The organism is Geomonas limicola, from assembly GCF_014193675.1.
GTDB classification, from domain to species: Bacteria; Desulfobacterota; Desulfuromonadia; order Geobacterales; family Geobacteraceae; genus Geomonas; species Geomonas limicola.
In genome coordinates, this window is sequence record NZ_BLXZ01000001.1 from 57672 (window position 1) to 173014 (window position 115343).

Annotated in this window: 93 protein-coding genes, 2 tRNA genes and 3 riboswitches (2 of these 98 cut by a window edge); of the genes, 29 read left to right on the forward strand and 66 right to left on the reverse strand. The window is 60.9% G+C overall.

Annotation, left to right across the window (positions count from 1 at the left end):
- The 4 genes in view from H7688_RS00230 to H7688_RS00245 are tightly spaced (at most 37 nt apart) and all read left to right on the forward strand, a layout consistent with a single transcriptional unit that may run on beyond the window.
- Window positions 1-1445, forward strand: partial view of a two-component system response regulator gene (locus H7688_RS00230; RefSeq protein ID WP_183359008.1) — the 3' portion only. Its footprint begins 703 nt before the window's first position; the window shows 1445 of its 2148 coding nt (coding positions 704-2148); its start codon lies beyond the left edge, outside the window; it ends in the stop codon at window positions 1443-1445.
- 13 nt (window positions 1446-1458) lie between these two features.
- The gene (locus H7688_RS00235; protein WP_183359009.1) at window positions 1459-3513 is read left to right on the forward strand and encodes a TonB-dependent receptor plug domain-containing protein; all 2055 of its coding nucleotides are present in this window, start codon (window positions 1459-1461) and stop codon (window positions 3511-3513) included.
- 33 nt (window positions 3514-3546) lie between these two features.
- Entirely contained in the window at window positions 3547-4092 is a 546-nt protein-coding gene (locus tag H7688_RS00240; RefSeq protein WP_183359010.1) for a TOL_0243 family YfiR-like periplasmic protein, read from the forward strand.
- Between the two features lie 37 nt (window positions 4093-4129).
- A complete protein-coding gene (locus H7688_RS00245) occupies window positions 4130-6601 on the forward strand; it encodes an ATP-binding protein (RefSeq protein WP_183359011.1) in 2472 nt (823 codons plus the stop codon).
- On the opposite strand, the gene H7688_RS00250 is transcribed toward H7688_RS00245, so the two are convergent.
- Window positions 6598-6861, reverse strand: a complete 264-nt coding sequence (locus H7688_RS00250; protein ID WP_183359012.1) for a hypothetical protein — start codon at window positions 6859-6861, stop codon at window positions 6598-6600. The two genes, H7688_RS00245 and H7688_RS00250, sit on opposite strands and share 4 nt — an antisense overlap.
- Window positions 6862-7311: 450 nt before the next feature.
- Here H7688_RS00250 and H7688_RS00255 point away from each other — a divergent pair, with 450 nt between their 5' ends.
- Entirely contained in the window at window positions 7312-8940 is a 1629-nt protein-coding gene (locus H7688_RS00255; protein ID WP_281379372.1) for a methyl-accepting chemotaxis protein, read from the forward strand.
- A gap of 253 nt (window positions 8941-9193) precedes the next feature.
- On the opposite strand, the gene H7688_RS00260 is transcribed toward H7688_RS00255, so the two are convergent.
- The 7 genes from H7688_RS00260 to H7688_RS00290 form a co-directional block, all read right to left on the reverse strand.
- Window positions 9194-9736, reverse strand: coding sequence for a dioxygenase family protein (locus H7688_RS00260; protein ID WP_246329659.1), 543 nt, complete (start codon window positions 9734-9736; stop codon window positions 9194-9196).
- Between the two features lie 32 nt (window positions 9737-9768).
- On the reverse strand, window positions 9769-10374 hold the full coding sequence (locus tag H7688_RS00265; RefSeq protein WP_183359014.1) for a GNAT family N-acetyltransferase: 606 nt from the start codon (window positions 10372-10374) through the stop codon (window positions 9769-9771).
- A complete protein-coding gene (locus H7688_RS00270; protein WP_183359015.1) occupies window positions 10361-10795 on the reverse strand; it encodes an HIT family protein in 435 nt (144 codons plus the stop codon). The genes H7688_RS00265 and H7688_RS00270 overlap by 14 nt, the downstream gene beginning before the upstream one ends.
- 26 nt (window positions 10796-10821) lie before the next feature.
- On the reverse strand, window positions 10822-14259 hold the full coding sequence (locus tag H7688_RS00275) for an SbcC/MukB-like Walker B domain-containing protein (protein WP_183359016.1): 3438 nt from the start codon (window positions 14257-14259) through the stop codon (window positions 10822-10824).
- Complete coding sequence (locus H7688_RS00280) at window positions 14243-14875, reverse strand: DUF4194 domain-containing protein (RefSeq protein ID WP_183359017.1); 633 nt, start codon at window positions 14873-14875, stop codon at window positions 14243-14245. The genes H7688_RS00275 and H7688_RS00280 overlap by 17 nt, the downstream gene beginning before the upstream one ends.
- Window positions 14876-14878: 3 nt before the next feature.
- Window positions 14879-16306 carry a Wadjet anti-phage system protein JetA family protein gene (locus H7688_RS00285; RefSeq protein WP_183359018.1) on the reverse strand — a complete coding sequence of 476 codons (1428 nt, stop codon included), beginning with the start codon at window positions 16304-16306 and terminating at the stop codon, window positions 14879-14881.
- A 341-nt stretch (window positions 16307-16647) separates the two neighbouring features.
- A complete protein-coding gene (locus H7688_RS00290; RefSeq protein ID WP_183359019.1) occupies window positions 16648-17142 on the reverse strand; it encodes a hypothetical protein in 495 nt (164 codons plus the stop codon).
- Window positions 17143-17417: 275 nt separating this feature from the next.
- Here H7688_RS00290 and H7688_RS00295 point away from each other — a divergent pair, with 275 nt between their 5' ends.
- A complete protein-coding gene (locus tag H7688_RS00295; protein WP_183359020.1) occupies window positions 17418-17993 on the forward strand; it encodes an acyl carrier protein phosphodiesterase in 576 nt (191 codons plus the stop codon).
- A 184-nt stretch (window positions 17994-18177) separates the two neighbouring features.
- Window positions 18178-20256, forward strand: coding sequence for a TOL_0244 family TonB-dependent receptor (locus H7688_RS00300; protein ID WP_183359021.1), 2079 nt, complete (start codon window positions 18178-18180; stop codon window positions 20254-20256).
- 101 nt (window positions 20257-20357) lie between these two features.
- Here H7688_RS00300 and H7688_RS00305 read toward each other — a convergent pair whose 3' ends face one another.
- The 6 genes from H7688_RS00305 to fdnG form a co-directional block, all read right to left on the reverse strand.
- A complete protein-coding gene (locus H7688_RS00305; RefSeq protein WP_183352418.1) occupies window positions 20358-20531 on the reverse strand; it encodes a twin-arginine translocase TatA/TatE family subunit in 174 nt (57 codons plus the stop codon).
- 21 nt (window positions 20532-20552) lie between these two features.
- Window positions 20553-21971 (reverse strand): formate dehydrogenase accessory sulfurtransferase FdhD, encoded by a 1419-nt coding sequence (gene fdhD / locus H7688_RS00310; protein WP_183359022.1) that lies wholly within the window; start codon window positions 21969-21971, stop codon window positions 20553-20555.
- An 81-nt stretch (window positions 21972-22052) separates the two neighbouring features.
- A tRNA-OTHER gene (locus H7688_RS00315) sits at window positions 22053-22122 on the reverse strand.
- A 90-nt stretch (window positions 22123-22212) separates the two neighbouring features.
- Window positions 22213-23421: an NrfD/PsrC family molybdoenzyme membrane anchor subunit gene (gene nrfD / locus H7688_RS00320; protein WP_183359023.1), complete on the reverse strand. Its 1209-nt coding sequence runs from the start codon at window positions 23419-23421 to the stop codon at window positions 22213-22215.
- Window positions 23422-23425: 4 nt separating this feature from the next.
- Window positions 23426-24262 carry a 4Fe-4S dicluster domain-containing protein gene (locus tag H7688_RS00325; RefSeq protein ID WP_183359024.1) on the reverse strand — a complete coding sequence of 279 codons (837 nt, stop codon included), beginning with the start codon at window positions 24260-24262 and terminating at the stop codon, window positions 23426-23428.
- Window positions 24259-27288: a formate dehydrogenase-N subunit alpha gene (gene fdnG, locus H7688_RS00330; RefSeq protein WP_183359025.1), complete on the reverse strand. Its 3030-nt coding sequence runs from the start codon at window positions 27286-27288 to the stop codon at window positions 24259-24261. The genes H7688_RS00325 and fdnG overlap by 4 nt, the downstream gene beginning before the upstream one ends.
- Before the next feature lie 273 nt (window positions 27289-27561).
- Between fdnG and H7688_RS00335 the strand changes: the two genes are divergently transcribed.
- Both H7688_RS00335 and H7688_RS00340 read left to right on the forward strand, forming a co-directional pair.
- Window positions 27562-28929 carry a sigma-54-dependent transcriptional regulator gene (locus H7688_RS00335; RefSeq protein ID WP_183359026.1) on the forward strand — a complete coding sequence of 456 codons (1368 nt, stop codon included), beginning with the start codon at window positions 27562-27564 and terminating at the stop codon, window positions 28927-28929.
- A complete protein-coding gene (locus H7688_RS00340) occupies window positions 28926-30914 on the forward strand; it encodes an ATP-binding protein (protein WP_183359027.1) in 1989 nt (662 codons plus the stop codon). The genes H7688_RS00335 and H7688_RS00340 overlap by 4 nt, the downstream gene beginning before the upstream one ends.
- Window positions 30915-31238: 324 nt before the next feature.
- Here the strand turns inward: H7688_RS00340 and H7688_RS00345 are convergent, their stop codons facing one another.
- Both H7688_RS00345 and moaA read right to left on the reverse strand, forming a co-directional pair.
- Window positions 31239-31670 carry an MOSC domain-containing protein gene (locus H7688_RS00345; RefSeq protein ID WP_183359028.1) on the reverse strand — a complete coding sequence of 144 codons (432 nt, stop codon included), beginning with the start codon at window positions 31668-31670 and terminating at the stop codon, window positions 31239-31241.
- Window positions 31671-31730: 60 nt separating this feature from the next.
- Entirely contained in the window at window positions 31731-32711 is a 981-nt protein-coding gene (moaA, locus tag H7688_RS00350) for a GTP 3',8-cyclase MoaA (RefSeq protein WP_183359029.1), read from the reverse strand.
- Window positions 32712-33037: 326 nt separating this feature from the next.
- On the opposite strand from moaA, the gene H7688_RS00355 reads away from it, so the two are divergent.
- The 4 genes from H7688_RS00355 to pta all read left to right on the forward strand — a co-directional run bounded on the left by H7688_RS00355 (window position 33038) and on the right by pta (window position 36367).
- The gene (locus tag H7688_RS00355; protein ID WP_183359030.1) at window positions 33038-34243 is read left to right on the forward strand and encodes a molybdopterin molybdotransferase MoeA; all 1206 of its coding nucleotides are present in this window, start codon (window positions 33038-33040) and stop codon (window positions 34241-34243) included.
- A 3-nt stretch (window positions 34244-34246) separates the two neighbouring features.
- Window positions 34247-34726: a cyclic pyranopterin monophosphate synthase MoaC gene (moaC, locus tag H7688_RS00360; RefSeq protein WP_183359031.1), complete on the forward strand. Its 480-nt coding sequence runs from the start codon at window positions 34247-34249 to the stop codon at window positions 34724-34726.
- A gap of 68 nt (window positions 34727-34794) precedes the next feature.
- On the forward strand, window positions 34795-35286 hold the full coding sequence (gene mog, locus H7688_RS00365) for a molybdopterin adenylyltransferase (protein ID WP_183359032.1): 492 nt from the start codon (window positions 34795-34797) through the stop codon (window positions 35284-35286).
- A 79-nt stretch (window positions 35287-35365) separates the two neighbouring features.
- Window positions 35366-36367: a phosphate acetyltransferase gene (gene pta, locus H7688_RS00370; protein ID WP_183359033.1), complete on the forward strand. Its 1002-nt coding sequence runs from the start codon at window positions 35366-35368 to the stop codon at window positions 36365-36367.
- A gap of 363 nt (window positions 36368-36730) precedes the next feature.
- Here the strand turns inward: pta and H7688_RS00375 are convergent, their stop codons facing one another.
- Window positions 36731-37996, reverse strand: a complete 1266-nt coding sequence (locus H7688_RS00375; RefSeq protein ID WP_183359034.1) for an acetate kinase — start codon at window positions 37994-37996, stop codon at window positions 36731-36733.
- Window positions 37997-38234: 238 nt separating this feature from the next.
- Between H7688_RS00375 and fdxA the strand changes: the two genes are divergently transcribed.
- A complete protein-coding gene (fdxA, locus tag H7688_RS00380) occupies window positions 38235-38405 on the forward strand; it encodes a 4Fe-4S ferredoxin (protein ID WP_183359713.1) in 171 nt (56 codons plus the stop codon).
- A 127-nt stretch (window positions 38406-38532) separates the two neighbouring features.
- Here the strand turns inward: fdxA and H7688_RS00385 are convergent, their stop codons facing one another.
- On the reverse strand, window positions 38533-40410 hold the full coding sequence (locus tag H7688_RS00385) for a DUF3426 domain-containing protein (RefSeq protein WP_183359035.1): 1878 nt from the start codon (window positions 40408-40410) through the stop codon (window positions 38533-38535).
- Entirely contained in the window at window positions 40407-40970 is a 564-nt protein-coding gene (gene hpt / locus H7688_RS00390) for a hypoxanthine phosphoribosyltransferase (RefSeq protein WP_183359036.1), read from the reverse strand. Before hpt ends, H7688_RS00385 begins: the two co-directional genes overlap by 4 nt.
- Window positions 40971-41095: 125 nt before the next feature.
- Between hpt and H7688_RS00395 the strand changes: the two genes are divergently transcribed.
- The 5 genes from H7688_RS00395 (at window position 41096) to H7688_RS00415 (ending at window position 45199) form a co-directional block, all read left to right on the forward strand.
- Window positions 41096-41785: a DUF1573 domain-containing protein gene (locus tag H7688_RS00395; RefSeq protein WP_183359037.1), complete on the forward strand. Its 690-nt coding sequence runs from the start codon at window positions 41096-41098 to the stop codon at window positions 41783-41785.
- 122 nt (window positions 41786-41907) lie between these two features.
- A tRNA-Arg gene (locus tag H7688_RS00400) sits at window positions 41908-41984 on the forward strand.
- Between the two features lie 373 nt (window positions 41985-42357).
- Window positions 42358-42825 (forward strand): DUF2062 domain-containing protein, encoded by a 468-nt coding sequence (locus tag H7688_RS00405; RefSeq protein ID WP_183359038.1) that lies wholly within the window; start codon window positions 42358-42360, stop codon window positions 42823-42825.
- A gap of 1008 nt (window positions 42826-43833) precedes the next feature.
- On the forward strand, window positions 43834-44241 hold the full coding sequence (locus H7688_RS00410; RefSeq protein ID WP_183359039.1) for a hypothetical protein: 408 nt from the start codon (window positions 43834-43836) through the stop codon (window positions 44239-44241).
- A 430-nt stretch (window positions 44242-44671) separates the two neighbouring features.
- Complete coding sequence (locus H7688_RS00415) at window positions 44672-45199, forward strand: helix-hairpin-helix domain-containing protein (protein WP_183359040.1); 528 nt, start codon at window positions 44672-44674, stop codon at window positions 45197-45199.
- A 252-nt stretch (window positions 45200-45451) separates the two neighbouring features.
- Here H7688_RS00415 and H7688_RS22745 read toward each other — a convergent pair whose 3' ends face one another.
- The 18 genes from H7688_RS22745 to H7688_RS00500 form a co-directional block, all read right to left on the reverse strand.
- A complete protein-coding gene (locus H7688_RS22745) occupies window positions 45452-45574 on the reverse strand; it encodes a phospholipase D-like domain-containing protein (protein WP_281379377.1) in 123 nt (40 codons plus the stop codon).
- Between the two features lie 477 nt (window positions 45575-46051).
- Window positions 46052-47080: a phosphate ABC transporter substrate-binding protein PstS gene (gene pstS / locus H7688_RS00420; RefSeq protein WP_183359041.1), complete on the reverse strand. Its 1029-nt coding sequence runs from the start codon at window positions 47078-47080 to the stop codon at window positions 46052-46054.
- A gap of 301 nt (window positions 47081-47381) precedes the next feature.
- The gene (gene cysN / locus H7688_RS00425) at window positions 47382-49046 is read right to left on the reverse strand and encodes a sulfate adenylyltransferase subunit CysN (protein ID WP_183359042.1); all 1665 of its coding nucleotides are present in this window, start codon (window positions 49044-49046) and stop codon (window positions 47382-47384) included.
- Entirely contained in the window at window positions 49046-49999 is a 954-nt protein-coding gene (gene cysD / locus H7688_RS00430; RefSeq protein ID WP_281379391.1) for a sulfate adenylyltransferase subunit CysD, read from the reverse strand. Before cysD ends, cysN begins: the two co-directional genes overlap by 1 nt.
- A gap of 116 nt (window positions 50000-50115) precedes the next feature.
- Complete coding sequence (locus H7688_RS00435) at window positions 50116-50808, reverse strand: phosphoadenylyl-sulfate reductase (RefSeq protein WP_183359044.1); 693 nt, start codon at window positions 50806-50808, stop codon at window positions 50116-50118.
- 455 nt (window positions 50809-51263) lie between these two features.
- On the reverse strand, window positions 51264-51809 hold the full coding sequence (locus H7688_RS00440) for a class I SAM-dependent methyltransferase (protein ID WP_183359045.1): 546 nt from the start codon (window positions 51807-51809) through the stop codon (window positions 51264-51266).
- A gap of 113 nt (window positions 51810-51922) precedes the next feature.
- Window positions 51923-52930, reverse strand: coding sequence for an SDR family oxidoreductase (locus H7688_RS00445; protein WP_183359046.1), 1008 nt, complete (start codon window positions 52928-52930; stop codon window positions 51923-51925).
- A gap of 42 nt (window positions 52931-52972) precedes the next feature.
- A complete protein-coding gene (locus H7688_RS00450) occupies window positions 52973-55873 on the reverse strand; it encodes an FAD-binding and (Fe-S)-binding domain-containing protein (RefSeq protein WP_183359047.1) in 2901 nt (966 codons plus the stop codon).
- Between the two features lie 2 nt (window positions 55874-55875).
- Window positions 55876-56985 carry an enolase C-terminal domain-like protein gene (locus H7688_RS00455; RefSeq protein WP_183359048.1) on the reverse strand — a complete coding sequence of 370 codons (1110 nt, stop codon included), beginning with the start codon at window positions 56983-56985 and terminating at the stop codon, window positions 55876-55878.
- 501 nt (window positions 56986-57486) lie between these two features.
- Complete coding sequence (locus H7688_RS00460) at window positions 57487-59403, reverse strand: TonB-dependent receptor plug domain-containing protein (protein WP_183359049.1); 1917 nt, start codon at window positions 59401-59403, stop codon at window positions 57487-57489.
- 199 nt (window positions 59404-59602) lie between these two features.
- Window positions 59603-60151 carry a YfiR family protein gene (locus H7688_RS00465; protein ID WP_183359050.1) on the reverse strand — a complete coding sequence of 183 codons (549 nt, stop codon included), beginning with the start codon at window positions 60149-60151 and terminating at the stop codon, window positions 59603-59605.
- 358 nt (window positions 60152-60509) lie between these two features.
- Entirely contained in the window at window positions 60510-61100 is a 591-nt protein-coding gene (locus H7688_RS00470; protein ID WP_183359051.1) for a TOL_0243 family YfiR-like periplasmic protein, read from the reverse strand.
- A complete protein-coding gene (locus H7688_RS00475; RefSeq protein WP_183359052.1) occupies window positions 61088-63118 on the reverse strand; it encodes a TonB-dependent receptor plug domain-containing protein in 2031 nt (676 codons plus the stop codon). Before H7688_RS00475 ends, H7688_RS00470 begins: the two co-directional genes overlap by 13 nt.
- 227 nt (window positions 63119-63345) lie before the next feature.
- Complete coding sequence (locus tag H7688_RS00480; RefSeq protein ID WP_183359053.1) at window positions 63346-64938, reverse strand: DHA2 family efflux MFS transporter permease subunit; 1593 nt, start codon at window positions 64936-64938, stop codon at window positions 63346-63348.
- On the reverse strand, window positions 64935-66299 hold the full coding sequence (locus H7688_RS00485) for an HlyD family secretion protein (protein WP_183359054.1): 1365 nt from the start codon (window positions 66297-66299) through the stop codon (window positions 64935-64937). The genes H7688_RS00480 and H7688_RS00485 overlap by 4 nt, the downstream gene beginning before the upstream one ends.
- A gap of 2 nt (window positions 66300-66301) precedes the next feature.
- The gene (locus H7688_RS00490) at window positions 66302-67723 is read right to left on the reverse strand and encodes a TolC family protein (protein WP_183359055.1); all 1422 of its coding nucleotides are present in this window, start codon (window positions 67721-67723) and stop codon (window positions 66302-66304) included.
- Complete coding sequence (locus tag H7688_RS00495; RefSeq protein ID WP_183359056.1) at window positions 67720-68547, reverse strand: formate/nitrite transporter family protein; 828 nt, start codon at window positions 68545-68547, stop codon at window positions 67720-67722. Before H7688_RS00495 ends, H7688_RS00490 begins: the two co-directional genes overlap by 4 nt.
- Before the next feature lie 151 nt (window positions 68548-68698).
- Window positions 68699-69553 (reverse strand): SDR family oxidoreductase, encoded by an 855-nt coding sequence (locus tag H7688_RS00500; RefSeq protein ID WP_183359057.1) that lies wholly within the window; start codon window positions 69551-69553, stop codon window positions 68699-68701.
- A 230-nt stretch (window positions 69554-69783) separates the two neighbouring features.
- Between H7688_RS00500 and H7688_RS00505 the strand changes: the two genes are divergently transcribed.
- The 8 genes from H7688_RS00505 (at window position 69784) to H7688_RS00540 (ending at window position 76877) form a co-directional block, all read left to right on the forward strand.
- Complete coding sequence (locus tag H7688_RS00505; protein ID WP_183359058.1) at window positions 69784-70224, forward strand: DUF2231 domain-containing protein; 441 nt, start codon at window positions 69784-69786, stop codon at window positions 70222-70224.
- 356 nt (window positions 70225-70580) lie between these two features.
- Window positions 70581-70970, forward strand: coding sequence for a hypothetical protein (locus H7688_RS00510; protein WP_183359059.1), 390 nt, complete (start codon window positions 70581-70583; stop codon window positions 70968-70970).
- Window positions 70967-72127, forward strand: coding sequence for a glycosyltransferase family 4 protein (locus H7688_RS00515; protein ID WP_198424442.1), 1161 nt, complete (start codon window positions 70967-70969; stop codon window positions 72125-72127). Before H7688_RS00510 ends, H7688_RS00515 begins: the two co-directional genes overlap by 4 nt.
- Window positions 72115-73302, forward strand: coding sequence for a CgeB family protein (locus tag H7688_RS00520; protein WP_183359060.1), 1188 nt, complete (start codon window positions 72115-72117; stop codon window positions 73300-73302). The genes H7688_RS00515 and H7688_RS00520 overlap by 13 nt, the downstream gene beginning before the upstream one ends.
- An 87-nt stretch (window positions 73303-73389) precedes the next feature.
- Complete coding sequence (locus H7688_RS00525) at window positions 73390-74502, forward strand: CgeB family protein (protein ID WP_183359061.1); 1113 nt, start codon at window positions 73390-73392, stop codon at window positions 74500-74502.
- Window positions 74499-75569, forward strand: coding sequence for a CgeB family protein (locus H7688_RS00530; protein WP_183359062.1), 1071 nt, complete (start codon window positions 74499-74501; stop codon window positions 75567-75569). Before H7688_RS00525 ends, H7688_RS00530 begins: the two co-directional genes overlap by 4 nt.
- Before the next feature lie 12 nt (window positions 75570-75581).
- Window positions 75582-76361, forward strand: a complete 780-nt coding sequence (locus H7688_RS00535; RefSeq protein WP_183359063.1) for a TIGR04290 family methyltransferase — start codon at window positions 75582-75584, stop codon at window positions 76359-76361.
- Window positions 76362-76415: 54 nt separating this feature from the next.
- Window positions 76416-76877, forward strand: coding sequence for a YbhB/YbcL family Raf kinase inhibitor-like protein (locus H7688_RS00540; RefSeq protein ID WP_198424443.1), 462 nt, complete (start codon window positions 76416-76418; stop codon window positions 76875-76877).
- A gap of 79 nt (window positions 76878-76956) precedes the next feature.
- Here the strand turns inward: H7688_RS00540 and H7688_RS00545 are convergent, their stop codons facing one another.
- The 5 genes from H7688_RS00545 to H7688_RS00565 all read right to left on the reverse strand — a co-directional run bounded on the left by H7688_RS00545 (window position 76957) and on the right by H7688_RS00565 (window position 81173).
- Window positions 76957-77490 (reverse strand): DUF4142 domain-containing protein, encoded by a 534-nt coding sequence (locus H7688_RS00545; RefSeq protein ID WP_183359064.1) that lies wholly within the window; start codon window positions 77488-77490, stop codon window positions 76957-76959.
- A 64-nt stretch (window positions 77491-77554) separates the two neighbouring features.
- Window positions 77555-78586, reverse strand: coding sequence for an SDR family NAD(P)-dependent oxidoreductase (locus tag H7688_RS00550; RefSeq protein WP_183359065.1), 1032 nt, complete (start codon window positions 78584-78586; stop codon window positions 77555-77557).
- Window positions 78587-78699: 113 nt separating this feature from the next.
- The gene (locus H7688_RS00555; RefSeq protein WP_183359066.1) at window positions 78700-79167 is read right to left on the reverse strand and encodes a hemerythrin domain-containing protein; all 468 of its coding nucleotides are present in this window, start codon (window positions 79165-79167) and stop codon (window positions 78700-78702) included.
- A 36-nt stretch (window positions 79168-79203) separates the two neighbouring features.
- Complete coding sequence (locus tag H7688_RS00560; RefSeq protein WP_183359067.1) at window positions 79204-80397, reverse strand: zinc-dependent alcohol dehydrogenase; 1194 nt, start codon at window positions 80395-80397, stop codon at window positions 79204-79206.
- Between the two features lie 47 nt (window positions 80398-80444).
- Window positions 80445-81173, reverse strand: coding sequence for an SRPBCC family protein (locus H7688_RS00565; protein ID WP_183359068.1), 729 nt, complete (start codon window positions 81171-81173; stop codon window positions 80445-80447).
- Window positions 81174-81657: 484 nt separating this feature from the next.
- Here H7688_RS00565 and H7688_RS00570 point away from each other — a divergent pair, with 484 nt between their 5' ends.
- Window positions 81658-82248 carry a DUF922 domain-containing protein gene (locus H7688_RS00570; RefSeq protein ID WP_183359069.1) on the forward strand — a complete coding sequence of 197 codons (591 nt, stop codon included), beginning with the start codon at window positions 81658-81660 and terminating at the stop codon, window positions 82246-82248.
- Between the two features lie 212 nt (window positions 82249-82460).
- Here H7688_RS00570 and prsR read toward each other — a convergent pair whose 3' ends face one another.
- From prsR to xrtA, 5 genes are all read right to left on the reverse strand, one after another.
- Window positions 82461-83831, reverse strand: coding sequence for a PEP-CTERM-box response regulator transcription factor (gene prsR, locus H7688_RS00575; protein WP_183359070.1), 1371 nt, complete (start codon window positions 83829-83831; stop codon window positions 82461-82463).
- Between the two features lie 10 nt (window positions 83832-83841).
- Complete coding sequence (gene prsK / locus H7688_RS00580) at window positions 83842-85923, reverse strand: XrtA/PEP-CTERM system histidine kinase PrsK (protein ID WP_183359071.1); 2082 nt, start codon at window positions 85921-85923, stop codon at window positions 83842-83844.
- Between the two features lie 66 nt (window positions 85924-85989).
- Window positions 85990-87276: a nucleotide sugar dehydrogenase gene (locus H7688_RS00585; RefSeq protein ID WP_183359072.1), complete on the reverse strand. Its 1287-nt coding sequence runs from the start codon at window positions 87274-87276 to the stop codon at window positions 85990-85992.
- Window positions 87277-87436: 160 nt separating this feature from the next.
- Window positions 87437-88069: an exosortase C-terminal domain/associated protein EpsI gene (locus tag H7688_RS00590; protein ID WP_183359073.1), complete on the reverse strand. Its 633-nt coding sequence runs from the start codon at window positions 88067-88069 to the stop codon at window positions 87437-87439.
- Window positions 88066-88911 carry an exosortase A gene (gene xrtA, locus H7688_RS00595; protein WP_183359074.1) on the reverse strand — a complete coding sequence of 282 codons (846 nt, stop codon included), beginning with the start codon at window positions 88909-88911 and terminating at the stop codon, window positions 88066-88068. Before xrtA ends, H7688_RS00590 begins: the two co-directional genes overlap by 4 nt.
- Window positions 88912-89169: 258 nt before the next feature.
- On the opposite strand from xrtA, the gene H7688_RS00600 reads away from it, so the two are divergent.
- Window positions 89170-89913 (forward strand): Crp/Fnr family transcriptional regulator, encoded by a 744-nt coding sequence (locus H7688_RS00600; protein WP_183359075.1) that lies wholly within the window; start codon window positions 89170-89172, stop codon window positions 89911-89913.
- A gap of 291 nt (window positions 89914-90204) precedes the next feature.
- Here the strand turns inward: H7688_RS00600 and H7688_RS00605 are convergent, their stop codons facing one another.
- The 19 genes from H7688_RS00605 to H7688_RS00700 all read right to left on the reverse strand — a co-directional run.
- Window positions 90205-91740 (reverse strand): Ig-like domain-containing protein, encoded by a 1536-nt coding sequence (locus H7688_RS00605; protein ID WP_183359076.1) that lies wholly within the window; start codon window positions 91738-91740, stop codon window positions 90205-90207.
- A gap of 81 nt (window positions 91741-91821) precedes the next feature.
- Window positions 91822-91897: riboswitch (cyclic di-GMP riboswitch) on the reverse strand.
- Between the two features lie 416 nt (window positions 91898-92313).
- Window positions 92314-95169, reverse strand: a complete 2856-nt coding sequence (locus tag H7688_RS22750; RefSeq protein ID WP_308470297.1) for an Ig-like domain-containing protein — start codon at window positions 95167-95169, stop codon at window positions 92314-92316.
- A 31-nt stretch (window positions 95170-95200) separates the two neighbouring features.
- A riboswitch (cyclic di-GMP riboswitch) is annotated at window positions 95201-95277 on the reverse strand.
- 445 nt (window positions 95278-95722) lie between these two features.
- Window positions 95723-95799, reverse strand: a riboswitch (cyclic di-GMP riboswitch).
- 98 nt (window positions 95800-95897) lie between these two features.
- Window positions 95898-96542, reverse strand: a complete 645-nt coding sequence (locus H7688_RS00620; protein ID WP_183359078.1) for a YdcF family protein — start codon at window positions 96540-96542, stop codon at window positions 95898-95900.
- 88 nt (window positions 96543-96630) lie between these two features.
- Window positions 96631-97683, reverse strand: a complete 1053-nt coding sequence (locus tag H7688_RS00625) for a hypothetical protein (protein WP_183359079.1) — start codon at window positions 97681-97683, stop codon at window positions 96631-96633.
- A gap of 160 nt (window positions 97684-97843) precedes the next feature.
- The gene (locus H7688_RS00630) at window positions 97844-98956 is read right to left on the reverse strand and encodes a CapA family protein (RefSeq protein WP_183359080.1); all 1113 of its coding nucleotides are present in this window, start codon (window positions 98954-98956) and stop codon (window positions 97844-97846) included.
- Window positions 98937-99917: a glycosyltransferase gene (locus H7688_RS00635; protein ID WP_183359081.1), complete on the reverse strand. Its 981-nt coding sequence runs from the start codon at window positions 99915-99917 to the stop codon at window positions 98937-98939. Before H7688_RS00635 ends, H7688_RS00630 begins: the two co-directional genes overlap by 20 nt.
- Window positions 99910-101124, reverse strand: coding sequence for a phenylacetate--CoA ligase family protein (locus H7688_RS00640; protein WP_183359082.1), 1215 nt, complete (start codon window positions 101122-101124; stop codon window positions 99910-99912). The genes H7688_RS00635 and H7688_RS00640 overlap by 8 nt, the downstream gene beginning before the upstream one ends.
- A gap of 161 nt (window positions 101125-101285) precedes the next feature.
- On the reverse strand, window positions 101286-102866 hold the full coding sequence (locus tag H7688_RS00645) for a PIG-L deacetylase family protein (protein ID WP_183359083.1): 1581 nt from the start codon (window positions 102864-102866) through the stop codon (window positions 101286-101288).
- Window positions 102866-104401: a lipopolysaccharide biosynthesis protein gene (locus H7688_RS00650; RefSeq protein ID WP_183359084.1), complete on the reverse strand. Its 1536-nt coding sequence runs from the start codon at window positions 104399-104401 to the stop codon at window positions 102866-102868. The genes H7688_RS00645 and H7688_RS00650 overlap by 1 nt, the downstream gene beginning before the upstream one ends.
- Window positions 104402-104418: 17 nt before the next feature.
- Window positions 104419-105111 (reverse strand): class I SAM-dependent methyltransferase, encoded by a 693-nt coding sequence (locus H7688_RS00655; RefSeq protein ID WP_183359085.1) that lies wholly within the window; start codon window positions 105109-105111, stop codon window positions 104419-104421.
- Window positions 105108-106061 carry a phosphotransferase gene (locus tag H7688_RS00660; protein ID WP_183359086.1) on the reverse strand — a complete coding sequence of 318 codons (954 nt, stop codon included), beginning with the start codon at window positions 106059-106061 and terminating at the stop codon, window positions 105108-105110. Before H7688_RS00660 ends, H7688_RS00655 begins: the two co-directional genes overlap by 4 nt.
- A 10-nt stretch (window positions 106062-106071) precedes the next feature.
- Entirely contained in the window at window positions 106072-107445 is a 1374-nt protein-coding gene (locus H7688_RS00665) for an O-antigen ligase family protein (RefSeq protein ID WP_281379378.1), read from the reverse strand.
- Window positions 107446-107488: 43 nt separating this feature from the next.
- Window positions 107489-108616 (reverse strand): glycosyltransferase, encoded by a 1128-nt coding sequence (locus H7688_RS00670; RefSeq protein WP_183359088.1) that lies wholly within the window; start codon window positions 108614-108616, stop codon window positions 107489-107491.
- Window positions 108613-109254 carry a hypothetical protein gene (locus H7688_RS00675; protein WP_183359089.1) on the reverse strand — a complete coding sequence of 214 codons (642 nt, stop codon included), beginning with the start codon at window positions 109252-109254 and terminating at the stop codon, window positions 108613-108615. Before H7688_RS00675 ends, H7688_RS00670 begins: the two co-directional genes overlap by 4 nt.
- Complete coding sequence (locus tag H7688_RS00680) at window positions 109251-110393, reverse strand: GNAT family N-acetyltransferase (RefSeq protein WP_183359090.1); 1143 nt, start codon at window positions 110391-110393, stop codon at window positions 109251-109253. Before H7688_RS00680 ends, H7688_RS00675 begins: the two co-directional genes overlap by 4 nt.
- A gap of 19 nt (window positions 110394-110412) precedes the next feature.
- Complete coding sequence (locus H7688_RS00685) at window positions 110413-111447, reverse strand: polysaccharide deacetylase family protein (protein WP_183359091.1); 1035 nt, start codon at window positions 111445-111447, stop codon at window positions 110413-110415.
- A gap of 3 nt (window positions 111448-111450) precedes the next feature.
- Entirely contained in the window at window positions 111451-114033 is a 2583-nt protein-coding gene (locus H7688_RS00690; RefSeq protein WP_183359092.1) for a hypothetical protein, read from the reverse strand.
- Between the two features lie 52 nt (window positions 114034-114085).
- The gene (locus H7688_RS00695; protein WP_183359093.1) at window positions 114086-115312 is read right to left on the reverse strand and encodes a glycosyltransferase family 4 protein; all 1227 of its coding nucleotides are present in this window, start codon (window positions 115310-115312) and stop codon (window positions 114086-114088) included.
- A gap of 3 nt (window positions 115313-115315) precedes the next feature.
- On the reverse strand, window positions 115316-115343 hold the 3' end of the coding sequence (locus tag H7688_RS00700; protein WP_183359094.1) for a serine O-acetyltransferase. It continues 500 nt past the right edge of the window; the window shows 28 of its 528 coding nt (coding positions 501-528); the start codon falls outside the window, past its right edge; its stop codon occupies window positions 115316-115318.

The window sequence follows — 115343 nt, forward strand, 5'->3', positions numbered from 1 at the left end:
CCGAGGTGCGCTACGACAAGAGCGGGCGCCCCTGCCAGCTCTCGGGAACGGTGCAGGACATCACCGAACGCCGCAACGACGAGGAGCGTATCCGGAGGCTGGCCTTCTACGACAGCCTCACCGGCCTTCCCAACCGGGTGTTCTTCAAGGAGAACCTGGAAAGGGCACTGGTGCGGGCCGAGCGCCGCCAGTGCCGGGTAGCCACCATGTTCCTGGACCTGGACCGGTTCAAGTGGATCAACGACACCCTGGGGCATGCGGTCGGCGACCAGCTCCTGCAGGAGTTCGCCGCCCGGCTCAGCGCCACCTTGCGCAGCAGTGACCTGGTGGCCCGCGCGAACCTCTCGGACGCAAGCCACGCGCTGGCCCGCCTGGGCGGTGACGAGTTCACCGTGATCCTCGACGACCTGGACCAGGCCCAGGAAGCCGCCCTGGTGGCGCGCCGCATCCTGGAGGCGGTGCGCAAGCCGTTTGTCCTGGAAGGGCAGGAGGTCTCCCTCACCGTGAGTATCGGCATCAGCATCTACCCTGATGACGGGGAGGACATCGTCACGCTGATCAAGAACGCCGATACCGCCATGTACTACGCCAAGGAGCGGGGCAAAAACACCTTCCAGTTCTACACCCACGCCATGACCCAGAGCGCCTGCCTGCACCTGATGCTGGAGACCCAGTTGCGCCGGGCCCTGGAGCGTGACGAGTTCACCCTGGCCTACCAGCCCATCGTCGACCTGGCTACCGGGAAGATCAACCGCCTGGAGGCCTTGTTACGCTGGCACAACCAGGAGCTGGGCGATGTTCCCCCCGCCACCTTCATCCCGCTGGCCGAGGAGACCGGGGTCATCAAGGCGATCGACGCCTGGGTGCTGCGCCAGGCCTTGAACCAGTTGAAGCGCTGGCAGGAGGCAGGCCATGGCGAACTACGCATCGCGGTGAACCTCTCCGGGCAGGCGCTGGTGCACCAGAACCTGGCGGACCGGGTGGCGGCCCTGCTGGAGGAAACCGGGGTGGCGGCCCACTCCCTGGAGCTGGAGCTTACCGAAGGGGTCCTGATGCGCAACAGCTCGGCCCCCCTGGAGAGCCTGAAGCGACTCAAGGAGCTCGGGCTCACCCTCGCCATCGACGATTTCGGCACCAGCCACTCGTCGCTGAGCGCCCTGCGCCGTTTCCACCTGGATACCCTGAAGATCGACCGCTCCTTCATCACCGACCTCCCCGGAGACCAGGACTCTGCGGCGATCGTCCGGGCCCTGGTGGGGCTTGCCGGCAACATGAGGATGGCGGTGGTTGCGGTCGGGATCGAGACCGCCGAACAGCTCGCCTTTCTGCGGGAGCTGGGGTGCGGATTGTTGCAAGGTTTTCTGTTCAGCAGGCCGCTTACCCCCCTGGAGGTAGCGGAACTGCTTGCCCGGGGCCCGATGGTGCCCCCTGACATTGCCACCTGACGAGGTACGAGCGATGAATTCCCCCCCTTTCCGGCTTGCGCTGGCACCCCGCTGGCTTGCGGCCGCAACCCTGCTGGTCTTAGCCTGCGGGTGCGTCGAACCGCCAGCGCTGCATGCCGAGCCGGCTAGCCCGGCTGCCAGCGACCAGGAGTACCTGGACCTTGGGCTCGAAGACCTGATGAACCTCACGGTTACCTCGGTGGCGCGCAAGTCGCAGCGCCTCTCCGACGCCGCCGCGGCGGTCTTCGTGATCACCCAGGAGGACATCCGGCGCTCCGGGGTCACCAACATCGCCGACGCGCTGCGCATGGTCCCCGGCCTCGACGTGGCGCGCATCGACGCCAACAAGTGGGCCGTCTCCAGCCGCGGCAGCAACGGCCGGTTCGCCAGCAAGATGCTGGTGCTCTTCGACGGTCGCACCGTCTACACCCCGCTCTTCTCCGGGGTATTCTGGGACCGCCAGGATACCGTGCTCGAGGACATCGAGCGGATCGAGGTGATCCGCGGCCCGGGAGCCGCCCTGTGGGGGGCCAACGCGGTAAACGGGGTGATCAACATCATCACCCGTCCGGCCTGGGACAGCACCGGTACCCTGGTGAGCGCCGGGGCCGGTAGCAGCGAGCGCGGTTTTGCCGAACTGCGCTACGGCAGCCAGCTCTCCGCACAGAGCGCCCTGCGCGTCTACGCCAAGTACCTAAGCCGCGCGGCTCAGGACGATCTCACCGGGCACGACGCGAACAACGGCATGAGCGCGATCCGCGGCGGTTTCCGCCTGGACAGCGAGCCGAACCAGCAAAACAGCTTCACCGTCCAGGGTGACATCTACAACGAACGACTGCACGACAGCTACGTGCGCATGGTCCCCGGGCTGGACACGCTGTTGCACACCACGCCGGTGTTGGGTCTCAACCTCTTATCGCGCTTCAAGCACAGCTTCTCCGAACAGGCCGACTTCGAACTGCAGCTCTACTACGACCGGACCGACACCGACCTGGGGGTGATCAAGGAGGAGCGCGACACCTTCGACCTCGATTTCCAGAACCGCCTGGCGGGTTTCGGGCCGCAGGAGTTCGTCTGGGGGGGCGGTTTCCGCTTTTCGCACGACCAGTTGGCCAACCAGGTCCCCGCGCTCACCCTCTCCCCAACCGGCGAGGACACCCACCTGGCGAGCCTTTTCGTGCAGGACGACATCACCGTCTGGCGGGACCGGGCCCACCTCATCCTGGGGACCAAGCTGGAACACAACAGCTACACCGGCTGGGAGGTGCAACCAAACGCCCGGGTGATTTACACCCCGAACCGCCAGCACACCATCTGGGGTGCCGTGTCACGGGCGGTGCGCACCCCCTCGCGGGGCGAAGACTCCCTCTCGCTCTACCAGCCCGGTCCCGTTCCCGGACTGCTCATCCACCTGCAGGGGAACAGCGAGCTCAAGGCGGAGGAGCTCCTCGCCTACGAGTTGGGCTACCGGGTCGAGCCGGCGCCGGTACTGAGCGCGGACCTTGCCCTCTTTTACAACCGCTACCGCAGGCTGAGCGTCTTCCAGCCGGGCCAGGTCCCACAGGGCACACCGTTCGGCCCCCAGGTCGCCCTCCCGCTCACCCTGGGGAACTTCGGGCACGCCGAGACGGCCGGGGCGGAACTCTCGGTCGATTACCGGATGGTACCCTGGTGGCGCCTGCGCGGGGCCTACAGCTACCTCGGTTACCTGCGTTCCGGCGCGGACCAGGGGGCCCAGTTGGGGAGCCTGCGCGGCTCGTCGCCCCGGCACCTGGTCTCGCTGCGTTCCTCGCAGGACTTGACCAGCGAGGTCGAACTCGACCTCTGGCTGCGCTACCTGACGTCCCTGAGCTTCACCGACACTTCGAACGGCGCACCGGTCGGGATTCCGGCGTACCTTACCCTGGACTGCCGCCTGGCCTGGAAGCCGGTAAACGGCTTCGAGGTCGCCCTGATCGGGCAGAACCTTCTCGAGCGCCAGCACCAGGAGTTCGACTCCCAGGAGCTTGCCACCCAGGCAACCCGGGTACCCCGCGGGGTGTACGGCAAGCTGACCTGGCAGTTTTAACACCGGCACACGTCGTCGGTGCGGGGATACCGGATGCTCAAAGCCCTCACCACATACCTGGCCTTGGCCGCGCTCTTGGTCGTCTGCCCCGCGCAGCGGCTCAGTGCGGACTCGAGCCCGGTGACCGAGCAGCAGGTGAAGGCGGCCTATCTCTACAACTTCGTCAAGTTCGTGGAGTGGCCGGCGAGCGTGCTCCCAGCCGGCACCACCCCGCTCACCATCGCCCTTTTGGGGAAGGGGGCGGGAAGCGAGTGGCTCGAGGGGCTTTCCGGCCGGCAGGTCAAGGGACGCCGGGTCGTGGTGCGCCAGATCACCCGGGTGGAGGAGTGTGCCGGGTGCCAGGTGATCTTCATCCAGCCGAGCGAACGAACCCGCCTCAAGGAGATCCTGCGCGGGGTCCCCTCGACCGGGGTACTCACGGTAAGCGACATCAAAAACTTCTGCAGCCTGGGCGGGATGATCGGGCTGGTTACCCGCAACGACAAGATGCAATTCGAGGTAAACCTGGGAGCGGCCGAACGGGCCGGGCTGCGGCTTAGTTCCCAGATGCTCAAACTCGCCCTCTCAATCGTGGAATAAGTAACGGCAACCAGGTGTACCCCTACGGAGTGGTTTCATGATCGAACGCATCCGCGATGTTTCCATAAAGAGTCAGCTGATCTACCTCATGGTGCTCACCAGCGGCCTGGTGCTGGCGGTTACCGCCCTCTCCTTCCTGATAAGCGACGCCATCTCGTTTCGAAGCGGCCTGAAGCAGAACCAGACCATCCTCGCCAACATCATCGGTTCCAATACGGCCGCCGCGGTGGTCTTCAACGACCCCAAGTCCGCACGCGACACCCTGGACGGCCTGGCCAGCAATCCGCATATCATCTCGGCCTACCTCATCGTGGGGCAGGACCGCCTCTTTGCGGTGTACCATCGCAAGGGGCTGGACATCTCGAGGATGAAGCTCCAGGAGATCGAATCGGAGCGGGGGCTGCGGGTGAACCCGCAGCAGCTGGCGGACCTGACCGAAGAGGCCAGCTCGTTCTGGGACTGGGATTTCGACCTGGAGACGGTGACCAAGTACCGGGTGGACGAACAGACCGAGATGACCATCGTGCTGCAGTCGGACCTGGAGCAGATCACCTCGCGCCTTTTCTGGTTCACCGGTGCCATCGCCCTGATCCTCACCTGCGCCCTGGTCATCGCCTACGTGATCGCCAGCAAGCTGCAGCGCATCATCTCCGACCCGATCCTGCACCTGTCTGGCAAGATGAGCCAGGTTTCCCACGAAAAGGACTACTCGATCCGTGCCGTGGCCCCCGGCCGCAACGAACTGGGAAGGCTGATCGAGGGTTTCAACGAGATGCTCGGCGAGATCGAGAGCAGGGACCAGGTGCTGCAGCAGTACCACGAGGAACTCGAGGAAAAGGTGGCCCAGCGGACCCAGGAGCTCACCGCCGCCAAGGAGGCGGCCGAGGCGGCCAGCCGGGCCAAGAGCCAGTTCCTGGCCAACATGAGCCACGAGATCCGCACCCCGATGAACGGGGTCCTGGGGATGATCGACCTCTTGCTGCGCAGCGACCTGAGCAACAAGCAGCAGCGTTACGCCGAGACGGTACGGAGCTCCGCCGACGCCCTCCTGGGGATCATCAACGACATCCTCGACTTTTCCAAGATCGAGTCGGGAAAGATGGTCCTCGAGGACACCTGTTTCAACCCGCGTTCGGTCCTGGACGACGTCCTGAGCCTGGTAGCCGAGACGGCCCAGCGCAAGGGACTCGGCCTGAGCTCACAGGTGGCGCAGCAAGTCCCCGAGGCGGCGGGCGGCGATCCCTGGCGGCTGCGCCAGGTCCTGCTCAACCTGGTCAGTAACGCCATGAAGTTTACCGAGACCGGGGAGGTTACGGTCGGCGTGGAGCTGGAAGAGGAGCAGCAGGAAAGCCTCCTGTTACGCTTCAGCGTCACCGATACCGGCATCGGGATCCCGCAAGGGGTGCAGGCGCGCATCTTCGAGCAGTTCTCCCAGGCCGACCAGTCCATGTCGCGCCGCTACGGCGGTACCGGACTGGGTCTTACCATCGTGAAGCAGCTGGTGGAGATGATGGGGGGTACGGTAGGTGTGGTGAGCGAGGTCGGCAAGGGATCGACCTTCTGGTTCACCGTCAGGCTGCGCAGATCGCGCGACGCCGAACTCCCGACCCTGACCGGCACCCAGGCGAGCCAGACCGCCCTGTCTCCCCAGGCGATCCAGGTGGCGGAGGATGCCCCGCACATCCTTTTGGTCGAGGACAACCCGGTGAACCAGGAGGTGGGGCTGGCCATGCTGGAGGGGCTGGGCTACCAGTCGACCCTGGCGCACAACGGCGCCCAGGCACTGGAGCTGCTTTCCAGGGGAAACTACGACCTGGTGCTGATGGACTGCCAGATGCCGGAGATAGACGGCTACGAGGCGACCCGGCGCATCAGGGCCGGGGAGAACGCTGCCGCAGCTCTGAGCGGCTCGCCGGCCCAGCATCTCCCGGTGGTAGCGATCACCGCGCACGCCCTGGTCGGGGACCGCGAGCGCTGTTTCGAGGCAGGGATGGACGACTACCTGGCCAAGCCGTTCACCCAGGACGATCTGCGCCAGCTTCTGGGACGCTGGGTTCGGGAGCCGGAACTTGCCGCACGCACCGAGGTGGTGGTACCCGCGGCCCCGCGCAGACCGGCGGACGAGAAACCGGCACGGGTGCCCCAGGATGCGAACCAGGTGATCGACGACAGCGTCCTGGACGGGATCCGGCTCCTGCAACGCACCGGACGCCCCAACCTTCTGGAAACCATGGTGCGTCACTTCTGCGACGACGACTCCCAGCTTTTGGAACGGCTCAGAAACGGGGTCCGTTCGGGGCGCAGCGACGAGATTCGCACGGCGGCACACTCCTTCAAATCGAGCGCAGCCTTTTTGGGTGCGGTACGCCTTACCGAGCTGTGCAAACAGATGGAACTTGCGGCCCAGGGTCAGGGGAACGAATCGGCGGGAGAACTCATGCGGCGGATGGACAAGGAATTCGCCGAGGCGGCGCGGATCCTCAAGGAAAAGGTGGGATCGGGGAACTAACGGCTGGCCGGGCGGTAGTCCTGGAGGCGCAGCACGGTCGCTCGGTGCACCGGGTACGCAGGTGCCCGGGAGGTTGCCGGCGCGAGCCCCTTGCGCTCGGCCGCGGCAAGGACACAGGAATTCATCAGCTGATAGGTGAGGGTAAGGCAACTGCACCAGGCGCGGCAGACCGCCTCGGAAACGATCTGGTTGCGAAGCTGAGAGTCCAGGTGCGGGAAACGCTCGCGCACCAGATGCTGAGCCAGCCAGTGGTATCTCATGCCCCTACCCCCTTGAAGCTGCTGACGGACTGGGAAACGTTTGCTGTACCATACGCCTCGCAAAATGCCGCGTCAACTATACCACGCACTCTCAGCGCCACCAGGCTCCCTTCATCTAATCAGCGGGAACTCACACGGGGCACCCTATCAGTCAGTTCGGCTTCACCTTTTGACACCTTCCAGCTCTGCTCCCGCCACTGTACTGGTGATTATTCATCCCCCCTCCTTCTGACTCAATTACCAGCCCCTATGGTCGGCCAAGTTCTTTTGTCACTGTTATTTTTTTTAAGTTTTTTGAACTAAAGCCATTGCTGCCAACTTCCGATATATAGAAGAAACTCCTACACCCTCCGAACCATCCGTCCATACGCGCACCATCCAGTTTGCTGGAGTTAATGTTAAGGCAAAGATACAGACACTGCACCACGTCTTAGGGAAAAGGAGTTACCTATGCAATGGTTTAAAGATCTTAAAATCGGAACGAAGCTCGTTTGCGCATTCATGTTCTTGTTGGCATTGAACGTTATGCTCGGCGTCTTCATGGTGGTCGAACTCAATAAGATCACCAGTCAGTCCGAAGATGTCGCCAGCCACCAGATTCCAGCGATGGTCGTGCTCTCGTCGCTGAGTGAAGCATTTGGGAGCTACCGTCGAGGCGAACTGCTCGCGGTGGTTTCGGAGAAGAAGGAAGACGTCGAGAAATACGTCAAAAGAAACGAGGAGGCCGTGGAAAAGATCAACAAATTCCGCGAAGCCTACGGAAAATTCGTCAACACCGACGTAGAAAGGAAAAACCTCTCCGAGTTCAACACGGCGTTGGAGCCGTTTTTGGGCGAAAGCAAGAAGATCATGGCACTTGCCCTGGAGAACAAGGACGTCGAGGCGGGCGAACTGGTGCGTGGCACCTCGAGCAAACAGTTCAACATCGCTCTCAAGGCGCTGCAGGGATCCATGGAAGCCCAGGTACAGGAGGCTACCAAGGAAGCCAAGGCAACCGTGGCCACCAGTTCCAGTTCCCGGACCTTGATCATTGTCGCCCTCCTGGCAAGCGTCCTGGTGGGCCTCGCCGAGGCCTTTACCATCGCACGCATCATGAGTACGCCGATACACGACCTGGCGCAAAAAGCGGAGCAGATTGCTGCAGGCAACCTCGATATCGAGATAGAGCAACGCTCTCACGACGAAATTGGTCAACTGAGCGGGGCATTTTCAGTAATGACGCGGAACCTGCGCGACCTGATCGGCAGGCTGGCCGACACCTCCCTCAAGCTGGCCGCCGCCTCCCAACAGTTGAAAGCCAATGCCGAGCAGATATCGGTTGGAACGGAACAGGTCGCAGCTCAAGCCGGCACCGTGGCGGTAGCGAGCGAGGAAATGGCCGCGACCTCTTCCGACATCGCCAACAACTGCCACCTCGCTGCCGACAGCGCGCAGCAGGCCGCCAGCACCACCGAGCACGGCTTCACCGTCGTCGCCAAGACCGTGGAGGGGATGCGCAAGCGTGGCGAGGAGGCCAAGGAGAACGCCAAGAACATCGCCTCGCTGGGAGAGCGTTCCGACCAGATCGGCATGATCGTCGCCACCATCGAGGACATCGCCGACCAGACCAACCTGCTGGCCCTCAACGCGGCCATCGAAGCGGCGCGGGCCGGCGAGCAGGGCCGCGGCTTTGCCGTCGTTGCCGACGAGGTACGCGCCCTTGCCGAACGCACCACCCGGGCCACCAGGGAGATCGGCGAGATGATCCGCGCCATCCAGAACGAAACCGGTTCGGCAATCGTATCCATGGAAGCGAGTGTCCGGGGATCCGAACAAGGGGTGACCGAGGCCACCCAACTGGAGAGTGCGCTGCAAGCCATCCTGGAGCAGGTGAACAACGTCAGTACCCAGGTGAGCCAGATCGCCACCGCGGCGGAAGAGCAGACCGCCACCACCAGCGAGATCACCAGTAACATCACCCAGATCACCGAAGTGGTTCAGGACACTTCGCGCGGTGCCCAGGAATCCTCGGCAGCAGCGACCAGTCTCTCGGAGAAGGCAGACGAGTTGCAGCATTTGATCCGGCAGTTCAAACTCTAGCCTCGGCAGTTCCCCTCTCGAAAAGGGTCTTCAGGGGACCTCGAACAAGGCCTTCAACCGGTTCCCCTCTTCCCCTGCTGGCGAGGGACAGTGTGAGGGGGAAGGCGCCACATCATAGCCGATGGCGGCTTCCCCCCCTGCCCCATCCCGTCAAGGGAGGAGGTGGTGTGATACCACAAAAAAAGGCTCGCTCAGCATGTCTGCTGGCGAGCCTTTTTGTATTACAGGGGAAACGCGCACCAGCGGTGATCTGCTAGGGCTTTCTTCCCGGAGTAACCAGGTCTCCGGTACGGCCTTTCGCCGCACCAGCTGTATCGTTTTCCGGTTCGAGCACCAGGTCGAAACGGGCCTTGCGGTCCCCTTTTCTGGGATAGTGCTGGGTGACGAGACCCTGGTGGCCACGGACGTCGACCAGGATATGGATGTGGGAAGGACGCTGCGCGTAGCCGCCGGGATAATCGGTTTCCAGCCGGTAGCGTCCCTGGTTGTCGGAGAAAAGCGTGGCGCGATGGGCGTCGTCGTAGCTGCCGTTTCGGGCCGTCTGCCAGACCTCGATACGTGCGCCGCGAATCGGTGAGCAATCTTTGGAGGAGCGCACGGTCCCGCTCAGAAGGTACCCCGAGCCGATCTTGTTGCGCTGCGGTGCGTTGGGACGGTAGAACGGTCCGATCTCGTCCCACGGGGTCGGGGTGCAGGAACCCGCAAATACGTGCTGCGGTAAAAGCCACTCCGGCGCGGTGACGCTGAACATCACCAAGAGAAACAATAACGGCGCTCGTCGTATCGATCGGTCCATCTCCCCCCCTTTTCGAAGTGCAGCCGTGCGCTTCAGTCCAGCTCTTTGATCCAATACTTCATGGGATGGTATCGCTTCTCACCGTCCAGTTCCTGCCAGGTGAAACCCGTCACGAGGTCTCCCAGAGCTGTGAACCCGGTCCGGCTCAGGAACCGCTCGATCGGGACGAAATCGTTGGGGCGTGCCAGATGGTCCACGGGGCGCTGCACGGTAGCGCAGGCGAGGTAGCGATAGTCACCGAAGGTGCGCACCGCATCCTCTACCTGCTGCAACAGGGTAAGCCCGAGACCGCGGTTGCGGTACTCCTGGTAGAAGAGCAACTCGCCCAGATAGTAGATCTCCTCGACGCGGTAGCTGGTAGTGCGTACCGGATCTTTCAACTCGGCCCCCTCAGCGGCAAGCGGGATCCCGGTGGCAGCACCGATTACGCGCCCGGCGTCCCGAACGGTCGCAACCAGCGCATCGGGTGTCGTCGCGTACTGCTCGAGGTAGTTCAGCTCGTCGGCGAGCCTGCCGTCGTAGAGGTACGGGAACTCGCGAAAAATGGTGAGCCGCAATGCCGCCAGGTCCGGAAGTATCCCGCGTACGGCTGACCCGCTCGAAAGCGCCCTGGTGAGTTCACCGTTACGGTCGGACATGATCGCGCTCTCCCCCGTTCTGTCGCGCCGCCTGCTCCCTTTTCCAATAGGGTGCCTTCTCAGGCATGATCCAGCGCACCCCGCCACGCGGGTCCTCGGTGTCCCCGGCATAGCGCGGGATAAGGTGCAGGTGCAGGTGCATGACGGTCTGCCCGGCTGCGGCTCCGTCGTTGATCCCGAGGTTGAAGCCGTCGGGAGCACGCTCGGCAACCAGCAGTTCGCGAACCCGCCCGACCAGGTCGAAGAGGGCAGCCTGCTCCTCGGGGGTCGCGTCGAAAAAAGAGACCACGTGGCGCCGGGGCACCACGAGGGTGTGCCCTACCGTGACCGGAAAGGCATCGAGAAACGCGATGGCGTGCTCGTTTTCCACCAGGACCTTGGCAGGCTCTACCTGGCAGAAAGGACAGCTGGTCTCAGGCATGGCGCAATCCTCTCGAGAAAATGTGATCAGCCGGCTGCAGCCGGGAGCGGTTCGTTCAGAAACCCGGCGGCACCGGAGGCGCGCAGGTACGGGTTATCGGAACGAAGCAGGGCTCGCATGGCGGGCTTAATGAAGATGACTTCGGTCTGCACGTTGCCGCCGTCGCGGGTCACCCAGACGATGGTATCCATCACCTCGGCCATGGTAGCGTATTTTTCGTCCGGCGCAGCAAGCAAGAGCTGCAACTGGATCTTCTTCAGGAACTCGATGCAGCTGTGGCTTGTGGCAACGCTCAGTTTCGAGAAGGCCTCGTCGAATACCGCGAGGCTCATGCCGCCGTGGCAGGTACCGTACTCTTCCTTGAGCCGGTAGGCAGCCGCCAGCGAGGCGCCGATCGCCACGTAGAACGGGGTCTGGTTCTCGCCGCCGGACCCCTTCTGGATGCGATGCTCCAGATCCGCCGTCGGGGTCCCGTCGATGTCGCACATCTCCACGTCGAAAACCAGGAAATTGCGGTAGTCCTGGAGACGCTCGGCGGCCTTGGGATCCTGCAACGCCAGGGTGATGTCCTCCAGGGCCTTGCGGTGCGGCGTCTCCGGATCGGCCGCCGGATCGAAGAGCCCTCCGACTTCGCGCGACACCGGGCTGTTGCAGGCCTTGGCGAACTCGATGATGTGTTTAAACTCCGGGTTCGGGCTGGGGCGGAACTTGTAGATCTCGCCGTGGAACGGATGCTTCTCCAGGGTCTTGTTGAGCTGGGTAACGGAGACCCGCACCGCCTCGAGCTTGCCGATCAAGCGTCCCACGAACTTGGCGCGAAAGGTGTCCTCGGCCTCCAGAAGCGCCCGGGCCGACTTTTCCCGGTACTCGGCAAGCGTGGTCTCGACCAGGTGCCGTTTTTTGCGCCGGATCGCCGCTGCGTACTCCTCGAAACTCTCGGGCCGGGTGTCGTCCCCCTCTTCCACGGCAAAGCGCACGTAGTACTCGGTGTAGTCCCGCACCACGCGCGAGGTGTGCTCCTCGATGCCGCGCAGCGCCGACTTGATCTCCTGGTCCGCACGGCCGACCAGTGCGGCGAAATCGCCTGCATACTGCTCGCGCCAGCGGTCCAGGGTATCGGCAGCCTTGACCCGGTCCAGGAGGGGGTGAAGCCGCGTCTCGTGGAGCACCTTCTGCAGCACGTCCATCTGTGCCTCGAGGGAGGCGAGCTCATCCTCCTTCTTGCCGAACTCCCGCTCGGCGTGCCGGTGCTGCTCGTTCAGGGCAGTGAGTTCGCTCCTGAGCCCCTCAGCGGCCTGTTCCAGCCGGACGAGTTCGGTACGCAGGGCGTTTTCCCGTTCGTCCAGGGAGAGGGCCGCAAGCCGCGCCTGCAGCACACGCATCTCTTCCTGGCTCTCCTCGCGGCCACGAACCAGCTCGACCAGGGACAAAGACGCCTCGCCGGAGTAACGGCGCAGGAAATCGTCGAGCAGGTCTTTGAGGTGCCGCAGGGTGGCTGCGCTGGTCTCCGCCGCGCCCTGCTGCCGCTCCAGCTGGTCGAGTTCGCGCTGGTAGGTGGACAGCAGCGTGTCGCGGGAACCGCGCCCCAAGATGGGCGGAATCGGCTTCAGCTCCGAAACGGTGCCTCCGGAACTCAGCATGCCGTCCGCGGTGGCGGCCCGGTCGTGCTTCAGGAGATCCTGTTCGCTCTCCACTCTCACGATGTTCCCCAGCCGGCGGTTCAAGAAGGCCCGGGCATGCACGTTGTCGGTAGCCAGGCAGTCGGCGAGGGTCCCGGCTTGCGCCGGCTTTTTCCAGCGCTCGGTCTGCGTGGTGTTGACGATGTGGCACCCCGGGAACTCGCGGCGCCCCTCGTACCGGTAGAGGTGCACCGCCTTCTTGGCCTGTTCCGGTATCACGATGAGCGCTTCCCGGATATTCCCCAGTACGCTCTCGATGCTGCCGCGCCAGGTTTCGTCCGCCACGTCCACCAGGTCGCAGAGCGGTTTGGCGTCGATGCCGTGCTGCTTGAAGAACTGGATCAGGTTACGGGTGTTGGCCTGCAACGGGGCCTTGCCGTGCTGCAGGAGCTTCACGGAATCCTTGAGTTCCTTGAGCTTCTGGGTGCAGCCACTCAACTCGGCGCACAGGGTGTTGTACCGGCTGTTCAATTCCGGCAACGCCTGGCCGGCCGCAGTTCCAAGTTCTCCCAAGACCCGGTCCGCAGCGGCAGGGTCGCTCGGCCACCGTGCCGCGGTCAGCATGCCATCGACGGGAAGCAGCCCGAGCAGGGAGTCGATGACCTTGACCAGCGGCCCCTTGAGGGAACTCTCCCGGTGCTTCTCGAAGCGCTGCAGCAACAGGCGCAACTCGGTGATCCTGGCGGTGAGGGCACGCTCGGTCTCGGCTGCCTTGTCGAAGTCGAGCTGCAGCCGGTCGCACTGGATCTGCAGGTCGTTGTTCTTCAGTTCGGCGCGTTTCTCACCCAGGAGCTCCTGCTGGCGCGCCAGGTCAGACTCCACGATTCCGCGGCGCTCGGTCATCTGCTCCAGCGACTCCTCGAGATCGGCCAGCGCGTCGCGCAGCGGGTTGGCCCGCTCCTCCAACTGCTCGCTGCGAACCGCCAGGGAGAGGTACTCGGATAAAACCTGCTGCACCCGCGCCTGCTCCACCTTCTCGCAAAGCAGTTCCAGCCGGGTGAGTTCGGTGACCCGCCGGCTTACCGAGTCCGCCTTGTCAGCCATGTCCCGGTAGTTTTTCAGGGCGCTCTGCAGTTCCTTGATCTGCAGGTCGTCGCGATCCAGCATGTAGCGCCGGATGAACTCGGTCGGGTCCGAAATGCGCTCCAGCTTGAAGGCGGCCTGCAGGGCCTTCAGCACGGTGCGGTCGTTGTTGGGGAGCCCCGGATGCTCGCTTAAGGTGGCGTACATGTCCTGGGTGAACTTTCCCGGTTCCTGGTGGAAACGGGCCGCCGGGCAGCTCTTGGCGAGGCGCTCCTTGACGCGCGCCCAGGGGAGCACCACCATGTTGTCGCCGGCGCGTTGTTCGAGGAAGAGGTCCTTGCTTCCCACCAGGCCGGGACAGACGAAGTACCCCTCGATCTTCTCGGCCATCTCGGCAAGCGAAGCGTAGATCCCCAAACCCACGCAGGTGGACTCGCCGGTCTCCTGGTCCAGGAAATTGAGCGCCAGGTAGCAGTTGGCCTTCTCGCGCGGTTTGATCTTGGTGGCAAGCTCGGGCTTCTTGGGGTCGGACATGACCCCCAAAACGTACTCCCAGAGCTTTCGGGAGGACTGCTCGTTACTGCCGCGGTTCAAGACCATAAGGTGCTTGTTGGCGCCGGTGAGCACGGTCTGGATGGCGTCTAACAGCGCGGATTTCCCTGCGCCGTTGTCCCCAATGAAGGCGGTACTCCCGACGATGGGAATTTCCACCGCTTCGAGCCGGTACCACTGGATCACGATAGCCTTAGTCAACGTCTTCATTATTACCCCCTGCCGGCTCCGCATCCTGCTCCTCGGTTTCGGGAGCCTCCAGGTAGTCCTCAAGGGCCAGGAGAAAGCCCGGCGTCACCAGGTCCCTGATCGAGGGGCGGATCCGGAAGCGGATCGCCTTGTCCTCGTCCTCGTCGATCTCCAAAAGCCCCTGCCGGGAGAAGGTGCGCAGGATCTCGCGCAGGCGCACCAGCCCGGGACGCTTGCGGCGGGTGTGGGCGACGAAGGTGTCGACCAGCACCTCGCTGTCGGTGAAGGCCTGGGAGTATTCGCCGATGCGGCATTCGCGGGCGGCCTGCTCGTAGATGACACGCAGCACCAAAAGAAACATGGAGTGCTCGGTATCGAGCCCCAGGGTGAGCTGCGACTCGCGCGGCAGGACCCCCAGATACCCGGCGGTACGGTCGCAGACCAGGTCGAGGTTAAAGGCGTCGAAGAGGTTACGGTAGTAATCCTCGGCATCGAGAATCTGGTGAAAATGGCGCTGATCCCGGTTCTTGTCGCTGAACAGGAACTGCCGTTCCAGGGCCACGGCAGCGGCGCGCCGCAGGTCCTCACCGTTCAGGGTCTCGTCTTTATCCAGCATGCGTCGTAGTTCGTGCAGCACGGTCTATCCTTTTCGTTCGACGATGAAATCGTTGCATTCCAGAAAGGGGGTATCGATGCGTCCCCCGGTTCGGCGCAGCGTGAAATGCGGCTGGTTGGCGGCAGCTTTCCCCTTCATCCCCCCGAGGAACGGGACGAAGGAGAAGGCGACCAGATCCTCGACGGTCTCGATGCGGAACTCGCTCGCGGCCATCTCGCGACGCTCCCCGAGTTGCCGGTCCAGAAAGCCCGCCACCTTGGCCGGCGACATCACCCGGCGTTGCAGGTAATCCTGGATGAGCCGCATGCGCTCCTTCACTTCGGCTCCGACCTCCTCGGGCGGGGAGAGTTCCACGAACTGCGGCTGGCGGCGCCGTTGCGGCTTGCGCAGGCTGCGTTTGCTCAAAAGGCCCGCCGACATCCAGCGCCCCGGTGTCGGTAGGTGGGCAAGCTCCCCATCCGGCTGGTCCTGGGAGCGCTTGCCCAACTGCTCGAGGAGCTGGATACCGTGGTTGGTCAGATCCGGGACGTTGCGGTCCAGGTAGCGCACCATCTGGGCCACCCGCGATTCCAGCCGCATCCGGTACAGGTCGATGGCGTCCAGGCGGCGGTCCACCGAGCGGAACACCCGCGCGATGAAATGCAGGTCGTAGATGACCTTCTCACGGGCCTGCCCCTCGTCGAGGCTGCGGTCCTCCTGGTACACCTTGACCAGCTGGGCCATGATCGAATCGATGTGCTCGATCTGCACCAGGAGGGTGAGCACGTTGGCCCGGTGCCGAAACGGGTTGTTCTCGGCCTGCAGCGACTTGTAGTCGGATATGAGCAGGTTTTCGACGAAATCGTCGAAGAAGGTGGCCAGCGCCAGGCGGGGGTTGTGCTGGCGGGTAATCAGCTCCTGGAACCCGCGCAGACCCGAGAAGATGTTCTGCAGGTGCCGGGTGAAGTCGCGCGCCGCGCGCACCACCTCCAGAAAGGCCCGAGCGTTGGTCTCCGGCTGGTTGGCGATCGCCTCGAGCTGCAGCCTAATCGAGGCGATGGTGGAACCGTAGTTCTTCTTCTCGGCGTGGGCCACCCCTTCGAGTGCCTCCAAAAGGAGGCTCGCGTGCGGCGGCATCAAGACGTTCACATGGTAGCCGTCCTCTTCCTCTTCGAGCCAGCCGGTTGCTACCAGGCGACGGTAGACGTAGCGCGCCGCGGTGCCGGGAGCGGTGCCGAACTCCTCTTCGCCCCCCTCCCCTTCCTCGAGCACCAGCTGCAAAAGGCGCCCCTTGCGCTCCAGCAGTTCCTCTATCTCGCGCACGACCTGGCCGCGCCGTGGGAATACCGCCTCGTTGGTCAGGTCTTCGTCGGAGAAGTAGCGGAACAGGTAGAGGAGGATCTCCTCGAAGAGTTGCCGGTTCGGGCCGGCCAGCGGCTTGAATATTTCATCGGGAAGTTTGTTGAAAAGCATGACGGACCTGTGGCACCGGAATTTTCAGCACCCTCCCCATCCAACCCGCCGCGCTAAGCGCAGGCGACAGCTGGTGGCACGGGGGACGGCAGAGGATGGTCGTGGTAACGGGAACAGACGGAACTGACACTTCAAAGGCGGAGAACTGCACAGAGGAGGCGGGCGTAACTGCCGGTGTTGAGCAAAAACTCCCTCCGAAAGCGGTGGGTCTGGCCACGATTAAAGACGGCTGAACATACAACAATTTCGGGCGAAGGTCAAACCAATCATGGGGATTCCGGCGCGCTGCGGGTCGACGCTGACACGCAGGAACCGGGGCAGTTCGGGGAGGTGGCGAGCGGTCAGTGCTGCCTGTTTTTCTCAGGCTTTAGGACGGACAGCGCCACCACCAGGAGCAGCACCGCGGTTTGCAGCGTGGCGGCGATGGCGCCCCAGAGCCAGCTGCGCAGGTACTGGTCCTGGTAGCCGGACAGCCAGTAGCGGGAAGGGGCGAAATTCTGCAGGCCCGGAGCCAGCCAAAGGGCCCCGAAAACGAGCAGTACGGTGGTGACGAAGCACTTCTCGGTGATCCAGCGATGCCCCCAGAACCCCCACGGCTTCCCGCGGCAGAGCAGCAATCCGGAGAGCGTGGCCAGTCCGGCTGAAGGGGTGATCAACAGGTCGTCGATCGCCTTGATGGAGCGCTGAAAAGCAAGTGCCTCGTCATGACCGTTCGGGCTGCCGGCCAGTTTCAGCAGGATCAGGATGGCAAGCCCGCCGCCGATCCAGCCGCACACCGAAACCCAATGCAGCGTCCTCATGACCATCCTGGTACGCGACTCGATCCTTGACGGCATCTGCGCACCTCCCGTAGTTAAAGGTGTATGCAGCATCTCAAGGAGCAAACGGAGTGCCAGCGGCATTGGCCTGAAAATAACACGAATTATCGGACAGATAACAAAGAAGCGGGACTGCGGGACGGGCTGCCGAATCCCGTGCTGCCCGAGAGTTGAACAGCCACCCTGTGCCGCATTTGGTCAGGTCGGCTCCTCGGTGGAGCCGGGATCATTACCGTTTGCACATGGCGCCAGACTGTGCAACCATGGGCCCAAATGACACGGGCGGTACGAACATGAACTACCTTTTCCACCTCTACCTCTCGGGGAGCGACCCCGAGATTCTCACCGGCAACTTCATGGGGGACTTCGTGAAGGGGCGGCTCGATGACCTCTCCCCTCCCCGCCTGCGCCTTGGGGTGCAACTGCACCGGCGCATCGACTCCTTTGCCCGTGACGCCGAGAGCTTCAACCGCAGCCGGCTGCGCATCGCGCCGCACTTTGGCCTGTACCGCGGAGTCCTCGTCGACCTCTTTTACGATCACTTTCTTGCCCTGCACTGGACACGCTACGCGGGGGACCCCCTCGAGAACTACCTTGCCCGTACCAGGCGGCTCATCGAGGTACGCCACACGCAGTTGCCCGAGCGACTGCGCGAGATCGTCCCCCTTATCTTCGAGGAGCTGCTGCCATCCTACCGTGACCCCGACGGGGTCGGCAGGGCGCTCACCCGCATGGGGCGTCGCATCCCGCGCGAAAACCCTCTGGCTTCTGGCGGAACCGAACTGATCCGGCTTTACCCCGAGCTCGAGGGAGATTTTCACGAGTTCCTCCCGGCCGTACAACGCTTTACCGACAGTTTCCTCGCCTAATCCCCCTCTCGCTCGTGCGGGCTCCGCACTCATAGCACCCCCATCCGTGTGGTCGCTCTACGTTATTCCATCCCGATTCCCCGATAACGCCACCAGAAACTAAAGTATTTGTCCTGCTAAACCGACAAGAGACAGTGTTGAAGTACGACCCCTCCTCTGGAAATAAGCGTGCAGGAGACTCCCTATGAGTGGAACGAAGGAATCTAGTGCCAGATGCTGCAAAATCCTGGCACTAGGCAAGATGCTTCCCGGTATCGCCGCACTGGTGCTCGGACTGTCCACGCCGGTTCAGGCGACCGACGGCGGAAACATGAGCGAGTTTCTGTCCATGCCCCTGGAAGACCTGATGCAGATAGAAATCACCTCGGTCTCCAAGAAATCGCAGCGTCTCTCCGACGCGGCTGCGGCGGTCTTCGTCATCACCCAGGAGGACATCAGGCGCTCGGGTGTGACCAGCATCCCCGAGGCCCTGCGCATGGCACCCGGGGTTCAGGTAGCACGCATCGACGCCAACAAGTGGGCCGTTTCCATTCGCGGTCTCAACGGGCGTTTCGCCAACAAGCTCCTGGTCCTGATGGACGGGCGCAGCCTCTACTCGCCCCTTTTCGCCGGTGTCTACTGGGAGATGCACGATACGCCGCTGGAGGACATCGAACGCATCGAGGTGATCCGCGGGCCCGGGGCGGCACTTTGGGGGGCCAACGCGGTAAACGGGGTGATCAACATCATCACCAAGTCGTCGGAAGGGACCCAGGGAGGCTTGGTGAGCGCCGGCGGGGGGACCGAGGCGCGTGACTTCGTCACCGCACGCTACGGTTTCGGCTTTGGTAAAGATGCGCACGCCAGGTTCTTCGTGCGGCACCAGGACACCGCTTCCCAGGTCTACGGTGACGGCACCACGAGCCACGACGCCTGGCAGATGACCCGCACCGGTTTCCGCCTGGACGCCCAGCCCAGCAGTAGCGATACCCTCACGGTCTCCGGGGATTATTTCGACGGTTCCGCCGAAGAGCGCTACACCCTGTACCGGGTTCCCACCCTGCAGGACCCCGGTTTCAGCAGCGACCAGAACGCCACCTCGAAGATGCGCGGCGGCAACCTCCTGGGGCGCTGGCAACGCACCCTGAGCGACACGAGCAACGTCTCGCTGCAGCTTTACTACGATCATTTGGAACGCAACATGATCATCCTGGGCGAGCGCCAGGATACCCTGGACCTCGATTTCCAGCACCGTTTCACCCTGTGGAACCGGCAGGACATCATCTGGGGACTCGGCTTCCGCTTCAGTAACGACGCCTTGGCCCAGTCTGCCATCATCTCGTTCAACCCGCCCACCCGCAGCACCGAACTCTACAGCGCCTTCCTGCACGACGAGATCAAACTGGTCCCGGACCGGCTCTCGCTCATCGTCGGCTCGCGTTTCGAACACAACAGCTATACCGGCTTCGAGGTGCAGCCCAACGGCAGGCTCCTTTGGACCCCGGCCACGAACCACACCTTCTGGGGAGCCGTGTCCCGTGCGGTGCGCACCCCGGCGCGCGGCGACAGCGACATCGTCTACCGCTACCTGGTCGATCCCACCCCGCAGCTCCCGGTGCGCTACGAGATCGACGGCAACAAGTCCTTCAAATCGGAGAACCTGACCGCCTACGAACTTGGCTACCGAACCGAGCCGGTGCAGCACGTGGCCCTCGACGTGGCCCTCTTTTACAACGACTACCGCAAGCTCCGTGTCCTCAAGGTCGACCCCTGGCAGTTCGAACCCTCGGCCCAGGCCCCGACCGACATCGTGCAACCGCTCAGCCTCGCCAACCTGATGCACGGGCACACCTACGGCGTGGAGGTGGCAGCCGAGTGGTCGCCGATCATCTGGTGGCGCCTGCACGCGACCTATTCCTACCTGGTCTCCAAGATGTACCTGGAGAACCCGAGCATCGACGAGATCAACAAGCGGGATGCCGAAGGCGACAGCCCTGCGCACCAGTTCACGGTCCGCTCGGGAGTGGATCTCGGCAAAGGGGTCGAATTCGATCTCTTGCTGCGCGGCACCGACAAGTTGAGCTATATCGACCGGTTGAGCATCCCCGGGTACCTGACCCTCGACGCCCGCCTCGCCTGGCGGCCGATACCGAAACTGGAACTCTCCGTGGTGGGACAGAACCTGTTGCACGAACGCAAGCAGGAGTTCAACCCGGAATTCATCAACACCTTCCCGACGGAGGTGCAGCGCAGCGTCTACGGAAAGGTCACCTGGAAGTTCTAAATAAAAGCCCCAGGCTCCCCACGCTTCTCGGCGTCAAGAGAACGCAAAAAGGCCCGCGGGAAAACCCTGCGGGCCTTTTTGTGCACCGTTGTCGGAACTGGTTACGCCTTGGGCGCCTCGTTCACCTGCACCACGTCGTCGGTGGTGGAGGCTTTCTTGAAGTTCCTGATGCTGCTTCCCAGGGCCTGGCCCAGCTGCGGGAGTTTGGAGGGACCCACCACCACCAGGGCGATGACCAGCACGATAATCATTTCAGGCATGCCAAAACCGAACATTCTTTCTTCTCCTTTAGTCTCTTAAGCCTCTGCGTGAGTCTTGGTCTGTGCCTCGTCAACCGGGCACAGGGGCTCGCCGGACTGGGCTTTGGTGGCGTTTCTCAGGTCGTAGTACTCCTGAGGGGTGTTGATGTTGCTGAAGGAATCGAAGGCGGGATCGAAGCGCGCCACCTCGTCGGCGGCAATCTCGCGCACCCGCAGCTTGGGGAGGATGGAGACGATGCGGCGCTGGCCGTTCTCCAGGCACTCCTCCATGACCGGCAGGCACCCCTTGCGGTAGAGGGCGTGCAGCGGTTCGAAGCCGTGGTTACTCTTGGGAAGCACCAGGTCGCACCCCATGCCCCGGTTGGCGATGTGCCTGATCAGCCAGGGATCCAGGTGCGGCATGTCGCAGGCCACGGTGAAGACGGCGGGATTCGACGCCTGGGCGAGACCGGCATGGATACCGGCCAGGGCCCCCATCCCCTGGTAGAGGTCGGCGACCTTGCGGCAGGGGAGGAAATCGTACTGTTCGGGGGTGTTGGTCACCAGGATGACCTCCGGGAAGATCTCGGTGAGTTCCCGGTAGATGCTCTCGATGAAGCGCCCACCCTTGTGCGGCAACAGCGCCTTGTTGCTCCCCATGCGGCTCGAGGCGCCGCCGGCCAGGATCACGCCGGTCACCCCGGCTATCTTACCCTTCTCGGTCGGAACACAGATCCCGGCGGGGTGCGAGTAGACCTTGAAACGGTCGTTTTTCACGTAGCCGATCAGGGTGATGCCGGCCTTCTCGGCCATCTGCACCGCCATGTCGGTGGGAGAGGTGCGCGAGGCGATCACCTCGATCCCCAGAAGCGAGGCCTTGCCGACCAGTTCGGTGGAAACCCGGCCGGAGGTGACCAGGATCTTGCCGGAAAGTTCGATCCCCTTCAAAAGTGCCTCGCCGGCGATGCGGTCGATGGTGTTGTGGCGGCCGATGTCCTCGGCATGCAGGATGAGGGTCTTCGAGTCGTCGCCGATGCCGGCGGAGTGCATCCCGCCGTGGGCGCGGTACCCTTCGGCGCGCCGGGCCAGTTCGTCCATGAGTGCGAAGATGGTGGCCGGCTCATGGACACCGGGGGCGCGGTTTTTCTGGGCAACCTGCGGTAGGTTGAAGCTGATCCCGGTGCCGCAACCGGAGGTGAGTACCGGCTTGAGTTTTTCGGGGAGTTCGCCCCTGATGGTAACGCTCGCCGCGCCGTAGTCGCTGCAGATGGAGAGCGCCAAAAAGTCATGTACGGAATTGACGAATCCCTGCAGCCGTAAGAAACCGGCCACCAGGAAACGCAGGTCGTGCGGAGAGGCGATCAGGGTAGCCATCTCGCGCCCGTTCACGTGCAGGGTCAGCGGGTATTCCTGGACCAGGTCCCCCGCTTCCGATTCGAATACACCCTTGTTGAAATGGTAGATCGTTGTTGCCACAACTACTCCTCACTTCGTGGTTTGTGAAGCTGCCAGTCGTCCGGACCCTTAGGTCCAGACCGTTTCCGTGCCGGAGAATCGGGGGGCGTGCGCGGCATCGAACCGCGGTCTCTTGAAGTTCAAGCGCTCTGCCGACTGAGCTACCTGCCCCATAAAAAGGGCGAACCGAGGTTCGCCCCGAATTGCAACGGAAAAGGATGCTACGACCGGGGCGACAGTTGCATCGCCCCGGCTTTGTTACTTAGGCTTCGTTCCCCACGTGGCCGTGGTTATTGTCAGTCTTGTGGAAATGGTCGGGCAGCGAGTAGTCCACGGTCTCCGGATGGTGCTCGAAGATCGGGAAGTACTTGGCGATCAGCACGAAGAACAGGATGTGTGCCGCGATGATGCCGATGGTGACAACGCTCTCCAGGAAGGAGGGGTAGTACGAGGTTCCCGGAGCCTCCATCCCGAACATCGAGACGTTGAAGCGGTTCACCACCACGCCGAAGATGACCAGCCAGGCAGCGGTAGCCCTCTGGCGGCCGTTCTCGCGCACCTTCTTCTGGGCCAGCATGAGGACCGGCACCACCAGGGCGACGATCTCCAGTACGAACAGTGCGGTCAGACCCGGACGATCCCACAGTGCGCCCTCGGAGAGTGCGAACAGCGAGAAGAGGCGCAGCGCCAGGTAGAAGCTGAGCACGCAGGGGAGGATCTTCGCGAGGGTTTCCAGAAGTTCACCCTCGTCCGGCTGCCCCATGTACTTGTGGCTCATGGTCGCTTCCACGGTGATGATGGACATGCCGGCGCACATGGCGGAAACCCAGAAGAGCAGCGGCAGGAGCGGGTTGTACCAGAGCGGGTGCAGCTTGTCGACGGCGATCAGGAAGAAGGTGCCGAGCGACGACTGGTGCAGGGTGGAGATGGAAGCGGCCAGCACGACCAGCGGCATCTCGATGGTACGCAGCAGACGCAGCGGAACGTGGTAGCCGAACTTCTCGCACACCGGCGACAGGAACTCGAGGAAGAGCACCGTGGTGTACGCCATGATGCACATGGAAACCTCGAACATCGGGGAGTGCGGGTTCCAGTACACCATGGTGTGCCAGCCGCGCTGCGGCTGACCGAGGTCCAGGAGCAGGCCGACGCAGACCAGGGAGTAACCGAGGAAACCGGTTACGATGGCCGGACGAACCAGCGGCTCCAGCTTCTTGATGTGGAAGCAGTGCACGATGGCCCCGAGGGTGAACGCCCCGGCCGCGAGAGGTACCGCGGTCACGACGTCGAAGGAGATCCAGAGCCCCCAGGGGAAGGTATCGTTCAGGTTGGTGGTGACACCGAGCCCGAAGATGAAACGGATGGCCGAGGCAAGAGCCGCAGCGCCAACCAGGAAAATAAGGAACTTCACGAAGTTGTGATAGCCCTTCACTTCATCAACTACAACCTGAGTAATCTTGGCAGCGGTCATTTAGCTATCCCTCCTTCGGCGCGGAGCCGGATTTTCTCATCTCTTCTTCCTTGGCGATGCGCTCTTTCCGGTGGGTGAACCAGGAGAGCAGGGACAGCGAGCTGCCCACGGTCAGGAAGATACCCGGGACCAGCCTGAGGGCTTGCCAGGTATAAGACGGAAGCGGACGCTTGGTGACGTGTTTGAAGCCCAGCTCGTCGAAGGGGAGCGCGGTCAGGTAGATGACCGAGGTACCGCCCGCCTCTTCGGCGCCGTAGAGCTTCTTCAGGTACTTCTCGGGACGTGCGGCGATGCGCTTCTCCGCCTCTTTGATCATCTCCTCACGGGGACCGTAGGTGATGGCCGAGACGCAGGTGGTGGCGCAGGCAGGTTTCTTCCCTTCCTTGACGCGGGAGTAGCAGCCGGTGCACTTCCTTACCAGCGGGAACGCCTTGCTCCACTCGTACTTGGGCACCCCGAACGGGCAGGCGACCATGCAGAAACGGCAGCCGATGCAGCGTTTGGCGTCATAGGTGACCGGGCCTTCCTTGGTCTTCACGAAGGCGCCAACCGGGCAGACCGAGGCACAGGCCGGCTCGTTGCAGTGCATGCACATCTCTTTGTAGAAGGCGAACTCGTTCTGTCCGTTCTTCTCGTAGTCGCGGAACTTGATGCGGGTGAAGGTGTACTCCGACATCAAGGGCGGGTTCTGGTACCCCTCGCCGGTGAAGAACTTGGTCTTCTCGGCGTCCAGCTGGTTCCACTGCTTGCAGGCAACCTGGCAGCCGCGGCAGCCGGTGCACTTGGTCATATCGATCAAGAACGCCTTGTTCTTGCCGAAGTCTTTGTTTTCGCTGCTCATGCGCGTTTACCCCCTTTCTCGATGTTGCAGAGGAATGCCTTGAACTCGGGGATGCTCGTGTTTGCGCAGCCAACCGACGGCGTCAGTACGTTACCGGAGTCCCCGGTTGCCGCACCGGCGTAGCCGAAGTGCCAGGGGAGACCGACCTGTTCGATCTGTTTGCCCTGTACGTTGAAGGGCTTGAGGCGCGAGGTCACCAGTGCCACGCACTCGATGGAGCCACGCTGCGAGGTTACCTTCACCATGTCGCCGTTCTTGATCCCTTTGGCGCGGCCGAGGGTCTCGGAGATCTCGACGAACATGTCGGGCACGAGCTCGGTGAGCCAGGGGAGCGAACGGGTCATGGCGCCGGCCTGCCAGTGCTCGGTCATGCGGTAGGTGGTACCGATGAACGGGAACTTGGCGGCGTCGGGCACGATGTCTTTCGGTACCTTGACGGCCGGGTTGTTCTGAACCTTGGAGAGCAGGTTGGTCGCCGGGCTCTCGATCGGCTCGTAGTGCTCGGGGAACGGACCGTCCTTCATGTCCAGTGCGTAGAGACGGCCAAAGCCTTCCGGCACCATGATGAAGGGGTTTTTCCCTTCCTTGGCGTCGTTCATCGGCGGCCAGGGACCGTCGGGCACGTCGCCTTTCCATTTTTTCTCGAGCCCGTCCCAGGCGATGACGGCACGCTTCGGGTTGAACGGGGTACCGTCCGGGGTGACCGAGGCGCGGTTGTAGATGATGCGGCGGTTGACCGGCCAGCACCAGGACCATTTCGGGAACATGCCCAGGCCGTTGGGTGCGTCAGTCTTGTCGCGGCGAGCCATCAGGTTGCCGTCTTTGGTGTAGGAACCGCAGTAGATCCAGCAGCCGGACACGGTGGAACCGTCGTCCTGGAGGTACTTGAACATCGGGACCTGGTCGCCCGCCTTGAACTCGAGCGTCTTGTCCTTGTCGACGATGGTCATGTCCTTGGTGAAGTAGCCGTTGATCTCCTTGGCTACCATGTGCACTTCCGGCTCCTCGCCGTGGCCGTAGTTCCAGGAGAGCTTGGTGATCGGCTCCGGGAAGGCACCGCCCTTGGCGTAGAGGTCCTTCATCTTCTTGGCGAAGGCGTTGATGATCCAGAGGTCGCTCTTCGCGTTGCCGCAGGGCTCAACCGCCTTGTAGCGCCACTGTGCCCAGCGGCCCGAGTTGGAGATGGAACCTTCCTTCTCGACGGAGGACGCTGCCGGCAGCATGAAGACTTCGGTCTGGATGTCCTTCGGGTTCACCCCCGGACGTTTCCAGAAGATGGAGGTTTCGGTCTCCCAGAGGTCGACGGTGACGAGCCACTTCAGTTTCCCGAGCGCGTCGCGAGTCTTCAGCGAGTCCGGACCGCCCACCGCGGGGTTCTGACCCATGCAGACGAGACCTTCCAGCTTGCCGGCGCCCATGCCTTCCATGAGTTTCATGAAGGAGTAGTTGCCGCTTCTCTTCGGGAGGTAGTCGTAGCAGAAGCCGTTTTCCGGGGTGGCGTTTTCGCCGTACCAGGCCTTCAGAAGCGACACGGTGTACTTCGGGGTGTTGCCCCACCAGTTGGCTGCCTTGGGATCCTTGGTCTTCGGGGTCCACTTCTCCAGGTAGGCCTTGAGGTCGACGTTGTCGAACTCGGGGGACTTCAGGTAGCCCGGCAGGAGGTGGAACAAGAGACCGTAGTCGGAGGAACCCTGTACGTTACTCTCACCCCTGAGGGCGTTAACGCCGCCGCCGGCGATGCCGATGTTGCCCAAGAGGAGCTGCAGCATGGCAACGGCACGCACGTTCTGGGTACCGTGGGTGGACTGGGTGATCCCCATCGCGTAGAGGATGGTGCCGGCCTTGTCGGGGCGCCCGGTGGAGCAGAACGCCTTGGCGACGGCCAGGTAGTCTTCCTTCTTGGTCCCGGTGATGGCGCAGACCTTGTCCACGTCGTAACGGGAGTAGTGCTTCTTCAGCTGCTGGTAGACGCAGCGCGGATCCTTCAGCGACTTGTCGCGCTTCGGGTTACCGGCGCCGTCCACGGCGTAGGCCCAGGCCTTGGCGTCGTAGGTCTTCTCCTGATCGTCGAACGCGCAGAACATACCCTCTTCGAAGTCGAACTTCTCGTTGACGATGAAGGAGGCGTTGGTGTACTCGCGCACGTACTCTTCGTGGATCAGGTTGTTCTGGATCGCGTAGTTGATCATCCCGCCCAAGTAGGCGATGTCGGTGCCGGGACGGATCTGCGCGTAGTAATCGGCTTTGGATGCGGTTCTGGTGTAACGGGGATCGACGGCGATCAGCTTGCCGCCTTGATCCATGGCTGCCTCGATCCACTTCATCGAGATAGGGTGGTTTTCTGCAGGGTTGCAACCGATTGCCAGGATGGCATCGGCGTTTTTCAGGTCAATCCAGTGGTTGGTCATTGCCCCACGACCGAACGAAGCCGCCAGACCGGCGACTGTAGCGGAGTGTCATATTCGGGCTTGGTGTTCGAGGTTCGCCACACCCATGGCGCGACCGAACTTGGACCAGAGGTAGCACTCCTCGTTGTCCAGACCGGCGCCGCCCAGGAATGCCATCCCCTCGGTACGGTTTACTACGTACTCTTTGTTGTCCTTCTTGTTGACTTCCTTCGCCTTGAAGGTCTTGTCGCGGGTCTCTTTCATGCGCTGTGCGATCTTGTCCAGCGCCCACTCCCAGGACTTCTCTTCAAACTTGTCGCTGCCCGGTGCGCGGTACATCACCTTCTGCAGACGACGATCGTTGTTGGCCACCTGGAACAGCGCGCTCCCCTTGGAGCACAGGGCCCCCTGGTTGATCGGGTGTTCGGTGTCCCCTTCGATGTTGACCACCTTGCCGTTCTTGGTGGAAACGACCAGGCCGCAGCCCACCGCGCAGAACGGACAAATGGTGGTGGAGCTTTTCAGCCCCTTGGTGCGCATCTCTGACGAGTCGGCACTTGCCTCCGCCTTCCCGCCGGACAGAGCCAGCGCCGCAGCAGCCGCTCCTCCCTGCAAAAACTTCCTTCGTGAAACAGCCATGTTTTAAACTCCCTTTCCATACAAAAAAATTAGGCAACCGCCATCACGATTCGGACAACGTATACAGTTGTCGTGCCAGACAATTTTTTCTTTAGCAAAAAAAATTGTATACGGATAAACGTTTGAAATGATAGTATTGTCCGGCTGAAAGATTAGAAACCGACAAAATTAGTCCAGGCTCACAACTGCGCAGTTTTGTCACGACCTGTAACATAATGACCTAGTCAAATTTGCCTAGGCCCAGTAATAGCGGGACAACGAGGTACCGAGACGATGGCACAGGAAAAGATTCTCATCTGCGACGACGAGCAGGGAATACTGACCTATCTGAAAAAACTTCTCCAGTCGCAGGGCTACCTGGTGGAAACCTTTCTCGGAGGGCGCGAACTTTTGCACCGGATCGAGGAAGGAGAAGCTGGCGACGCCGACCTTCTCTTGCAGGACGTACGCATGCCGGACATGGACGGCATCTCGGTTCTCAAGAAGGTAAAACGCCTGCGCCAGGAATTGCCGGTCGTCATCATGACCGCCTTTGGCACCATCGACGCCGCTGTGGAGACCATCAAGCTCGGCGCCTACGACTACGTCACCAAGCCCTTCCCCAAGGAAAAGATCCTGAGCGTCATCAAAAACGCCCTGGAAAAAGAGCAGCTCATCCAGGAGAACCGGGCCCTGAAAAAGGAGCTCGGCAAGCCGATTCTCCAGGAATCCATCATCTTCAGAAGCTCCGTGTTCCGGGAGACCTTCGAACTGACGGTGCAGGTGGCGGCCAGCGAGGCGAACATCCTGGTGCTCGGCGAGTCGGGTACCGGCAAGGAACTGATCGCCGGCGCAATCCACTACAACAGCCCGAGAAAAGAGCGGCGTTTCCTCTCCATCAACTGCGCGGCCCTCACCGAAACGCTTCTGGAGAGCCAGCTCTTCGGTCACGTACGCGGCGCCTTCACCGGCGCCATCTCGACCCAGAAGGGACTTCTCGAGGAGGCCGATGGCGGGACGCTCTTCATGGACGAGATCGGCGACATGAGCCTCCCCATCCAGGCGAAGCTTTTGCGGGTGATCCAGGAACGCGACTTTATCCCGGTGGGCGCCACCCGCCCCAAGAGCGCCAACATCCGTTTCGTGGCGGCGACCAACAAGAACCTGGAGCGCGAGGTGGCCGAGGGACGTTTCCGCGAGGACCTCTACTACCGCTTGAACGTCATCAATATCCCGCTCCCCCCCTTGCGCGACCGCAAGGACGACATCGAACCGTTGGCCCTGCACTTTTTAAAGAAGTACAGCCTGCGCATGAAAAAAGCTGTGACCGGCGTCACTCCGGAGGCACTGGCCCTCTTGATCGGCTACGACTGGCCCGGCAACATCCGCGAGCTTGAGAACGTCATGGAGCGGGCGGTCATCCTCGCCAAGAACGAGCTGGTCACCCCCAAGGAGCTCCCGATCTGGCGCAACAAGCTGCCGGAGATCCCGGTCAAGCGCGATGTCGAGCTGGTGTCGCTTGAGAACATCGAACGCGAGCACATCGAGCGCACCCTGGCCAATACCGGGTACCACAAGAGCCGCTCCGCCGAGATCCTCGGCATCTCGCGCAAGACCCTGGACCGCAAGATAGCTGAGTACTCCCTGCACATTCCGGCATGAACCCACGCAAGCTCCGCTTCCCGATCAAGACCAAGCTCACCATCGCCACCTTGATTCCGCTCGGTGTCGCCATCCTCATCTGCTGGATGGCCGGCGTCTTCATCCTGAGCGCCAAGGTGGCCACCCAGGCCCAGGAGAAGGTCCGCTACGACCTGAACGTGGCCCGGGAAGCCTATCAAAACGAGCTCACCCGCCTCTACGACGTCGTCAAGTTCACCGCAGCCTTCGGCAAGACCGGCGAAACCGTGGTTTCCGGCAACCGCGAAGCCGTCTCAGATATCCTTACTCCGGTTCGTACCAACGAACACCTCGATATCCTGGGAGCGGTGGATGCCTCGGGCAAGGTGATCTACCGTACCACCAACCCTGGGTTGGCCGGTGACGACAAGAGCCGTAACCAGTTCATAGCGCGGGCCCTCAGGGGGGAGATCGTAAGCGGCACCACCGTGCTCCCCGCCGCCGAGCTGGCGCTTGAGGGGGAAACCCTCTTGCACCAGGCGAAGGTACCGGTGCCGGCATCGGCCAAGCATGAGCCGCCATCCAGCGCCCCCAGCGCCGGGATGTTCCTCTTCGTTGCCGCACCGGTGCGCGACCGGGCCGGCAACGTACTGGGCGCGCTCTACGGCGGGATCCTGCTCAACAACAGCCGCCCCTTTGTGGACAAGATCAAATCCGTGGTCTACGAGGGAGCCCGGTTGCACGGCACCGACATCGGCACCACCACGCTCTACCTGGGTGACCAGATGATCGCCACCACCCTCCCCCTGCACAGCGGCGAGCGGTTGGCCGGGATGAAACTGACCCGCCAGGTGAACGGCAAGGTGCTTTTGGCCAAGACCCGCTGGGTGGGGCGCACCTACGTCGGCAACGACTGGTACTTAAGCGCCTACGAGCCGATCCTCTCCCTGCAAGGGGTGCCCATCGGCGCGCTGGCGGTCGGGATGCTGGAGAGCCAGTACTCGGCGGTAAAGATCGACATGGCGGTGCTCTTGAGCTTCGTCCTTTTGGTGAGCTGCCTGGTGGGGGTTTCCATGGCGGGGTTTCTCGGCAAGAAGCTCGCCCATCCTATTAAGGAGTTGGAGCTTCTGACCCGCCGGGTGGCGGCCGGGGAGCGCAACGTGCAAAGCCACATCGAGTCGCGCGACGAGATCGGCGACCTTGCCGAGCGTTTCAACGACATGAGCCGCTCGCTCGCCGAGCGCGAAGATAACATCATCGAGTTGAACCGCAACCTGGAAGAGAAGGTGAAGCTGCGCACCGCCGAACTGGAAGAGAACAACCGGCTTTTGGTGCAGACCCGGGAGGAACTCCTGCGGGTGGAGAAGCTCGCGGCGATCGGGGAGTTGGCGGCGGGGGTGGCCCACGAGATCAACAACCCCATGGCTATCATTCGCGGCAACGTGGAACTTTTGCAGCTCACCGTCCCCGAAGATGCCGACAACCGCGAAGAGGTGGACACCATCTTCCAGCAGGTAAAACGTGTCGAGCGCATCGTCTCGAACCTGCAGAAGTTTGCCCGCAAGCAGAAACGTGAGAACGCACCGGTGCACCTAAACGAGCTGTTGCACGAGATCGTGGCCCAGATCAGGCACCAGGTGCCGCTTGACGGTATCAAGGTGGTGGAGCACTACTCGCGGGCGGTAGAGGTGGTGGAGGGAGACGGCGACCAGTTGCGCCAGGTATTCACCAACCTGGTCTTGAACGGGATCCAGGCCATGCCGGAAGGTGGGGTCTTGAGCCTGAAGACCAATCCGGTGCAGGATACCGAACTCTACGAGGTACAGGTCGCAGACACCGGCGTGGGGATCCAGCCCGAAAACCTGAACCAGGTGTTCAACCCGTTTTTCACCACCAAGCCGAGCGGCACCGGGTTAGGGCTATCCGTCTCTTACGGCATCGTGCGCGAGCACGGCGGCACCATCGACATCCAGAGTATCCCGGGCAGCGGCACCACTTTCAGCGTGGTCCTGCCGCGCGAGGCCTAAGAGACTTAGACACTACCTTGAGTCTAAAAGCATGACCACAGAGGATCGCAGAGGGAAAGGTGAGGAACACAGGGGGAGAACCGACGTCAAAAGCAACAGCTTGGGGTTAAGACTTTAAACCCGATGCTGTTCTTGCTTTTCCTCTGTGTTCCCCCGAGCGCCTCTGTGGTTAACGCCTTACTGCTTTTTCCGTTTTGTTTCCCCTGTGTTCCTCGCAGTTTCCTCTGTGTACCCCTGTGGTCAAGCTTTTGCCTTTAGCTCACAAAAAAAACGGGCGACCCTAGGGGGTCGCCCGTTTCAGTTTCACTCCTTGATGCCTCGTGCTCAGAGCAGCACGATCTCGTCACCCGGACGCACCACGCCGCCGGTCAACACCTTGGCGAAGATCCCCTCTTTCGGCATCACGCAGTCGCCGGCCTGGTAGAAGATGGCGCAGCGGGTGTGGCACTCTTTGCCGATCTGGGTTACCTCGAGAAGCGTCTCGCCCATGGTGAAGCGTGACCCGATGGGGAGGCTCACCAGGTCGACCCCTTCGGTGGTGATGTTCTCGGCGAAATCCCCCTCCCCTACCGAAAGCCCGAGCGCCTGCATCTTGGCGATGCTCTCCATGGCGAGCAGGCTCACCTGGCGGTGCCAGTCACCGGCGTGCGCATCCCCGACGATGCCGTGTTCCTCGCGCAAGGTCACCTCGGCAGCCGGCGTTTTCCGCTCTCCCTTATTCAAACTGACGTTCACCGCCAGCACCTTTCCCTTCATACAGCTACCTCCCTTGCATCTCGTTGACTATCGTTCCTGGTGGATACTACGCAGTCCAGCTCAACCGCCGACTCGTGACATGGCAAACGGGGTGGCCTCCGCCCCTTCCTCGGTCAGCTGATGTCTTCCGGGCTTGGCGGCAACAATGGCCTGCAGTTCTTTCCTCAAAAGTGCATCGTCACCGGTAGCCAATACCGGCCGCAGGTCGACGCCGTTTCCGGCGAAGAGGCAGCTCTGGGCAATGCCCGAGGCGGTCACCCGCAACCGGTTGCAGCCGTCGCAAAAATGCCCGGTCATGGCGGTGATGATGCCCAGCGAACCCGCGGCACCAGCCACCCGGAAGTTTTTGGACGGACCGGAACGCTCGGAGCTGGGGGCGTCTTCAATCTGGTATTCGGCGGCAATCCGCTCCCGGATTTCCGCCCCCGGAACGCAGAGGTCGCGCCAGTCGGCGTCACCACTGGTCGGCATGTACTCGATGAAACGGACCGCGTAGGGACGCGTCAGGGTAAGCTTCACGAAATCGAGGATCTCGTGATCATTGATCCCGCGCATCACGACCACGTTGATCTTGTGGGGCGGGAACCCGACCCGCTCCGCTTCATCGATCCCCTCGAGAACCTGGGCAAGCCCGGCACCGCGGGTTATTTTGCTGAACGTTTCCGCCTGCAGGGAGTCAAGACTGATGTTGAGCCGTTGCACGCCGGCATCGCGCAGCCCCTGAGCCATCTGTTTCAGCAACAGTCCGTTGGTGGTCAGCACCAGTTCCTTCAGCCCTTCCAGCGCCGCAAGCTGCTGTAAAAAACTGAGGATCCCCTTACGGACCAGGGGCTCGCCACCAGTCACCCGGATCTTCTCAATCCCCGCTGAAACAGCCTCACGGGCGATCCTCAGCAGGTCCTCGTAGCTCAGGACCTCGCAGTGCGAAAGTTTCTCCACGCCCCCTTCGGGCATGCAGTAGCTGCAACGCATGTTGCAGCGGTCGGTGACGGAGAGCCGCAGGTAGTTGATCCGTCTTCCGTAGGTGTCGATGAGTCCCATACACATCCATCCCGCGCCAACCTCGCTGTCAGCGACTGGCACTAGCATTTCGCAGGCTTGGTTAAAGAGATCTCTGCCAGCCTGACCAAAAAAGATACTCTGTTTGTCAAAATGATACAACCCACTGTTTCCGAGAGTCCCGAGAGACAGGTGTGGCTCGGAACTAGCTGTTTTTAAGTGGTTTCAGTACTATTAGAGCCGGAAGGGCTGCACAAGTTTAAGCCGAAATAATTTTCTATTTAGGGACAAATATGCTATGGCTTTGCAGATAGTAGGATGAAGTACCGGATCTTTACAGAGCTGCCAACAAGGACGCGAAGCTCACGATGACAACGTTAGAAGAAGCCACCAAGATCATCCTGGCAAGGGTCGGCACGACCGGCTGTGAACGGGTACCGCTCCTCGATGCGCAGGGGCGTATCCTTGCCGAGGACCTCACCGCCCCCTACGATCTGCCTGGTTGGGACACCTCGGCCATGGATGGCTTTACAGTGCGCAGCTGCGACTGCCACGCCGGAGTGAACCTCCCGGTGCGCAGTTTTATCCCCGCAGGGACGACAGCTCCGGCACCGCTGGAAGCCAGCACGGCAGGCCGCATCATGACCGGTGCCCCTATCCCCCCGGGAGCCGATGCAGTGGTTCCCTTCGAGGAGGCCCAGGAAGACGGCGACACGGTGAGCTTCCCCGCGGCGGTCCGCAAGGGGAGCCATATCCGCTTCCAAGGATCCGAGATTGCCGGTGGCGCCACCATCCTGCGCCGCGGCACCTTGATCGGCGCCCACCAGGTAAGCCTGCTCGCCTCCTGCTCGAAGGCGGTGGTTCCCGTGTACCGCAAACCGCGGGTAGCGATCCTGTGCACCGGCGACGAACTCGTCGAACTCGGTACTGCACCGGGCACCGGACAGGTCGTCAACAGTAACGCCTTCGCCCTGGCCGCTGCGGTAAGAGAGGCGGGTGCCGTACCGGAAATACTCGGCATCGCCCGCGACACCCGGGATCAGCACCTGGCGCTCCTCACCCAGGGGCTCGGGGCCGATCTGCTCATCACATCGGCAGGTGTTTGCGGCGGTGATCGAGACCTGGTGCGTGGCGCACTGAGCGACCTGGGCGTCGAGCCGCTCTTTTGGATAGTCGCCATCAGGCCGGGCGGCCCGAGCGCCTGCGGTATCAAGGGGAACACCCCGGTCTTTTCTCTGCCGGGGACTCCTTCCGCCACCATGATCGCTTTCGAACTCCTGGTCCGGCCGACACTCCTTAAAATGCTGGGGCACCGGACCCTCTTTCGGCGCAGGTTTCCGGCGACCCTGAACGTCCCGATGCGCAACAGACCGGGCGCCCTTGGGGTGGAAGCCGTCCAGGCACGTTTTGTTGCAGGTAGGCTCGTGATCGAAAAGGCCCGCACCCGCGGCGGCCACAACGCACCCTTTACCCCGAACGCACTGGTCCTGCTCGCACAGGAACGCAGTGACTTTGCACCGGGGGACCAGGTTGAGACACTTTTTCTCGACCCGTCCCTCGCCATGGAGGAATAACCGATGTCCTTTAACCACTTCGATGCCAGCGGCAACGCGATCATGGTGGATGTGAGCCAGAAAAACCCGACCATGCGCACCGCTATAGCCGGCGCCGTCTTGACCCTCAAACCGGAAACCGTGCATGCCATCGTGGAAGGAAAGGTCGCCAAGGGCGACGTGCTCGGCGTGGCACGCCTGGCCGGCATTGCGGGGGCCAAGCGGACCCCCGACCTGATTCCCCTTTCCCATCCCCTGGCCCTGCACCACGTTGCCGTCGATTTCCAGGTTGATGCGTCTCAGGGTCGTATCGAGATCCGTGCGACCGTGCGCGCCTTCGAGCGCACCGGCGTGGAGATGGAAGCGATGACCGCCGCCACGGTCGCGGCGCTCACCGTGTACGACATGTGCAAGGGGAGCGACAAGGGTATCGTCATCTCCGACATCGCCCTCATCTTCAAGGAAGGCGGCAAGAGTGGCACCTTCCAGCGCACCGCGCCGTAACAGCGCAGGCACGAGTGCCGGTTTCTGACGCCTGGCCCTTCGGTGCCTGACCCCGTAAGGAGATTTCTATGAAAGCCGCAATTTTGACGCTGAGCGACCGCTGCTCCACCGGAGAGCGTGCCGACGGCAGTGGACCGGCGCTCAGAGCCTGGCTCGAAGAGCGCGGGGTGCAGGTCACCCACACCGAGGTGATTCCCGACGAGGGAGCACTCATCTCCCAGCGCCTCGCCGAGTGGGCGGACAGCGGCAACTACGACCTGATCCTCACCACAGGTGGCACCGGGGTCTCCCCGCGCGACGTCACACCTGAGGCGACCGAACGGATAGTCGACCGTCTGCTGCCGGGGTTTGGCGAGGTAATGCGCATGGAGAGCCTGAAGAAGACCCCCAACGCCATGATCTCCCGCGCCGTCGCCGGCATCCGCAAACAGGCCCTGATCGTCAACCTCCCCGGCAGCCCCAAGGGCGCCACCGAATGCATCTCGTTCGTCTGGCCGGCAATTCCTCACGCCGTCGCGAAGATGCAGGGAGATCCCGAGGAGTGCGGCACACCATCCTGATGAGGGTTTTCTATTGACCTACCCCCTTAGCTGAGATATAAACCTAACGCAGTTTTAAACTTGAAAAGGGAGGACATTCATGCCCCTGGTGAAGCTAATTAAAGAGAAGGCGCGTACTCATCTGAAGACTATCGTGTTACCGGAGAGCTACGACGAGCGGATGCTCTTTGCCGCACAGAATATTGTCGAACAGGGTTTGGCTAAAATCGTACTCCTGGGCAACCCTGAAAAGCTCAAGGCCGAGGCAGCGGGAAAAGGGATCAACCTGACCGGCGTCGAGATCCTGGAGCCGTCGAGCGCACCGAAGCTGAACCGTTACGTCGAGCTGCTGGTGGAGCTGCGCAAGTCGAAGGGGCTTACCCCGCAGGAGGCGCGGGATCTGCTGATTGCTCCCGACAACCTCTACTTTGCCGGCATGATGGTCCGCGAAGGGGATGCCGACGGCGAGGTGGCGGGTGCCACCGGCACCACTGGCGACGTTTTGCGTGCCGCCTTCCAGACCGTGGGCCCCGCTCCCGGCATCAAGACCGTCTCCTCCTTCTTCCTGATGGCAACCAAGACGCCGACCTTCGGCCAGGAAGGGGTCATCCTCTTCGCCGACTGCGCGGTCAACCCGAACCCGGACGCGCAGGCACTGGCCGAGATCGCCATCGCCACGGCGCGCAACTGCAAGGCGTTCCTCGACGTCCCGGCCCGCGTCGCCATGCTCTCCTTCTCCACCAAGGGAAGCGCAAAGCACCCGGACGCCGACAAGGTCCTCAAGGCGCTGGAGATCGCCCGCGCCATGGATCCGGAACTGAGCATCGACGGCGAACTGCAGGCAGACGCCGCCATCATTCCCGCCGTCGGCGAAAAGAAGGCTCCCGGCTCCAACGTGGCGGGCCGTGCCAACGTCCTGGTCTTCCCGACCCTGGACGCCGGCAACATCGCCTACAAACTGGTGGAGCGCATCGCCGGGGCCAAGGCCATCGGCCCGGTCATCCAGGGTCTCGCGAAACCGGTAAACGACCTCTCGCGCGGCTGCTCGATCCAGGACATCATCGACGTCACCGCTATCACCGCCGTTCAGGCACAAGGCTAGGGAATCCTTTAGCCACAGGCAAGGTAAAGAGCAACGAAAACTTCCCTGTAGTTCGGTTCGGCCTCTTTCGTTAACGATGGAGGCCGAACCTGTTCTTAGGCCTCTAGTTAAAGCCTGGGTTTGGTTTCTGTGGGGCTTCTGTGGGGTACGCGGGACGTGTCGAGAAGGTCCCCAACCGGCTCCTGCTGCCGGCCGCACGTTCCCCACTCTGGCAAAGGGGGGACAGGGGGGATTTGCCTTGCGTCGAAGATGGATGATTCGCCCACGAGCATTGGACACAAAAAGGCCGGCAGGTTTCCCTGTCGGCCTTTTTCATGTATGAGTTCTTAGTCTACAGTTTTCCGCTGGGGGTGGGAACCCGGCTTATTTCCTCACGAAATCCGGTTTGGAAAAACTGTATTCAAAATGCATGTGATCGGTGTAACTTCCGTCCAGAATCGCCGCAACGTCCTCGGTGAAGACCAGCTCCTCGTCAGTCGGAATGACGTACACCTTGACCGGAGAATCGTCCGTGGTGATCAGGCTCTCGCGCTTGCGGGTCATGGCAGCGGCGTTACGCTCGCGGTCCAGGTGGATGCCCAGGTGCTCGAGCCCCTCGATCGCCTTGGCGCGGATCGGAGCACCCATCTCCCCTACCCCCGCGGTGAAAATAACCGCATCGAGGCGCCCAACTACCGCGAGGTAGGTCCCGATGTACTTCTTCAGGCGATAGGCCTCGATGTCCAGCGCCAGGGCACAGAGTTTGTCGCCGCCCTGGGCATGTTCGATGACGTCGCGGCGGTCGGTGAAGCGGCCGGTGATGCCGATAACCCCGCTCTTTTTGTTGAGGATGCTGTCGATCTCCTTGGCGGAGAGGTTGTCCTTCTGCATCATGAAGGCAGGGATCGCGGGATCGATATCACCGCAGCGGGTCCCCATCATCGCACCTTCCAGCGGCGTGAGCCCCATGCTGGTATCCACGGAGACGCCATTTTTGATGGCACAGTGGGAGACACCGTTACCGATGTGCATGGTGATCAGGTTGCACTCCCGGGCCGACTTCCCCAGGATGGCGGCAGCGCGCTTGGAGACGTAGAGGTGGGAGGTGCCGTGGAAACCGTAGCGGCGCACACCGTACTTCTCGTACCACTCGTAGGGGAGCGGGTACAGGTAGGCATGTTCAGGCATGGTCTGGTGGAAGGCCGTATCGAAGATGGCGACCTGCGGAACACCCGGCAAGACGGCCATGGCACCTTCAATCCCCGCGATATTAGGGGGATTGTGCAGCGGGGCCAGGTGCTGCACATCAGTGACCGCCTCGAGCACGTCGTCGTTGATCAGCACCGATTTGGTAAAGCGCTCGCCACCATGCACCACACGGTGACCGACTGCGGCAATCTGCTTGATATCTGTGAGCACCCCGTGCTCGGGGGAGGTCAGGGTCCGCAGAATAAGATCGACAGCGGTCTTGTGGTCCGGGCAGTCGGAGTTCTCGCGGTAGGTCTCGCGCCCAGGGACCTCGTGGAGGATGAACGAATCGCCGATTACGACACGCTCCACCATCCCCTTGGCAACGACAACCTTCTTCGACCAGTCGAACAACTGGTATTTTACCGAAGAACTTCCGCAGTTAAGCGCCAGAATATCCATCGATCAGCGACCCTCCTCGGGATTGGGTAATCGGTTCAGACATCGCGACCCGATCAGGTCACGGCTGGCCGACATCAAAATAAAACCTCTTTTTATAATAGCGTAGTATGGCTTGCAGTTCAAGAATTTTCTGGTGTTTGCCGAGCCCCATTTGCACCAGCATTATTGGTGGACTTTTTCTCCGGGCTGTGCTAGTTTTTCCGGAAAATTAGGAAACTACCTGAAGGAGGTGAATACTTTGGCACATACCATTTCTGACGAGTGCATCAACTGCGGCGCATGCGACGATTCCTGCCCGGTGAACGCAATCAGTGAAGCTGGCGACAAGCGCGCTATCGCTGCAGACACCTGCATCGACTGCGGTGCATGCGTCGATACCTGCCCGGTGTCCGCTATCAGCGCAGCCTAAGGAACACGTTTCATGCAGCACCCCTAAACCTGCACGGGTTCACCTGTGCAGGTTTTTTCGCGCCCAGAAAAAGGAAAAGGCCGGCAAAAGCGCCGGCCCTTTTTTGTTGCAGAGCTGCCAGTGGCCGTTACTTTCCGGCTACCGTCGAGCCGATGACCTCAACGCCGAAGTCGGCGGCGTCCTTGGGGACGTTCGGGATGGCAACCACGAAGTTGATCCCCTTGCCGGGCTGGACCCCGAGATTGGACAGGGAGTCACCGAACTGGTTGTTCATGATCGACTCGATCTTGCTCATCGGCAGGGAGCTCAGCTGCTCCGGGGTGATCCGGTTACCGCAATAGGCGGTCTTCTGCACCAGGACCGTCCCCTTCTTGTCGTAGATGTTCACTCGGACGTGGATCGAGGCACGTGCCTTGCGGAATGAATTCACCGCCTCACCGGTCACCACGAAGAGTTCGCCGGCTTCCTTGTTCTGCGAGAAGGAGGCCTGCTGATTCCGGATGGTGATGCGCCCTTCCTCGGGGGTCTCCATTCCGAACCATTTCGCCACAAACCCCAGGCCTACCTTATCGAAGGCAGCGGGACCGCTCTGCAGCAGGTAGAGCCCCGCCCCGCTCAGGACGACGATCACCAAAACGGAGATGGCAACCACCGAGACGGCCAGCACCGAACGACCTTTGCGCCGTGAGGCGATAGAGAGCGGCGGCAGCCCGTCGTCCTCGAAGTCGTCGTCCGAGATCTTGGTCGGCAACGGCCCGAGTTCGAACTCTTCCTCTGGCGTAGTGCCCTTTTCCTTGGCTGCAGCGGCGCCGAAGAGAAACGGGGAGGACGTACCGACGTCCCTGGGCTCGGAGGGAGCGACGGTCGCACCGGTCACGCTAGCCGCGGCAAGATCCGCCGCGGCAGCAGGAATAGCAGTTTCGGCAGCAGGCGGTGCCAGGGGCTCGTTCGTAAAGGTGAAATCACCGAACCCGTCGCTGCTCGCCGAACTGCCGGATACTGCCGGTCCGGATTGCGGAGCATCGTTGAAAGAAAACGGCGCAGGTTCCTGATCGGCAGTCGACGTGGAGGGAGCCGAGGCGGTCTCGGGTTCCGAGATACTGGTCGACCGGGCCGGTTCCTCATCGAAGCTGAAGTCGCCGAAATCGAACTCCTCCTTCGCAGGAGGTGCCACCGTCTGGGGCTGGTCAGGTTCATCAGAGAAGCTGAACTCACCGAAGTCCATCTCTTCTTTAGGTGCCGGAGCCTGTTCCGGGGCCGGGGCGCTGGTAGCCTCATCGAACGAGAATTCGCCGAAGTCCAGCTCCTGAGCCTTGGCCGCCGGTGCCGGTTCGCTCTCTATCGGTTCGCTGGAAAACTCGAATTCGCCGAAGTCGAGGGCCGGCGCCGCAGGTTCCGCAGCAGGCTGCGGCTCGGGTTCGGTCGAAAAAGAAAATTCGCCAAAGTCGAGTTCACCTCCGGCCTGGGGTGCTGCGGCTTCCTGCACCGAAGGTGGCGTGTCGTCGAAGGATAACTCGCCGTAGTCGAGACCGGTGGCGGCGGGACTTGCCGTCTCCGGCGCTGCAGAGGTGGCAGGAAGCTCGAAATCGCCGAAAGAGTAGTCCGTGTCCTGGGTCGATGCATCGGATTGGGCCGCAGCGTCGGAGGGTTCGCTCGGGAATTCAAATGCTGCAAACTCCTCGGTCGGCGTGGCCTGCGGGGTCTCCGGTTCGGCGGCGACGGCAGGAGCCTCCTTGGCGCCGGCGGACTCGAGAGCTGCCTCGAAACCGAAACCTTCGGGTTCCGGCGCCGGGGTGGGAGTGACCTGTTCGGAGCTCTGCGCTGCAACCGGTGGAGCCCCCAAACCCGAAAGGATCGCATCGAACTCGGATTCTTCCTGCTTTACTTCAGCTCCGGCCAGAAAGACATGACGGCATTTCGAGCAGCGCACCTTCACGCCGCCCGGCTTGAGTTTCGAATCATCCAGCCGGAATTTGGTGTGGCACTGGTCGCATTGAAGAATCATGCATCTCCTCCAGGGGGAGTTTGGATAATTTCATAGATGGCGGAGAGTTCGCGCATCCGCTCGTCCAGGTCCAGACCGTAACCGACCAGGAACCCGCCGGGGCAGTCGATCCCTACGAAATCCGGGGTGATCTCGGCGAGGCGACGCTCGTTTTTATCGATGAGGGTGCAGACCTTGAGAGATTTGGCACCGCGCTCTTTGAGGAGATCGAGGAGGTACGTCAGGGTGAGACCGGTGTCGACGATATCTTCCACGACCAGGACGTGCCGGCCGTCCACGCTCTGCTCCAGGTCCTTCTTGACGCGCACGGTACCGGTGGTCTCGGTGCCGGCGTAGCTGGAGAGCTTCACGAAGTCCATCTCCACCGGGATGCGCAGGGCACGTACCAGGTCGGCTGCGAAGAAAACTGCTCCATTAAGAACTACAACAACCAGAACTCTCTCGCCGGCGTACGCAGTACTGATTTCCTGCCCCAGTCTCTGTATTTCCGCTGCGATCCGTTCCTTCGAATACACTTCCTGCAGGTTAAAGCCCTGTTCCAACCAGTAAGCACGTTCCATTAATTTTCTCCCAATTTCGTATAGCAGATACCATTTGCAGTGTCAAATCATTCTGGTCTCAGTGGCATCTTTGTGCTATAAATACCCCAAATCAAAAGTACACGCAATAATTTAGGGGTTCAAAGATGAAAAACAGCCTGTACGCCGCGTTACTGACCAACCTGCTACTTGCCGCGACGGCCTTTGCCGCACCCGAACTGACAGTAACCGAGCCCACCTACAACTTCGGCAGCATTACCCAGGGAAAGAAGGTACAGCACAACTTCGTAATACGGAACAGTGGTGACGCCCCGTTGCACATCAAGGAGGTGAACGTCTCCTGTGGCTGCACAGCCGCCAAGCCCTCGGCCTCGCAGATCGCTCCAGGCAAATCAGCCGAGATCCAGGTCGTCTTCGACTCGACCAGCTTCTCCGGTAAAGTACAGAAATCCGTGGCCGTCATAAGTAACGCCGGCAAGGCTCCCAACTACGTGCTCAACATGGAGGGGACCATCCTGGAGCCGCTGCAGTACGCCCCGCGTCAGGTGAACCTGGGCGCCCTGAAGGCAGGCGGCAGCAAACAGGCGACCGTCAGTATCACCAACCGCGACAATCAGGCGGTCCGGATCCTCTCGGTCACCCTCACCTCGAACACGCTGCAGCTCAAGACCAGCATGAAAAAGAGCGAGCTGAAACCGGGCGAAACCGGTGCGATCGAACTCACCTTCACCCCGCGCCCCGATGCGAAGGTGATGAGCGGCTACCTGCACATCAGCACCGATTCGGCCCAAAAGAAAGAGCTGACCATTCCGGTGTACGCCTCGGTCGCCAAGTAGGCCGTTCCCTCCCCTCGCGTTCGCGGAACCGGTCAAAATGCCCTGATCGTGGCAGTCGCGCAGAAAGTTGTAATTAAATCTTGAGTTGCCGGGAAAAGTGGTGTAAAAGATGTCTTTCACTAGGGCGGGTAGCTCAGTTGGATAGAGTACTGGCCTCCGAAGCCAGGGGTCATGGGTTCGAATCCCATCTCGCCCACCATCTGCTTCCAGTTAGCAGAGCTGAAGAACACAACTCCGAATCATGAGTGCCCGGCTAAGGCGACCATGGTTCGGAGTTTTTGTTTTTTTCAGGACAGCTTATTCACGCGCCGCGGGCTGCATGGCTGATACCAAGGCGCTACGGCGACGGCAAAAGGAAGAGCCGATTCCCCGGCTCTCGACCTTGTACCTGAAAGCTCCCTCAGTTCGCTTTTGCCAGTGGAATCATTTAACGGCCGGCAGGGCGTCAGTCTCTGAGGGTCTGAAGAGGCTCGCGTCACCTGAAAGTAACCCGCTTGTTCTGGAACCGTGATCACACCAGGGTACGCTGGTCATGGTCCGAATGGCATTTTTTGCAGGAAATGAGGTAGGACATGGCCGGGATCTTCCCTCGCCTCGCGCTGGTAACGAAAGAGAAGATTGCCAAGGTGTTCTCGAGCGGGCTCACCCCGCATAAACTATCGCAAACCCTCTGCCTGGGTGTCGCCGTTGGGGTGCTGCCGCTCATTTGGGGAACCTCGCTCATCTGTGCCGGATTGGCAGCCCTATTGCGACTGAACCAGGCCGCTATCCAGGCGGTAAACTACTGCTGCTATCCGTTACAGTTCGCGCTGTTTCTGCCGCTGTGCCGCTTGGGCGAACGAATCTTACCCTGGGGGCCTACGCTTAGTCGTGAGGTGCTCGATGCAGCAGTGCACGGCAAGATCGGCACCTCGGCGAGGCTCCTCTTTTGGGGAACCCTGCACGGCCTGCTGGCCTGGCTGGTCACCGTCCTGCCACTAGCGCTCCTCGTCCAGGTACCCTTGCGCCACCTGCTGGCACGCCGTCAGCCGACCGACTAAACGGCACCGTTCATCCCCTTCCCACGGTCGATCTGCACCCAAAACCCGCAGATGTAGCACTTGACGCAGTGAACCGCTCCAGTCTCCACCAGGACCAGGTGCTTCATGATACCGACCTTTGCTTTGCACTTCGGGCACGTAATGTTCTGAACTCCCCGGGCCAGTTATGGCCCTCCCTACCCCGCCTCGTCAGTCACTAACCATCCCTGCCGAATTTCACTCGCAACACCGGGGTGGCACCAAAACCAGCCCCTTTGTCTCAGCCGCTCACAAATCGCACACCCGGGTTCTCCCTGGCCAACGACAGCTATTGATTTGGTTGATCCCTGCCTCCTGACCACTCTCCCACCTTACCCGTGTCAGTCCGCCAAGAAGGCCTAGATCTTATCGGTATTGACATGAAAGTTCATCCTGACAGCGGTTACCCGGCTTACGCCGGTATAGAGAAAGATGACCACCCAGATCAGCTGCTCCCGACCACCACGGCCTGCAGTTCGGTAATGGTTGCCGGTAGGTTGTCCCAGGATGTGCCTAAGAGCGGTTCCTGTTCTCGCGACATGGAGACCTCCTTCGCGGTCCTTGCTGCGACCGCAGCTCCTATGTACCGGAACAATATGGAGATCAGGTGAATTCTGGGTAAAAGAATGGTGACCGGAACAGGATGAACAGGGATAAAGGTGCACCGAGGAAAGCCTTTACCGGGTCGTGGCAAAGCTTACGGTGGACAACAATAGAATGTGTGATATCCAATGATGGGTAATTTTCTTCGTTACCAACACACCTCATTAGTCGTTTTCTTGATGGACTGTGGGGCCCGGCATTCGACTCGGGCTCCCTCCCCTCAGTAACAAAGCAAAAAAAAGTTTAAGAAAACACCCGGGCAATCCGATCAGTTACCAAGTGAAAGGTTTCCCAGGCGACGCCCGCCACGTCCAAACCGCAGCGGGTACCGCAACCAGGAGACGCTTCACTGCGCTGAACTGCCATCGCACAAAAGGAGAAAACTTCATGAGCACACGAAATCCCAGTTGGCCGGCGCTTCCGAATGCACAGGTAGACGTGATATCCCACACCGTGGTTTCCGAGGACAACCTGAGGGAGATCCAGGGGGTAACCGCGAGCGAACAGCATGCCATGATCGATCTCGGCGACACCATGAGTGTGGTCTTCTTCAACAACTCCGCGCTGGGCTGCGCCGGCACTGTCACCATCTGGCACAACAAGCACCAGGCTGCCGTGAAAACCTACTCTTCCAGCATCACCGGAGAATGGCTGGACGCCGACAACCTGGTGGTGACCGACGAAGAAGACGAAGGGTGGACAGTAAACGGCGAACTGATCACCGGATGCCTCGCCATGGACCTCAACGGCAGACAGGGCATCTACAGCTGCGGCGAGTTCTATCGCAGTAACTAAACGCTTCGCTGTGTTTAGCTGACCGGCGGAAGGGGCCACTTCGTGGTTCAGGTACTCTTCCGCCGCGTCCGTGACCGCTCGCAGTTACAGCAACACAATCTCAATCCCCCGTGACGAGATCCGCGTCCTCCCCACCCGCATCAGCCAGGCACCTTTCCGGGGGCCACCCCCATGCCGCAGTGCCTCCCTTAGTGTTACAGTTCTGAATCCTCAAAGATATCAATTGTTACAGTTGTGTGAACTTTCTGGAAAAACCCAGGAATGTCTTGCATAATATTTCCGTTTAGTTAGAGTGGAGTTTATTCAAAACAATGGAAATGTGATTTGTAAAGTTTCTTATATACAGCAGGTTGAAACAAGCTATTTACAGAAACAGTCGCGCTTGAATCTTTGAGTGCCATCCAAGGCCAGAGAAGGAGGTTTGACAAAAATGGAACAAACGGCAGCCGATTTACAACAACTGAAGGGGGTAGGTAGCATCCTGGTTCAACGCCTGAAAGAGGCAGGGCTTGACGGTTTCAGCAAAATCGCCGAGGCCGATGCAGCAGAATTGCGCAAGATCAAGGGGCTCAACCCCAGAACTATCTCGTCCATTCAGGCCCAGGCGAAAGAGTTGGCAGCACAGGCCGGTTCCGACCGTCAGGCAGCCATCGATGCGCTGGTCAAGCGACTTGGCGAGGTAAAGGAACAGGTGCAGGCCCTGGCACAGGCAACCCGGGATCGTTTTGGAGCGGAACTTACCGGCAAGCACGGCAAGAAGATGAGTTCCGACCTGGTATCCATCGAAGACACCCTCGCAAAACTCAACCTCTCGGGCAAAAAGGGGGCCAAGCGCGCCGGCAAGGCACTGAACAAGGTACAGAAGCGGGTCTCCGGACTGGCAGAGGACGCCAGCCTGAAGAAGGTGCGCAAAACGCTCAAACGGGCCCGGAAAACGGTGCGCAAAGCTGTAGAGTGATACGGGGGGAAAATGGTGAGACTGGTAGCCTGACCGCGACCTGCAGGCAGCAACGCAAGCAGCACTGCCTGGCTCCGGGACCTGGAACATCAAGCACAGCCCCCAGCGCGAAGCGAATCGAGACGTAATGACTTCTTAGGCCTGAGAGAGCGGCCTTTTTTTGCTCTTGAGCGCGCGCTTCTTGCGCAGCTCAGCCTGGGCGATCATCTCCTGGTGCAACCCCACTCACCCCTCCCCTTCCGCCGGCTGCCGCTACCGGTAACGCCCCTCGGAAATCATCTCCCAGGCGAAGCGCGTCTCGCTGTCGTGGCACTCCAGGATCGCGCGCAGCTCCTCGGCGATTTCGGGTGCCGTTACCGGGCAGAGCAATTCCATCCGAATCCCAATGTTCCTCCATCACGGTGTACTGTCATAGCTGAAGCTGCTGAGACTAGATTCTGCTTCCTGCCATCCAACTCATCATAATTTCAACTAGATGTAACAGTCTCCAAGCATTACATTTTGCTTACCATTAGTAAATATCAATGTCGCTCGATACTTTCGCCCACTGTCTGTGCCAGTAGCACCCACTCACGTGGCTGTGGAGATTTCCACTGCTCCTGTGGAAAACTTACAGATTCCTGTGTAATACTTCTCACAATGTCAGTAAACACTTAGCATCTGGCAATCTGCACAAGAAATAGTCACGGGCAACGCCAGATTTTTGGCGAAATCGTCGAGGCATCCAAGCGTGCCTCCCAAGTCGGCAAAGCAGGCCCGAAGCGCGTCCTGCACTCCCCGTACTCACAGAGCAAACGAAAAAGGCCTGGCCAGCTCACGCTGCCAGGCCCCCGTGTTTCCGGCTCGTATCGGTTACTTGATGGTCTTGATGGTTTTCTCCACCATCTTGGCAACGCTCTCGGGAAGCGGCGCGTAGAGCATGGGGGAAGCCATCTTCTGCCCCTTGTGCAGGCTCCAGTTCAGGAACTCGACAAGCTTCTTCCCTTTGGACGGATCCTTAGCGTGCTCATACACCAGGAGCCAGGTGAAACCAACGATCGGGTAGGCATCCTTGCCCGGCTGGTTCACCAGGGAGATGCGGTAATCGGCAGGCATGTGCTTTACTGCGGCAGCGGCAGCCGCCGAGGTGGAGTGGATGGAGGGTTCCACGAAGTGTCCCGCCTTGTTCTTCAGCGAGGCGTAGGGGAGCTTGTTCTCGAAGGCGTAGGCGAGTTCCACGTAGCCCAGCGAGTACGGGGTGGTCTTCACCTGGCCGGCGACACCTTCGTTACCCTTGCCACCCAGACCGACCGGCCACTTGACCGAGGCGCCCTTGCCGACCTTCTGGGACCACTCCGCATTTACGCCGGTGAGGTAGTCGGTGAAGATGCTGGTGGTTCCTGACCCGTCAGAGCGGTGCACCACGATGATCGGCTTGGCAGGAAGTTTTATGCCCGGGTTGTCGTCGGCGATCTTGGGATCGTTCCACATGGTGATCTTGCCCAGGAAGATGTTGGCCACGTCCTCGGAGTTGAGCTTCAGGCCGCTGGGGATACCCGGCAGGTTGTAGGTCACCACCACCGCGCCCATAACGGTCGGGATATGGATCAGTTTGCCTGGGGCCGCCTTAAGTTCTTCGTCGGAGAGGAACTTGTCGGAGGCGCCGAAGTCGACGGTCTGCGCGGTAATCTGCTTGATCCCCCCGCCGGAACCGATCGACTGGTAGTTGAATTTCACGCTGGGATCGACCTTGGCGTACTCGCTGAACCATTTGGAGTACAGCGGATACGGGAAGGTTGCCCCGGCACCGTTGATCAGGGTTTCGGCCGATGCCGTACCGGCGGGGACGCCGACTGCTACCAGCGCCAAGGCGACCGCAACTCTTCTTAAGGATTGAAACATTTTGCCCTCCTGTTGTGTTCGTTTTTTCGGGAGTATAGGCCTGCGATTGTGAAGATCCGGTTACAGGAGGAGCAAGATATGGTGAAAATTGCGGTTCAGCGTGGGGGGGGAAGCCCATACCGGAGCCACACGGCGAGGGCAACGGGCCACCAGCACCAACAGGGGGGACAATGCTTTCGGAACAAAAAAACCCGGGTCACGAATGACCCGGGTTTTCTATTTACTTCACACATTCTATAGGCGGAGCCGCCCCCCAGCACGCTGGCGCGAGAAACATCGAGGTCCAGGCAGCAATGAGCTGCTAGATGCCGGTTCCGGTATCCGAATCAACCTTGTCTTGCGGAAGGTTCCCGCGCTTGAAGAGCAACACGCTGATCCCTTCGAGGGTGCGGTCGAACTCGAAGGCCAGGTTGTGCTCGTAGGCAAGCAGTGCCACCGCCGGCAACTGCCCGAGGTCGCGCAACCGGAAGAGCACCCGGTTCCCCTTCTCCAGGTGTGCTAGGAGGGTGATCGGGGCTTCCAGGATGAAGGTGCCGTATTCAGCAGTCAGATCGACCACGTTGAGGCTCGTGGCGCTGAGTTCGCTCAGGCTGATGCGTCGGGTCCAGGCACTGCCGGTCTCCGGCTCAAGCTCGGCAAGCTGTGCCTTGTGGGACTCCAGTTCCACAGCCTCGGATACCATGCCGGCCGCCACCGTGGCGTTACTGAACCGGTCGATGAGGATGAAGCTGCCGGTGTCGCGGTTCTCGCGGTACGGGTCGAACGGTACAGGACGGTCCAACTCCAGCCGCACCAGGGCTATCTCGTTCAGCCCCAGGGTAGTCACCTGTTTCTGCTCCAGGGTGTTCACATCGACCGCGTACGGCACGTCGGTCACCCTGCCGGGGGTGATCCCGGTGGCGCTCTTCACCAGGTAGAGTTGCCCGGGACGCAGCGGCTCATCGTGCAGCCAGACCAGGTGCGCCTCGGGGTGCCGGGTGAAAAGCGGCGCCGCCTCGGGAACGGTGAGCATGTCGCCACGACTGATGTCGATCTCGTCCTTGAGGGTAAGGGTTACCGCCTGCCCGGCCACGGCCTCGTCGAGGTCGCCGTTCATGGTGACCACGCGGTCGACCCGGCTCACCAGCCCCGAAGAGGAGACCCGAATCTCGTCGCCAGGGCGCACGGTGCCGGCGGCAATGGTGCCGCAGAAACCGCGAAAATCGAGGTTGGGGCGGTTCACCCACTGCACCGGCATCCGGAAGGGTTGCCCGGCCCGGTCGTCCTCGACCTGGACCGTTTCCAGAAACTGCAGCAGGGTAGGCCCGCTGTACCAGGGGGTGTTGACGCTCTTCTCGATGATGTTGTCGCCGTTCAACGCCGAGATGGGGAGAGCGGTAATCGATGAGAAACCGAGCGGTTCGGCGAACTCGCGGTAGTCGTCTTCGATACGCCTGAACTTCTCGGCGTCGAAATCGATGAGGTCCATCTTGTTGATGGCCAGGACGATGTGCCGGATCCCCACCAGGGATACCAGGAAGCTGTGCCGGCGAGTCTGGGTCAAGAGCCCCTTGCGGGCGTCCACCAGGATGACGGCGACCTTGGCGGTAGAGGCACCGGTCACCATGTTGCGGGTGTACTGCTCGTGCCCCGGGGTATCGGCCACGATGAACTTGCGCCGGTCGGTGGAGAAGAACCGGTAGGCGACGTCGATGGTGATCCCCTGTTCGCGCTCGGCCTGCAACCCGTCCAAGAGGAGCGCATAGTCGATGGCGCCCCCCTGGGTCCCCACCTTCTTGCTGTCCGCCTCCAGGGCCGCCAACTGGTCCTCGAAGACCATCTTGGAGTCCCACAAGAGTCGCCCGATCAGGGTGCTCTTGCCGTCGTCCACGCTGCCGCAGGTGATGAATCGTAACAGGGACTTCTCTTCCTGGCTCTTCAGGTAGGCGAGGATGTCTTTCTCGATGAGTTCGGATTGATGTGCCATTAGAAGTACCCTTCCTGTTTTTTCTTCTCCATGGAGCCCGCCTGGTCATGGTCGATAAGGCGCCCCTGCCGCTCGGAGGTGCGGGTCAAGAGCATCTCCTGGATGATCTGCGGCAGCGTGTCGGCCTCGGACTCGACCGCACCGGTGAGCGGGTAGCAGCCCAGGGTGCGGAAGCGCACCGATTTGTGCTGGACCACCTCGCCGGGTTTCAGTTCCAGCCGGTCGTCGTCCACCATGATGAGCATGCCGTCGCGCTCCACCACCGGGCGCACCGCCGCGTAGTAGAGCGGTACGATGGGGATGTTCTCCAGGTGAATATACTGCCAGATGTCCAGTTCGGTCCAGTTGGAGAGCGGGAAAACGCGGATACTCTCGCCGGGCTTGACCCGGGTGTTGTAGAGGCTCCAAAGTTCCGGGCGCTGGTTCTTCGGGTCCCAGCGGTGGTTTGCGCTCCGAAAAGAGAAGATGCGCTCTTTGGCGCGGGATTTCTCCTCGTCGCGGCGGGCACCGCCGAAGGCCGCGTCGAACTTGTAGCGGTCCAGTGCCTGCTTGAGTCCCTCGGTCTTCATGACGTCGGTGTACAGGGCCGAACCGTGGGTGAAGGGGGAAACACCACGGGCCACGCCTTCTTCGTTGACGTGCACGATGAGCTTGAAGCCCGACTCCTCCACCATCCGGTCGCGGAACTGGATCATCTCGCGGAATTTCCAGGTGGTGTCGACGTGCAAAAGCGGGAAAGGTGCCGGCGCGGGATAGAAGGCCTTGCGTGCCAGGTGCAGCATGACCGCGGAGTCCTTGCCGATGGAGTAGAGCATCACCGGGTTGTCGAATTCGGCCACCACCTCGCGGATGATGTGGATACTTTCTGCTTCGAGTTGCTGCAGATGGGTCAGGTTACTGGTCATGTCTCGATTCTCGTAGAAGGTGGAGGTTTGATTTCGTTGTCGTCGAATAGATCAGTATACGCAGTAAGGTTGTCACTGCCAGTGGGCTGCCTGATGTTAGCGATCCCGCCGCTCCCCTGTTTCAGGGACCGTCAGCGCTCAAGTAGCGCGGCAACTGATGGGAACTATCTTCTGTGCAGGCCACACTCTTTGTGTTCCGGATTTTCCCACCACCAGCGTCCCGAACGGGCGTCTTCGCCGGGCTTGACTGCGCGGGTACAGGGTGCACAACCGATGGAGCGGTAACCCTCCTTGAAGAGCCGGTTCTGGGGCAGTCGGCGCTCCTTGGCGAAGGCCAGCAGCTCTGCCTCGGTCCAGTCCAGCAAGGGGTTAAGTTTCAGGATCCCGCCGTTTAGCTGATCGATCTCGATTGACTTCAGGTCCCCGCGGGTAACACCGTGTTCCCGGCGCATCCCGGTAACCCACCCCTTGAGATCCTTAAGGGCACGCCCCAGGGGCTCCACTTTGCGGATGTGGCAACATTCGTGGCGGTTTTCCAGGGACTCACGGAAAGAGAACAGACCTTTTTCCCGTTCCAGCTTTTCTACGGCCTCGTGGCAGGGAAAGTACCAGTCGATCTTGATCCGGTAGCGCTCGGTCAAGGCATCGGCTACCTCGTAGGTTTCCTCGTTAAGCCTACCAGTATCCAAGGCGAACACCCCGACATCGAGCCCCAGTTCATGGACCAGTTCAATGATGGCGACGTCTTCCAGGGAAAAAGAGCAGGCGAGTTTCACGGGCCCATCGGCAGCGGCCACGCCGGTCTTCAGGATGTCTTGCGCGGAGGCGTTTGCAGGGACTACGGGAATAACTTTCATGGAGAGATCCTTTCACGGTTTTACCTGCGCACCCGGTGCGCCATCGTCTTCTGGCATGACGTATATAATACTGCAAGCTATTCAGTCAAGAAAAATATACTTAATTGTCACACATACTGGTTGTTGTTTATACTGCGGCCATTACCACAGCGCTCAAGGAGGGTATTCACCGGGCAGAGCAAGCTGCTTCGAGGTGGGAGCACTCTGGCAACAACATAAGTATCGGCAGGCGAGGAGCAGATATGAGCAATCGCCCTGTCGACACGCTTTTCTCCAGTGTCATTGAGAGCCGGCAACCTTTGGCACGCACCATCTTGCGGAAGTTACGAGGTATAAGGAGAGACCTAAGCTGGCTGGCAACCAGCTGGTGTATTGTGAGGAACAACGAGGTTGGCTGGGGCTTCTGGCAGATTCCTCGAAACGCAACTGCGCCCGAGGAGTCGCCCTGGTTGGAATCAATGGCTCAAGACTTGGTAGAGAACCGCGACCGCGTGACGACGGTAGTAGTGACACACGTGCCGGAAACCATAAGGCGCCAGCAGGTCGTTCAATTCGCCATGACTGTAGCTCTTGATGCAGTGCGCACATTTCTGTCCGTTTTCGCAGGTTCCGTGGCAATCCTCCAGTTGGTTTCGGCAACTTACCTCGACCAGCAGGTACCCCTCGGGACGCAGGTTCAGCACGATGTTCTTCAGGTAGCTGCTCTTTTCGCTGCCGTCAGGGATGATGTTGAGCACGTAGTTGGAGATGACCAGGTCGACACCCAACTTGCTCTCCCCCAACTCGTTGTTGGCCAATACCCCGGCCAGTTGTCTGCGCCCCGCCATTGCCATGATCCGCTCCACCTGCACCGGGAGGTCCGCTGCGTACACCTCGAACCCCTCCTCGGCCAGGTATTGAGAATTGCGCAAGGTGCCGGCGCCGTAATCCAGCACCGAGCGCAGATGTTGGTGTTTGAAAAACCTCAGGTATTTAGTGATACTGACTGCCGCGGGTGCCATGGTATGCCTCTATCTAAACCGGTTCGGGAAATTTATGAGCTTTTACTAATGCTAACTCATTTTCACGTTGGCTGTCGATATGGCCATGGCTCCGAAACCTGCGTCCACCCTGATCAGCACCGGCGACCGCGACAGCAGGCAAGAGCTGCAGCGGCCAAACCGGCTCCGATGAGTGCCGCACCCCAGTACTTACACTCCGCCATCCAAACCTCGCAACTTGCCGGGTGCGCGCGGGAGTCGAAGCTGCCGTGGGCGCCGAAGGGGCCGGGGACGCTCTGCCAGAGGTTGTCCGGGCGGTTTGGGTCCTCCGGCTCATCGGTCTGCTGTGAGGCGTAACCGGTGCGAGCCAGGTAGCGGTCCAGCCAGCCGGCGATGAACTTGTTCCCCCACATTGCCTGCAGCGTCGGGAAGCCGACGTAAAGTTCGCGCCGGTCGTGCCGTGCCGCCCAAACGATGGCGTCTGCGGCGACTTCGGGCTGAAAGATCGGAGGCACCGGCTGCGGTTTCCTGGGGAGCCGCGACTTCACCCAGGCGAACTGCGGAGTGTTGAGCGCCGGTAACTGGACCATGGTGAGGCGCACCTGGGAGCGGTCGTGAATCAGTTCGCAACGCAGCGAATCGGTGAAGCCGCGCAGGGCGTGCTTGGCGCCGCAGTATGCCGACTGGAGCGGGATGCTGCGTTCCGACAGCGCCGAGCCCACCTGGATGATGATTCCGCGGTTGCGCGGCAGCATCCTTCTCAGGGCGGCACAAGTACCGTACACCGCACCGAGATAGGTGACCTCGGTGACCCGCCGGTACTCTTCGTGTTCCATCTCCTTGACCGGGGAAAAGACCGAGACCATGGCGTTGTTCACCCAGACCTCGATCGGCCCCAGCCCCGCCTCGATGCGCTCGGCAGCCGCCTCGACCTGCTGGGCGTCCGCGACGTCGATCGCGATCCCCAAGGCGCGCACCCCGGCACCCTCGAGCCCGGCACAGGCCTTATCCAACCGTTCCTGGTTGCGCGCCAGAAGCGCCACGCTGGCACCTGCACGGGCAAAAGCACGCGCCGTGGCTCGCCCTACCCCTGCCGAGGCTCCCGTTACCACCACCACTTTCCCCTGCAGATTCTCGCTCATGATCTCCCCCGAGTGCGGGCCCCCCTGCCCCGCCTGATGTGCTTATTTCCCGTTCCAGGCCAGCCTGACCAGCTCCGCGCTGTGCAGCACCTGCCGGTTGGTCGCCTGGGTTATCTGGGTCCGGCAGCTGAAACCGTCGGCAACCAGGTAGGTCTCAGGCTCCGCCTTGCGCACCGCCGGCAAAAGCGCCTCTTCGGCGATATCCTGCGACATGCGGTACTTGTGCTTCTCGAACCCGAAGGACCCCGCCATGCCGCAGCACCCGGTCTGCGGTTCGACAACCTGGAGCCCCATGGCTGCCAAAAGCTTGTGGGTACTCTCCCCCTTGAGGACCGCCTTTTGGTGGCAGTGGCTCTGCAGGACGACGTGCCCGGAAAGCTTTGGCGGCTGGTGTCCCTCCCGCATCAGGAACTCGCTGAACAGGAAGCCGTGCTTGGTCACCCGCTCTCCGTCCAGGTGGTGCGGCATCAGGTTGGGGAGCTCCTCGCGGAACACGGCAACCTCGCTCGGTTCCAGGAACACGACCGGAATGCCGCGACGCACGAAGGGGCTTAAAAGCTCGATGCTCTTCACGATCTGCCGCTTGGCAAAGTCGAGCATGCCGTAGTCGATAGGAGGGCGCACGGCCGGGGGACGCGGCGTCAGCACGGCTACCTGGTGTCCCAGCCGTTGCAGGGCTTCAAGTGCCGCTTTAAGGGCGTCGGGGTAAAAGCAGTCGTTGAAGACATCTGGATAGAGCAGCACCGTGGGATCCTGCTGTTCGGCTGCCTGCCTGCCGGCGGCGGACTTGGTGAACGGCTCACCGGCGAAACGGGGCATCTGTCGCTCTGCAGCAATCCCCCCCATGAGCTTCACCAGGTCGCGCACCCCCGGGGTCTGAAAGAGGAAGTTCGCCAGGGCGGGAAGCCGTGAGCCGAGGTCCCCCCAGATGCCGAAGAGTCCCATGGAATAGGCCGGCAGTGGGCGCAGGCGCCCCTCGTAGTAATGGGACAGGAACTCGGCCTTGTAGGTCGCCATGTCCACGTTGACCGGGCACTCCTTCTTGCACCCCTTGCAGGAAAGGCAGTACTCCAGGGCCTCGAGCACCTCCTTACTGTGCCAGCGGTCGGTGAGGAAATCACCGCGGAACATCTCGAAGATGAGCCGGGCGCGCCCGCGGGTACTGTGCTTTTCCTCCCGACTGGCCAGGAAACTCGGACACATGAAGGCGTCATGGGTGCGTCGGCAGGTGCCGACCCCGACACAGCGTAAGGATGCGGCGGTGAAACTTCCGGCATCGCCGGGAAAGTGGAAGTGGGTTTGGGCCTGCCAGGGGTTGTACTCGGTCCCCAGGCGCAGGTTCTGGTCCGGCAGGTAGGGATCGATCACTTTTCCGGGGTTCATCTTCCACTCTGGATCCCACAGCGTCTTGAAATCCCTCATGGCCTGCATCAGTTCGTCGCCATACATCTTGTCCAGGAAAATGGCCTTGGACTGCCCGTCACCGTGTTCCGCGGAAAAGGAACCGCCATAGCGCACCACGAGGTCGGAGGCTTGGTCTAGGAACCGGTTGAAGTTGTCGATCCCCTCCCGGGTCACCAGGTCGAAGGTGATACGGCAATGGATGCAGCCGTCCCCGAAGTGGCCGTAGAGGGCGGCAGTGAGGCCGTGCGCCTCGAGCAGTTTTTTGAATTCACGCAGGTAGCCCCCCAGCTTTTCAGGTGCGATGGCTGCATCCTCCCAGCCGGGCCAGCTCAGGGGGAGACCGGGGACGTTGGCCGTGGCCCCCAGCCCCTGTTCGCGCAGTTCCCAGATCTGCTTCTCCTCTTCCTGGTTGTCGTAGAGTTTCATCGAGGGGGGATCGGGGAGTTTGCGCAGGGCCTCCATGGCGCGCCGGGCCATCAGGTCGGACTCCTCGCGGTCCTTGCCGCCAAACTCCACGATGAGCCAGCCGTGCCCGGCCGGGAGCAGGCTCAGGTCCTCGACGTGCAACGACTTGGTTCGGATGAAGTTGACCAAAAGGGCGTCGATCCCTTCCAGCGCCACCGGCTTGAACTTGAGGATATCGGTCACGTGGTCGGCTGCGCTGAAGACGTCGGGATAGCCGAGCAGCAGGATGCTGCGCCCCGGCGGGCTGTGCACCAGGCGAAGCTTCGCCTCGAGGATGGTGATGCAGGTGCCTTCGGTGCCAACCAGGGCCGCGGCGACATTGAAGCCGTTCTCCGGCAGCAACTCGTCCAGGTTGTAGCCGGAGACCCGGCGCGGGATGCGGGGATAGCGGGTGCGGATCAGGTCGGCATAACGGTCGCGGATCTGGCGCAGCCCCTGGTAGATCTCGCCGCGCCGTCCTCCCGCCTTGATGATCGCCTCGAGTTCGCGCTCCGAGGTCGGCCCCACCGTCATCTGGACCCCGTCGTAGGTAACCACTTCCAGCTCCAGTACGTTGTCCACGGTACGGCCGGCCATCACCGAGTGGGCGCCGCAGGAGTTGTTGCCGAGCATGCCCCCCAGCGTGTTGTGGTTGTGGGTGGCGGGGTCCGGCCCGAAGGTGAGATGGTAGCGCTCAGCCTGGTTGCGCAGGTCGTCCAAGATGGTGCCGGGCTCTACCCGGGCAAAGCTCTGCTGCTGGTCGATCTCGAGCACGCGGTTCAGGTACTTCGAGTGATCGATGAGTACCGCAGCGTTGCAGGTCTGGCCGCACAGTCCGGTACCACCGCCGCGTGAGACCACCGGGGCGCCGTGGCGCTGGCAGATCTCCAGCGTCTTGACCACCGCGTCCTTGCTGCGCGGCAACACCACACCAACCGGGATCTGCCGGTAGTTGGAGGCGTCGGTGGCGTAGAGGGCCCGGCTCCCCGCGTCGAAGCGCACCTCGCCATCAACCGACTGTTTCAATTCCGCCTCGAGGGCACCGGGGTTCAGTTTATCCTCCACATACCGACGTTGTTCCAGGTGGTTCGACATGATTACCTCCAGCAGGAGTTCTGGATTTCGTAGCGGCGGGCAACGTCCTCGCGCAGGGCGAGCCCAAGTCCGGGGCGGTGGCGATCGGGGGCGAGCACCCCGGCCACTGGTTCGCGGGTTCCCTCAAACAGGTGCTGTTCGATCCGGACGTGGTCGTGGAAATACTCGAGGTGGCGCGCCGGTACGACTGCACAGCAAAGTGGCAGGTGCAGGGACGGGGCGCAGTGCGAGGAAAGAGGCAGTCGGTAGGCGGAGCACAGGGCGGCCACCTGGAGGAAACCGGTGATGCCGCAACGGGTGGCATCGGCCTGCACCACGTCGACGGCACCCGCCTGCAAGAGCCGGTGGTAGTAGTCGAGTTCGAAGCCGTACTCGCCGGAGGCGATTTCCATGCCGGGCGGCATGCGCTTTCTCAGCTGGCACAGACCGGCGAAATCCTGGTGCTGAACCGGTTCCTCGAACCAGGTGACACCGAGGGCCGCGTAGCGCTCGGCGAGTCCCAGCGCCTGTTGTACCGCATAGCCGCCGTTGGCATCGACGTAAAGTTCGGTCCCCTCCCCTATTGCCTGCCGCGCCTGGACCACCCGCTCGGAATCCGCCTCTGGGTGCCGCCCCACCTTCATTTTGACCCGCAGGATCCCCTGTCCCGCCCATCCCCCTAGCTGCCGCTGGAGTTCGTCGATGGTGTATGAGGTAAAACCGCCGCTGCCATAGACGGGGATCGCGTCACGCGCCGCCCCGAGCAGGTCCAGCAGCGACAGTCCTAACAGCTTCGCCTTCAGGTCCCACAACGCGGCATCGAGTGCGGAGACCGCCAGCATCCCGATTCCCGAGGCTCCGAGGTTGCGCAGGGCGGCGATCATCAGGTTCCAGCAGGAAACGGTGTCGAGCGGGCTTCTCCCCTCCAGCACCGGGGCGAGGCTTTCCATGATCAGAGCCCCCGCCGCCGGCGTGGCGTAGCTGTAGCCCAGTCCGCGTTCCCCCGCGGAGAGAATCTGCACCACCAGCAGCGTGGTCGCCGACCAGCGGTAGGTCCCATCGGACTCCGGCGTTTCGGTAGGGATTTTGAAAACCCGAACCTCTACTCTTTCAACTGCTGCTTGAAGTTTCATCTGGCAACACCCTTTCTGGCTTTCACTGAAAAAAAACACCCCAAGTCTTGCCAGGTAACGAGCACCAAGCGCTGCTGGCTGTTAGTTGGCTGGCAGGGCTGTCTCCGAGACAGCACGCGATGTTTTATTGGTATTTTTTAACCGTTAACAGTCTAGGTGGAGAGCAAGGGTTGTCAACATGCCGAGGCGCACGTGACCCTGGAAAGGGAGGGAGATGAGTTACTAAAGTGGGGAAAGACGGAGAGCTGGGAGTGGTGGAGCGCTGCCCCGGGCCAAAGGTCCTTCAGGGGATTTTAGGGGGACACCGTGCAGGCGTGGCAGGAAACTAGCGGAGGGGCGAATGATCATTCGCCCACCCTCTCCCGACAGGAGAGGCGACCAAAGGCCGAAGACAGTGTGTCGGGTGGGCACTTGCTTATGTGTCGCGCCTGCCCGCGCGCTGTGCCCATGATTATGCGCCCCTACCTGTCCGGTATCCCGGAGATTCCTCCGAGGAACCAGCTAAAACCGGTAGGTGGCGCGGACCCCGGCACTGATCCCTTCCTGGGGAATGGAGCTGACCGGCAGGTGCTCGTTGCCGCCAGGCTGCGAGTAGGTCGTATCAAAGATATTTCGCAGCGAAAGTGACAGGTCGAGCCCTTTCAGCGCCAGGTCCTTGACCAGGAGGGTCAGGTTGCCGAGCAGGTACGGGGCAACGCTGGCGCCGGGGCTGAGGGTCCCCAGGCGCGAGGTGTACTGGAGTTCCCCTGAAAGAACGACCTTGCGGGCCAGGAATTCGCGAGCAAGACGCAGTTTCATCAGGTGGTGCGGCGAGTTGGGCGGGTGGGTGGTGCTCCCTTCGTAGAGCAGCGAGTTCTGGTAGGTATAGCCGAACCCGCCGGACCAATTCTCCCAGGCACCCGAGACCTCGGTCTCGATGCCGCGGCTGCGCATGGTGCCGGCGTTTTTCAGGCGAAAGAAGCCGTCCCCGTCGATGTAGGTGGTGATGAGCCCCTGGTAGTCATACTGGAACCCGGTGACGGTCGCCCGCCAGGGACCGTCAAGCTGCAGGTCGGCCACCAGTTCGTTGCTGTACATCACCTCTTCCCTCAGGTCCGGGTTGGCACGATAGGGGTCGGCGGAGTAGTAGCGTTCGTAGGCGTTGGGAGCCCGGAAAGATCTTCCGAACAGGTATTTGAGGGCGAGTTCGGAAGTCGGCAGCCAGACCACGGCCGCCTTGGGGCTCCAGGAATCGAGTCCCTGGCTCAACCGGTCGTAGCGCAGACTCCCGGTCAGGATCAGGGACTGGAAAGGACGATGCTCGTCCTGCACGAAAAGGCCGACCTCTTCGACGGTCCGGTCGTCGTGGAAACCTTTGGAATCCCCCTGCTCGACGCGCAGGCTGTGCCGGTAATCAACCCCGGCGGCGAGGATGTGGTTCGCCGGGAGCACCAGGTTCCCCACCACCTCGGCACCGAGGGTTGTGGAATGGGAATGGTCGTAATCGATCGAGACCGGGCGATAGGAGTAGGTACCACTGTAGTTGTAGCCGTTCAGGTAAGCGCGTAATTTGAGCACACCCGCGGGAGACTCGACGGCATGATAGGAGAGGTCGCCGAAAAAGCGGTCATCCGACGTGCGCGAGGCGTTGTCGTTGAAGGTGGTGCCCCAGGCACCGGTGGGTATCCCTTTCAGGTTGTGCAGGTAGCCCCCCAACAGGGAGAACTTCGCGCTGTTGAACTTCAAGAACGCGCTGGCGCTGCGGGCGAAGTCACTGTCGTGCGCCACGCCATGGTTGGTAGCCGGGGTGTCGAAGGCAGGGAAATAGAGATCCTGACCCGGTGCGCCGTAAAAGGACCCGGAAACCAGCAGACCGCCGCCCCCACGGGAGACCGGCCCTCCAGCCGTGGCCCGTGCGGAAAAGGCCCCGGTTGTGTCACCGGCGAGTTCGGTCTCGGTCTTCAGTACCCCCGGAGGAATCCTCGTGATGACGTTGATAACCAGCAAGAAGGCATTGTTCCCGTAGACCGCCTGGCTCGGGCCGCGAACGATCTCGACCCGCTCCACCAGCCGCAAATCGAGCGGGAAGTCGAAACCGATGGGCGCCTGGTGGTAGACCTCGTCGTTCAGGCGGACCCCGTCGATCATGATGAGCACCCGGGTGTTGTAGTCGCTGGGCACGCTGAAACCCCGGTAGCCGAGGTAGCGGTAGTTGTGGTCGTCGGTGACGTAGAGACCGGCCACCCCTTTCAAGAGGTCGGAGAGCAGCCGGTAGTCGTGGTGCCGGATCTCTTCGGCATCGACCACGGTGACCTGCGCCGGTGCCTCGTGGGCGTCCTGCTCGTAGCGCGAGACGCCGTACACCTTGAGCACCTTTACCTTCAGGAGTTCATCCAGCCCCAATTCGCTCAGTTCATCGACCCCGCCTTCGGCGGCCAAGGCTCGCGGAGCCGCAAGCAGGAGAACATAGAGTAGACAGCAACAAAGAACCCCCAGCAGGCGGCACGTCGACAAGGTTCCTGCGCTCCGGCCGTCCGAACTGCGGAGGCCCGCGACAGCTGAGGAGCCGGCGCGCGTCATCTCGCCCGATAGGCTGGGTGGCAGTTTCGCAGGCTCGGGAGGTGCAAGAGCAGAATAATCACTGGTGACCATAGACTTTCCTTGCCATTTTCAGCAGCTGCGCGCTCACCTTCAGCCGGCAACGCTGCGTTTCGTTGAGATTGACCTCGAAGGCGATCTTGCCGTTCTCCTGGTAAAGCGCCAGCATCCCGCCGCGCCTGCAGAAGTCTTCGCGGTCGGAAATGGTCAGGATGGGAAGATCGCCAAGGGCACTAAGGATGCCGTCGAATCTGCCGAGTTCGGAGCGGGAGACGAAGAGGATCTGGCACTGCGCGGCTTCCTCGGGGGAGCTGACCTGGCGGAACACGATGGGGTGGCCCTGGACCAACCTTCCGGTCAGCCCGCTGAGGCTGCGATCCAGCGGGGTGCGCCCCAGGGTGGCAATGCAAAACTCCGAGCGGTGCAGGGAGCCGGGAGGCCACTCGAGGTACTTGGTGAAGTTGTAGATAAAGGCCGCCTTCAGGCTGTACTCGCCCGAAGAGGTCTCGGCACCGCCTCCGGAAGGAAGGGAAACAAGCAACAGGGTAACGATGCAGGTTACCCAAAAGAGCACCGACCGGGTCGCCATTGATCCTGCGGACGCTATGTAAGATTTCCTGGTTGCCAACATCACCTTCCGGGCGTGGTGCGTCATACCTGTCGGTTCGTCTCTGCAGGGGAGGATAAAAGAGGCGCGAGGCACCATGTGGGATCTCGCAGGCTCATTCCAGCTCATCGACAGATAGCGGGGTTTTATGAAGCTCTCTCCAAAGCTGTCCGCCGGGAGAGCGGCGCTGTCGGAGGTCGTCTCGTGCGGATTCGGATGATACTCAAAAAACGGAGGCAAGTGGGCTTCGATATACCTGAGAAGGGGGAGGCGAATCCACTACACCATCAGGCGAACCGGCAGGCTCCCGCCCCCCCCAGCGGCATTGGAAGGGAGCCGTTCAGAGACGACCGTAGATCCTGCGTGCCAGTTTGAGGAGCTGCGAACTGGCCTTGAGACGGGCGCGCTGGGTCTCGCGCAGGTTGACGTCAAAAACGATCCTGCCGCTATCCTGGTCAAGGCAAAGCATCCCGCCACGCCGGCAAAAATCCTCCCGGTCCGCGACAGTGAGCACCGGCTGGTCCCTGAGCAGGTCGAGAATGCCGTCTACCCTGGCAAGTTCGGAACGCGAGAGGAAGACCACCTGGCACTGCGCTGCCTCCTCTGGGGAATTCAACCGGCGAAACAAGATGTTGCGTCCCTGTACGCTGCGCCCGGCCAGGGAGGACAGGGGCTGGTCAAGCGGCGAACGCCCGAGCGTTCCGATGCAGAATTCGCTCTTTCCCTTGAAGGCGCTTTCCGGCCACTCGACGAACTTGGAGAAGTTGTAGATGAAGGCGGCCTTCAGGGCGAACTCACCCGAGGCGGTTTCACTCCCCCCGTCATGCGGTAGCCCCACCAACAAAAGCAGCAGCGCCAGAGAGAAAGCGCGTTGGCAGTGCCGGGAGCTGCAAAGGGCACCCCAGATGCGCAGGGTTCCTAGAAGTCCCACGTCACCTTACCGTACAGGCTCCTCGCCATCTCGTGCCTGGCCAGGGTCTGGTCGGTCACCGTTTCCAGGTGGCGGCGCTCCAGCAGGTTCTGCCCCACCAGTGCCAGTTCCCAGCCGGGGGCGGGGCGCCAGGCAAGGCGTGCGTCAAGGGTCAGGTAGGCGGGGATCCGCACGTTCTCCTGCTGCAGCTGGTAATAGTTCCCCCCGACGTAACGCCCCCAAAGATCCAGGTCCACCCACTTCCCGAGGCTCATCAAGGAGCGCAAGGTGGCCTGGTGCTCCGGGGAGGCTTTGCTCCCTGGGTTCCCCTGGGGCGCTTCCCCGAAAACCCGCAGCAACGCGTAGCCCCCCTTGAGCTTCCACCAATCCTGGGGCTGCCACTGCAGCGAGACTTCCCCGCCGGTACTGTCGATGCTACCGAGGTTCACGAAGTTGTCGGGAAGCAGTTGCTGGTTTCCCGAGGTGACCACGGCGCCAAACCTGTTGCCGACGATGTTGTGGTAGCGGTTGAAAAAGGTGGAGAGATCGAGTGAAACGGCGTGATTGAGGTCGCTTCGGAATCCGGCCTCGTAGGAGATGACGGTTTCCGAGACGAGCCCGCGGTTGCCGGTGAGTACCAGCAAGGTGGGGACGCCGGCCGGCGGGGTCGGCGGGATCAGGCCGACGCCGATCCGGATATCGTTTTCGCCGCGGGTCGGGGTACGCACCGAACGCGTTACCGACGCCCATAAGCTCATCCCCTTGCGCGGGGTCCAGGATAGTTTGGCCGAGGGTGCGAACTCCCACCCGGTGAACTCGTTGTGCTCGACCTTGCTTCCCAGCATAAGCCGCAGGGTCTCGGGGAGCAGGCTGATCTCGTCCTGGACAAAGAGGTTCACGTGCGAGAGTCCGCGGCTGTCAGGAACGAGGTAAAAAAAAGGGCTGCCGGGCGAGCTATCCTGCAGGTACCGGTAGCCTACCCCCCAGGTCAGTTCGTGGCGTCCCCCGAGGTTCACGTTGTGCTGCAGGTCGAGGTCGACCGTGTTGCGGGTCTCCTGAACCAGGGGGATGTCGCGTTGGGTGCGGTCGTAGTAAAGCTGCAGCGACCACTTCGAGGTGGGCGCCTGGAGCCAGTCGAGCCGGCCGATCAGGTTCGCGCCAAAAACGCTGGCGGCATAGGTAGGGTTACTGAAATAAGGGGACGCATAGGCAGGGATCACGTAACTGTGATCGGAGTTCCCGCCGTAGACATCGCCTTGAAAGGTGAAATCAAGACCGTCGCGCAGGGCGCTGTCGACCCTGAAGCCCCCCCTGGTGATCTCGAGAGTGTCCGGACTTGGCAGGTTGATCGCATCGGTACTGCCCCGGTCGACGTGCTTCAGGTAGAGCCGGTAGCTCGACTGTTCACCGAGCTCGGCTCCGTAGCGGACCCCCAGCGTCCCGCGCTCACGGCTTCCCACCAGCCCCAAAACCAGCCCGCCCTGGGTGTCGCGCGCGCTCTTGGTGATGATGTTGATCACCCCGTTCACGGCATTGGCACCCCACATGGTGCTGCCCGGCCCGCGGATCACCTCGATACGCTCGATGTTCTCCAGCAGGGTGTCCTGCACGTCCCAAAAGACGCCGCCGTAGAGCGGGGTATAGACGGTACGCCCATCGATCATCACCAGGAGCTTGTTGGCGAAGATGCCGTTGAAGCCGCGCACCGAAACCGCCCAGTCGTTGCCGTCCATGCTGGCAACCTGGACTCCCGGGACCATGCGCAACAGATCCGGAATGGTGGTGGCGCCCGAGTGCCGGATATCTTCCTGGGTAATCACGAAGACCGCCGAGGCTACCTCGGAGAGCGCCTGGGTCTTGCGGGAGGCGGAGACCACGGGGACGTCCAGCAGGCGTTCCAGGGGCAGATCCAGGACATCGGGCCCTTCAGCTGCCTGCAACGGAGCGGGTCCGAGGGAAACCGTCAATGCCAGGGACACTAAGACGATGGCGACCATTTGCAGCACGGCCACCCCCGGTTTTCTACTCTGAATGCTCATAGTACGCATGTTCGCTACTCTGCCCCCTTCTCATTCACCGTGACAAAGACAGTCGGCATTGCATTGAAGATACCGATACCCGTGGACCAAGCCATCGCAAATTACCACAGGATGCGCAGTGAGAAAACGTTTTTGTGAGACTTTGCCTACATACATAGCGGCAGGCACTGATGAGATGGCAAAAAAAAAGCCCTGAAGGAGCCAGGGCTTGGCTGAGCCAATCTGGATCAGTGGGCAGCTCCTGCGGGGCCCTTGCCGCGTACCCTTTTCAGGAAAAAAACGCCAATGATGCATAAAAAGCAGAGAAAGGAGAGCAGCCGGAAGTTTTCCACGTAGGCAAGCAGGGTCGCCTGGCGCTGCAGCTGGTTCTGCAACGCCCCCTGCGCCATGCGCGCCGCATCGGCCTGATCGAAATGCCCCTGCAGCATCCGTTGCAGCGCTTGGGTACTCCCGCTGAACAGGAAGTGTCCTGAGGTGAGCCGCTGGGTCAACTCGGACTGGTGCACCTGTGCTGCCCGGGAAAGCATCGTGGTCACCATCGAGATTCCCACGCTCCCGCCGACGTTGCGCATCAGGTTGAAGATGCCGCTGGCATTGCCCATCTCCTCCCGCGGCAGGGTCCCCAGCGTGACCGTGGAGAGCGGCACGAAGAGCATGCTGAGCCCGACGCCGGTCAGGATGCTGGGCCAGATGATGCTCCAGACCGAGATCTCCAGGTTGATACCGGCGAACTGCCAGAGCGAGAAGCCGACCAGGAGGAACCCCGTGCCGATGAGTTTCCGATTGTCCACCCTCCCGGTGAGAAAACCGACCAGCGGCATGGTGAGAAAGGCCCCCAGGCCGCGCGGGCTCACCGCGATACCGCTTTGCAGCGCCGGATACCCCATGAGGGTCTGCAGAAACAACGGCAACATGGTGATCGCGCTGTAAAGGGCCGTGCCAACCATGAAGATGATCACCGTTCCCACGGCAAAGTTGCGGTCCGAAAACACCCGCAGGTTCACGATGGGCTCGGGAATCTTCAGCTGCCGGTAGATGAAGGCGGCAAGCGCGACGCCGGAGAGAGCCGCAAACCAGCTGAGCCACGGGGCGGCGAACCAGTCCACCTCCTGGCCGCGGTCCAGGATGATCTGCAGGGTTCCCAGGGAGAGCGCCATCAGGCCGAAGCCGATCACGTCGATTTTGCCAGGGCGGGCCGCCCGCAGGTAGGGAGGGTCCTCGACAAAGAGGTTGGTCATGAAGACGGCCAGGACGCCAACCGGGATGTTGATATAAAAGGCCCAGCGCCAGGAGTAGTGGTCGGTGAACCACCCCCCGAGGGTGGGGCCCAGGATGGGGGAGACCACCACACCGATGGCAAAGGCGGCCATGGCCATGCCGCGTTTCTCGGGGGGAAAGCTCTCCATGATGATGGCCTGGGATAGCGGCTGGAGTGCGCCGCCCCCCGCCCCCTGGATGATGCGCGCCAGGATCAGCATGGCCAGGCTTCCGGAAATGCCGCAGATGAACGAGGAGATGGTGAAGAGGATGATGCAGGTGATGAGGAAGCGCTTGCGGCCGAAGTAACGGGCAAACCAGCCGCTGGCGGGGAGCACGATGGCATTGGAGACCAGGTAGCTGGTGAGTACCCAGGTGGCCTCGTCGGTGGTCGCCGAGAGACTCCCGGCGATGTGCGGCAGGGCGACCGAGACAATGGTGGTGTCGAGCACCTCCATGAAAGTGGCGAGCATTACCGCGGCAGTGATCACCCAGGGGTTACTCTTGGGCTGCCATTGGGAGGTATCCTCGCGCGGCAGCGACCGGCGGTCCGGATCGCTCATTGGACCCGCACCTTGGGAACCACCGACATCCCCGGCCGCAGCAGGTGTTCGGGGTCCTGCCCCCTGTTGAACCGGATGCGCACCGGGATGCGCTGCACAACCTTCACGTAGTTTCCGGTGGCGTTTTCCGGGGGAAACAGGCTGAAGCGGGCACCGCTCGCTGCCCCGATGGTCTCGACGTAACCGTCGTAGCTGCGGTCGTAGGCGTCCACCGAGATCCTCACACGCTGGCCGGGCCTGATCTGGCGCAGCTGGTCCTCCTTGAAGTTGGCGGTGACCCAGATGTCCTGCACCGGAACCAGGAAGAGGAGGTTCTGCCCCGGCATCACGTTTTGCCCGGGCTCCACGGATTTGCGTCCGGTGATGCCGTCAACCGGCGCTGCAACCTTGGTGTACTGCAGGTTCAACTCGGCCTGCCTCAGCGCGGTACGCGCCCGCTCGAGGGCGGCCTCGGCAGACGCCGACCGGCTCCGCGCCACCCGTACCTGCTGGGGGGCGGTCTGTGCGGTCCTCAGTTCCGCCTCCGCCTGGGCCAGTTGCCCGCGCGCCTGGGTCACCTGTTGGGCGGCGGCGCGCATGGTGGCGTCGGCCGCAGCTACGCTCGCCGCTGCCGACGCCGCCGCGGCGCGAGCCTGGTCGTACTGCTGCTGCGAGATGATGTCCCTGGCAGCCAGCGGGGCGTAGCGGCGCAGGTCGCTCTGGTACTTCTGGTTCTGGGCACGGGCCTCGTCGACCCGGGCGCGCGCCGCCGCATGCTGCCTGCCGGCGGCGACGATTCCGGCCCGGGCATTGGCGACCCGGGCCCGGGCGGTGGCAACCTGGTTCGAGGTGTCCACCGAGGTGATGGGTACCCCGATCCGGGCTCCTTCCGCAGCGGCGGTCGCCTCGGCGAGTTCGGCACGGGCACGCGCCAAGGCGACCTGGTAATCGGTGGGATCGATTTCCACCAGTACGCTCCCGGCACGCACGAACTGGTTGTCCTCGAAACGTACCTTGATCACCTGCCCCGTCACCCGGGCACTCACCTGGTTTACGTGTCCGTCGATCTGCGCGTCGTCGGTGCTCTCCCAGAGCGAGGAGTACCACCAGAACAATAGGGCGACGGCGAGAACGGTGAGGCCAAGGGCAACCTGGACCTTGCGCGAACCGAAGGTCCTTTTCAGACGGCTCTTCGAACCGTCCCACTTCCCTTTCTTCGGCTGTTCTTCCTCGTGCCTGGAGGCTTCCTCCCCCTCCCCTGCATCCTTCTCCAGGCGCGGTTCCTTGCGACGCTCACCGGGTAGCGGGCGCGGCTCGTCGGCCCCGATTCCGGCCCGTTCGGGCGACGCTTGAGCGGCGTCTTTGCGCGGTTCCTCGTCCATCATCACCTCCCTGGGGAATGGCCGGCAAATGAGGCAATCCCGATGGCACGGGCCAGCATGAGCTTGGCCAGGTTGAGCCGGTACTGGCTGTCCACCACCCCTTCCTGCGCCGCGGCAACTGACTGCTGGGCCTGCACCACTTCGAGGTTGTCGTTGAGCCCCGCCCGGAAACGCTCCTCCGCCTGCCAGAGGTTGGTCTCGGCCAACTCCACGGTCTGGCGCGCCACCGATACTTCGAGTCGCGCGGCACCCAGGTCGAGCAGCGCGCTTCTGATTTCGTACTCGATGCGTCCCCGCAGATCGGCAAGTTCTGCCTCACGCTGCCGCACCTGGGCCTCGGCCCGCACCACGTCGCCGTGGATGCGCCCCCCCTCGAAGATGGGAATGCTGAGGCTCCCGGTGATCTGGTAGGTGGCTTCGAGCTGGGAGAGGGTCCTGCCGATCTCCCCGTAGTCGGCATTGAGCACGAGGCTCGGCATCCGCTGGGTCCGGGCCGCACGCACCCCGGCATGAGCCGATTCCAGCTCCGAGCGGGCAGCGCGGTAATCCGCCCGGGCCGCCAGAGCCTGCTCCAGATGCTGCCCCAGGGTACCGGTGGTCATGGGCAGAAACGGTTCCCGGTCGACCAGCGCCACCTCTTGCGCCAGCGGGAGCCCGATCAGCCGCAAAAGGCTCAGTTTCTGTTTGGCGAACTCGTTTTCCACCACGATGAGCTGCTGGCTTCGGGTCAGCCACTCGACCCGGGCCCGTACCTCGTCGATGCCGGGGGTGACCCCGGCGCGGTGCATCTCAACGGCGTGCTCGAGCATGGTCTGTGCGGTAGCGAGTTGGGCCCGCACCGTCTCGATGCGCGCCTGTCCTGCCAACGCCTGCAGATAACCGGCACCCACCGTGAGCACCACCAGGTCTTTGGCGTCCTGTTCTGAGAACTCAGCGGCACTCACCCGATGGGCGGCGGCCCGTTCCCGCTCGATCGCCGAGAGGTCGAAGATCCGCTGGCTCAACGAGACCCGGGCATCGTAATAATTGAACGGTCCGACGACGGTAGGGGCTCCGGGGAGGGTGATCCCGGTGCTGGCCAGGCTTTCCTTGAGGTGGTGCGCCGAGGCGCTGCCGGAGAGGTTGGGGAGCAGTTGCGCGAGGGCGACCCAGCGCTCTCCCCGCGCCGAGGTTACCACCTCCCTGTTGAGCAACAGCCCCAGGTTGTTGGCGAGGCCAAGCTCTACGGCCCGTCCCAGCGAAAGCGGAAGTACGTCGCTAACCGGCGTGGCACCGGGCACGCTTCCCTGGAAGGCACTGCTCGGTACGAGGTTGGTGGTTGACGGGCTGGCGGGTTCCTGGGCTGAGAGCGCGGGGGGCTGAGCCAGCAGCCAGAGGAGCAGGCCCGCTCCCCCCACAAGCTTGGCGCCCGCTGCGGCTGTCATTTGCGCTCCTTTCCTGCCACCACCTGTGCGTGGTTCAGCGCAGCCACCAGGGAAACCCCGCCCACGATGTTGCCCAAGAGCGTGGGAAGCAGGAACGTAAGCAGAAAATCCGCAAAACCCAGCAGGCCATTCACCACCAGGTACAGGGTTTCCACGGAACCGGCGATGACATGGCTGAACCCGCCAAGGGCAACGACGTAGGTGATGATGACGATGATGCCGACCTTGGAGCCTTCCGCCGAGGGCAGCAGCCAGACCATGAGTGCGATGAGCCATCCCGAGAAGATCGCCATCAGGAAGTGTGTCAGCGGGGTGGGAACCATGGCCTCCCGGCCGATGTCCTGAAAGGCCTGCAGTACCTCGGATTTGAAGAGCGGAGCACGCAGCCCAAGCGTGAAACAGTACGCCCCCACCAGGTTTGCCGTGAGTACGATACTCCACAGGCGCAGGACATTTACCAGGGTGCCCAGGTTGCGCCGGTACAAAAGCGGCAGCACCACCGTCAGGGTGTTCTCGGTGAAGAGCTGCTGCCGCCCCAGGATGACGATGAGAAAGCCGAGAGAGTAACCGAGCTTGGCAAGGAGCGGGCGCCAGCCTGCGTCGGGGAGGTGGGCGCGCAGCAGCCCCTCGCCCAGGAGAGAGAACCCCATGGAGAGCCCGGAGGCCAACGCGGACCAGGCAAGCGCGGCGTTGGGTCGCTCGAGTTCCGCCTCTCCCTCCAGGCGGATCACTTCGTGAACGACCACGGCGCCGATCGCTTCCTTGTCCTCGATCTTCTTGCGATCCTTCGGAGAGATTTCCAGATCGAATTCGCCACCGTCCATAGCCCCTCCCGGATGGGACACCAGGTTAGTTGCGGACCTGCCCGGGTATCGTCAGCCCTGTCCCGGCCTTCCCGCTCCCGTCGATCCGCCAGACGAAAAGGCCCCGCCACTGGTATCCAGCGGGCGGGGCCATGGCGGAGGGTATCTCGCATCAGCCTCCGACGATGGTGCCGCCGTTGGGATGCAGGATCTGTCCGGTCATGAACGAGGCACCTTCCGAAGCGAGGAAGACGTAGCTGTGGGCGATCTCTACCGGCTGGCCGGCACGCTGCAAGAGGACCTCCTTGCCGAACTCCTCGGTCTTCTCCTCGGGAAAGGTCGCAGGGATGAGCGGGGTCCAGACCGGCCCGGGTGCCACGGCGTTCACCAGGATGCCGCGCCTGGCGAGGGAGAGCGCCAGGGACCGGGTGAAGGCGACAATGGCCCCCTTGGTCGCGGAATAATCCACCAGCATCGGGTTCCCCTTGAAGGCGGTCACCGAGGTGGTGTTGATGATCCTCCCCCCCTCCCCCATCTGCTCCAGCGCAGCCTTGGCCAGGTAGAAATAGGCGAAGATGTTGGTGCGGAAGGTGCGTTCCAGCTGCTCGGCCGTGATCTGGTCGAACTCGCCGTAGTGCTGCTCGGCCGCGTTGTTGACCAGGATGTCCAGGCCCCGAAACTCCCCCGCGGTGCGCTGCACCACCTGGCGGCAGAACCCCTCGTCGCTTACGTCCCCCTCGAAGTTGAGGACCCGCACCTGCTCCCGCAGCAGGATCTCCCGGGTCTCCCGGGCGTCCTGTTCCTCCTTAAGGTAGACGAAGGCCACATCGGCCCCTTCCCGGGCGAAGGCTATCGCGACCGCGCGTCCGATACCGCTGTCGCCTCCGGTGATAAGGGCGCGCTTCCCCTGCAGTCTCCCGCTCCCCCGGTAGCTTGTTTCGCCACAGTCGGGGCGTGGTCTCATCTCCGTCTGGATACCGGGTTGGGCTTGGCGCTGCCCCGGAAATGCCTTCTCCTTAGCTCCCATGACACCCTCCTTAACTCCGGTTGGCCGACCGTCTTATGAAAAACCATTCACTTGTATCAAGACGGCAGGGGTTGTCAAGATAGCCTGCAGGGGATGCAAAACCAGGTTCTAGGCAGCATTGACTTTTGTTAGCACTCTCTTAGAATTCACGAGTCGCGACTTCAATGAACAACTTCCAGCGCTCAAACACCGGCCGCGGACCCGGGCGCCTAACGGGAAAGGAGCACCAGATGTTGGCCAAGGCACGTATCTCCAAACACCCCATCCACCCCATGATCGTTCCCTTTCCCATAGGCCTTTTGGGTGGGTCACTCATCTGCGACCTGATCGGTCTTTGGACCCGAAACCCGCTCTGGCCTGTCTTCGCGGCCTACCTGATAGCGGGCGGCGTCCTCGCGGCGCTCGCCGCTGCGCTCCCCGGGCTCATCGACCTGGTGGCGATCCATCGCGAACCGGTCAAAAAGCTCGGCATCTACCACATGAGCTGTAACCTGCTGGTGGTCGCGATCTTCCTGGTCGACCTCTGGTGGCGCCTGAGGGTCCCCTTTTCGGCTGGCCAGGTGCTGCTTTCGGCGGGGGGCATCCTGCTCCTCATGATTTCCGGCTGGTTGGGCGGCGAACTGGTCTACGTCCACCGTGCCGCCGTCGACGAGACACCCCGAACCGACTAACCACACCCCCTGCTTCCTTTCCCTGCAGAGCACCTGAACACCCGGTGAAGCGATGCGAGCACACCTTCTCAAACCTCTGGTCAGCTGGGCCGTTTTTTTGGCTTGGTACCTCTGTTTCACCGCGAGCCTGGACCACGCCGAACTGGTAGCCGGGGCGGTTTTTGCCGCAGGGGTGCTGCATCCGATGCATTACCTCAACCGCGACCAGGTTGCGGCGCTTCGCTTCCGGCTCCCCTGGCTCATCCCGCTCGTGAAGATCCCCTGGGCCATGTTCCAGGAATCCTGGCTCCTCTGCCTTGCCCTAGTTGCGCGCCTGGTGCACGGCGAGGCGCAGAGGGCTTTCCACGAATGGCACAGTGTCGGGCCGGCGGACTCAGCGGGCACTGCCCGCCGCGTGCTCCTCACCTTCGGCGTCTGTATCACCCCCAACAGCTACCTGGTGTATCTGGACCCGCAGCGCGGCGTCGCCGTGGTACGGCAACTGGACCGCGGGAGGCGCATCCTTCCGCAACGTCGAGGGGTCCTTCTACGATTTCGCCGCGGAACGATTTCGCGGCACCTCACGGGAGGCGCTCACCGCACCACCCGACGACTGGGGGGGGCGTGCCGCCATCGCCTGGGCGCGCGAGCTCGCAAGCGGCGGGGCTTACAACCCGCAGGCCGAGCGCCTGATCGACGTGGCGCAGGCCCTGGAGGCGGCCTACCGCCAGGCCCAGGATCCCGCCCTGCACGGAAAACTCGCATGAACGAGGGGGGAGCGGGCGAAGTCACCTTGACGCTCCCGCGCAAGGTGCTCATGACTGCCGACACCGTCGGCGGCGTCTGGACCTTCGCCATGGAGCTAGCGCGCGGTTATCTCCCCTACGGGATCGAAGTGCTGCTGGCCACCATGGGGCCGCTCCCCACCCCCGAGCAGCGCCGCGAGGCCGCGAGCCTCCCCAACGTGACACTCTTTGAAAGCGGCTACCAGCTCGAGTGGATGGAGGACCCCTGGGACGACGTACAGCACGCGGGGTCCTGGCTTTTGTCCCTCGAGGACCGGCTGCAACCGGACCTGGTGCACCTGAACGGGTACGCCCACGCCGCCCTCCCCTGGCGTACCCCGCGGCTGGTCACCGCCCACTCCTGCGTACTCTCCTGGTGGACCGACGTGAAGCAGAGCGAGCTCCCGGGACGCTTTCGGCACTACCGGCAGGAGGTCGCCCAGGGTCTGGCCGCGGCGGACCTGGTCACCGCTCCCACCCTCGCGATGCTTCAGGCGCTCGAGTCCCACTACCTGGCGCTCCCCAGGGTGCGGGTGATCCACAACGCGCGCTGCCCTGACCTCTATTTCCCGGTAGCCAAGGAGGCCTACCTCCTTTCGGTGGGCCGCATCTGGGACGAGGCGAAGAACCTCGCCGCGCTGGCCGGGGTGGCTTCCTACCTCCCCTGGCCGGTCTATGTAGCCGGCGACCCGGTGCACCCCGACGGCGGCCGCGTCCAGCTGGAGAACGTGACCCTGCTGGGGAAGCTCTCGCCACGCCAGTTGGCCGGGTGGTTCGAGAGAAGCTCGATCTACGTGCTTCCCGCGCGCTACGAGCCGTTCGGCCTGTCGGTCCTGGAAGCTGCCCTGTGCGGCTGTGCCCTGGTACTCGGAGATATCCAGAGCCTCAGGGAGCTCTGGGACGAGGCCGCCCTCTTCGTCCCCCCGGACGACCTGGGCGCCCTCTCGCAGGCGCTTACGCTTTTGTGCTCTGACCACGACCTGCGCAGTTCCCTGGCCCAGAAGGCACTGCATCGCAGCGCGCGTTTCAGTCCGACCGTGATGGCCGCCCAGTACCTGGAGGCCTACTCGGTAGCAGCGGCACATTTTCACCAGTCTTCCTCCTCTGAAGAGAAAAAGGTAAAGCCATGCATTTTGTAATGTTCTACCACTCGCTGCTCTCGGACTGGAACCACGGCAACGCCCATTTCCTGCGGGGGGTGGCCAGCGAACTCTTGAGCCGGGGACACCAGGTCGAGGTCTACGAGCCCAAGGACAGCTGGAGCTACCAGAACATGATGCGCGACCGCGGCGAACCGGCGTTGCGCCGTTTCAAGGAGGTTTACCCGCAGCTCGAGGGACGGACCTACCAACCCGAGCGACTCGACCTGGACCGGTTGCTTGCCGGCGCCGACCTCGTGTTGGTGCACGAGTGGAACGATCTCGCCCTGGTCCGGCACCTTGGGGAACACCGGAAGAAACATCCGCACTACCGGCTCTTGTTCCACGACACCCACCACCGCAGCGTCACCGACCGGGACTGGAGCGCGAACTGTGACCTCTCCGGCTACGACGGGGTGCTCGCCTATGGCAGGAAGATCAGGAACCTCTACCTGGCCTCCGGGAGGGTGCGCCAGGCCTGGGTCTGGCACGAGGCTGCCGACGTCAGGGTTTTCTATCCCCAGCCTGCGCTGGAGAAAACCGGGGACCTGGTCTGGATCGGCAACTGGGGGGACGAAGAGCGCAGCGAGGAGCTGCGCGAATTCCTGATCGAACCGGTACGCCGCCTGGGGCTCAAGGCGATGGTTTACGGGGTGCGCTACCCCGACCAGGCACTGCGCGAGCTCAAGCAGGCCGGCATCCGCTATGGCGGCTGGCTTCCGAACTTCGAGGTCCCCCGGATCTTCGGCCGTTACCGGGTCACGGTGCACATCCCCCGGCGCCCCTACGCGACGAAGCTCCCGGGGATTCCCACCATTCGCCCCTTCGAGGCCCTGGCCTGCGGTATCCCCCTGGTCTGCTCGCCCTGGGAGGACTGCGAGCACCTCTTCACCCCGGGAAGCGACTACCTGGTTGCGAGCGACGGCGAACAGATGGTGCGGCAGCTCGAAAAGCTGCTCGCCGACCCACAAGGGGCGGCAGCCCTCGCGGAGCACGGGCGCCAGACGGTCGTGACCCGGCACACCTGCGGGCACCGGGTCGACGAACTGCTCGCCATCTGCGACGAGATTGGCGATCAGCAGCCCGGGATCGGTATCCCCGTGAACACGCGGTCCGACCAGTTGGCCGAGCCAGTACGGGACGAGAGGCACGGACCGGTGCAGCACGAAGCCTGATCCCCCGTACCTGCGACGCACGCCACGAACTACCACCACGCGAGCTGCCGCGAACATCACCTACCCAAGGAAAGGAATCAACACGCCATGCCAGCCCGCCTCGAAATCGCCTTCTTCGCCTCAAGCCTGGTCTCCTCGTACTGGAACGGTGCCGCCACCTACTACCGTGGTATGGTGAAGGCCCTCAGCGACCTGGGGCACCGCATCACCTTCTTCGAGCCCGACGCCTACGAGCGCCAGTCGCACCGCGATCTGCCTGACCCCGACTGGGCCCGGGTCGTAGTGTACCGCCCTACCCTGGACGACGTGCACCGCTCGCTGTCGCGCGCCGCGCGGGCCGACCTGGTCATCAAGGCAAGCGGCGTCGGGGTCTTCGACGAGGTACTGGAGCGCGAGGTCCTCTCCCTGAAAGGTCCCGGTACCCGGGTGATCTTCTGGGACGTGGATGCACCGGCCACCCTGGAGCGCGTGCGGTGCAACCCGCAGGACCCCTTCCGTCCCCTGATTCCGAAGTACGACCTGGTGCTCACCTACGGCGGCGGACAACCGGTGGTGGACCGCTACCGTGCCCTGGGGGCCCGGGAGTGCGTCCCCATCTATAACGCCCTGGACCCTGCGACCCACCACCCGGTGGCCGCCCAGCCGCGTTTCAGATCCCAGCTCTCCTTTCTGGGCAACCGGCTGCCGGACCGCGAGGCCCGGGTCGAGGAGTACTTCCTGAAGGCCGCCCGGCTCTTCCCCGGCGGGGATTTCCTGTTGGCCGGCAGCGGCTGGGGGGACAAGCAGTTCCCCCCCAACGTGAGGTACCTGGGGCACCTGGGGACCGCCCAACACAACGCCTTCAACTGCAGCGCCGGGGCCGTGCTCAACATCTGTCGCGATTCCATGGCCGAAAACGGTTTCTCGCCGGCGACCCGGGTCTTCGAGGCGGCCGGCGCCGGGGCCTGCATCGTCACGGATTGCTGGACCGGGATCGAGCAGTTCTTCGCGCCGGGTCGCGAGATCCTGGTCGCCGATTCCGGGGAGGCGGTGGCGCGCCTACTTGGGGAACTCACTCCCGAGCGCTGCGCCGCCATCGGCGTCAATGCCTACCACCGGGTAATGGCCCAGCACACCTACGCCCACCGTGCCCGACAGTTCGAGGAGGTGCTGGGGGTCGGCCACAAAGCGACGCCGACACTGGCCGGGGTGGCTCCATGAAGCTGGTGATCTTCGGGCTGACCATAACCTCCTCGTGGGGCAACGGCCACGCCACCACCTACCGTGGCCTGGTGCGCGAACTGGAGCGGCGCGGCCACCAGGTAACCTTCTTCGAGCGCGAGGCCCCCTGGTACTCAGCGAACCGCGACCTCCCCGAGCCACCCTACTGCCGGACCATCCTCTACAACTCCATCGACGACTGCTTCGCCACCTTCGCCTACGAGATCGCCGGTGCCGACTGGGTGATCATCGGCTCCTATGTCCCGGACGGGATCGAGGCGGCCGAACGGGTCACCGACCTGAAGGATGTGCCGGTCGCCTTCTACGACATCGACACCCCGGTGACCCTCGCCAACCTGGCCTCCGGCACCTGCCAGTACCTCCGCCCGGAATTGATCCCCCGGTTCCAGCTCTACCTCTCCTTTACCGGCGGCCCCACGCTGCGCGAGATCGAGGACCGCTACGGTGCGCTTGCGGCGCGTCCGCTGTATTGCAGCGTCGACCCTGAACTGCACTACCCGGAGCCGAAGATCGCGCAGCGCTGGGACCTGGGCTACTTGGGGACCTACAGTCCGGACCGCCAGCCCCCGCTGGAGCGGCTGTTCTGCGCCCCAGCCCGGGACTGGCCTAAGGGGCGCTTCGTGGTTGCGGGCCCCCAGTACCCGGCGGGGATCGACTGGCCCCTTAACACCCAGCGCATCGAACACTTGGCGCCCCAGGAGCATCGTGGCTTCTACTGCGCGCAGCGCTTCACGCTGAACGTCACCCGCGCCGACATGGTCCGCGCCGGATATTCCCCGAGCGTGCGGCTTTTCGAGGCGGCAGCCTGTGCCGTCCCGGTGATCAGCGACCGCTGGGAAGGGCTGGAAAGTTTTTTCGCTCCCGGTAGCGAAATCCTCGTGGCCGACGGCCCGGCCGACGTCATGCGCTACCTGCGCGAGGTTCCGGAACCCAGGCGCCGCGAACTGGGCGCGAAGGCTCGTGCCCGGGTGCTTACCTCTCATACCGCGGCACACCGTGCGGCCGAACTGGAGGAATACCTGGTGCGGGCCGCCTTCAGCTACTGATCAGGAAGCCCTATGACCGACTACCTCGACCCGACCATTGCCGCGCTCGGCCCCTGGTTCCACAACCTGCACCTTCCTGACGGCCGCCAGACCGCACCCGACCACTACCTGGGGGACTTCCCCAACTTCAAGTGGCAGGAGATAGCCGGGCATATCCCCGCGGATCTCTCCGGGTGGCGCGCCCTGGACGTCGGCTGCAATGCCGGGTTTTACAGCTTTGAACTCGCCAAACGGGGCGCCCGGGTGCTCGGCATCGACCTGGACCCGCGCTACTTAGACCAGGCACGCTGGGCAGCCGGGGAGTTCGGTTTAAGCTCCCGGGTCGAGTTCCGCTGCCAGCAGGTCTACGACCTCGTCCGGGAAGAGGAGGAGTTCGACCTGGTCCTTTTCATGGGGGTGCTCTACCACCTGCGCTATCCCCTTTTGGGGCTGGACATCGTCACCCAAAGGGTACAAAGGCTCCTGGTGTTCCAAACCCTCACCCTGCCCGGGCGCGAGGTAGCGGACCAGCCGGACCACTGGATCAACGAGCGCGACGCGCTGCTGCAGACGGGGTGGCCCAAGGCGGCCTTCATCGAGCACCGCTTCGCAGGCGACCCCACCAACTGGTGGATCCTGAACCACGCCTGCGTGGAGGCGCTCTTGCGCTCCTGCGGGATGAAGATCACTGCGTACCCGGGACACGAGGTCTACCTGTGCGAGCCTGATCCCGGACGCCCGAGCTGCATGACCACCTGGAACCGGGGCGAGTTCCTCTCGGCCACCGGCCAGCCCTGGCAGCAAACGACCTAGCCACAGAAACGACGGCAGCTCTCAAAGCCGGGCTGCCCGACAAGGGGGTACCACATGCAAGATCAACAGGAGATGCGGCTGACCAGCCCGGCGTTCCAGGAAGGGCAAGCGATCCCGGAGAAGTACACCTGCGACGGTGAGAACGTGAACCCGCCCCTCACCATCGCCTACGTGCCGCCCGGCACCAAGTCTCTCGCCCTGGTCATCGACGACCCCGATGCACCGCACGGAACCTTCACCCACTGGATGGTTTGGAACCTAAGCCCGCGCCAGGAGAGGATCGAGGAGAACGCTGAGCTGCGGGAAACCGTCTGCGGCAAGAACAGCTGGGGACACAACAGCTACGGAGGGCCCTGCCCCCCTTCCGGGACGCACCACTATCACTTCATGCTCTACGCGCTGGATTCCACCCTGGACATCTCCGGGAATTCGAACCGCGAGATGCTGGCAAATGCCATGGAGGACCACATTATCGCGGTGACACAACTGGTGGGGCTCTACTCGAAGAAGGGGTAGCAACCATTTATGAATCGGGCACGAGAAAAGGGGCCAGCGTACGCTGACCCCTTTTGTGTTTCACCGCCGGAAAAAGGCGTTACTTGCCGCTTTTGGTGCCGAGGTTCTTGGAGACTTCCTTGGCCTGTTGCAGGTGCTGCTCGAGAACCGGCAGGGTCTTGGCGGCAAAGGCGTTCAGATCCGGGTCCTTCACCTTCTTGGTGGCCTTGCGGAACTCGGCCACGTCCTTTTCATGATCCTTCACCATCATCTTCATGTAGTGGCGATCGAAGTCGGCGCCGGACATCTTGCCGAGTTTGTCAGCCTCGGACTTCTGCTTGTGCTTCATCTCGGTGGGAAGCGTGATCCCCTTTTGCTGCACCAGCGACTTCAGTTCGTCGTTGGCCTTGGTGTGGTCGGTGACCATACGCTGCCCGAAGTTCTTCACGTCCTGGGATTGGGCATTTTGCTGGGCCAATTGACCCAGCTGGACTTCCATCATGCCCCCTTCGGCTGCGTCCATGACGAACTTCTGATCGGCCTTGGCCAGGGATCCCTGGGCGGCGTAGGCGGTGAGGGCCGACGCCACCAGGGCGACAGCCAGCATGAGGGTGAACCAGAGTTGTTTTTTCATCGTTTTCTCCTTTTGTCAGTGACTGACGTTTAGTCTGCAGCCCCTTGCGGCTGCATGCGGAATGCTAGATCTCGTTGTTGCGTCGGGCGGCGCGGTCAGCGAGACGGGTGAGTACCGAGGGGGCCAGGAGCGAACCGCTCTGCTTCCCGGTCCTCAGCCGGTTCTCCCGCGCAGCCACCGGTGCTGGCAAGAGCCGTCCGGCGAGTTTGCTCCCCCAACTGAAAAAACCGGGCAACAGCACGCTGGTGAAATAGAGGAGCTGCGCCGGCAGGGTGATGATGAGCCGCGCTTCGCCGTACCGGCAGGCCTCGACCACCCGGCGGGCCGCGTTCGAACTGTTCACGGAGAGAAGCGGAAAACCGTCCGAGATGGAAAACCAGGCGAATTCGCGCCGGTTGTTCCCCTTGAAGTAGGCGTTCAGGTGGCTGCCGGTGCGCATCAGTCCCGGAGCCACCGTGGTGACCCGGATGCGGTCTTTGGCGAGCTCGGCCCGTAACCCGTCGGAAAGCCCGGTGAGGGCGAACTTGCCGACGCAGTACGGGAGCAGGTGCGGCACCGAGACCAGTCCCCCTATCGAGGAGATGTTCACGATGCGGCCGCCCCCTTGGCGCTTCATCTGCGGCACCACTTCCCGAACCAGGTGCAGCGGCCCCCAGACGTGGATGTCGAGGGAATCCTCGAAGTCCTCCGGATCCTGGTTTTCAAACGGTGCGACCTGCACGATGCCTGCGTTGTTGATCAGGACGTCGACACCGGCCCGGTCCGCCAGAACTTGGCGCACCATCTCCTTCACCTGGCTCGGCTTGGTGAGATCGCAGGGGTAGCTGCGGGCATCGATTCCCTGCGCCTTGAGCTCCGCAAGCGCCCGTTGCAGCGCCTCGGCATCGCGGGCCACCAGTGACAGCCGCGCTCCTTCGGCACCCAGCCGGCGAGCCAGTTCGAGCCCCAGCCCTCGCGAAGCGCCGGTGATCAGCACCGAGAGACCGGCGAAGTCCTCCCGTCGCCGTTGACGCAGCAGTCGGGCGCCCCCCAGTGCCAAAAGCACGCCCCCTGCGCCTGCGAGAACCAGGCTGAGTTTGCGGCCCGTTGGTTTCATGTGCCTCTCCTTCTGAGCGGTGCGGCCAGGCGTTTGAACCGCCGCACCATAGACAAGGAAAGGGGCACCGTCCGTGAGTACCGGAGGCGCCCCCTGCCCGGGCCGTTGCGCCGTTACTTTTTCCCCTTGCTGCCGGAACTGCGCGAGGTCGTGGTCTGTTCCTTCTCCTGAATGCACTTCTCGCCGATTTCCTGCAGCAGTTTGGCGTCCATGTGCTGGGTGCACCCCGGGAAGACCTTCTTCTCCTCGTCCTGGACGTGATGCAGGATACCCTGGCGCATCTCCGCGAAGCTGGTGAGCCACTCCTCGTCGTCCAGGTCCATGTCCTCGAGCTGGGACAGGAAGTTCTTGGTCTGTTCGTGCTCCTCGATGGCGTCGGTTGCCAGGTCCTTCAACTCCTTGATTTTCTTGACCTGCGGATAGAAGTGCTTCTCCTCGAGCTGCATGTGTTTCTCGAGGGCGTCCTGCAGCGTGGTAAAGAGCTCTTCGCGCTGGTTCACCGGGCCGTCCTCTATCTGCGTCATCCACTTTTCAACCTGCCGGTGATCCCGCTTCAGTAAGTCAAACAGTTGCTGTGCCATGATAGGTTTCCTCCTTGTCGGCGGCCGTTCCCGTGATCAGGCGCTGGCGCCGCTTGCCAGCCTGGGGTTGAGGACGATCTTGATGCAGCCGTCCTTTTTCTCGTTGAAAAGCCGGTAGCCGGCCGGTGCATCCTCCAGTGCCATCCGGTGCGTGATGATGAAGGAGGTGTCAATGGCGCCGCTGACGATCAGCTTCATGAGCGGGTCGAGGTAGCGGTGCACATGGGTCTGGCCGGCCCTGAGGGTGAGCCCCTTGGCGAAGACGGACCCCATCGGCATCTTGTCCACGAAGCCGCTGTAGACCCCCGGGATGGAAACGGTCCCCCCCTTGCGGCAGGCCCTGATCAGCTGGCGCAGCGCGATGGGGCGGTCCGACTCGAGCCTAAGGGTTTGCTTCACCATGTCGTAGGCGGCCTCCATGCCGCTGCCGTGAGCCTCGGTACCCACCGCGTCGATACAGGCGTCGGGACCGCGACCGCCGGTCATGTGGTGCAACGCTTCGGTCACGTCCTGTTCCTCGTAGTTGATCACCTCGGCGTCGCAGTGCCGCTTCGCCATCTCCAGGCGCTCGGGGAACCGGTCGATGCCGATCACGTTGGTCGCCCCCAGGTGCTGCGCGCTCTTCATCGCCAAAAGCCCCACCGGCCCGCAGCCCCAGACGGCTACGGTGTCACCGTCGCGGATCGAGCAGTTCTCGGCAGCCTGGTACCCGGTCGGGAAGATGTCGGTGAGAAAGAGCACCTGCTCGTCGCTCAGCTCCTCGGGGACCTTGTGCATCCCGACGTCGGCGTAGGGGACCCGCACGTACTCGGCCTGCCCTCCCGCATAGCCGCCGTAAAGATGGGAATAGCCGAAGATCCCGGCGCCGGTATCGCCGTAGAGCTTCTCCAGCAGGAAGGAATTCGGGTTAGAGTTGTCGCACAAGGACCAGAGTCCCTGCTTGCAGTACCAGCAGTCGCCGCAGGAGATGGGAAAGGGAACCACTACCCGGTCCCCCTTGGAGAGGTTGGTGACTCCCGAGCCCAACTCGACCACCACCCCCATGAATTCGTGCCCCAGGATGTCCCCCTCCTTCATGGTCGGGACGATTCCGTTGTACAGATGCAGGTCCGACCCGCAGATACCGCTCAGGGTGACCCTGATGATGGCGTCGCGCGGGTTGAGGATCTGGGGATCAGGCACCCGGTCCACCTGCACGTTGTGCTTGCCGTGCCAGACGACAGCTTTCATAGTTCCCCCTTTAACTCGCCCGCCGGCGAAGATGGCCGGCGGAGCCGCTAGTGGTTGTTGGTGCGCTCGGCGGTTGCCGTCTCGCCGGTCTCCAGGATCTGTTTGAGCCGTTTGAGATCCTCCTCGATCTGCGCCCCGGTAATGGCATTGGCCATCTTGGCTGCCGCCTTGCCCGGGCCGTCGCCCGGCGGATAGTAGCGGATGCTGACCTTAAGTTCGGTGCCGCGGTCGCCTGGGGCTTCGCGGAATTCCACGGTCCCCTCGTTAGGAAGCGCAGCCTCGCCGGTGGAGCGCCACAGGATGAGCTGCCCCGGGTAATCCGCCACCATTTCGGCGTCCCACTCGACCGTCACGCCGGCAGGTCCCCGCGCCTTCCAGTGCGAGGTGTTCTCGCCGGTCACCTCGACCGACTCCAGGTGACGCATGAAACTGGGAAGGTTCTCAAGGTTGCGCCAGAACTCGTAGACCTGCTGGGGAGTCCGGTTGATGGTGACGAACGTCTCGATGAGCACGCCCCCTGCAGCATTCTCGCTGGTGTCGACCCCCAGCGCCTGATAAAGGCCGCAGAACCCGGTCTTGCCGCGATACAGGAACATCCCTCCCGCAACCATCATGGCGAGCCCCGGCAGGTAGCGCCGGCCGGTTAACGCCTTGATGCCCGTGACCGCCAGCGCGGCCCCCCCCACCAGTGACGCGTTTCTTTCGGTGTGACCAACGTTCACCTTCCGGCTTTTCATGCGTGCCCCGATCCGGGACACGGCCTCGGTCAGTTCCATATCGATCCTCCTTGTAGGTATGTGGGTAGTAACGTCAACTGCCGGGACACGACAATTAGAGATATTTAACATGTTTCATTTCGTTTGCAACCAGGTCGGCAGATTGCCGCGCCCCGGAACCTCCGCGCTGGTGGGACCATCCGGTACCGACCGGAAAGATGGCGCAGAGTATTCCCACGCCGACGGTCCATCCCCTGGAGCTCTTCATAGAAAAGACCAGGTGGTAACAGACACGGAAGCCTCGGCTCTGAAAAATGATAAAAACTGGAGTTTGTGACTTGGAACACTTACCGGATGGCGAAATTACCCTATGCTCGGGCAGTCTCAGATTCCCGCCACGGAGGTGTACGGCGGGAGCTCAACAACGGGAGGGCGCTGCATGGTGGCACGGTGGGTGGTTGGAGTATGTCTGGCAGTAAGTTGTGCAGTGCCCGCCTGGGGCGCAGCGGAACCGGTCCCTGCCGAGGTGCAGGTGGCTAAATTCGTGGAACCTGGGCTGCCGGGGAGCGAGCGGAAGCTTACGGTGCACCCGGAACAGGTCAAGGTGCAGGAACGCTACCAGTACTACGATATTGACGGGGTCAGTGCGGATGACCTGCGAGCCCAGATGAAACGTAACGGCACGACCTGGAACGACGGCAACGTCTACGCGGCGCTGACCACCTGGGACATCCGCTATCACTACGACATCACGAGCAAAGACGGGCGCTACGAGCTCTGCGACATCAGCACCGACGTGGACATCGTGTTCCACATGCCCCGGCTGAGCCCGGGCGCCAAGGCTCCCCTGCCGTTGAAGACAACCTGGGAGGGCTACTACCAGCACCTGCAGACCCATGAATCCGGCCACCGGGACATCGCAGTGCGCATCGGAGAAGACCTTTATCGGGAACTCGCGGCACTGGGAAGTTCCGCCAGCCGTAAGGACCTCGACCGCGAGGCGCAGACGCTCATCAAGACCGAGTTTCGCAAGCTGAAAGCGGAACAGATCGAGTATGACGCCGAAACGCATCACGGCATCAAGCAAGGTGCGGTACTGAGCGAACCGACGTTGGCAAGCAGCGCGGAGCAGTAAGGGAGAAATGAAAACGCGGGAATGGCGAGGCGACCCGAAGCCGGGGCAAGTTCCGATGACCGGAAAAGCCAGCGGGTCCCGCCGGAGCATGGTGCGCGTCTGGCGAATGACGACGTGCCCCTGCAGGTAGCATCGGCAGCACTGCACACGAAAAAGCCCCATCCATTACGGACGGGGCTTTTTTTATTGCGGCACCGGGGAAGCGGCTCTGGTTAGCCCTGGTGCAGGGAGAGCTTGCGCATCAGGTCGTAGAGGGTCGGACGGCTCACCCCGAGATCCTCCGCTGCCTTCAGGATGTTGCCGGACTGGCGCTCGATGGCGGCGAGGATCATCTCGCGCTCCATCTTCTCCCGCGCCTCGCGCAGCGAGAGCTGGTCGCGCGGCTTCTCGGCCGCCACCACCGGTTCGTGATCGCACCCCAGGTCCAGCGGCCCGATCGCTGCACTCTCGCACATGATCACCGCGCGCTGTACCCGGTTGCGCAGCTCGCGCACGTTCCCCGGCCAGTCGTGACGCTTCAAAAAGGCGATCCCTGCCGGCGAGAAGCGGTTCACCTTTTTCTTGTTCTCCTTGGCGTAGAGCCTCAGGAACTTTTCGGCGATGGCCACCACGTCGTCCGCTCGATCGCGCAAGGGGGGGAGCTTTATGTTGATGACGCCGATGCGGTAGTAGAGATCCTCCCGGAAGCGCCCCTCGGTGATGGCCTTTTCGATATCGACGTTGGTGGCGCAGATGGTCCGGGTGTCGATGGTGATCTCCTCGCGCCCCCCTACCCGCTGGATGGTCCCCTCCTGTAGGAAACGCAACAACTTGACCTGCAGGTTCACCGGCAGCTCGCCGATCTCGTCGAGAAACAGGGTGCCGCGCTGGGCGTAGCTCAGTTTCCCCTGCACCGCCACGTGGGCCCCGGTGAAGGCACCCTTCTCGTGTCCGAAGAGTTCGCTCTCCAGGAGGTTTTCGGGAATCGCGCCGCAGTTGATCGGCACGAAGGGACCACGACGCCGCAGGCTCGCCTCGTGAATGGCGCTCGCCACCAGCTCCTTACCGGTACCGCTTTCGCCGGTGATCAGGATGGGGGCATTGGAGGAGGCGACCTTGCGGATGGTGGTGTAGACGGCCTGCATCTCGGGGCAGGAGCCGATCATCCCCCAGTGCTCGCCGGGAACCGCAACTTCCTGTTCGGTCATCCCCAGGTTCTGTTCGTCGATGTTCGCCAGGTGGAAGGCGCGGCTGATGATCACCTTGAGCTCGCTCAATACCGGGGGCTTGGCGTAGAAATCGAAGGCACCGGTGCGTACGGCCCTCAGCGCGTTTTCGCGCTCGTTGTTGCCGGTCAGCATGATCACCTTCACCGCGGGGTTCGCGGCCAGCATCTCCTCGAGGCAGCGAAACCCCTCGATCGAGCTGTCCGGGTGCGGCGGCAGCCCCAGGTCGAGCACCACGACGGTTGGGTGCTCCCTCTTGAAGCAGCTCATCGCCTCCCGCGCATCCCCCGCCAAAAGGACCTGGAAGTCCTGGTTCAACCCCCACTTGAGCTGCTGGCGTATATCCTGGTTGTCGTCCACGATCAGAAGTTTTTCCACGGTTCCTCCTTCAGGCAGCCTGAGTCACCCAACCGGTCCCCGCCGACGGCGGTTGCAGCCAAACGGTAAAAGTGGTTCCCTGCCCCTCGACGCTGGTCACGTCGATCCTTCCGCCATGGGCCGCCACGATCTGCTGGCTTTGGTACAGCCCGATGCCGAGTCCTTCTTTCTTGGTAGTGTGAAACGGGGTAAAGAGATCCTTGCGGATGAAGCGTTGCGACATGCCGCAGCCGGTGTCGGTGACCCGGATGTAGGGGGCGCCTTCGAAGCCGACCTCGGCCAGCACCACCTTGCGCTCCCCCTGGGAGGCCTCGATGCCGTTGATGAACAGGTTCAGGAGCACCTTCTGCAGTTCGCGTTCGTCGGCAAGGGCGACCTCCGGTGTTCCCTGGACGGTGACGCCGCTCGTGGCGGTGAGCGAGCTCCCCACCATGCGGGCGCTCTTTTGCACCAGGGGAAGCAAATCCGTGGGGCGCAGGTTGTACAACTCGCTCTCCCCAAGGTTCTTAAGCCGTGCGATGAGCCCCTGCATCTTGTCCGCGGTGTTCTTGAGCGAACCCAGCATGTCCTGCTGGAACTCGGGGTTGTCCAGGTGCTGCCGGGCGTTCTCCACGATGAGGGAAACCGTCGCCACCAGGTTTTTCAGATCGTGCACCACGAAGGTGGCAAGGCTCCCCACCGCCTCCATGGCACGGGCCTTAGTGAGCTCCTCGGAGAGCCGCTGGTGCTGGATGGCGATCGAGGCCTGGCGCGCGATGGTCTTCATGAGGTCGTAGTCCTCGTAGCGGTACTGCTCGCTGGGGACCACCTGCTCGCCCAGGGCGATAAACCCGGTGAGCCGTTCCGCCTCGAAGAGCGGAATCACGAAGGATAACTTGTGCTTGACCAGTAACTCCCGGTTCTCGTCCAGGATATCCGGGTTGTCATCGGTGCGGCAGAACACCCACCCTTTCTGCTTCATGTAGGCCACCAGGGAGTTTCCCTGCGAGATGGTCTCCTGCAGATGGGTCATGTCGAGAATCGAGGTGGCGCAGTAGAAGTACCCCTCCTGCTGCAAGAAGAGCGCGGCGCCGCTCACCCCGAAGATGTCGCAGTAGGCCCCCAAAACCCGTTTCAGGAGATCCTCGCCCGACTCGAAGGCAGAGAGGCGCTGGGTGAGACCCAGCCACTGGGCGCGGTAATCGTACTTGCTCTGGTAGAAATTCTTGTGCAGGATGACCTTGAGCTCGCGCTTGACCCGCTCCGAGAGAAAGAGGAGCAACAGCCCCACTCCGGCAAGAAAGGCGCAGGAGTAGGCAAGCACCCGCGGGAAAAAGGGCCCCAGGTGGCGCATCCCCTCGCCGAGGACACCCAGGAGGATCAGGTAGCCGGCCACCACGAAGGTTGCAACCGACTTGACCTGCACCCGCTGGGATACCTTGACCCGTGCCCCGCCGCGCCAGTGCAGCCGCGCGTAGGCCATCATGCCCGCGCCCACCACCAAAAGCAGGCTCCTCAGGGGAACCAGTTCCATGTGCAGGGTGCGGTACAACAGGGCGTTCGAGTAGTAGAAGACCTGCACCGCGAGCATGGTCCCCAAGGCGACGATGTCCAGCTTGACCCGCCACAGCGCATCGGGCGAGGCGTTCACCAAAGTAGCCTCGAACTGGGTGAGTGCGATCACCAAGAGGACCATCACCAGGGTATAGAAGTAGTAGCCGACATCGGTAAGAAAGAGGATCGGCTCGACGGGGAAATCCGGGGAGTAGAAGACGCTTTCGGCGGGGAAGGCCAGCGGTACTGCCACAAGTACCAGGGCGCAGGCAGCCAGACGGCGCGCGATCCGTGAGCTGGTCCGGGGACCGTTATCGCGGGCGTAGCTCAGCGAACAAAGGAGCCACAGGGCGGGCAGAACAGCCTCGACGAAGAGCGACCCGCGTTTCCAGGGCAAGGGATCGAAGTAGTCGCTCAAGGCGGCCAGGTCGCAGAGCTCCAAGAGTGCCGTGCCAAGAAGCGGCGCAGCGAGGATGAACCCGCCACGGCTGCGTTCCTTCTGGATCACGCGCACCACGCCGATCAAGAGCAGTACGATAGCAGCTATGGAAACGAGCATCCCCACCTCTTAACACTACGAAAACCCGGACCCACTCCACGGTTGGGAGCGGGCAGTCCGGCAAATCTAGAGGGTCCAGACCCTCATCCCCGCCTCCTGCAGAACCGCGCGCGGGTAAATCCCCTTTACATCCACGAGGACCGGGTTGTGGTTCATCAGGGCGAAAAGCTCCGTGGTGCCGAGTTCACGGTACTGCCGGTGCGCCACCGCGGCCACCACTGCCACTGCGGGCTTCAGCTTATCCAGGGGGACCAGGTCGACTCCATACTCGTGTCGGGCTTCCTGCGGGTCGGCGAGGGGGTCGCAGACCTGGACCTGGATCCCGTAGTCCTTGAGTTCGGTGATGATGTCGATCACCTTGGAGTTCCTGAGATCCGGGCAGTCTTCTTTGAAGGTGAGCCCCAGCACGGTCACGATGCAGTTAAGCACCGGGTGCCCCGCCTGGATGATCTCTTTCACGGTGCGCTGGGCCACGAACTTTCCCATACCGTCGTTGATGCGCCGCCCCGCCAGGATCACCTGCGGGATGTAGCCCAGTTTCTCGGCCTTGTGGGTCAGGTAGTAGGGATCGACCCCGATGCAGTGCCCCCCCACCAGCCCGGGGGAGAACTTGAGGAAGTTCCACTTGCTCCCTGCGGCCGCCAGTACCTCGCCGGTGTCGATCCCCATCCGGTCGAAGATCACCGCGAGTTCGTTCATAAGCGCGATGTTCAGGTCGCGCTGGGTATTCTCGATGACCTTGGCGGCCTCGGCGACCTTGATGGAGGAGGCACGGTGCACCCCGGCGGTCACCACCGAGGAGTAGACCTGGGCCACGACCTCGAGGGTTTCCGGGGTCTGGCCGGCCACCACCTTCTTGATCTTGGTGAAGGTGTGCTCCTTGTCGCCCGGGTTGATACGCTCGGGAGAATAGCCGACGAAGAAGTCGCGCCCCGCACTGAGCCCCGAGACACGCTCCAGGATCGGGAGGCACTCTTCCTCGGTCACGCCGGGGTAGACGGTCGATTCGTAGACCACGATATCGCCGGGTTTGAGCGCAGCCCCCACGGTCTCCGAGGCACGGTACATGAGCCTCAGGTCCGGTTGGTTGGCCTCGTCAATCGGGGTGGGAACTGCCACGATGTGGAAATCGGCGCGACGCAGGTCCTCGATGCTGTCGGTCAAAAGGATGTCGGCCGCGCGCAGGTCCTCGCGGGACACCTCGCCCGTCCGGTCGTGTCCCTGGCGCAGTTCGGCGATACGCGCGCTGTTGATGTCGAACCCCACGGTGCGGCGCACCTTGGCGAAGGCGACGGCTACCGGCAACCCGACGTAACCCAGGCCGATTACGGAAATAACACGTTCTCTCTGCACGGATACCTCCAGGTAACACTCTCAGCAAAAATTCACAACCACCCGGTTAAAACCGGCCGGCGTGGTCAGGGTCGATATCGACAGGTTTTCAAGGCATCCCGCGCCCAATCCCGGGGGGACCTTGCAGCCAGGTAGCGCCGCAAGGCCCGAGGGGCGGCCGCTAGATAGGGAGGAACTCGCGAATCACCGGGTAGAACTCGGCGACGAAGCGCTCGCCCGTCTTCTGGGCATTTTCTTCGGAGCCGCCGAAGGGGACGGAGATCCGGACGAATGCGGCGTCGCGGCGGCCGTAGAGCACCGAGTTTGCGATCTCGGCGAGCTTAAGCGAGTACTCTTCGGAAATGCTCTGGCCGCGTACCTGGTACCAGTACAGGAAAAGCTCCTTGCTTTCCCCCTTTTGGTAGATTGCCCGCACCAGGTTAAGCGCCCCTCCCGGGACCTCGACGCGGGTGCGCCGGCTGGAAACCTCAAACCAGCCGCTCCCCGGCAGGCAGTGCTTGGGTGAGTGAATCTCACCGGCATCCTTGCCGCCGTCGTGGTAGCCGATGTAGAAGGTGACCCGGTCCCCGCCGGAACCCACGTACTGGCGCAACAGCACATCGGAGGCCTTGAGTACCGCCTGGACATCGGCAGAAAGGACGTTCTCCCCCTGCATGCGCCAGCTCCCGACATTCGAAGGGAACTGTTCGAACGGGCGCTTCATCGGTACCCCGGTGTCCCGGTGCAGGTTAAGGTAGAGCGCCGCCACGACGAGCAGGGCGTAGACTGCCAGGAACTTGCTGCGGCCGATCACGCGGACCTCCCGGTGCCCCGGGAAAGGAGCGTCCCCAGGGAGACCATCAAGACGATGGCCACCGCGAACACCGCCAGCCCGGCAAATTCGTGGAAGAACCCTTCAGCAGCCCGGGCGCCCCAGTACTGGGCGAGGAAACCGGTGCCGATCACCCTGAGGGCGTTGGCGGCCACGGCGATGGGGATGGCAGCCAGGACCAACAGCACGCGCCGCGCCGTGGTCAGCCTGATGAAAAAGGAGTAGGCAACCGCCAGCGCGATGAGGGAGATGAGGGAACGGATACCGCTGCAGGCGTCTGCCACCTCCAGGGTGGTGGACGGAAGCTGGATCACGTTCCCTTCGCGCAGCACCACGACACCGCAAAGCTTCAAGAAGCCGATCGACACCTTGGTGACGAACAGCTTGAGCGGGAAGGCGACCATGTCATAGACGATGTAGGGGAGCGGCACCATAAAGATGAGGTAGGCCAAGGGAAGGGACATGAGGCGAAAAAGGCGTTTGCCGAAGAAAAAGAGGGTAAGGCCGGCCAGGATGACCACCAGCGAGCTGCGCATGGTGAAAAACTCGGCCGCCAGCCAGCCCAGGACAAGCTGCAGCACCCCGCATGAGGCCAGGAGAAAACCGGGCCACCAGGGTGCCACCTGGGCCTCGGCCAGTTCGCTGCGCCGCTCGTACAGGAAGTAGCCGGCCAGGATGGGGACCACAAATCCGTGCGAGTAGTTGGGATCCTCGTACCACTGGTGCACCATGTCGGGGACCACACCGCGGTAGAGCACTCCGATCAGTAGCAAGGAAAGCAAGAGCCAACTGCGGTTCTGTTGTAACGATTCGCTAAAAGTCATAGGCTCAGGTACAAGAACCGACCGTGGCAGCGCCGAATGAATTTCGGACAAGCGACGTCAGCAGTAGCAAATGTTAATAACTAGGAAGCAATTCTTGGAATGTCTCACCTGCAACCGCCACCCTCTCATGAAGAAATGATGCTGGCACAGCAAGAACTTACGCCATAATACATTTTTTTTATGATTATGCAACTGATTGCTTTGCCAGTTGGTAATTATGTGTTATTCATTGTCCCAGGTACACGGTGGAGGTGGCAAATGGTCATTAAAGCATTGCCCCGGTTGCGTCAGGACAATCATCTCATCAGCAGCATCCCCTTTTTCTCGTCTTTATCAGCCGACGAGGTCGAACAGGTCGAGAAGCTCCTGGTCAAGAAACACTACACCAAGGAGCAGATTGTCCTCTACGAGGAGGACACCTCTAATTTCATGTACCTGATCTATTCGGGCAAGGTTCGGGTAGTGAAGATGAACGACGAGGGGAAAGAGCAGATCATCACCATCCACAAAAGGAAGGACTTCTTCGGCGAGATGTCGCTTTTGGACGGCAAGACATCGCCGGCCACCATCATCGCCCACGAGGACTCGGTGATCGGCTTTCTCGCCAAACGGGATTTCGACGAACACCTGATGACCAACGACGGGATCCGCCGCAAGATCATCGACCTGCTCTGCGCCCGTTTGCGCGAATCCTGGGAGATGATCCGAATCCTGAGTTTCAACACCGAAAACGCCCAGGATCGGGTGCTCTCGCTTTTGGAGCGCCTGGGGGAACTCTATGGTGTGAAGGACGACCGCGGCCGGATCATCGATGTGAAATTCACCCACCAGCAGATGGCCAGCTATGCTTCGGTGACCCGGGAAACCATGAGCCGGGTGCTGAGGAACCTGGAAAAATCAGGAATGATCGAGATCCTGGAAGACAAGGCGATCCTGCTTACCCGGCAGTTCTTTGCGGAACGCTGCCGACGCTCAACCGACCGCGAAGCCTCGGGCTACTGAGGCCCAGCCAAGCCGGAACTGCGGGTCGCGCAGCAGCTCACTGAAAGGGTATCGGACTGAAGGTAGCGTCCAGCACCTGGTTCAGTATGACCTGGATAGCGACTGTTTGCGCACCTGCTCCCCTCCTCTGGTCGTCTCTCCTACACAACGCCCCACAACCCACCCGCTCTCGATCACCAGTCTCAGCAGTGCCACCACCTGACGGCTCACTCCAACCACACAAACAACAAAGGGAGACAGTGCCCAAAGCACAGCCTCCCCTGTCAATCCTTCCAGTATCCCGAGAAACAGTTACAACTTCCCTACCAGTTTAAGAAGAATCACAACCACGTCCCCAATGTCCACTAGCCCGTTAGGGTGTGACTGACCGTCTACGTAGGGCGCCACGTCCAGCCGTGCCAACTGTTCGGGAGTCGGCGTTGTCCCCCGGGTCGCGATTTCGAGGGCGAGTTGGGCATCTGCCAGGGTTAGAGGAACCTGAGACGGGGTAAGCACCTGTATGGCAGTCGTCGCCGTAGCAAGGTTCCCGGAGCGGTCGTTGGCACGCACGGTGATCAGGTTCTGCCCCAAGGCAAGACCGGTGAGTTGGAGACTCCAGGAGCTGGCGATTACCGTGGCATTGAGCGGGGCCTGGGAGCCAATCTGCACGGTCACCGAGGCTACTTGGTCATCGTCTTGTACAGATCCGGAGAGGAGCTGGCTGGCCGAGGTGCTCGGGGAGGTGGCCGGGTTGATACTGAGGGTGGGCGGCGTGGTGTCGTTGAGCACCTGGACCACCCGTTCGACCGCGGTCCCGAGGTTCCCAGCGGCATCGTAGGCCTTAGCACTCCAACTGTAGTTACCGTTGGCGACCCGACTGGTGTCCCAGGCGTAGCTGTAAGGGGCGGCGTTCAAGGTCGCCTGCAGCAAGCCGTTCAGGTAGAGTTCAACCCGACTAACGCCGACGTTGTCGCTGGCCGTAAGAGTGACCGGGACGCTGCCCTTCACCACCTGACCGGCGCCGGGAGCGCTAAAGGCGACGATCGGGGGGACAGTGTCGTTGAATACGGCGACGTTTATCGAAGACTCAGCGACGTTGCCGGCAGCGTCGAAAGCCTTGGCGCTGAGGGCATAGCTGCCATTAGCAAAGATAAGGGTGTTCCAGGTGAAGAGATACGGGGCGCTGTTGCTGGTTGCCTGCAGGACACCATTTACGTAGAACTCGACGCGGGCCACTCCGACGTTGTCGGTAGCGGAGGCGCTCACCGTAACACTCCCAGCCAGAGTGGCTCCGGAAAGCGGTGCAGCGATGGACAACACCGGACGCTCGGTATCGGTGGTCGACACCGGATCCTGGGCCGACACGCTTACCGTTATCGGGTCGGAAACCAATTCACCGCCGGTGTTATCGGTGGCCTTTACCGCCACCTGGTAGTCGCCGGGAGCGAGTTGTGCGGTGCTCCAGGAGAATGCGAAGGGAGTGCTGGTGGACTCGCCCTGGGAGACGGAATTGACCAAGAACTGCACCCGAGTAATCTGTACCCCGTCCGGCACCTGCACCCGTATCGCGGTGATGCCACTTACCGGCAGAGGATCGGTGGCGGTATTCACCACGACCTCGGGCGGGTTGGGATCAGCATTGTCCACCACGCTGAAACTAATGCTCTCAAGGCCAGTCGCTCCATAGGAGGTGACCGCGAAGAAATGGGACGCCGCAGGATCGAGTTGGGATATGGCTGCCGAAGCGGCAGAAGGAAGCAGCAGGCAGACGGCCAGTGCCCAAAATACCAAGAGCTGTGCGGGGAGCCTAATGGGGCAGGTATTGGTAAACGGTGGTGAGATTTTCATGGTGCCCTCACGGTCGGTGTGCTTTACCCATCTGCTTGCCTGGAAACTGAAAACAGCCGGGCCGCACACCTCGATCGGTAGTTCGGCATCCCGGCTGTCTCAGTAAGACCCATAGGCTTTCCGCCCCATTCTCGCGAATGGTTTAGTATTGTCGTTTACCCGTATTCAGTTTTGGATCCCGCACTGGCGGGAGATTACTCATTGTGTAGTACCAGTCTCGCACAGGAGGGGATCAGATTATGTGTTTCAAATTACATTTCTCAGTGTTTCCATACTAAGAGACACTACTGTTCAGGCGGTTATTCCCAATTATCAGTTTCGACAAGCCTCCTTGGCTTGAAATCGGATCATGAATTGGCGTTACGCACTTTACTACAGATTGCTTGAGCTTTCCAAGCCTTTCTCACCAAGTGCGAGAAGCGCCCCCAACCCGTTCGGTCGGACCGCCTACAACCATATGGGGCGAACCCTCACAATATCAAGCACCTACCAACTCAGCAAGGGAATCTGAAGATCAAAAAAAGGGCACGGAACCTGTCCGTGCCCTTTCGGGCATATTGCCCGATGAAGTCGTTACCTGTAGAAGCTCACCGACTGGGTCCTTGTGTTACCGGCGGCATCGTAGGCCTTTACCGTAGCCGTATGGGTACCCGTACTGCTCACGGTCCAGCTGTAGGAGAGCGATCCGGAAGCAACCTCTGTTTTCAGGACGCCGTCTACGTAGAGCTGGAATTTGGTGACCCCGACGTTGTCGGTTGCCGAGGCTTTGATATTCACAACGCTGCTGGAGCGTGACAGCGACATCGATTTAATGGCGGGCAGCGTAGTATCGATCAGCACGGAAGCCGACTTGGCGGCGGAGACGTTGCCGGTGGCATCCTTGGCCCAAGCGTAGGCGGTGCGCAGCCCGGTACCCGAGAAGGTGAAGCTGGTTGGGGCGGAGGCGTTCCAGCCGACGGCCGAGGAACTGGGGGCCGTAGCGCTTTCACTGATCAGGTATCCGGCGACGGCAACGTTGTCGCTCGCGCTCAGGCTGGTTATCGCCACCGTGGTGGAGTTGACATTGGCCGGCAGGGTGAAATTACCAAGCGTGGGGGCCTGTACATCGTTGAAAACGCTTACCGTGATTGCGCTCGAGGTGCCGATGTTACCGGCCATGTCGTATGCCTTGGCGGTCAAGATGTAGGAGCCGTTGGTCGCCGCTAGTGTGTTCCAGATGAAGCTGTAAGGGGCGCTGGTAGCGCTGCCCAGAAGCACGCCGTTGGCGTAGAGTTCGACTCTGCTGACCCCCACGTTGTCGCTGGCCGTGACCTGGATGGTGGCAGTCCTGCTCACGACGCTGCCGTTGCTCAGGGAGTTGAGGGAGACCAGCGGGGCACTGGTATCGTTGAAGACCGTCACGGCGATACCGGCGGACTGTCCCACGTTGCCGGCCGCGTCATAGGCCTTGGCGGTCACCGTGTAGGATCCATTTGCGTTGGAAAGGGTGTTCCAGGAGAACGCATACGGGGCAGAGGTGGCGCTACCCTGCAGAATGCCGTTCAGGTAGTACTCGACTTTGGTCACTGCCACGTTATCGCTGGCAGCGATTTGCACCGTTGCGGTTTGCCCGAGAGTGCTACCGGCGCTCGGAGAGGTGATGGAAACGGAAGGGGGAGTCGTGTCATTGAATACGATCACGGTGACGCTGGCAGACTGTCCCACATTGCCGGTCGCATCGTAGGCCTTGGCGCTCAGGGTGTAGGTGCCGTTAACGCTGGAAAGGGTGTTCCAGGAGAAGGTGTACGGAGCCGACGTCGCGCTCCCCTGCAGGGTGCCGTTCAAGTAATACTCGACCTTGGTTACCCCAACGTTGTCGCTGGCGGCAACCTGCACGGTTGCGCTCTGGCCGATAGTGCTGCCGGTACTCGGGGAACTGATGGCTACCGTGGGAGCGGTCGTATCGTTGAAGACACTCACGGTGACGCTGGCGGACTGTCCTACATTGCCGGCCGCATCGTAGGCCTTGGCGCTCACAGTATGGCTGCCGTTAGCGGTGGAAAGGGTGTTCCAGGCGAAGTTGTAGGGAAGGCTGGTTGCGGTCGCCTGCAGAGTGCCGTCAAGGTAGTACTCAACTTTGGTTACACCAACGTCGTCACTGGCGGACGTCAATACTGTTACCGTTTGACTGAGGATGCTACCGGAACTGGGAGCTACAATGGAGACCGTAGGAGCGGAGGTGTCGTTAAAGACGGTAACGGCAACATTGGATGAGACCCCTACGTTCCCTGCTGCGTCGTAAGCCTTAGCAGTCAGGATGTGCGCGCCGTTTGCACTGGCAAGGGTGTTCCAGGAAAAAGTGTAGGGATTGTTAAGACTGCTCCCCTGAAGAATACCATCAATGTAGAATTCCACTTTAGTTACAGCAACATTGTCAGTAGCAGCGGCCAGAACTGTAACATTACCACCAACAGTAGCACCTGAATATGGAATGGTAATTAATGCAGCAGGGGGAGTTGTATCATTAGCAACGACTACTTGAATTGTCGGTGCATTGCCCACATTACCAGCGGCATCGTAAGCTTTAGCATCAATAACATGAATGCCGTTGCCGTACGAGAGAGTGTTCCAGGAATATGCAGTCGAAATTTGATTTGTTGCCAGGACCAGAACGTTATCAAAAAATAGTTCAGTCCGTGTCACACCAACATTATCGCTTGCTGAAATGGTAACAGGAACAGTCCCATTTACTGATCCATTATTGGTAGGATTAGTAACTACTACTGTAGGAGGTGTAAGATCATTAACCAATGAGACCGTGACAGGAGTGGAAATACCTTCATTGCCAGCAGCATCAAGTGCCCGTGCGGTGATTGTGTAGGCACCGCCATTAAGGGAGGAGGTGTCCCACGAAAAAACATACGGTGAGGTAGGAGTGTCACCCACCAAGTTTCCGTTAACAAAAACTTTAACATTGGTTACAGCTACATTATCTGTCGCGTTAACGGCTATTGAAACAGACCCATTGACGAGACTGCCATTAACTGGAGTACTAATGGAAACAACCGGAGGAGTTAACTCTTTTATTTGGACAACGTTGGAAAAGACGCTTTCATAACCAGAAGCGTTGATAGAGGTTACGGCGAAATAGTAAATAGAACTTGCATCCAAGCCGTCGAGAGTCGTAGTGTTCAGGTTGCCGACTGATACCGGCGAGTTGCCCTGAGTAGCTCCCGTGCCATTGAAGGGGAGAGTGAGGCCGCCACGTTGGTAGTAAACATTATATCCTACGACATCAGGATCGGAACTTGCCGGCCAAGATAATTCAACGCTCGCCGCTAAGCATACACTAGAATAGAGCAGTACTGCGACAAGCAGTGTCAGAATTAAGGCAGCAGCTCTTACACTCTGCCATTTTTCTTCTCTCTTCGTGGCCATTTCGCCTCCCATTGCCAAAACGCACTACGCGATTGGCTGGTATTTCGGCGACCCGGCTGTCTCAGAGAGACCCAATGGGCTTTCCGTCCCACCCTCGCGGATGGTTTAGTATTATCGTCTACCGATTTGTGTGTTGCGGAGCGATTTCCGCTCAGCCCAAGCAGGGGGCCAAGCTTAGTCTTTCACATGACGCTCCGTTTTAATGTATTTAGAAATACAAAAATGACTTTTACCCCACACCATCGACCATTTTTTAAAACCCGAAGTGTTTACCGCTCGGCACCTGATAACGCATCCGCAAGCATGATGCCAGAAACTGCAGCAGCCCAACAACTAAAATACTGTATGATTACGCAAGATTACGGCCATCAACCACGGAAGCCCTGCCTAAGTTACAATCTCCAATTGGCTTCAGGGTGAACAGCACCCCAAAACGAGGCTAAATAAACAGCAACTTACGGATGTTCACCAGTGGTTCGTCTGTCCAAATCCTGCACAAAGCCTGAGGTAATATTAGAGGTATCAATATGGACAAAAAAAACCGGGTCCCGCTTGCCCTTGGCAATTCGGCGACCCGGCTGTCTCAGAGAGACCCTTTAGGCTTTCCGTCCCATTCTCGCAAATGGTTTAGTATTATCGTATACTCTGGAAACTATACGTTGGCTGGGTAAAGAAGTAGCAACCACAATGTAAGTATTTAGTAAATTTACTTTTTAAAAAAGTAATTGCACCATTCATACTTAGATATGACTAAGCAAGGCTAGAAATTGGTAGAGAGAAAGCTTTAAATACTCCAACCAAATCGGATGGAAAAATTCGTAGCTATCTGAAAGTGTTGACGCAGCATAAGGCACAACCTTGACATGCGTTGGCAGTAAAGTACGAAAAGCTAAAACGGCCCTCCTCATATGAGGCGCTGAGCTTACGATAACAACTGTATCGATTTGTCCAGCAAGGTTTTTCCCCAAGGTACGTGCCTCGGTCCAAGTTCCGAGTAAACCCGGCTCGCGAGAAATCCAACCGATGGATTCCACCTCTACCCCACGCCAAAGAAGATATTTAATCCGCCACTCCGAGCCCGTCAGCGCTCGTTGTGCTTTGAAGCAATAACGGCCGCGGGTATCATCTCTTTGTAGCAGAATTTTCGATACGCGCCCGGTCTTAAGTAAGTCGGATGCGGCATCAAGACGCTCCCAGATGGCCCCGCCTCCGTCCAGGACGTAGCAAATTTTTCCGCGTGCCTGCGGCTCATGCAGCACTAAGGGAGTAGCAAAAATATTTCGAAAGAAAGGGATGGAAGGGAGGACAACAAATATACAACCAATGACAGCAAATTTGGCGCACCAGCAGAAAAAAGCCTTACTTTTTAGCGCAGTAGCATACATAAAAAAGATGTTGCCTCTAGTGAGAACCGACGATCACAGGCAGCCATGCCGTAAAATGCACAGCCGCCTGTGAATCAATAACAACGCGTTATTTTGCAGCTTTCGGCGCAGCATTAAGTTCAACAGGAGTAGGACCGCCAACTTTATAGGTAAAAGGAATGGGAGTTGTGCTGATGACGAAATCATCGAATGCATACCACTGTTCCGCTTTATCACTTATAGGAGCATAGCTATTGAAACAATTGCCTCCTAAGTAAACAGTGTTCCACCCCACCATCGGGGCTGCCTTTACGAAAGGTATGTTTGTAGTGCTGGTCTGCAGAACACCATCGTACCAGAAGGTGGTTACACCATCAGCGACTCCAGGAGCACTATTCATTTTTACATAAAATGAGAGTTGATGCCAATTGCCATCTCCTATGGATTGAGCAAATCCGGGGCTTCCGACATATTTAGCTGAAGTTTTTTGTCCGGGCAGGTAGTAAAGATTCGCAGGGGCGAATCTGAAGGCATGTGCTTGCGTCAAGCCGTACTCATCCATGTAGTTATCAAAGAAATACATAGGAGCGTTTTGGAAACTTGTCCCAAAGCCAAATGGCCGTATGGGATCTCCATTATGCCCAAATCTCACTAATTTTTGTGTAACGCCGTTACCACCTACAGTCCAGTGCAACTGAAATCCTGGTTGGTATTTAATTTTTACATTTACATACAACTCCTGGAAATCTTTACCCAGGGATTTTGCCAAAATACCGTCAGCACCAAAACCATCACTGCCGTCTCCGTTGTTGGACTCATTATATACCGTGAGCGCTTTTCCGGTGGTCCCATAGTGATTAAAACTGGAGATCTGGATAGTGGGTTTCGAAGAGGCGGTGCCTGCCCCATAGCCTCTATCTGTGAAATCGTAAGGACTCCAGAATTCGTCGTTTCGCCACCAGTCCCACCCCACTGGAGTTCCTGAAGCATCGCCACCGTTGTAGTACCCCCCCCCGTTGCGGTTGCAGTTCAGACATTTTGGAGCCCAATCTGCCTGTGTATCGAAGTTGTCCTCAAAAAGTACCTGTGCATTTGCCGAACTGCACAGCGACACCCACACTAAAGCAATGAGGACTTTTATCCCAAGCGTTCTTTTTCCCATGCGGCACCTCGTTTCGTGTTAACTGATGGAAAGGCCATCTAAATTTACCCGCACCAAACCAAGATGCAAGAGGTAGTGCAGCTCCAATGAGGGAACCGGTCGTGGGGCGTCCCTGTGATATCACAAATAACAAACCCAAAGAATCGCGGTGTGATTACCATCACAAAAACTTCAAAAAACGTATGGTTCTGCCCCAAAAACTGTTAAAGAGGCCTAGCGCCGCACTACCCACAATTTTAGAGAGAACCAACAGATTATACTTGTAAAAATTTAACATTATATATCCATAACCAAGTCGGCAGTTTTGTGTGACCCTCATGGATACTAACTTTTGGTAACTTTGCACGTTTTTACAGAAATTGACATCATCTGCAACATAGGCAGTCAATTCAGGTATTGAAATCACCTTCAATTGTGGTTGAAACAGTTCATCAATATTGACTTTATACAATTCAACAACACCAACAATTGGTTTTAATAGATGGAGAGAGACCAAAAGTCCCTCTTGCGCGCGGCGATGCCAGACCATGTCGGAGACAAAATTTCCGAGGCTATAACAAACTGTGCCATTACCATATGCCTCTATTTCCTGCACAACATGGGGATGATGGCCTAACACCACATTTACCCCGGCATCGACAAGCTCTCTTGCAAATATGCGTTGCAGGGGGGAGGGAGAATGAACAAATTCATCGCCCCAGTGCAAGCTAATCACTATGAAATCGACGAGATGAGACAGTCGGCGAACGTCATCTAATACACGATCTGGCACGAGCAAGGCATACGCTGGAATGTGACCATAATTATCAGAGGTGGCGTACCCGAGCAGACCAACTGTCTTACTTCTGATCTCAACTTTCACCGGTGCACACTGCCAACCTCCCTCCCCTCTTTTCCCAACTATGTTGATGCCATTTTGAGACAGCAACTCACAGGTCTGCACGAACGGAGTCAATCCGTACTGCATCATGTGGTTATTGGCAACACTAAGAAAATTAAAGCCAACCTGTCGCAGTACGGCGCCGAGGGACGGCCTACCGCGCAGTTGAGCTTTAGAAAAAGAGCCCGACTCAAAACCATAATCAGAGAGCACACCTTCAAGATTTCCGAAAACGATGTCTCCTTTGAGAGCTGCCTGACTCAGGTTAAAAAGAGCAGCACCATTTTGTTGCGTACTATGCCGAACACCTCTACCAATCATCTTAGGTGAGTCTCCTAAGCTAAGATCACCCACCGCAACTAAAGTAATTGGATCATCGATGTGTGAAGACAATAGCAACCCCCCTAGATACCAAATATGCAGTAAACAGTAACCAGATTTGGCAGACCAGCGCCCCTCCCCTCACTCCTTTTCTTAGAACCATTAAAAGAGGCAGCACGATGAGAAACAACAGGACCGGCAGGAAAACTCTTGAATTTGCTGCATGAAATCCCCAATATATTATCACCTGCATTATCAAAAAAACAGAAAGGACCAGATAGACAACGGGTATCAACACGCTTGGTAGTTCTGCCAACTTACAGCCATTTTTTAGAAACGAGGTTAAACTGTTTTTCCCTCTCCAAAACTCCTTTCGTACAAAACTACTGACGGTTTTCACTGTACCGAGATGACGGACATGACAGCAGTCGCTCAACAAAAGACGCGAAAATTCTGAAAGTCTGGTCCCCAGATCAGCATCTTCGCAGGTTACAAGGTTCTCGTCAAAGCCCTGGACGGCCTCAAAAAAATCACGACGTACTAACATATTAAAGGACGACAACCACCGCACCTCGACAGTACCCCGATGTTTTCCTGTGCTGCTGATCGGAAACCAAGCTTTTTCCACCCACGTGTCACTTGCAAGAGGGGGTGCTGCAGAAAAACCAACGCACGAAATGTCAGGTGCCGCCCCGAGCAAGGCAACCCCCTCTCTAAGCCACGACGGTTCCGGGACACTGTCTCCATCCAAAAATGCCAGAACCTCTCCCCGTGCATGGTGCCATCCAGCATTACGAACGGAAGCAATCGTGCCTTCTGGTTTAAAGATGACTCGGCCACGATCAAACGAGGAAAAATAGTCTTCCACAATAGGAACAGTGCGATCGGAACTGCCATTATCAACAACTAAAACTTCGAAGTCTCCAACGTAATCTTGCTTCATAACGGCTGAAAGACAGGCACTAATGTACATTTCTTCATTTTTCACAGGTATTACCACTGAAACAAAAGGCGCTAAGCACAAATCATTCATGCGTAAACTCCTTTATTTCTGAACGAAAATACCTCATTTTCCCTGATTTTTCACGGTCAATATGATCCACCTTAACAAACTCAATCACAAGTGAGTTGCTCAAAGCATCTTGTAGTATGCTTTTGTACATCTCTTCCAAGTGAGTAGAAAATTTATCATCAGTTACAATGTCTATCCTTAGTTTGTCCAAGGTGGGTTGTACGGCTTTGAACTGAACAATCCCCCTTTTGAGAGTGTACGCAAGAATTGCGTCATAGACTATTTTCCCTTCAGGCGTACGGATATAGTCATCCTTACGCCCGGCAGAAATTTTCAGAAGGGGAAGATTTCTACCACAGGAACACCCGGAAGGCAAAAGGATCCCACGATCACCAAGACGGTAACGAACAAAAGGAACAGCCTTGGCGTGCAACTCAGTGACCACAACTTCCCCCTCCTCCCCCTCAGGAACAGTTCTTCCATGGTTATCTACAATCTCCACAATCACATTGGATGCGGTCACATGCATGTTACCATGCTGGCAATCAAAACCTATTACTCCCACCTCTGAGCAACCGTATTCGGAGACGAATCTGCACCCCAACCGTTCTTCAAGCTCCAGTTTTTCTTCCGCATAAACGAACTCTCCGGTTCCGATGACCACTTTGAGTGGAATGTTTTTAAGCGACAGATTATGCCGGTCAAGAAACCTGGCGAAATGCAGTATCAAGCTAGGGTAGCCATAGAAATACGTGGGGTTGAACTTCAAAAGCTTCCGGTGGAACGCCAGACAGGCGGCCTCGCTTAGATCGAATGCGGAAAAACGTATGCGATTTTTTAAGATGTCTTTACATCGTGCTAGAACTCCACTACCGCCGCGAGGCATACCCCAAAAACGGGCCTGAGGTTCGCCTACATTAATCCCATGCCAGGCATATGCATCATTTTGTACGGCCTCCATAAAGCCTGTTGCCATCCGGTCTTTATAGAAGCTAAAAGGTGATCCCGTTGAACCACTCGTACTGCGGTGGTCCATTCGCCAAAAGGGTGCCTCTGATAAATATGCTGTTTGCTGGCGATAGATGTCTTTGGATACAAGAGGTAACTCCGAGAGAACCACCGGTTTTCCTGGCAAACCACCTGTAGAGCCTCCCCCCCGGCCCATACAGTTCTCGAAAAGTTGAACAAGTTTGCGCTGATGGTATTCGACAAGCTCTGTACTGTTCATAGACGCGACCCTGTTTATTTCCAAGCGATTCCGAGAAAGAAACTCACCGCGTATAAAGTGCACAGGCTTAATCAGCAATGAGTTCGCAAGCTTTCCATTCATTTTGTCAACCTTTCCCTCGGCTTTTCAGAAGAGGCTATCGTGCGTCAGAAATGCGACACCTAATCAACCAAAGAACGGACGGTTCTTAGAGCCAACACCAATTGGTTCATGGTTAGTGCGACCAGCGTGTCGGACCCAATGCTTACCGCACCCAAGGCGTCGGCGATCTTTTTCTGTTTATCGTCGTCAGCTCCGGAAATGAGCACGCAAGGGCCCGGGTGGCGAACTAGGATGCGTACGGCGTTAGCAAACCAGCTTTTCCACCGTTTATCCACCGGGACCGTGACTATCCGCGCTGAGGTTAGTGCTTCGGCTTCGATCAGGCAGTCCTCAGGCAGATAAATCTCGAAAGAGGTGTAGGGAAAGCTCTCCAGCAGAAATGTCACGTCCTCCGCCCAACGCCCTACCCCGACCGCAACGAGAATACGGATTTGGGCAGCGTCGTGATTGCGTTCAAACCACGGAGCCATCTTGCGCGCAAGGTCCTGTACTCGGCGGCCAATGGCAACGGTGGCCGCCTGTTCAACCCTGCAATCGGGAAGCGCTAACACCCGGTACATCACCTCTGCATAGCCCTCCGGTGTTTGGGCGAGTTTGCTGCCGCAGGCCTCTACCTTGCGCCGAATAGGGTCGATTTTGAACTGGGACCTGAACAGGGTAAGTAACTGTAACTTCAGGTTCATTACCTGGGTGATGTCCACCCTTTGTTCTTCGAAGGTCGCTCCAGCGCCCTCCAGAGCCTGGATCAGTTGATCCGCATGGAACGGTGCAATGGCCGCATAGGGAACGTCTTGATAACAGTAGAGCTCGAGCCCCTTGAAGAGCCAGGGTTTTTCGAGGGCCAGTCCCAAAAACGCATTGCGAGTCAATTCGTGGTCCACGTGATAGCCAAGCCCCAGGGGTACCCAAAGCTGTTCGGGCTTAAGCTCGAGTATGGTCTTCTCGATAAGTGCCGCCCAGTCCTGGTGCTCCTCGGGACCAGCCGTGTGGTTCACGAAGGCCCCCACGGCCTTCTTGTTACGCTGGTACCAGGCAAGGGTCCAGGGCTCATCACTGAAACGAAGCGGCGCCTCACGCAAGGGGTGGGTGTAGTGGCACGCGCCCACGTGCCGCGCCCAAAGCACAGACTCGTCCCGGCGCAAACCGGAAACAGTCTCCGGGTCGAAGTAATCCCGGCCTATGGTTATCTGCGTGGTAAAGTTGGTGACGCCAACCAGGGTGACGATGTGGAATTCGCACTCGCGCCGGCGTAGCCACATGATGCCCCCCACGCTGAGGGCAGCATCATCCATGTGCGGCTCAAGCACCACGACCCGCTGTCGCCCGGCAGGGTGCGCACCAGGCACCAGTTCGCAAAGCGACAGGTCTATAAAACGCAGCAGTGCCCGGTCCAGGTCCGTGCCGAGACGCTGACGCAGTGCACAGACGCTCAACTGCCCGTCGATGGCCTCCCAGACCCGGCGCTCCCCTTCGTCGAGGCGGGCCAAGGGATTCGACGAAGTGAGGAAGTAGAGCGCCTCGCCCTGGAGCCGGTAATGCGGCAAACGAACGGGCACGGCAGCGTCGCTGGGCGTCCCCCCTGGAAACAGTTCCGGATGCAGCTCTTTTGGTCGCGAAACAAATCCTGCAGACTCTGCCATCACTTATCCCCTTGCGATTGAAGTCTCCCCGGTAGCGCCCGTTTGATCCGCCCCAGCAGGAGCCAGCGGGACATAGTCTCCACATCCTCGGGATCGAACAAGGTAAAGCGCAGTGCGAGGGTGCCGTAACAAGCGGCGTAGAGTGCGAAGTAAACCAGGACGTGGAACCCGTGCAAAAGCTCCTTTTGCGGGATCAGGGTGGCCAGGTACCCTCCGGTCCCCCAGAGCAGCACGCCGGGCAGGACCCCGGCCACAACCGCGACCAGCAGGATCGAGCCCAGGCGCCGCCAGGGAAAGACCCGAGAAAGCTTCAGTTTGAAGATGCGGGCAATGACGAAAAGCAGGTAACCGGTCCAGAGGTACATGCTGAGCACCGAGACCAGCGCCGGGCCGGACCACTCGAAGTAACGCACGGAAACGGCGCTAAGCACAAGACTGACGGGGAGTTGCACCAGGTACCCTATGAGGACCACGCGATTTTTGCCGGTGGATTCGACGATGGCGGTGTACGAGGTCACCTGCAGCGGGAGCATGAGCAGATAGATATGGAAGATTTCGGCGCTTTGCAGGTACTGGTCGGAGTACAAAAGGGCGATGAACTCTCTGCCCAGGATTTCCAGGAAAACAAAGGCCGGGAAGATGATGAGCGACGCCTTGACGATGGTGTGATGCCACCCTTCGATAAGCGCGCTGGAACTTCCCCTGTCCCACTGTGCCACCCAATCCGGCAGTTTGAGCTGCGAGATGGTGCTGGCGAGGATGTGCACCAGCGGTATCTCGATGGCTCCCCTCGAGTACAGGGCAAGCCGGTCCGGGTTCATGTAGTGGGAGATCACGTACTTGTCGAGTTCGCGACCCGCGTACCAGCAAAAGGCAAGGCTTCCAAGGGGAAACGAGTAGCCGATCTGTTCCCCCAGCGGTACTGCGGGACTCGTGGTGCCGCGGTTCGCCGAGACCGCCTTGAGAGCGACCAGCACCGAGACGACGAAATCAAAGAAAAAGGATGCGGTGAGGATCAGGATCACCGTGGAGAGTGCGACAGACAGAAGTGCGCAGGCCATCATGGCCGCCAGAAACAGAACCGAGCGCAGTATCTCGATCTTGGCCAGCAAGAGTGTGGACCTGGCATACATCAGAATAGGCCGGGTAAGCTGCGAGGAGAGGAAAAAGAAGACTCCGAACGCTGCGTACATCACGAATTCGCCCAGGTGGTGGTTGTTGAAAAAGCGGGCAAGGTACTCCCGTCCCCCAAAAAGGCTGATGGCGCCCAGACACCCCACCGCCAGCATAAGCAGGTAGGAACGCGCGATCAGCCGGCTCTTGTCATAAGCCTTGGGAAGGAAATAGGTAATGCTGGACGGTATCCCGAGGGTGAGCAGGAAGCCGGCCAGTTGCACCAGCATGCTGGTCTGCACGTAGGTCCCGTAATCTGCCTTGGACAGGGATCTGGCCAACATGATGGAGATCAGCATGACCGTGGACGACCCGAACGCGCGGCCTAGCATCAGGATGATAGTTTTGTCGATGCTCTTCATGGGTTCCGGGTGTTACCTCATATCTTGCGGTACTGGGCAATCCACTTGTAGGCAAAGCGTTCCAACACCGGGACCCGGGCCAAGGATGAGTACAAGCCGGCCAACCCCCTCGAAACCCGGAACAGAGTCTTGGTCTTGGGAAGATAGGTGCCCACCACCTTCTCCAGCCGCATGGTACTACTCATACGGGGCAGTTCGTCGAAGCTGTTGCCCAGTTCCTTGAGAAACCGCTTGTTGTCAAACTCGATGACGACGCGTCCCCCTTTCTTGCAAACCCTTTCCATCTCTGCGACCAGCGCAATCTGCCGGTCCAGGGAAAAGGCGGCAAAGAGGTGGATGAAATTCAAGGAGATGACATGATCAAAGCTCTCGTCGTCGAAGGGAAGCTCGAAGGCGTTACCTTGGATCAGCCGGACGTTGTCGATTCCCAGGGTTTCCATCTTCGCCCTGGCCTTATCCAGCATTGCCGCCGTGGCATCCAGCCCCACCATGCTCTTCACCGACCGGGCGAAGAACATGATGCCACTTCCGGTTCCGGTGCCGACGTCGATGATCTCCATCTCCCGGGTAGGACACAGCAACTCCCTCATGGCCTGGTGGCGCAAGTGGTCAAGGTAGAGTTGCCCTTCCTCCGTGTAGCGCAATGCGTCATAGTCAGAGGCCAGTAGTGTGTAATCCTGAACTCCGTCTTTTCCCATCTCTGTGCTCATACATCCTCCGTAAGGGACCTTAAGTAACTCCAGTAACGTGCAGCCTGGTAGTGGTTGGAAGCGCGGGACATCAACCTGCGGACGGGGTTGTTGCTGCCGCTGGGATGCTGTTCCACGAACAGGATCATGCAGACCAGGTCGCGGATCAGGTAGACAAGAAACTCTGGTTGCCCGGGGGCCGCGGTACCGAACCCCTCCAGGAACGCCGAGAAGTAGCGTGCGGTGAGCTGGCGTTTTTCCAGGTACTGCTGCAAAGGGCCGAACTTAAGCGAAAGATAGACGGCGGCAAGATTGGAGCAGCTCGAGCCATTGTAGGCATCCCCCAGGTCCAGGAGCACGAACTGCTGCTCGGCGTCGAGGTGCAGATTCCCGAGGTTGTAGTCGCTGACCAGGCAATGCAGTTCCGGCTTGTGATCAAGCGTGGCGGTTAAAGCCGCCGTCCGCCGCCAGAGCAGGTCCTTGTCACGCTGTGTAACACTGGCCATCTGCTGTATCCGCGGTGCCAGGTAGGCGTCGAAGGCCTCCTTGTCAAAGTGCGCCTCCCGGCGGGTCTTTTCCTCCACGTCTTTCAGAAAACGGCCCAGTCTGAAGAAATAACCGGATATTTCCTCAATGGAGCCTACGGACCTGAGCACCTCGGGCAGATCCCGCAACTCTTCCTTTACAGTGACCAGGTAGTTGTGGCTCCCCGAAAACAACACCGGGGTGAGAGTCCGAACTCCAAGCCGGTTCAACTCGAGGTACATCCGATACTCCCCCTGACAGGACCTCTCGGTAGTGCTCAGCTTAAGGACGTAACGTTTCTCCCCTTCTGCAGAGGTACCAAGCAACTCGTAGATGTGGGAAAAGTAGCGGCGATCCAGCAGGTTGCTGCCGGTCAACTCCACTCCGAGTTCCGTTTTAAGTCGCTGCGAGACGTCGTCGAGCAGGACGGCGGGGTCGTGTATCATGATTCCTCCATCAGGCCGGGCGTCCTTCGGGCAGCTCTGCCGTTACACCGAGCACCGGTTCGGCAGCTTCTGCTGGTTGCTCCGCCTGGCGTTCCAGTTCCCTGACCAAGAAATAGGCAATGGTCAAGTTCCAGTAAAAGAAATCCACCAGCATGAGGCTGTCGAAAACCGCCGTTACCAGAAACCCCCATACCCCCACGTTGATGAGGTTGACCATCTCCAGCTGGGGTGGGCGGTCTTTCGGCCATACTTTGTTCATTTTGTGCCCACGACGCAGCGGCAGCAGGATAAGCAGGCAAAACGGCAGGGTGGCCAGGATCCCACCTTCGACCAGCAGGTTAAGATAGGTATTGTGGGTATGGGAGAGGCCGGGACGACCGGGGCCACCGAAGGTTCCCACGTAAAGCCGATCGTCGATGAACCCCTTGAAGGCGGCACCGTATTCCTTGTTGGCCTTCTCGAAATTGAGGAACCCCACCCCCAGAAACGGGTGGTCCGGGATCATCTTCAGGGAAAGCTTCCACATCAAAAGCCGTGAAGCTGAGGAGTAATCGGTGATTTCGCTTTCCTCAACGTTGGCGGTCTGCATCGACTGGAAGCGCTCCATCTGGGTCTCCGGCATGATGGCCAATACGAAGAGGGCGAAAAACAGCGACCAGATTAAAAAAAACAGTTTTCTCCGCGAATACCAGAACAGTCCTAACAGCACGACCGCAAGCCCTAGCAACCCGGCCCTGGATTCCGTAAAGACAATCATGGTGGCAAACACTGCCAGCAGCAGCACCCCGAAAGCCTTGCTGCGCGCACTAGGCTTCTTGATGTAGTGCACCGACCAGGGGAGATAGAGCACGAATACGCTGGTTACCGCACAACGGTCGTAACCGAAGAGCTTTTCGACCTGTATGTTCCCGCGGAAGTGCTGATCGATACCCCAAAGGCCCATAAAGCAGACCAGACCGGTCAAAATGGCCAGGTACTGTTCGAATTGCGCCGGTTTGAGCCGGATCAAAACGGCGTACAGGCAGAGGCAAAAGCAGCAGATCTGCGGCAACTGGTTCAGGTAATAGAAACTGCCACGCTCCTCCCCGAAAACGGTATGGCCTGCGATCGCGGTGGCCAGGTAGCAGGCCGCAACATACGCCAGGAACAGGACGAAAAAGCGCTGTTTCAGGGCCCCGACCAGATTTTCGCCTCTGAGCAGACAGGATAACAACAGGCAGACGATAGCAATGGCAAAGACATAGGAGATGCTGGACACCCCGTAGGTAAGCTGCTCGGGACGCACGACCGAAACGAAGGTGTAGTTCAACACCCCAAAGTACGGGTTGATAAAGCTGCTGAGCGCCAACAGCGGATACAGCGCGGTAAGGATGGCTACACGCATGTCGTTTGATCCTCGAAGCTCCGGCTACCCCTTCTTGAATAGATCATCCCTGGTAAAGCTCCTGGTAGCGCTGCAGCATTCGGTCGAAAGAGAATTCTTCCAGCACCCTGACCCGGGCCCGTGCTCCAAAACCGGCTGCCAGCTGCGGGTCACGTAGCAGGTAGAGGATACGCTCGGCCATCAGGGCATCGTCGTGCAGAGGGACCAGAAAACCGGTCTCCCCCTCCAGCACAACCTCCGGGTTCCCCCCAACCGCGGTGGCGACTGCCGGGACCCCAGCCGCCATAGATTCCAGCAGGGTGACCGAGATTCCCTCGGTGAGCGAAGAGAGCAGGAACACGTTCATGAGCGGGTAGATCTCGGCCAGGTCGTCGCGCAGCCCCAAGAACTTTACCTGGGTGCCGATACCCAGCAGCTGAGCGAGTTCCCTGAGTTCCTGCTCCCGGCTCCCCTTGCCGGCTACCAGCAGACAACTATCGGGCACCTGCTCGACCACCCGCTGGAAGGCGTGCAGCATCATAGGCAGATTTTTGATCTCTTCGATGCGGCAGGCGGTCCCGACAACCCGGGTTCTGGCCCCAATGCCCAGCTCGCTCCGCTTGGCCCCTAGGTCGACAGCACGGCCTCGTACATGTTCCAGGCTGATACCGTTGTGGATCACCCGGATGCGCCGGAACGGGAAGTTGTCATAGCGATGCATGGCACGCGCGGTGCTCTCCGAGATGGTCACCAGGTGCCTGGTTCCAGCGGCAAGCAGCGGGCTGACCAAGCGCTGTTTCCAACTGCTGCGCTCCGGGTAGAGCCGGCCGTGCTCGGTGTAGACTACCTGCACCCCCGACATACCCAGTACCGCAGGAACCGAGTAAAAAAGTGGCGTATAGGTATGGGCATGCACGACCTCTATACGCTCGGCCACGATGATCTCCCTAAGCCAGCGCACGATACCCAGGTCAATCCCCCCCTGGTGGTTACGACAGTAGACCTTGCCCCCGTCTTTTTTGAGACGTTCGCCCAGTTCGCCCAAAAATAGCAGGCAGCAAACCGCCGGTCGCTGATCCCGCGGACCGGCCAAGGCCATCCGATACACCAATTGCTCAGCCCCGCCCACTCCTAGGGTGAGGATGACGTGCAGCACCCGCTTCGGATCGTACCCGGTAGCCGAGGACCTCATAGGCACTGCTCCAGCCGGATCCCGTGGCGATGACATCCTCCCGAGGTAAGGACACGCCTGTGGACTGGCAGCAGCACGAATCGACCGACAGGGAGGAAACCTATCCTGACCACCCCGTTTATGGAACCGAAATTATTGGCAGCGATGATGGTGAGCAGTTTCTCGTACCCCTGTTCCAAATAGAACCGCATCGCCTGCTGCACGGCGAACGGAAACAGCTGCCGGCCACGGTACGCGGTATCGGTATAGGCGTTGTAAAGGTAGGCCCCCGTTTCCGGGAATCTCAGGCTGAATCCGTCGGTCACCACGGTGGGGGTCACCGCGAACCAGCTGAAGTGGACGAGGGTGGTACCGTCCAGGACGCCGTAGCAGCGGTCCCCCTTAGCGAAGGCGCGGCAGGCAAATTCTCGGTCCATCGTCATGCGCACAGGATCGATCAGATCAAGTAACTCGGCGGGTTCGAGAAACCCGTGACGCAACTCGGAAGGTAGACTCAACGCCGGTTTCAGCACCGCCTCTTCAGGCATACCGTAGCAGTTGAGGATCTGCCCTTTGTTGAAACGGTAGAGCAGCCTGAGCATGATGTCGAAGCCGGTCCGCACGTATCCATAGCGGTCAAGCTGGTGCCTGAGGTTCATGGCTCGGGTTGCTCCTTTGGGGTGGGACGGGGTCGGGACCCCTTGGCAAAACCTTGCCCCAGGGCCTTAAGGCGCGGGAACAGTGCGGATTCCTTGAAGCAGCGCACCAACCTGCCATACGCTGAAGGACGGTACACTAACACGGACTGAATGGTAAGGGTGGCATTGGCGTAGTCGTCCTTGTACTCGCCGGCACCCTCAAAATCGAGCAGGTCTACCTCGCCCTGCAGGATCAGGCGCTCCACGATTTTGTTGAACAAAATCCGCCCCGCGGATACGCTGCGGAAGTCTTCATGAAAGGCGGTGTCCACGGCATAGTAGGTGCGCTGGCGCCGGCACCCCAGCAAGTAGGCGACCGGATTACCGTCCACCAGCAGCAGGTTGAAGTCCTCGCCCCCCGCCCCACGTCCCCGAGCCGATAGGCTCTCATAGAGGGTACCCCGTTGCCTTTCGTTGAAGTGGCTGAGCCCCTGCCGGTACTGCCAGCTCCCCCGGGCGATACGCAATCCCGCGTCGATGACGCGCTCGGCATCGCGATAGGGATCAAGCACCAGGAACTCCACGTTCCCCAGCCGGTTCAGCCGGTTTTCTGCCTGGTTCAGGTTGCGCCGGAATTTCCTGCTGCGGGACCCGAGGTACTGCTGGTAATCACCGGGTAGCTCCACCAGGTAATCAAGGCTCTCCTGCAGGGTGTACCGGCAGCCGACAGCCCGAACGGCCTCAAGTAGCTGGGCAAGTTGTCCGGCGTTGCGTACCCGGTGGAAGCGTGCCACGTGCCAGGATTCTTCACAAAGCGATCCTACCAGCGCCGGCAAGAACCGATCGGCATCCGGTCCCACCAGCAGATCGTCAGTGCCGATACCGTGACCGACAAGGTGCAGAAGGCGTACCGGCAGTCCTCCAAAATGCTCCCAGCGACTAAAGAAGGGGGCAGCGGCCGCAATCCTTCCCTGGCTGTCCCGCTGCAGGTAAACGGTCGCCTCCCCCTGGTCAAGGTAGCTCTCCCACCAAGCGGCAAGCCAGGGGAAGGTCTTACTGTAGTTCTCGGGAAAGAGCCGTCCGGTAAATTCTTCCCACTGCGTCTGAGCGCTACAGAACTCGCGGTAGTCGGTCCATTTTTCCAGGGGATGACCAGTCATCGTATTCCTTGGCCTCGGGTTAGGCCGACCTGCCCAAGCTGTCGCGCAGCCAGGGTATAAACCCGGAGGTATTGAGCCTAAAAAACTCCGGTTCGGAGGTGACGTCGTTCCCGGCCGCAATCCGGGGCACTTGGAAGAGGTCATCCCCGTCAGACCGGTGCAGCCCGGACCGGGTAGTGAAAGCACAGTGGTACCCCAGGGAGCTGAGGTAAGCCAGATGCTCCGGCCGGTAATCGACACCAGGGCGGCCGTTGGGGAAGCAGAAGGCTGTCTGCGGCGCTCCTAGTATCTCCTCCAGCTTGCGCTTTGGTGCGGCGATCTCGGCATCCCACTCGGACTTCTCCAGCTCGCTCAGGATCCTGTGCGTAGCCGTATGTACGCCAAAACTCACGAGCCCTGAGTCCCGCATACGGACAACCTCGTCCCACTCAAGCAGTTGGAAGTCCTCGTCATTGTGGCCCGGGATCAGACGTGAGACCCGCCGCAGGTTTTCCAGGTACGCGGCGCGCTCCCTCGGGGGGGTCAATTTGAGCCGCTCGGCGCTTAGGTGGTAGGCCTCCCCGACTAGTCCCGCCTGGAAGGCGCGAAAGGCGTCTTCGGTCGGCAACGGCAGTGCGGCATCACGGTTGCCCGGTGCGCTCAGATGCAGGTACAACTCGTCGAGCCACAGCAGCTGCCGTTTTCCGATGCGGTCTACGGTGAGAAAGACGGTGCTCTGCAGCTCCAGTTCCCTAAGTACGGGAAAGGCCACCCGGTAGTTGTTACGGTATCCATCGTCAAAGGTAATAAGCGCTGACCGCGGCGGCAGCGCGGTACGCCCCGCCTGGGCCTCCAGGAACTCATCAAGCCCGATCACCTGATAGTGCGTCTTGAGAAACTCAAGCTGTTGCCGAAAGCAGGCCACCGGCAGGTGGGTCCAGACCGGTGGGTGGTGCAACTGGTCGGTGATGGCATGGTACATAAGCACCAATACCCGATCACGGTTTACCCTGCGAAAGAGGTGGTCTACCCCAAGCGAGGTAAGCAGAGCCGTCACCAGTCGCTTGCCTGCCACGGCTTAGGCCCCCACCCTGGCCCGTAGCCAGGCAGCTTCCCGGCGCAGGTCCAGATGGCCCAGGGCATAGCACAATTCGCCCACGCAGCGCGCCAGCACTGGCAAGATACTCAGTACCTGTGCAGGCTGGCCCGGCAGGGCACGGAGTTGGGGTGGCACCGGAGCCAACGGGGGGGCGCCAGCTTCGAGCGCCCCGCCGATCCAACCGTTTTGCAGCATGAGCGCAACCGGGCGTGTCAGGGTGCTGGTGGGAAAAGCGGCCAACTGCAAGGTCGCCGTGTCATAGAGTTCACGCGCCCGCAGCAGGAACCGGGGAGCCAGAGCGCCATCTAAGCGAGCTGCGTGGTAAAGGACCACAGCTTTTCTCAGGTCTTGGCCGGCCCAAGTCTCGTTGGGGAATTCGAGTTTCTCTGGCTTATCGAGGTAAGGGTATTCGTGATCCAGCATCCAGCGGGCGTAGGCCAGCAGGGAGGCGCGCCCGTACTGGTAGGCCTCGTCCAGTTGCCCGAGTTCTTCCTTTTTGTGCAGGTACTTGCCAAGAGCCGCAAGCAAGACGGTGTAGGACCAGCAAATCTCGGCGTTGAGCAGGTCACGGGCTGCCAAGTCATCGTCAGGATGCAGCGCGCCCAGGATCAGTTCTTCGGCCAAGGCGAGAAACCGCGGTTCCCCGGTTACCTCAAAGGCGTCCAGACAAGCAGTCAAGCCGTTGCCGGTGCCCCGGGTGAGCGGAAACCGGGGGAACAAGGGACGACTCTCCACGCCGTAGTGCCGCAGCAGTTTCAGGTTGCGCACCGTCTGGTGCAGGGTAGCCAGCACGGTCCGGGAGCCGGTAAGCGCACGGAAGCACCAAAGCGCGAGCCCCACCACCGCATTGCGATACTCGGGGTTGCCGGTCAGAAAGTAATGGTAGGCAAGGCCTGTGGTGTAGCAGTGCTCGTAACCGGGGCCACCGCCGTAGAAACGGGGGTCCTTCTCCTTGAGGTGCTCGCGTGACATGGTGCGGTGGGTAGAGAGGCCTGCATCTATGTAATGACTGGTATGCCAGAAGAGACCGTGATTGTACTCGTCACGGTCTTCATCCGTGTGGTAGATGTCGATGTCCAGCACGTGCCGCGCCAGATCGCCCGCCAGTTCCCTCCAGCGAAGATCGCCGGTGGCGAAAAACTGCCGGTAAGCGCCACCACAGAGATCGTACTGGTTGTTGTAGTGGGAGACGAAGCAGCCGCCCTCCTGGTGGCCAACCGCCTCGTGGTCGGCATAGACCTCCCCGAAGTTGCGCCAGCCGTACTCGTCGAGCATCTCACGCTTGCCGAGCAAGTCCTGAGGCCCGGTAAACCGGCTCACGAGGTCACCCGGGAAAGGCAGATCGAAGAAGATGCCGCAGTCACGATAGTGCCGAGGAGCCAGGGTTGCCCGAAGCGGGGCCAGGGCCCCGAAAAGGGGATCAGCTGGGGCCAGGAAGTCAAGTTCGACACAGTGGGTCTTGCGCTCGCCCCCCTGTAACTCATGCAGATCGGGAAAGCGGCCCGGCAGAAAGCCGACTTCCAGCCATCCTGCGCCGACTCGGAGCTCCTTGGGAAACTCCTGCCAACAAGTGGGAAGTGCCGCAGCAAGACCGACTCCGACTGCCCCACCGCACCAAAGGGTCGGCTCCGCGCGCAACCCCGATCCAAGCTTCCGACCCTCCGACTCGATCAGGTACCCCCGGTGTTGCAAGGGAACCACCCCGTCCCGGTTGCGGTGGTTGGCACTTTGCCAGTTGGCTCCACCGCTGGATTCCTGGTACAGGGTGACGCCTTGCCCCCCCGGCATGCGAAAAACATGAGCCTGGTCAGCAGGGAACAGGCTGATGGACTCCCGGCGCGCCTCGGGCAACGACACGCCCCAGCTCAGCTCGGATATCAGCACGGACCCAGGGTCCCCAAGGTCCCACAGGCCTCCCGAATGCCGAGCAGCTGCGGCGTTGTGCAGGGTGAATTCCATCCGCAGGGCAAGCGACCCGGCAAAAAAGTGCAGCCGGCAGGTAAAGCGCAGCTGATGCAGCATGCCGGTGCCGTCGAAGTGGCCGCACAGCCGCAGCACCGCGCGAAGCGGGCCCGGGTCCTCCAGCTCGACCACTTCCAGCACCGGGTCCAACTCCCGGCCGTCGATGATCAGCCGGCAACGGCTGGCCCCTGCACCAAGGAGTTCTTCACCCTCACGGGATACCGAAAGCAGTGGCCGGAAGTTGCGAGCGTCCACAGTAAAGGTTCCAGCACCGGTGCGCACCTCCCAACTGGCCGGGCCAGCTACAACCTCGAGTCCCGCCACGACAGGCAGGGAGGCAGATACCGGGGCGATCCGGTAGATCGCGGCCCCCCCGGCCGGCACCGCAGCAGGGAAATCGATCAACAGCCATTTGGTCGAGCCATCCGGCCAGCGTTTCAGCACCCGTTGTTGGCAGGCGAGCACATCCCCCGCAGGTGGCAGTACCCCTACCAGCCGGTCAAAAGGGAGGCTGCCGGGTTCGCAGGGAAGCGACACCCGGACCAACTCCCCCAGTCGAGCAACCCCCGCAGTCTCCTGCACCAGTATTTCCTGCTCCATTCCCATACCACTCCCAAGGCTGCCTGCACCCGCTACAACGAGGTCCGCGCTTTCAACCCCCATGTCCCGCCTGGTCACACTCAGGCAACTCCCCCACACCGGCAAACCAGCGGTAGTACCGCTCCATCTGGCGCACACGGCGTCCGAAAGAGAATCTTGCCTCGACCCGCTCCCGGCAGCGCCTCCCACACTCCGCACGCAGCCCGGCGTCGCAGACCAGCCGCAGCACGTGACCGGCAAGGGCCTCGGCATCACCAACCGGGGCCAAAAAGCCCCCTTCGCCGTGGACCAGTAGCTCCGGAATGCCGCCGACCGCGGTGCTCACCGACGGTACACCCAGTGCCATCGCCTCCAGCAGCGTGTTGGGCATGCCCTCGGTAAGGGAGGTCATCAGGAAAACATCCAGCGAGGCGTACACATCGCGCAGGTCATTGCGATGCCCGGCAAAGTGCACCACGCCGGCAAGCCCCAGGCGGCATGCTTCTGCGCGGGCCAGCTCAAGTTCGTCGCCATAGCCATCCCCGACGATCACGAACCGGACCCGCGGTTCCCGGTCGACCACCAGACGAACCACTCTAAAGAAGGTGGGAAAATCCTTCTCATAGGTGATCCGAGCCACGGTACCCACAACCAGCTCTTCTTTCTCAAGCCCCAACTCCTCTTTCAAAACGGGTCGGGTACCTTCGTTCCGCCAGGTTGCCAGGTCGACCCCGTTATGCAGCACCTGCACCGCGGCAGGCAGTAGGCCGTTATCAACCAACCGCTGCCGGGTGTTGCAGGAGATGGTCACCACGGGTTGCGGGTACCGTTTCATCAGGAAAATCTGGATCTTCTGGCGCACCTTGAACCTGAGATAGTCGCCAAACCTGGCGAACTCGTGCCGCCCGTGCACGGCATGGGAGTGGCAGGTGTACATGATCCGCAGCTCAGGGTTTACAAACCGCAGCAGCCAACCGTAGAGCATGGTCTTGTCGTCATGGGCATGCAGCACCTCAAGCTGGTGCTCCCGGATCAACCGGTGCAGTTGTTTAAGGCAGCCCCAGTCGATGCCGTTGCCGTCAAAGACATCGACGTAGTTGATCCCGAGCCGGCGTGCCATTTCAGGGATCTGGAACTCGTCATCCCAGGGCTGGCGCAGGTAGGTCACCAGTACGTGCACCTGGCCCGGGTCGTGTTGCGCAGCCGAATTGAGTACCGTTTTGTCGGGACCGCCTCCCCCCTTGTAGGTACCTCGCAGGTCCATAACGCGCACGATCTTGCTGGTGGTTTCAGATCCCATCCGCTATTCGATCCTCCCGTCGGAGTACTTG

What these genes read in the sequence shown, in the direction of transcription:
- H7688_RS00660 (WP_183359086.1), bottom strand. Translation starts at nt 106,061, where the DNA reads ATGATACACGACCCCGCCGTCCTGCTCGACGACGTCTCGCAGCGACTT.
- H7688_RS00475 (WP_183359052.1), bottom strand. Translation starts at nt 63,118, where the DNA reads ATGAGCATTCAGAGTAGAAAACCGGGGGTGGCCGTGCTGCAAATGGTC.
- H7688_RS00665 (WP_281379378.1), bottom strand. Translation starts at nt 107,445, where the DNA reads ATGCGTGTAGCCATCCTTACCGCGCTGTATCCGCTGTTGGCGCTCAGC.
- H7688_RS00385 (WP_183359035.1), bottom strand. Translation starts at nt 40,410, where the DNA reads ATGATTCTTCAATGCGACCAGTGCCACACCAAATTCCGGCTGGATGAT.
- H7688_RS00465 (WP_183359050.1), bottom strand. Translation starts at nt 60,151, where the DNA reads ATGGCGACCCGGTCGGTGCTCTTTTGGGTAACCTGCATCGTTACCCTG.
- H7688_RS00270 (WP_183359015.1), bottom strand. Translation starts at nt 10,795, where the DNA reads ATGCCTGAGACCAGCTGTCCTTTCTGCCAGGTAGAGCCTGCCAAGGTC.
- H7688_RS00450 (WP_183359047.1), bottom strand. Translation starts at nt 55,873, where the DNA reads ATGTCGAACCACCTGGAACAACGTCGGTATGTGGAGGATAAACTGAAC.
- H7688_RS00655 (WP_183359085.1), bottom strand. Translation starts at nt 105,111, where the DNA reads ATGAGCACAGAGATGGGAAAAGACGGAGTTCAGGATTACACACTACTG.
- H7688_RS00635 (WP_183359081.1), bottom strand. Translation starts at nt 99,917, where the DNA reads ATGAATGATTTGTGCTTAGCGCCTTTTGTTTCAGTGGTAATACCTGTG.
- H7688_RS00260 (WP_246329659.1), bottom strand. Translation starts at nt 9,736, where the DNA reads ATGGACCGATCGATACGACGAGCGCCGTTATTGTTTCTCTTGGTGATG.
- H7688_RS00500 (WP_183359057.1), bottom strand. Translation starts at nt 69,553, where the DNA reads ATGGGAGCTAAGGAGAAGGCATTTCCGGGGCAGCGCCAAGCCCAACCC.
- H7688_RS00455 (WP_183359048.1), bottom strand. Translation starts at nt 56,985, where the DNA reads ATGAAACTTCAAGCAGCAGTTGAAAGAGTAGAGGTTCGGGTTTTCAAA.
- H7688_RS00670 (WP_183359088.1), bottom strand. Translation starts at nt 108,616, where the DNA reads ATGAGGTCCTCGGCTACCGGGTACGATCCGAAGCGGGTGCTGCACGTC.
- H7688_RS00245 (WP_183359011.1), top strand. Translation starts at nt 4,130, where the DNA reads ATGATCGAACGCATCCGCGATGTTTCCATAAAGAGTCAGCTGATCTAC.
- H7688_RS00250 (WP_183359012.1), bottom strand. Translation starts at nt 6,861, where the DNA reads ATGAGATACCACTGGCTGGCTCAGCATCTGGTGCGCGAGCGTTTCCCG.
- H7688_RS00545 (WP_183359064.1), bottom strand. Translation starts at nt 77,490, where the DNA reads ATGAAAAAACAACTCTGGTTCACCCTCATGCTGGCTGTCGCCCTGGTG.
- H7688_RS00560 (WP_183359067.1), bottom strand. Translation starts at nt 80,397, where the DNA reads ATGAAAGCTGTCGTCTGGCACGGCAAGCACAACGTGCAGGTGGACCGG.
- mog (WP_183359032.1), top strand. Translation starts at nt 34,795, where the DNA reads ATGAAAGCCGCAATTTTGACGCTGAGCGACCGCTGCTCCACCGGAGAG.
- H7688_RS00640 (WP_183359082.1), bottom strand. Translation starts at nt 101,124, where the DNA reads ATGAACAGTACAGAGCTTGTCGAATACCATCAGCGCAAACTTGTTCAA.
- nrfD (WP_183359023.1), bottom strand. Translation starts at nt 23,421, where the DNA reads ATGACCGCTGCCAAGATTACTCAGGTTGTAGTTGATGAAGTGAAGGGC.
- H7688_RS00440 (WP_183359045.1), bottom strand. Translation starts at nt 51,809, where the DNA reads ATGGCACCCGCGGCAGTCAGTATCACTAAATACCTGAGGTTTTTCAAA.
- pstS (WP_183359041.1), bottom strand. Translation starts at nt 47,080, where the DNA reads ATGTTTCAATCCTTAAGAAGAGTTGCGGTCGCCTTGGCGCTGGTAGCA.
- H7688_RS00515 (WP_198424442.1), top strand. Translation starts at nt 70,967, where the DNA reads ATGAACGAGGGGGGAGCGGGCGAAGTCACCTTGACGCTCCCGCGCAAG.
- H7688_RS00555 (WP_183359066.1), bottom strand. Translation starts at nt 79,167, where the DNA reads ATGGCACAGCAACTGTTTGACTTACTGAAGCGGGATCACCGGCAGGTT.
- H7688_RS00295 (WP_183359020.1), top strand. Translation starts at nt 17,418, where the DNA reads ATGAACTACCTTTTCCACCTCTACCTCTCGGGGAGCGACCCCGAGATT.
- H7688_RS00355 (WP_183359030.1), top strand. Translation starts at nt 33,038, where the DNA reads ATGACAACGTTAGAAGAAGCCACCAAGATCATCCTGGCAAGGGTCGGC.
- H7688_RS00275 (WP_183359016.1), bottom strand. Translation starts at nt 14,259, where the DNA reads ATGAAGACGTTGACTAAGGCTATCGTGATCCAGTGGTACCGGCTCGAA.
- H7688_RS00480 (WP_183359053.1), bottom strand. Translation starts at nt 64,938, where the DNA reads ATGAGCGATCCGGACCGCCGGTCGCTGCCGCGCGAGGATACCTCCCAA.
- xrtA (WP_183359074.1), bottom strand. Translation starts at nt 88,911, where the DNA reads ATGACTTTTAGCGAATCGTTACAACAGAACCGCAGTTGGCTCTTGCTT.
- cysN (WP_183359042.1), bottom strand. Translation starts at nt 49,046, where the DNA reads ATGGCACATCAATCCGAACTCATCGAGAAAGACATCCTCGCCTACCTG.
- H7688_RS00565 (WP_183359068.1), bottom strand. Translation starts at nt 81,173, where the DNA reads ATGGAACTGACCGAGGCCGTGTCCCGGATCGGGGCACGCATGAAAAGC.
- H7688_RS00490 (WP_183359055.1), bottom strand. Translation starts at nt 67,723, where the DNA reads ATGACAGCCGCAGCGGGCGCCAAGCTTGTGGGGGGAGCGGGCCTGCTC.
- H7688_RS00600 (WP_183359075.1), top strand. Translation starts at nt 89,170, where the DNA reads ATGGTCATTAAAGCATTGCCCCGGTTGCGTCAGGACAATCATCTCATC.
- H7688_RS00645 (WP_183359083.1), bottom strand. Translation starts at nt 102,866, where the DNA reads ATGGCAGAGTCTGCAGGATTTGTTTCGCGACCAAAAGAGCTGCATCCG.
- H7688_RS00240 (WP_183359010.1), top strand. Translation starts at nt 3,547, where the DNA reads ATGCTCAAAGCCCTCACCACATACCTGGCCTTGGCCGCGCTCTTGGTC.
- H7688_RS00375 (WP_183359034.1), bottom strand. Translation starts at nt 37,996, where the DNA reads ATGGATATTCTGGCGCTTAACTGCGGAAGTTCTTCGGTAAAATACCAG.
- H7688_RS00285 (WP_183359018.1), bottom strand. Translation starts at nt 16,306, where the DNA reads ATGCTTTTCAACAAACTTCCCGATGAAATATTCAAGCCGCTGGCCGGC.
- prsK (WP_183359071.1), bottom strand. Translation starts at nt 85,923, where the DNA reads ATGCTCGTTTCCATAGCTGCTATCGTACTGCTCTTGATCGGCGTGGTG.
- H7688_RS00235 (WP_183359009.1), top strand. Translation starts at nt 1,459, where the DNA reads ATGAATTCCCCCCCTTTCCGGCTTGCGCTGGCACCCCGCTGGCTTGCG.
- H7688_RS00535 (WP_183359063.1), top strand. Translation starts at nt 75,582, where the DNA reads ATGACCGACTACCTCGACCCGACCATTGCCGCGCTCGGCCCCTGGTTC.
- H7688_RS00265 (WP_183359014.1), bottom strand. Translation starts at nt 10,374, where the DNA reads ATGTCCGACCGTAACGGTGAACTCACCAGGGCGCTTTCGAGCGGGTCA.
- H7688_RS00675 (WP_183359089.1), bottom strand. Translation starts at nt 109,254, where the DNA reads ATGAACCTCAGGCACCAGCTTGACCGCTATGGATACGTGCGGACCGGC.
- H7688_RS00485 (WP_183359054.1), bottom strand. Translation starts at nt 66,299, where the DNA reads ATGGACGAGGAACCGCGCAAAGACGCCGCTCAAGCGTCGCCCGAACGG.
- H7688_RS00530 (WP_183359062.1), top strand. Translation starts at nt 74,499, where the DNA reads ATGAAGCTGGTGATCTTCGGGCTGACCATAACCTCCTCGTGGGGCAAC.
- H7688_RS00605 (WP_183359076.1), bottom strand. Translation starts at nt 91,740, where the DNA reads ATGAAAATCTCACCACCGTTTACCAATACCTGCCCCATTAGGCTCCCC.
- hpt (WP_183359036.1), bottom strand. Translation starts at nt 40,970, where the DNA reads ATGGAACGTGCTTACTGGTTGGAACAGGGCTTTAACCTGCAGGAAGTG.
- H7688_RS00540 (WP_198424443.1), top strand. Translation starts at nt 76,416, where the DNA reads ATGCAAGATCAACAGGAGATGCGGCTGACCAGCCCGGCGTTCCAGGAA.
- H7688_RS00405 (WP_183359038.1), top strand. Translation starts at nt 42,358, where the DNA reads ATGGCCGGGATCTTCCCTCGCCTCGCGCTGGTAACGAAAGAGAAGATT.
- H7688_RS00335 (WP_183359026.1), top strand. Translation starts at nt 27,562, where the DNA reads ATGGCACAGGAAAAGATTCTCATCTGCGACGACGAGCAGGGAATACTG.
- H7688_RS00415 (WP_183359040.1), top strand. Translation starts at nt 44,672, where the DNA reads ATGGAACAAACGGCAGCCGATTTACAACAACTGAAGGGGGTAGGTAGC.
- H7688_RS00620 (WP_183359078.1), bottom strand. Translation starts at nt 96,542, where the DNA reads ATGTATGCTACTGCGCTAAAAAGTAAGGCTTTTTTCTGCTGGTGCGCC.
- H7688_RS00695 (WP_183359093.1), bottom strand. Translation starts at nt 115,312, where the DNA reads ATGGGATCTGAAACCACCAGCAAGATCGTGCGCGTTATGGACCTGCGA.
- H7688_RS00410 (WP_183359039.1), top strand. Translation starts at nt 43,834, where the DNA reads ATGAGCACACGAAATCCCAGTTGGCCGGCGCTTCCGAATGCACAGGTA.
- pta (WP_183359033.1), top strand. Translation starts at nt 35,366, where the DNA reads ATGCCCCTGGTGAAGCTAATTAAAGAGAAGGCGCGTACTCATCTGAAG.
- H7688_RS22750 (WP_308470297.1), bottom strand. Translation starts at nt 95,169, where the DNA reads ATGGGAGGCGAAATGGCCACGAAGAGAGAAGAAAAATGGCAGAGTGTA.
- H7688_RS00680 (WP_183359090.1), bottom strand. Translation starts at nt 110,393, where the DNA reads ATGACTGGTCATCCCCTGGAAAAATGGACCGACTACCGCGAGTTCTGT.
- H7688_RS00650 (WP_183359084.1), bottom strand. Translation starts at nt 104,401, where the DNA reads ATGAAGAGCATCGACAAAACTATCATCCTGATGCTAGGCCGCGCGTTC.
- moaA (WP_183359029.1), bottom strand. Translation starts at nt 32,711, where the DNA reads ATGGGACTCATCGACACCTACGGAAGACGGATCAACTACCTGCGGCTC.
- H7688_RS00305 (WP_183352418.1), bottom strand. Translation starts at nt 20,531, where the DNA reads ATGTTCGGTTTTGGCATGCCTGAAATGATTATCGTGCTGGTCATCGCC.
- H7688_RS00550 (WP_183359065.1), bottom strand. Translation starts at nt 78,586, where the DNA reads ATGAAACCAACGGGCCGCAAACTCAGCCTGGTTCTCGCAGGCGCAGGG.
- H7688_RS00625 (WP_183359079.1), bottom strand. Translation starts at nt 97,683, where the DNA reads ATGGGAAAAAGAACGCTTGGGATAAAAGTCCTCATTGCTTTAGTGTGG.
- H7688_RS00300 (WP_183359021.1), top strand. Translation starts at nt 18,178, where the DNA reads ATGAGTGGAACGAAGGAATCTAGTGCCAGATGCTGCAAAATCCTGGCA.
- H7688_RS00445 (WP_183359046.1), bottom strand. Translation starts at nt 52,930, where the DNA reads ATGAGCGAGAATCTGCAGGGGAAAGTGGTGGTGGTAACGGGAGCCTCG.
- H7688_RS00255 (WP_281379372.1), top strand. Translation starts at nt 7,312, where the DNA reads ATGCAATGGTTTAAAGATCTTAAAATCGGAACGAAGCTCGTTTGCGCA.
- H7688_RS00290 (WP_183359019.1), bottom strand. Translation starts at nt 17,142, where the DNA reads ATGCCGTCAAGGATCGAGTCGCGTACCAGGATGGTCATGAGGACGCTG.
- H7688_RS00395 (WP_183359037.1), top strand. Translation starts at nt 41,096, where the DNA reads ATGAAAAACAGCCTGTACGCCGCGTTACTGACCAACCTGCTACTTGCC.
- moaC (WP_183359031.1), top strand. Translation starts at nt 34,247, where the DNA reads ATGTCCTTTAACCACTTCGATGCCAGCGGCAACGCGATCATGGTGGAT.
- H7688_RS00495 (WP_183359056.1), bottom strand. Translation starts at nt 68,547, where the DNA reads ATGGACGGTGGCGAATTCGATCTGGAAATCTCTCCGAAGGATCGCAAG.
- H7688_RS00505 (WP_183359058.1), top strand. Translation starts at nt 69,784, where the DNA reads ATGTTGGCCAAGGCACGTATCTCCAAACACCCCATCCACCCCATGATC.
- H7688_RS00340 (WP_183359027.1), top strand. Translation starts at nt 28,926, where the DNA reads ATGAACCCACGCAAGCTCCGCTTCCCGATCAAGACCAAGCTCACCATC.
- H7688_RS00520 (WP_183359060.1), top strand. Translation starts at nt 72,115, where the DNA reads ATGCATTTTGTAATGTTCTACCACTCGCTGCTCTCGGACTGGAACCAC.
- H7688_RS00690 (WP_183359092.1), bottom strand. Translation starts at nt 114,033, where the DNA reads ATGGAGCAGGAAATACTGGTGCAGGAGACTGCGGGGGTTGCTCGACTG.
- H7688_RS00325 (WP_183359024.1), bottom strand. Translation starts at nt 24,262, where the DNA reads ATGAGCAGCGAAAACAAAGACTTCGGCAAGAACAAGGCGTTCTTGATC.
- H7688_RS00525 (WP_183359061.1), top strand. Translation starts at nt 73,390, where the DNA reads ATGCCAGCCCGCCTCGAAATCGCCTTCTTCGCCTCAAGCCTGGTCTCC.
- H7688_RS00435 (WP_183359044.1), bottom strand. Translation starts at nt 50,808, where the DNA reads ATGAAAGTTATTCCCGTAGTCCCTGCAAACGCCTCCGCGCAAGACATC.
- H7688_RS22745 (WP_281379377.1), bottom strand. Translation starts at nt 45,574, where the DNA reads ATGGAATTGCTCTGCCCGGTAACGGCACCCGAAATCGCCGAGGAGCTG.
- H7688_RS00345 (WP_183359028.1), bottom strand. Translation starts at nt 31,670, where the DNA reads ATGAAGGGAAAGGTGCTGGCGGTGAACGTCAGTTTGAATAAGGGAGAG.